Here is a 111,798-nt window from a genome sequence, read left to right on the forward strand (position 1 = left end):
GGTTTTTTGTTGGGGGGCTGGTTTTTTTTTAAAACCCACCCAACCCGGCCTTTTTCGGCCCCCCCGGGCGGCCCCGTTACTCCCCGGGGCCCGGCCCGACGGCTGTTTCAGCGGGCTGCCTGCTCGATGACGCGGGCGACAGTGCTCGAGTGCGACAGGGCGACCAGGTGCGATGCGCCCGGCACCTCCACGACCGTGGCGTGCGCGCGCTGGGCCATGAAGCGCTCCGCGGCCGGTGCGATCGCGTGGTCAGCGGTGGGGATCACGGCGTACTTCGGGAGTCCGGCCGGCGCGGTCGTCAGGACCTTCTCGTCGAACGCCGCCGCGTTGATCGGACGCTGCGAGGCACCGAGTACTGCGGCCTGTCGCGCGGGCAGGTCGGCGGAGAACACCTGGTGGAACGCCTCCGGCTTCACCAGCAGGTCCACACCGCCCGGGTAGGCGATCGTGCTCGTCGTGTCCGGCCCGAGCTCACTGCCCGGGTACTGCGCGTTCAGCGCTCCGATCGTCTCACCGGCCTGCGGGATGAACGCGGCGACGTACACCAGCGACTTCACGCCACTCGTCCCCGCCAGCTCGCTGACCAGCGCACCGCCGTACGAGTGCCCGACGAGCACCTTCGGGCCGGGGATCGTGTTCAGCACGCCCTGCAGGTACGTCGTGTCCGACGCGATCCCACGCAGCGGTACTGCGGGGGCGACGACGGTGTAGCCGTCCCGCTGGAGCCGGCCGGCCACCTCGGACCAGCTCGCCGCATCGGCGAACGCACCGTGCAGCAGAACGATGGTCGGCTTGGGCTTGTGCTCGGTCTGAGCGCTCGCGGTGGTGATGCCGGTGACGGTGATGACCGCCGCTGCGGCGACTGCGATCAGGTGACGGAGTCTCATGTCGATGTTCCCTTCGTGGTTGCTTGCCACAAAGGAAACCGCTGAACCCCGACCTGCCGGATCGAGCGAACAGGTGAACCTGTCAGCGCCGGATCACGTGTTCGGCGCCGCCGGTGCACCCGAATCTCATGCGTTCGGGGGAGGGCCGAACCGCTCCAGCACCAGACGGGTCAGCTGGACCCGCGACTTGACCCCCAGCTTGCCGAACACGGCCCGCAGATGCGTCCCGACCGTGCTGGCCGACAGGACCAGCTCCTCGGCAGCGGACCGGTTGGTGTGCCCCTCGGCCACGAGCAGTGCGACCCGGCGTTCCATCGGGGTGAGCGCCTCCCACCCCTCCTGCGCTCTCGGCGGTACTGCGGCCCATCGTCGTCGCCGTACTCCGGCCGCCTGCAGCACCGCCTGGATCCGCCCGGCCGGCGCGGTCGCGCCCAGAGCGGTCAGACTGTCCAGCGCCCGCTCCAGCGCCGGGACACCGGTCTGGCGATCGCCGGCCGCCAGAGCAGCTCGGCCCAGGCGTTCCTCGGCCAGGGCGAGCAGCAGGGGTCGGTTCGCAGTACGTACCACTTCAACAGCCTCCAGCAATTCAGTGACATCGTTGCCCGCAGCCACGACCGCGAGTGCCCCGCGGCTTGCTGCGGACGGACTGAGCCGTGCCAGTTCATCGGCGGCATCGGCCTGCAGTAGAAAACTGATCCGGTCGGGGAAGTCCGGCCGCGTGACGGCCAGCCGACCGACGGCCTTCGCATCGCCGTCCGCAATCGCCAGCAAGGTGGTGATGGTCGGATCGCTACCGGCGAGCTTCCTGGCGTGGGTCAGGTGACCGCGGGCCAGTGCGATGAGCGCAAGCACCTGGTCCGCCGCGGGAGCCAGCGTCCGGTCGTGCAACTGGTCCATCCAGCGCAGGCCCGAGGTGGCAGCGCTCTCTGCTTCCTGCAGGTTGCCGGCCGCGTACTCAAGCCGCGCGCGCAACACAGCCAGCTGCGGAGCCGACCAGGAGTCACCTGCGGTCATCAGCTCACGCACTCGCTCCAGGGCGGCCGGCAGCTCATCAGCCTCGGCGCGGCAGTACAGCTCACCGACCTCGACCAGAGCGTCGGGCAAACTCCCCAGCCCGGTCTCCGCTTGCCGCGCAGCGACGTACAGGTCGCGGGCGTCGGCGTACCTGCCCTCAGCGCGGGCCTGCTCGGCCGCAGCCACCTGCAGGATCGCCTGCGCCACAGGGTCGTCCGATGTTCCGGGGACGTCTGCTCCAGCCAGCACACGGTAGGCCGCCAGTCGCGGGTCGCTGGGGCTGAGCTCCTGCACGTCGAGACGTTGATTCCCCCACTGGTACGGCGCCAGATGCAGCCGGACCGTCGTCACCAGCTCAGGCGTGATCGGTCCGAGGTACAGCGCCGTACCGCTGAGCAGGTCGTCGGCGAACGCCTTCGCCCGGTCGTACTGGCGTGCAGTGAGCAGGATGCTCACCACCTCGACCCCGACCTCAGCACGCAGCGGATCGTCCACGCGCGTCAGCTCGAACGCATCCTGGATGATCTCCGCGGCTGTGGTCGCCATAGTGGCCAGCAGGTCACGCGCAGCCTCGCGCAGCGTCTCCACCGCAGCTATGTCACCGGACTGCGCGACCGCGAGCACATGCGGCGCCGCAGCAGCCGCACCGCGTCCCGCGGACATGAGCTGGTTTGCAATCGCGCCATGCAGCGCCCGCTGAGCAGATGGCGGTACGTCGGCCAGCGCGGCAGACCGCAGCAGCTCGTGGCGGAACCGCAGTACCGAACCGGCGTCGGTCAGCAGACCGGCCTGGATCGCCTCCTCCAACGGCGCTGCCAGCCGGGCGACCGGCGCAGCCATCAGTACGGCGACGTCCTCGAGGCGGAACTCGCTGCCGAAGACCGCAGCGGTCCGCACGAGCTCACGACTCGATTCGGACAGACCGTTGGTACGACGGCGTACCCCTTCGACCAGGCCGGTGGGAAGCGGACCGGCGGCGTTCTCGTCGCTCAGGTATAGGCCGGCGACCAGTTGCTCGGCCAGGAATGGGATGCCCTGCACACCGGCGAGCTGGACGGCGAGAGCGGGGTCGACCGGGTGATTCAACCGGTCCGCGGCGAGGTCCTGGATCGCGTCCGCGGTGAGGGGCTCGAGCGAGAGGTGATGGACCGGGATCTGGTCGCCGACCGCATCGATCAGCTGGTCGATCAGGTCGCCGGGGCGGCTGGCGAGGAGCCATAGCAGGTTGGCGGCCGAGAGGCGGGCGATGGCGACCCGCAGTACGAAGGCAGTGAGTGGATCGGACCACTGGGCGTCGTCCAGCACGATCAGCGTCCGGGTGCCGGCCAGGCGGCGGCCTATGAGGTCAGCGAGGCGTTCGGCCAGCCAGAGCGGCTGGGTGTTGAGCGACGCCAGTTCCAGGAAGTCCTGGGTAGCGATCAGCGGCTCCGGTCCAGCGCGCAGAGCGGGTGCGAGAGAGGCGAGCGGGCTGATGTTGTCGTTCTGGTGCGCAGCCGCACTGGTGACCAGGAAGCCCTGCCGCTCGGCCTGCTCGACCGCGGCCGCGAGCAGTGCCGACTTGCCGATCCCCGGTTCACCAGTGACGACGGCGAGCGATGCGCGACCGTTGCCGGCCGAGCGCAGCGCGTCGAGGAGCTCTCCGAGCTCCCGGGACCGTCCCCGCAGCGGCGCCACCGTGGATCAACCGCACCGACGAACGGCGAGGAGGGCGTAGGTACGGGCGGCGTGCAGTACGTCGGCCAGCACCACGTGCTCGTCGGCGGCGTGGGCGTAGCGGACATCGCCAGGTCCGTACTGCAGCGTCGGGATGCCCGCGGCGGCGTACAGCCGGAGATCCGAGCCATAAGGCGCGCCCCGGACCTCTGGAGCCGGCCTGCCGCTGTCGATCACGGTCTGCACGGTATCGGTGAGCAGTGGGTCACCGTCAGGCAGGACCCCCGATGCGAACGCACCGCCCGGCCAGGTCACCTTGACCGGGTGATCGCGCAGCCATTCGTCGTCGATTCCGGCGACGGCGTCCTCGAAAACCTTGCGCGCTTCGTCGAGCGGTTCGCCGAGGCGTACGCCGTACCTGCCCTGGGCGATCAGGTGGTCGGGAACGGTGCTCGCCCAGTCGCCGGCGGAGATCGTGCCGACGGACAACGGGTTGGCGAGGTCGAGGTGGGTGAGTAGCGGATGCGGGTCCTGGTTGCGCTTGGCCTCAAGCTCCTGCAGGGCGTTCTGGACTACGGTGAACTTCTCGATCGCGCTCACGCCACGACTGCGCGTCGAGCCGTGCGTGGCTAGTCCAGGGACCTCCAGCCGGAACGTCAGCGAGCCGGCGTTCGCGGGGATCACGGCCCCGGCGGTGGGCTCCGCGATCAGGCACGCCTCGCCGCGATGACCGCGGCGCAGGGTCGCGAACGCGCCGAGCCCGCCGTCCTCCTCGCCGATCACCGTGTGCACCGCCAGCGGCTTGCGCAAACGGATGCCGGAGGCAACAATCGCCGCCACCGCGCCGAGGATCGCCGCGACGCCGCCTTTCATGTCACAGGTCCCGCGGCCCCACATCACGCCGTCCTCGATCCGCGCGTCGAACGCGTCACCAGGCACGACATCCACGTGCCCGTTGAAGATCAGCCCCGGCGTCCCGTCCCCACCGAGTAAGCCGACACAGCCCCAGGCCTCGTCCCGCTCGACCTCCATGCCCGGGAACTCCGGGTCAGAGGTCAACGCCTCGAGATCCAACCGCCAGTGGTCAACAGACGCCCCGAGCGCGCCCAGCCGCTCAGCACACCACGCCTGTACGACGCTCTCGGACGCGGTCCCGTCGACACTGGGAATCTGCACCAGGTCACGCAGGTCCGCGATGATCCGCTCGTCGTCGATCGCGGCCAGCACGGCCCGCTCGGCCTCACTCGTCATGCGCACATCATGCATCGAGCAGGTCGAGCACCCTTCGAGCGCCGTACTCGATCAGCTCGGCCGACCCGACGCGGTCATGGACGAACTCGGCGATGCTCACGTACGCCGCCCCGGCGCACAACGCGACCGTCGCCCGTCCGCCGGCCCGCAGAGCTGCCTCGACGAACAGCTCATCCACCCCGGGTGCGGCACCGTCCCGCGCCGCCGAGGTCGCCAGCGAGATCAGGTCGTACGCCCGGGAACCGGCGCCCGCCGCCTCGATGTCGACGATCCCGGTCACGCGCCCGTCCTGGACGATGAGGTTGCCGAGATTCAGATCGCCGTGCACGAAGTCGTCGTCGGGCAGCACCGCGTCCCGGTACGGCCGGCACAGGAGTTCGTAGCGCCGGAGCAGGTCCCCGCCGTACTTGCTGACGCGTTCCCACACGCCGTCCCAGCCCTCCAGGACCACGCCGCGCGACCACGCCGACCAGCTGATCCCGGGCTCCGGCACCAGACCGCGCTGCAACTCGCAGATAGCGATCAGCTCCCGGGCGAGCGACTCGTCGACCACTGAGTAGTCGCGCACCGGCGTACCGGACACGAACTCCTGCAGCTGGTACGGCGACCCAGCGGCCGTCGTACCCACGGTCAGCCAGGCAGGTGTCGGATAACCGACCGCACGGGCGCGGCGGACCAGCTCATCCGCCCGCCGTACCCGTGTTGCCCATCCCGGGTCGTCGGTCCACTTGAGGACGACACCGCCGGTGAGCTCGAACGCACCCGACTGGAACCCACCGGTCAGTTGCCGCACGAGCCGATAATCGGTGCCCAGGGCAACGTTCAGCTCGGCGACAACCGACTCGGTGGTGTCCATCAGGGCGTGAGGCGGTGCAGGTCGCGGGGGAACAGCGTGACCTCGCGGATGTTCTCGGCACCCGTCAGCCGCGCGACGAACCGCTCGAGCCCGATCGCGAACCCGCCGTGCGGCGGCATCCCGTGCTTGAACGCCTGCAGATACGAGCTGTACGCCGGTGCCTCCGCCGACTCGCCACGGGCCTCGAGAGCCGCGACGTAGTCGGAGTACCGGTGCAGACGCTGGCCACCCGTGACCAGCTCCATCCCGCGGAACAGCAGGTCGAACGAGTTCGACCACCGCGGGTCCGACGGCTGCGGATGTGTGTAGAACGGCCGCTTCACCATCGGGTAGCCCTCGACCGCGACGAACTCGCTGCCGTGCTCCCGCCGCGCCCACTCGCCGATCGCGCGCTCGTCGGCCGGCGCCAGGTCCGGCTCGTCCGGGTCCGCACCGGCGATCTTCAACGCCTCGCTGAAGTGCAGAACCGGTACCTCGACCGGGATCTCCGGCAGCTCGACCTGGAGCCGCTCCAACGCGCCGCCGGCCCGTTCGCCTACCGCAGCGAGCATTCCGGCAACCGCCGAGCGCAGCATCACCAGCACGTCGCGGTGGTCGGTGATGAAGCCGAACTCCGCGTCCAGCGACACGTACTCCGCCAGGTGCCGGACCGTGTCGTGCGGCTCGGCCCGGAACACCGGACCGACCTCGAAGACCCGCTCGAACACCCCGACCATCTGCTGCTTGTAGAACTGCGGCGACTGCGCCAGGTACGCCGGTCCGCCGAAGTAGTCCAACGCGAAGACGTTCGCCCCGGACTCCGTCGCCGTACCGACGATCTTCGGCGTCTGGATCTCCGTGAAGTCCTGACTGCTCAAGGCCTCGCGGAACCCGTGCATGGCAGCCGCGGCGATCTCCCAACCGGCCCGGACCACCGGGTGCCGGAGAGCGACCGGTGCGTTGTCCAGTACGACGGGAAGCCCCGCGCCGACGGTCGGACGCCACAGCTCGATCGGCGGCGTGGCAGCCGGTTCGGTCAACGGCTCGATCACCGGGTCGACGATCTCCGCGCCGCCGGGAGCCTGCGGGTTGGCGGCGACCGTACCGGTCACCTGAACGACAGTCTCCTCACCCAGCTCGTCCAGCAATTGGGCCTGTGAGCCCTTCACGACGATCTGGGCCAGGCCGGACCGGTCGCGCAGGATCAGGAAACTGACGGCGGCGAGCCGTCGTCTTCGGTGCACCCAGCCGGCCACCGTGACGGTCTGGCCTACTGCTGAGGGGATCTCATGACTGAGAATGCGCATTGCTGTTTCACCTCCAGGTCTGTTCTCGAACCCCGGAGGTGTGGGCGAAGGGGAATCTCGCGGTGCCACCACACCTTCACCGGACCCGACGGGCCCGGCCTCTTGCACAGCAGTCGCTCGGGAGTGTCTTCGCCACCGCTCCACGTATCGCCTTCACAGCTACCGGCGACTCTCTCGAACGTGGTGTACGGCGCTACTCGGTTCCGTCAGCGCGAACAGTTCCAGGATAGGGGACCCGGCAACCCCATTGTGAAACCGGCACCGCTCACCGCCGGCTGGACGTCGGCGGGATCTGGACGCTGTCGGTGTCCTCGCGACCGCCGACCCGGGCGTGGACGGTGAGCGCGTTGTTCGACCCGGTGCCGGGCAGCCACGCGTTCCACTCCGAGTTGAGTGGCTTGGTGTAGTTGTTCGTCCAGCAGGTCGCCCGCCGGATGTCACTGGTCCGGTCGCAGGTCCAGCCCTTGGCCCACGGCGGCAGGAAGACCAGGTTGCGGCCCCAGGAGATGTCCAGGGTCACCTTCCGCCCGCTGGCGCCGTTGACCTGCAGGAACCGGTTGTAGACGAACGGGTTCGGGTCGGTCTGCGGCGTCGGCGTGAGGATCTGCAGCAGCGACTCGTCCTGCTGGACGGCCGGCAGCACTTCGGAATCGGTGTCGCTGACCAGGTCGGCCGTCGCGGCCACCGTGAACGTCCGGGCCGCGTTCGACGAGTCATCCGGTACGTCGAAGTTCGCCGGCAGCGAGGCGGGACGGTCGGGGTTGCTCGCCGTACATGTCTTGGTGGACGACGAGCACTTCCAGCCGGCCGGGTTCGCGGCGATCGGCCACTCGAGCTCGGAGCCGTAGCTGAGCTTGAGCGTCACCTTGGACCGGTCGGTGCGCGGGGCAACGGTGATGATCCGGTGGTGGACGTCCGGGTCGGCCTTGCCGTCGAGGATCTTCAGCAGGTTCTCGTCGGTGCTCGGCTGGGCTGCCACGGTCGCCGAGTCGTCGTCGTACAGCCGGCCGGTCTTGGCCGAGACGGTGAACGTGCGATCCGCGGCCGTGCCGCCGGTCGGGCCGGTGAAGGTCACCGGCAGGGCCGACGGTGCGGCCGGGTTGCTCGCCGTACACGTGCCGGCTGATGCGTTGCAGGTCCAGCCTGGCGGGTTACCGGTCAGCGGCCAGTCCAGCTCGGCGCCGTACTTGAGCCCGATCACCACCGGGTTCGCGTTGGCGGCCGGAGTCTTGATCGTGATCACGAACCGGATCCCGCTGGCGGCGCTTGCGGTTGTCTCCCGGTTGGCCGGGCTACCGCCGCCGCTCGGCATGCTGATCGTCACCAGGGCCTCGTCCAGCACCGGGGTGGTCGGAGTCGGCGTCGTTGGTGTCGGAGTGGGCGTCGTCGGGACCGGAGTGGTCGCGGTCGGGGTCGGCGTGGCACTCGGCTGCGTCGGAGCTGTGGTCGGCGCGGTCGTGGGTGCAGTGGTCGGTGCCGTCGTCGGGTTGGACGCCGATGGCTGGGTCGACGGCGGTTTCACCGAGGGCGGCACGACCGGCGGGACCGTCGGCTTCTGGCCGGGCGGCTGGGTCGGCTGCTGGGTCGGCGGCTTCTCGATCGCTGCCTGTGGCTTGTCGTTGCCGGTCAGCGCCATGGCCGCGAGTACGGCGGCGATCGCGACGACCACGACCGCGCCGGCGCCTACCGCAGTACGCGTGCTGTTCTCGGTGGCCTTCTTCCAACCCGTGACGACGAAGCCGACCAGTCCGACCTTCGCGCCGGACGCGGCGGCCAGGTAGCCGAGGCCCGCGGTGCCCAGCAGGGCTGGGGCGAGCAGCGCCGGCAGAGCGCTGTTGACCTCGACGAGCTCGAGGTACACCGCGGTGCACTTCGCGCAGTCGTCCAGGTGCTCGCGGACGTTCCGGTTCTCGCGCTTGGTCAGACCGCCGCGGACGTAGGCGCCGAGCCGCTCGGTCGTCCAACGGCAACGGTCGCCGGCGACATCGGCGAGGTGCTGCTGCAGGTACGCCTGGCGCAGACCCTCGCGGGCCCGGTAGGCCAGCGCGGACACGCCGTTCGCGGTCAGGCCGAGCAGGGGAGCGATCGCGGCCGGCTTCTCGCCCTCGACCTCGGTGTGCCAGAGCACGGCCTGCCAGCGCTCGGGCAGGCTGGCGAACGCCTTCGCCGCCGCACCGCTCTCGAAGCCGGTGACGGTCGGGTCGTCGAACGTCTCCGGCTCCCGCTCGTACGACGCGATGTCGTCGGTGGACTGCACCTTCTTGCCGGAGCGGATGCGGTCGACGTGCACCCGCCGTACCGTCGTCAGCAGGTAGGCGCGGAAGGAGATGTCCGGGCCGCCGCCGGCCCGGAGCGCGTCCAGCACCTTGGCGAACGCGTCACTGGCCAGGTCGTCGGCGTCGTTGGCCGGCACGAGCTGGCGTGCCATCCGCTCGGCGGCGTGGTGGTGCCGCGCGTAGAGCTCGCCGTACGCCTCGAGGTCACCGTTGCGGACGCGCGCGATCAGTTCGGCGTCGCCGGCAACATCCGGCTGCCCTGGCGGCGTGTCCATCGATCTCCCCGTGGGTCTGACTGTCAGTGCAGCAACGTGACGGTCCGTCACTTAGTTGCCGGAGACAAGGCTCCCACGTGAGACGGATTCGCGCACCCTTCCTGACGCGGAATGGTGCTCCTTCTCTGACGAGATCGCCAGCACAGAAGTTACGCGAAAAAACTTCTGGGAATCCGCGTCATGAACCGCGTCACGGTCTGTCTCTTCGGCGTACGACGCTTCCGGCCGACCGGTCGGGAGACTGACGGGGCTGTTTCGAGGAGGGCCATGTCGCTGTTCGCGGATCTCCGCAGACGGTTCGACCTGCGTCCGGCCAAGTCCCTGAACCTGGCGGGGTCGCCCGCCCGGACCCGGCCGGAAGCGTCGTCCATCACAAGCTCGGGGGAGCAACCGTGCGGTGGGAGGGATCCGCACGGCACAGCTGGTACCGACCACAGCGCCTATCTCGCGATCGCCGAGGCGCTACAGGACGGTGCCGATGTCGTGCCTGCATCCGACGAGGTCGGTCGCCAACTGGCGACCGACGGAGTCTCGCTGGTGGAGGCACTTGATGGGCTGAGTGCGTTGTACCGCTCGATCGCCGGGGGCGAGCCGGCCTTCGAAGCGGTACGCGCACTCAGTTCCAGCTGGGCCGAGGCATCCCTCGTCTACCTGCACTCGCTGTCCTGCGAGGACCCGCTGACCGGGCTGTCCAGCCTGGCGCATCTGCGGTCCCGGCTGGGAGAGCTCTACCGAGAGGCGGAGTTCCGTGGAACTTCCGTACCGCAAACCCATGCACTGGTGGTTGTCGAACCGCTCAATCCCGCGGGTACGTCGCCGTTCGACCGCGAGCTCCGCCTCGTCGACGTCGCGGAATGCCTGCGGATCGTCTTCTGCGGCGGTGACGTACTGGGTCGCGTCGGCTCACGCCGCGCGGCGGCGCTCGTCGGCCGCGAGCCGAACCTGCCGGAGCAGGTCGCGACGGTACGAGCCCTGATCACGCAGTGGCGGCTGGACACCGACGTACCCCAGCTCGCCCGGATCTGGATCGAAGGTCTGCCCGGCACCGACGAGATGGCCGGGAGGTTGCTCGACGAGCTCGCCAGACCGTGAGACCTGCGTCCGGGCGCCAACAGGGGGGCGACCGGGCGCATCAGTCCGACGGTGGATCGCCTAACACGGGGTGGGCGATCCACCGTCGCTCATGCACGTACTAATGCCGCTCTCGGCGTACTGCGGCAGCCCCCGCGTGCTACGCAGCCGCCTCTCGTCGCTGCGCTCCTCGGCGCGACTGCTCCACACGCTCCCACCCACCCCCGGCTCATCGCCGTGCATCCTTTCCGGCTATCGCCGGACCTGCCGGCTATCGCCGGACCTGCCGGCTGCCGCCGGCGGTCTGCTCGCTGTCGCTCGCAGGTGACTACCAGGTGGGCGTGCTCTGTTGCGCGGACTGGTCTGCGGGCTGCTGGGTCCACTCCCGCCAGCTCGTTGCCCTGGGCGACCACTCGGCGGGCTGCCCCGTGTGTGGAGCGGCCCGTCGAGTGGTGTGGGGTTACGCCGAGCGTTGACCCTCGGGCACCGCATTGGCGGGTGTTGGGATGGTGTCTGGTTCGGTGTGGATGTAGCGGGGGCCGCGGAAGACCGAGGCGGCCGCGCCTACCAACGACATGCCGATGGCGACCGCGAACACGATGACCAGACCATGGTGGAACGGGCCTGAGATCAGCTGCGGGAAGAACTGTTTGCTCGTCAGCGTGCCCAGGTCGGCGCCCTTGATGGCTGATTGGGGGACGGCGTTCAGGGCCGTGCCGATCGGGTTGTAGCCGAGGAACGCGGCGAACAGACTGCCTACGGGTGGTTGGTTGCCGATGCCGGCGGCAACGGCTTGAGGCACGCCGTGGGCTCGTAGGCCGTCGGTCAGGACCTGGGGGAGCGTCTGCGCCAGCCCGGCGATCATCATCGTGAAGAAGACGCCGATCGACAGGGACGTACCCGAGTTGAGGAACGTTCCGCTCATACCCGCCGCCGCACCCCGGCGGTTGGCCGGGACGCTGCTCATGATCGCGCTCGTGTTCGGCGCCGAGAACAAACCGGAGCCAACACCGTTCAGGACCAGCAGGCCAGCGAACGCCCAATAGCTGAAGTCCGTCGGCAGGACCATGAAGCCGGCGAAGCTCAACGTGACCAACAGGAGTCCACCGGTCGCGAGGCTACGAGCCCCGAGGCGATCGGAGAAGTAGCCGGACAGCGGCCCCGCGACCAGGAACGCCACAGTCAGCGGCAACAGATAGATGCCGGCCCACAACGGCGTACTCGAGAAGCTGTAGCCGTGCAACGGCAGCCAGATGCCCTGCAGCCAGATGATCAGCATGAACTGCAGGCCGCCGCGGCTGATCGACGACAGCAGGCCGGCGAGGTTCCCGGCGGAGAACGCCTGGATCCGGAACAGCGACATGTCGAACATCGGGTCCGTGATGCGCGACTCGACCACGCCGAACACGACCAGCAGTACGACGCCGCCGATCAGGCCTGACAGCACCCACGGATTGGTCCAGCCCATCGTGTGCCCGCCGTACGGCTGGATCCCGTACGTGATCGCGATCAGCAGCGCCGTCAGCCCGACCCCGAACAGCGCGTTGCCCCACCAGTCGATCCGGGCCGCGGACCTCGTGCTCGTCTCGCGCAAACTCCGGTACGACCAGACCGTGCCGAGCAGCCCGAACGGTACCGACACGAAGAAGACGAGCCGCCAGTCGACCGGCGCGAGCACGCCGCCGACGATCAGCCCGATGAACGAGCCGCCGATCGCGGCCACCTGGTTGATGCCGAGCGCGAAGCCGCGGCGATCGGCCGGGAACGCGTCGGTCAGGATCGCCGCCGAGTTCGCGAACAGCATCGCGGCGCCGACTCCTTGGACGACTCGCCACAGGATCAGCCAGAGCGCGCCGCCGCTCTGCGTCAGTGGATCGAACACCAGCGCCACCGAGCCCACCGTGAACACGGCGAACCCGAGGTTGTAGATCTTCACCCGGCCGTAGATGTCACCGAGCCGGCCCAGCGTCACGACGAGGACGGCGGTGACGACCAGGAAACCCATCAGCATCCAGAGCAGGTAGCTGACGTTGCCCGGCTGGAGCGGGTCGAGCTTGATACCGCGAAAGATGTCCGGCAGCGAGATGATCACGATCGACGAGTTCACTGTCGCCATCAGGACGCCGAGCGTCGTGTTGGACAGCGCCACCCATTTGTAGTGCGGATGGTCACCTTCGACCGCGAAGCGGCGTACGGACTTGTCGCCTGAAACCACGGGTCACTTCCCCACAGAGGTGATTGCTTAGCAATGCTAAGTATATCTCGTACCCGGAGGCGATCCTCCGGTGGGGCCCGTCGGGCTGCGATCAGGGGACGACAACGACGACCGGAGCGTCCTTGCGGCAGGTGAGGCGGTGGCCGAGCGAGCCGGTCAGGCGGTGCCAGCGCTTCGCCGACCGGCCGACCACGATCAGGTGGGCGTCGACCGTGCGGGCGATCTCGGTCAGCGTGCCGATGGCATCGCCGTACTCGCTGACGAAGCTGATCGGTACGCCGGCCTCGCCGGCTCGGCGTACTGCGTCGGCCTTGATCTCGTCGGCGAGCTCCTGGCGGCTGCTCGCGGCTGCTCCGTACGCGTAGGGCGCGGCGAGGATAGCGGTCGGTTCGGCGTACGGCATCACGTAGACCGCGACGAGGTGGCCGTGGGTGCGGACGGCTTCGCCGGCGGCCCAGGCGAACGCGTCCCAACTCGTGGCGGACCCGTCGATCCCGACCACGATGGCCGGCGTACCGGGGGCCTTCTCCTGACGGAGCTGGATGCGCCGTTCTTCGGCGTCGTAGTTCATCTGGTCACCTCTTCGGCAACGGGGTACGGCTGTCCTGACTTTCGCCGGCGAGCTCCATCAGGCGGAGGAGTGCGGGCAGGGCCGCAGTGAGCGTCTCGGTGTCCTGGTCGTCGAGCTTCTCGATCAGCTCGGTCAGCGCCGACGCACCCGCCGTACGCATCGCACGGAGCTGCCGGCTGCCGGCCTCGGTGACCGCGACCAGGACCACGCGGGCATCGCCGGGGTAGCGGCGACGCTCGGCGAGACCGAGGTCCGTCAACTGGGTCACCAGCGCCGTCATCGACGGCTGGGTGACCTCCTCGCTGACGGCCAGATCGGTCAGGCGGCGCGGGCCGGTGCGCTCCAGCGTCGACAACACGGAGACGGCGGTCAGGCTCAGGGTGCGGTCCCGGCGCCTGATCGCCACGGCGGCGAGGCCGAACAGAGCCTCGCCCACGGCGTCGTTGCCTGTGGTCATGCGACAAGTATAGGCACGTCTATATAGATCTGGTGATGAAACGCGGGTTTTTGTCTGCGGGGGTCATTAGGCTGCTGGTATGTGCGGTAGATACGCGTCCGGCCGGGCCCCGTCCGATCTCGTCGAGGAGTTCGAGATCGAGGCGGGCAACGTGCGTGAGTCCGTCGAGGAGCTGGGGGAGAACTACAACGTCGCGCCGACCAACCAGGTGGTCGCGGTGGTCGAGCGGAAGAACCGCGAGGTACCGGACGAGACGATCCGCAAGCTGACCACCGTCAAGTGGGGACTGGTGCCGTCCTGGGCCAAGGACACCTCGATCGGGAACCGGCTGATCAACGCCCGGATGGAGACCGTCGCGGAGAAGCCGGCCTTCAAGAAGGCGTTCCAGACCCGGCGCTGCATCCTGCCGGCCGACGGATACTACGAGTGGTACACGGCCGAGGAGAAGGTCAACGGCAAGCCGGTCAAGCAGCCGTACTTCATCCATCCGCCGGACGGCAGCATCCTCTCGATGGCCGGGCTGTACGAGATCTGGCGCGACAAATCCGTCGAGGACCCGGACTCCGACGACGCCTGGCTGTGGACCTGCACCGTCCTGACGACCTCCGCGACCGACGACCTCGGCCGGATCCACGACCGGATGCCGCTCCTGGTCGAGCGCGAGCGGTACGACGCGTGGCTCGACCCGCTGTCGTCCGATCCCGACGATCTGCTCGACCTGCTGGTCCCGGCGGCGCCCGGTCGACTCGAGGCGTACGCCGTCTCGAAAGCGGTCAGCTCGGTCAAGAACAACGGCCCGCACCTGCTCGATCCCTTGCCGCCGGACGGGGTGGATCCGATCGACAAACCGCCGACTCCTGAGGAGACGACGCTCTTCTGAGTTTCCTGTCCACCGAATCCTGTCGCTGATGACAGGATGGGGCGGGTGACCGACGAACGCATTGTGGGGACGCCGCACGGGGACGCCCGGATCGTCGCGTACCGCGCCCGCCGGCCGGTGGCGACGTTGGCCCTCGGTCATGGTGCCGGGGCCGGGATCGAGTCGGGTGACCTGGCCGCGCTGGCCGGCCGGCTGCCGAAGCAGGACATGAACGTGTTCCTGATCGAGCAGCCCTGGCGTCGCGCCGGCCGCAAACTCGCGCCCGCGCCGAAGGTGCTCGACGAGGCCTGGATCGCGATCATCGGACAGCTGCGGGTGCGTACGCCGCTGGTGATCGGCGGCCGCAGCGCCGGCGCCCGGGTGGCCTGCCGGACTGCGAGCAGCCTGGGGGCTTCCGGCGTACTCGCGATGTCGTTCCCGCTGCACGCGCCGGGGAAGCCGGAGAAGTCGCGGGTCGACGAGCTGGAGCAGGCCGGGTTGCCGACGCTGGTCGTGCAGGGGGAGCGGGATCCGTTCGGTACGCCGGAGGAGTTCCCGCCGATGACCGAGATGGCGGTCGTGCCGGACGCGGATCATTCGTTCAAGGTTCCGAAGCGGGCCGAGCTGGATCAGCAGGAGACGTACGACCTGCTGGTCGAGGCCGTGTTCGAGTGGGTCACCCGCGAGGTGTCCGGATAACGGTCGGCGCTGACGGCGTCCGCAGTACGGGAATGGCCCCGCGACCGGGCGTGTTGTGACGAACATGATGGCGACGAGAGTGGCTCCGGAGCGGAGTACCGGGAAGACACCGGTATTCTCGATCACGATGCCGACTCCCACCACGACCGAGACACCCGAGCAGCGCACCGCGCGGTTCGAACGCGAAGCGCTGCCGTTCCTGGACCAGATGTACGCCGCGGCGATGCGGATGACCCGTAATCCGTCGGACGCCGAGGACCTGGTTCAGGACACCTTCGCGAAGGCGTACAGCTCGTTCCACCAGTTCACGCCGGGGACCAACCTCAAGGCGTGGCTGTACCGGATCCTGACCAATACCTTCATCAACGGTTACCGGAAGCGGCAGCGTCAGCCGACGCAGTCGCCGACCGAGGAGATCGAGGACTGGCAGCTCACCGCTGCCGAGTCGCACACTCCCGGTGGGCTGAAGTCGGCCGAGGCGGTCGCGCTCGAGCACCTGCCCGATTCCGACATCAAGTCGGCCCTGCAGTCGATCCCGGAGGACTTCCGGCTCGCTGTCTACCTGGCCGATGTCGAGGGCTTTGCCTACAAGGAAATCGCCGAGATCATGGGCACGCCGGTCGGCACCGTCATGTCGCGGTTGCACCGCGGCCGGCGCCAGCTGCGTGATCTGCTGGGCGATTACGCGCGGGATCGCGGCCTGATCCCGGCGGACGACGAGAGTACGGACGCTTCCGCCCCGGACGTCAGCACCGACGCGACCGCGTCGGTGTCCAGCACCGGCGGAGATGCGGAGAAGGAGGAGTCGTGAGCTGCGGCGAGCACCACGACGTCGACTGCGGAGAGATCCTGCAGCGGGTCTACGTCTTCATCGACAACGAACTCGAGGACGCCAGTTCCGACGAGATCCGGCAGCACCTCGAAGAGTGCGCCCCCTGCCTGGACGAATACGACCTGGAACGCTGCGTCAAGAAACTGGTCCACCGCTCCTGCGGCTCCGACCACGCCCCCGACGCCCTCCGCCAAAAAATCCTCCTCCGCCTAACCCAAATCCAGGTAGAAACCACCATCACCACCACGGATTGACCTTGTCAGAGGGAATGGGCTGTGAAGGTGTAGGTGTACGGGCCATCGGCTTCCAGCTCCGCCAGAAGGTCTCGGGCATCGGCGGCCTGAACCGCTGAAGTTGCGTTCAGAATCGCAATGGCTTGGTGCAGATCGTCGATTGCCTCCCGCCGCTTGCCACTGGCGGCATCAATTCTGGCGAGTTCCAGGTACAGACGGCCTTCGCGAATTCGGTCTCGGCGGTGTCGTGCCAATTGCAGTCCGGCCCCGACATGAATGCGTGCCTGCTTGTAGTCGCCCAGGGATGCAGTGGCGAGTGCCAGCAGATGGTGTGCCTCTGACTGGGCGATCGGGTCACCGAGCTGACCAGAGATGCGCAGGCTCTCGGTGACGGTCAGTGCGGCGTCGTCGAACCGGCCTACCCGCAGATGAGAGAGCGCTGCGTTGATGTATCGCTTTGAGGCCGACCGGGTGTCGCCGGTCTGTTCGGCCAGCGCGATGGCGTCGGCGAACGCCTGATCCGCGCGGCCGTAGTCGCCACTGCGGTCGTAGAGTCCGCCGACGGCCGTGAGGGACACCCCCTCGAGCGTGGCGTCCTTGATCAATCGACTGAGCCGCAGGGCCTCCTCGCCGTACTCCAACGCTTCGTCGAGGCGGCCGAGCAGGCCGAGCAGGTAGGCGAGCGAGGAGCAGCATCGGGCCTCGCCAACGGAATCGCCGATCTCGCGGAACATCGCCAGCGCCGTGGTGATCTTGTCGACCGCCGTCGCGGCGTCGCCGTTCTCCACTTCAGGGATGGCGCTGTCGTGCTGGAGCCACGCGGTAGCCGCGTCGGGTTGGTGCTGCCGGGCGGCAGCGAGCGCGCCCTCACCGAGCTCGCCCATCTCGTTCCATCGGCGCCGGGCTTCGTGGTAACCGAACATCGCCAACGCAACTTCGGGAATGAGCGCAGATCCGGACAACGACGTTTGCGTCGCCTGTCTGAACCGATCCATCAGGTTGCGCTGCTCGTCGTCCAGCCAGCGCAGCGACTCTTCGCCGTTGCGGAACACCGGAATGTTGCCGTCGTGAATCGTGGCCAACGGCAACCGAGGGCTGCCCTGATGTGTGAATGCATGGCAGGCCCACGCGACCGCGATGTAGAACCGAAGGATCCTGGCGAGGGCTTCGTCGCGCTCGGCGGAGGTCAGCGTCTGCTCGGCGAGCTCGCGGGCGTAGGCCCGGATGAGATCGTGGAACCGGTAGCGCTCGGGTGCGACCGACTCGAGCAGACTGAGGTCGACGAGACGCTCGAGAATGGCGCCAGTACGGCGTTCCGGGAGGGCGAGCAGCCTGGCGGCGACCGCGGTCAACAGGTCGGTGCCGTCCGGAATGCTCAACAACGGAAGGGCTTGTGCGGCCTCACGGTCCAGGTCGCGGTCGCTGGTCTCGAGGAAATGCACAGAGCTGGCGATGCTGGCGCGCACGCCGGACTCGTCCGAGCCGAGACTGTCGAGCCGGCTTTCCTCGTCCTCGAGCAGGTCGACGAAATGCCGGATCGGCCAGGTCGGCCGCGTCGCCAGCCGGCCACCTATCAGCCGGATCGCCAACGGCAGTCGACCTGAGTACTTGGCGAGAGTCTCGGTCGCCTCCGGCTCGGCGGCGACACGGTCCTGGCCGATGACGCCGCTGATGAGCTCCACGGCCTCCGATTCCGACAACGCGTCGAGACGGATCTGCCGTGCACCCGGCAGGTTCACCAATGAGCCGCGGCTGGTGATGATCGCCGCCGCGCCCGCGCTGCCGGGAAGCAGCGGGAGGATCTGTGCGACGTCCGTGGCGTTGTCGAGCAGCAGGAGGACCCGTCGGCCGGCGAGCTGGGAACGCAGCAGTGCGGCGGCTTCGTCGACATCGTCGGGAATCGAATGCACAGCCAGTCCGACCGAACGCAACAGTTGCCGCTGCGCATCGGCTGTTGTCATCGACGCGCCTGGGCCGTAGCCGCGCAGATTGAGATAGAGATTTCCGTCGGGGTAACTGTCGGCCAACTTGTGCGCGGCTTGCACTGCCAGGGTGGTCTTACCGATTCCACCCATACCGGTGACGGTGACGATTCCCACTGCCGGGCCGCCGGCCCCTTCCGGGCTGCGGAGCACCGACAGGATCGCGTCGATCTGGGCTGCCCGGCCGGTGAAGTCCGGAGCCGCCGGGGGTAGTTGCCATGGCGTCGGAACGACTTCGGCCGCCGGGTCGGCGGTGGCCGGCGTCCGGGGAGCACCGCCCTTGCCGCGGGCAACGGCTAGGAACTGGTCTGCTTCGGCCGGTGTGAGGTCAAGCGCTTTGCTGAGTCCGCGGATGGTGTCGATGCGCGGGCGGCTGCGGGTGCCGCGCTCAAGGACGCTGATGGCCTGTTCGCTCAGGCCTGCCCGCTCCGCAAGGGCGGCCTGGGTCAGGCCGGCCCGGGTGCGGAAGGTGCGCAGCAGTTCGCTCAGCGTCGGCATCGCCGGCATGGACAGCGCAGCCACCTCCCTCACTCCTCGGATCCGCGGGGGATACGGTCAGTACCGGAAACCTCCGGAGCCAACTCTAAGCGGATCCGCCGACGGCCGGTCGCCGTTATCCACAGCGGTTCCGACCGCGGCCGGTCGGGGGAGGCCAAATACCCAACGATCGTTTGAAAGATCGCATTCAGTATGCGGGTGGAGACTCTCCGAATACGAGACCTCTTATAAAAGTGGTCTGCTGTAAAGCTGTGACCAAATCGCAAAGACCCCGGATTTCTCCGAGGTCCTCGCTGTCTGTAGCCGCCTGAGTTCAGGCGTTGGGGCGCTTGCCGTGGTTCGCGCCCTTCTTCTTGCGTGCGCGACGCTTGCGGCCGGTCTTACCCATTCCAAAGCCTCCTTGAAACAACTGCAAAGAGTCACAGTCTCTCATACCGCGCTCATCGGCTCCTGTCATGCGGCGAGTCACGGTCTGGCCTACAGTGTTTCGCGGCCTGCCTACTTAGGCAAAATAGTGAAGAGTCAGCGACTTGCTGTCTGCCCCCCTACGTCCCACCGATCACCGGGACGTAAGACCGCGACCCGCTGATCGGAGGTGACGTGTCGTGTTTGGTAGTGACGCCTGGGAGTGGTGAAGGTTAGAGTTCACGGGTGAACAGCCGCTGGCCGCTGCGCATGACGGTGGCGTTCAGCGCCGGTATCGCCGTCGTGGCTCTCGTTGTCGCGCTGTTTCATACCAGGCCTGACGCCGCCACAATAGCTTTGGGTCTGTTGTTGCTGCTGGGTGCCCTGCTGCGATCGAAGGTCGGTCCGGTGCGGGCGTCCTTGGACTACGTAGTAGGCATCGCACTCTTCTTGTTGTCCGGTCCGGCTGCCGCGGTGGTCGTGTCGGTGTTGTTGCCTCTTACCCAAGACCGCCGCCTTCCCCTGATGCGGCGAGTGTTCAACGGCGCGATGGCAGTCCTGTGTGCCAGCGCAGCCGGTCTTGTTTTCCTCCGTGTCGGTGGCGTACGCGGGGATGCCGTTTTGGACGCACCTGGACGTGCCCTGGTTGCGGCCACGGCGGCGATCATCACCTGGCTTGCTGTCAGCGCCTTGCTGATGTGCTTGGTGCTGTGGCTGGATCGCGGTTCGACCTCACCGCTCGACTTCCTCCGCCACGTTGCCGCCCCCACCGTGCTGCCGATGATGGGCTATGGCCTGCTCGGGGTACTGCTCGCGGTGGTATGGCTGGGCGGTCTCGGCATCGTCGCGGTGCTCCTGGTCGTCGTACCGCTGCTGGTCGCGCGCTGGACGCTGAGCCTCTACGAAGCGGAGCGCAACGCGCAGGCAGCGACGATGCGGGCCTTCATCCAGGTCATCGAGACCAAGGATCTCTATACCCGGGGCCACTCCGAGCGGGTCAGCGAGGGAGTCGGCATGCTGGGCCGGCAGCTGCGGCTGAGCGATGACCGTCAGCAGGCGCTGGAACACGCGGGCCTGCTCCACGACGTCGGCAAGGTCGGTGTGCCGACGAGCATCATCCAGAAGCCGGGCCGGCTCGAGGACTTCGAGATGGACGCGATCAGGCTCCACCCCGCGCGGGGTGTCGAGCTGATCGGAAACATCCCGTTCCTCGAGGAGGTCAAGTCCGCCGTACTGCACCATCACGAGAAGTACGACGGCACCGGGTACCCCGCCGGCCTGGCCGGCGTGAACATTCCGTACTTCGCGCGGATCATCGGGATCGTCGACGCGTTCGACTGCCTCACGTCGACCCGCTCGTACCGTCCGGCCCGTGGGGTGGACGAAACCCTGGAGATCCTCCTGCAGGACCGGTACACCCACTTCGATCCGCACCTGGTCGACGCCTTCGTCGAGGTGATCCGGAAGGACGGCTGGAAGGCTGCCGCGACCGAGCAACCGGCGCCGGACGGCAGCGTGGTGGTCGCGATCGACCACGACGATCTCAGTCTCGGCAGCGGTGGCGGCGCCTCGGGCTCGGCGGCAGGTCCGGACGCGTAGATGATCCTGAACGCGCCAGAAGGTACCGAGGTGCGGCGGCTCGGTAGCGGTGTCGTCGTGCTCGTCGCGGGTGCCGTCGTCGGAGTCATCGCGCTGGCCATGACCGTACGCCGGGGCGTCTCCGAATGGCCGTACGCCGTGACGTTCGGACTGCTGATCGCCATTGGCGAGATGGTTCAGTTCCGGGTCGATCGAAGCCGCAACCGGGCCCCGATCGCGACCAGTGCAGCGCTCGGCTACGTGCTGCTCCGTCCGCCGGAGGTCGCGATTCCGCCGGACGTGGCGCAGATCATCGCGGTGACCGGTCTGGCCACGCTGGCAGGAGTTCTGCCCCGGATCACCGCCGGCCTGCGGTGGGACATCGTGGTGTCCTCGCGGCGGGTGCTGTCGGTGGCGGCGGCCGCCGCGGTCTTCTCCGCGGTGGTGCCCGCCGACCTGTACTGGGACGGTTCGTGGATCTCGGCCATCGCGCTGACCGGTGCGATGCTGCTCGCCGTCCTCTCGGCGGTCGTGATCGACGCACTGGTCGGCGCAGGGCAGTCGACGGAGCGATACAACCAACCGTTCCCGGCAGCGTTGCGGGACGAGGCGTTGATCGCCGCGCGCATCGGGATGGCGATGGGCATCAGCGGCATCCTGCTGGCGATCGGCACCTCCTTGCTCGGCCTGTGGGGTCCGCCACTGGTTGTCGTGCCGCTCTTCCTGACGCAGGTCGCGTTCCGGCGGTTCGCATCGGCCCAGCGGACTTATCGGACGACTGTGCGTTCGATGGCTCGCAGTACCGAGATCGCGGGCTTCAGCAGCCCCGGCCAGAACGCGCGGACGGCGCAGCTTGCGGTGGCGCTGGGGCATGATCTGGGGTTGACGCCGGGGCGGATGGAGGCGTTGGAGTATGCGGCGCTGCTGTCGGGGGTGGGGCAGTTGGCGTTGGCGGATCCTAGTCCGGGTGGGGCTTCGTTGTTGCGGACTCGGGAGGAGCGGCAGCGGGCGGCGGAGATCGGGGCTTCGGTGATCGAGCGGTCGGGGGTGCTGGATCATGTGGCGGAGATCGTCAGGCACTCCAACGATCCGTACCGGCAGGGGCGGGCCAACAACGCGGATATCCCGGTGGAGAGCGGGATCGTGAATGTTGCGCTGGCCTACGAACAGTTGGTGGGGGAAGGGTCGGGGCAGTCGCCGGACAAGGCGATGGAGTCGATCGGGTTGGGGATCGGCGCGGAGTACGACCCGGTCGTGGTCGAGTCACTCAGGCGCGTGATCGGTCGCGGCTTCCGCTTCTGAGCAGGCCTCGGGTGACAGCCTGAGGAGCGCGGGAGTCCCGGCGCAGGGTTCCAGTTCGTCCCAGACCGGGGCGGTTGTCGCGGGCACTCGTCCGGAGGCGCCCATCCCGGCGTACAGCAGGAGGCCGGCGCCGGCGGCGATCAGTACGTCGCCCGGGCTGACGGCCTGGCCGAGCCCGGGAAGTGCCACGGGTACGACGTCCCCGAGCCAAGGCAAGCGGGTCGCGGCATCGGACAGCTCGTGCCGCGGATCGCTCACGACCCCGGACCCCACGCCGGCACGAGCGAGCGCTGCGAGCGACACCGGCATCGCTCCGTTCAACGCGACGACGAGCGCGTTGCTGAAGAAACCCAATGCCAGCAGGCCGACGCCGGGATGGCGCACGTTGAGCCGCAGGAAGACCGCGATGCACACCGCGGACCCGATCAGCCCGACCGGGTAGACCGTTCCGCCGAAGGCCGATCCGAGCAGTTGCCCGATCGCGGCCGCGGCCAGCCAATGCACTCCGGTCAACGTGTTGTTGGCCAGCCGTCCGAACCCGCCGCCGGTCGCGAGCGCCGCCCCGGCAGCGAGCACCATGACGAGGAGGACCAGCAGCACGTGTGCGATTCTGCCGAACCCGCGGCCCGAAACCGGGCAAGCTGACCCCGCAGCGTGTCGACTTAGCTGCAAAAGGTAACGGCGGCCCCGAAGGACCGCCGCCACCACATCAAGCTCAGGACTTCGCCGTTGCGGCTCCGCCGTCGTCGAGGATCTCCGGCAGGTCATTCACACCCGGGTCGCCGCGGTCGGCGAGGTAGTCCGTCGGGTGCGTGGTGTCCTGACCGTCCGGCACCTTCAGCGCCCGGAACACGAACGTCAGCACGATCACGATGAGCAGGTTCAGCACGAACGCGGTCAGCGCGATGTACGCCGGGGTGTTGGTGCCCGGGATGTTCGCCAGCGATCCGCCGAAGTGCTTCTTGGTCGCCGGGTTCACCACGTTGTACGCCGAGATCGTGCCGAACACCATCGCGACAGCCCAACCGGTCAGCAACGCGTACCGGTGGAACCAGCGCGTGTACAGACCGACCACGATCGCGGGGAACGTCTGCAGGATCCAGATACCGCCCAGGAGCTGCAGGTTCAGCGCGATCGTCTTGTCCATCGCGAGCACGAACACCAGCGCGCCGACCTTCACCAGCAGCGACGCCAGCTTGGAGACCTTGGCCTCCTCGGCCGGTGACGCCGACGGCTTGATGAACGCGCGGTAGATGTTGCGGGTGAACAGGTTCGCCGCCGCGATCGACATGATCGCCGCCGGCACCAGCGCGCCGACCGCGATCGCCGCGAACGCGATCCCGGCGAACCAGGACGGGAACTCCTGGTCGAACAGCCGCGGGATCGCCAGCTGCGGGTTGGCCAGCCCGTCCAGGCCCTTCACGTTCACGTTCGCCTTGATCGCCATGAAGCCGAGCAGCGCGAGCAGACCCAGCAGCAGCGAGTACGCCGGGAGGATCGCCGCGTTCCGCCGTACGACGTTCCGCGTCTTCGTCGAGAGCACTGCGGTCACGGAGTGCGGGTACATGAACAACGCCATCGCGGAACCCAGACCCAGCGTCCAGTACGACACGTAGCCCGCATTGCCGGGGATGAACGACCCGGTCGGCTTGCCGGTGGCCGGGTTCGTCTTCGCCATCTTCTCCTGGGCCGCACCGAAGATCGAGTCCCAGCCGCCGAGCACATGCGGCAGGTAGAAGATCGCGACCAGGATCACCACGTAGATCAGGAAGTCCTTGACGAACGCGATCATCGCCGGCGCCCGCAGCCCGGACGAGTACGTGTACGCCGCGAGCACGGCGAACGCGATCAGCAGCGGGAGGTCCTTGGCCAGCGTGTTGCTGCCGCCGAGGCCCATCGTCTCGAAGACCGCCTGCATACCGACCAGCTGCAGCGCGATGTACGGCATCAGGGCGAGGATGCCGGTCACCGCGACCGCCAGCGACAGCGCCTTGCTGCCGTACCGGCCGGTGACGAAGTCGGCCGGCGTCACGTACCCGTGCCGATGCGAGACCGACCACAAGCGGGCCATGAAGACGAACACGATCGGGTAGGCGACGATCGTGTACGGAACGGCGAAGAAGCCGCTGATCGCACCTGTCGCATACATCGCGGCGGGCACGGCGATGAACGTGTACGCCGTGTACAGGTCGCCGCCCAGCAGGAACCAGGTGACGAACGTACCGAAGCTCCGGCCGCCCAGACCCCATTCGTCGAGGTTGTCCAGATGGCCGGCGCTACGCCAGCGCGACGCCATGAAGCCCATCACGGTGACACCGCCGAAGATGACGATGACGATGATCAACTGCACCCAGTCGACACTCGTGTTCACTGTCCGGCCTCCTTGGTGTCGGCGTCGGCATCGGGGGCGTCAGGGTCACCAAGTCCCTGCGCGGCCCGGCGCCGGCGTTCCTCGGCACGCAGCAGCCGGTAACTGATGCTGACCAGGATCGCGGACAGGAACACCCACATCAGCTGGTACCAGTAGAAGAACGGGAATCCCCACAGGTGGGGGTCGGCCTTGGCGTACGTCGGCACGAGCAGCGGTACGACGACCGCCACAACCAGAAGCACACCGGAGATCCAGTACGCGGGCCTGACCGCGGACAATCGAGACACTGCAAACCTCCTCGGGACACAGGCGCAACGCAGCACGCTACCGTTCGATGACAGTCGGTACTAGACCTTCAGGTTGGTGCATGGATAACGAAAAGGCATGGTTCGTACGGCGCGTCGTGCTGTCCGTCCTGTTCCTCGTCATCGTTGCCGTGCCGCTGTATCCGGAACTGTTCGGGCTGGACGAGGTCACCCCGTTCACCCAGCTGGCCGCCTTCCGTCCGCAAGGTCTGGTCGTGGTACTACTGCTGGCGCTCCTGATGCTCGTACGACGCGGCTGGCGCATCGCCGCCGTACTCGTCGCCTCGCTCGCACTGATCGGCGGCGCCCTGATCGCACCGCGTCAGTTCTCCGATGCCAGGCCCGCTCCGGCCGGCGCCCGGGTGCTGACGATCATGGTCGCGAACGTGCTCGGCGGTGGCGCCCGCGCTGCGGACGTGGCCCAGGTGATCCGCGACCGCAAGCCGGACCTGGTTTCGTTGCCGGAGGCACAGGTCGACGTCCGCGAGGAGATCCGGGCGCAGCTGCAGGACCAGCAGTACAAGGGCTTCACGGCCCAGCCGAGCAAGGCGCCCGAGAGTGCGACCAGTGTGCTGGTGTCGTCCTCGCTCGGGAACGTGGCGTTCGCGTCCGAGCCCGGGACGACCTTCGGCAACGTCATCGTGACCGGTGGAAAGCTCGGCGCGATCCGGCTGATCGCGTACCACGGCTTCCCGCCGTTGACCGACTCGGTCACGACCTGGAAGAACGACCTCCTGCACGTACGGCGATGGTGCACCGAGGATGCGCCGACGATAGTTGCAGGGGACTTCAACGCGACCGTCGACCACGCGGACTTCCGGCACGCGCTGGGCGGTTACTGTCGCAGTGTCGCACCGACCGTCGGCGCCGGCCTGCAAGGCACCTGGCCGGCCGACCAGCCCGTCGTCCTGCGGACGCAGATCGACCACGTGGTGGTGACGCGGCAGTTCGAGCCGGGTCGGTTCACGACGTACCCGATCGAGGGGACGGACCACCGGGCCGTCGTGGCGACGGCCGGCATTTCTACGACGGGTTAGTGGCCGGACGGTAGATGTAGGGCTGCGAGGCCTGGACGGCTTCGGTCAGCATCAGCAGCAGGTCGGCGCGCGCTTCGATCGGGCGGCCGAAGAGCTCGTCGTCGCCGGGGATCGGGAACCCCTTCACGCCGATCGCCAGCTGGCTGAGCAGAACGTGCAGCACGCCGCGAGCATTGAACACCGCGGGCGTCGGCCACTCCGGCAGGGTCTCGTGCATCAGCGGCTGCTGGCCGGCGGTCGCCGCGATCGGCTTCAGCCAGCGCTCGAGCTCGTCGCTGCTCAGCATGTTCCGGTGCAGGATCGTCATTACCGCGTGCGCGACCCGGTCGTGCTCCTCGTGCACCCAGCGGTACGGCGTGTCCTTGACGATCCGGTCCGCGAGTACGTCGAGCAGCGCCCGCAGTACCCCGGCGTCGCAGTGCCGGGAGCGGGCCAGCGCGCCGATCGCGTCGGCGCCGTGGGCAACGGCATGCGCCCAGCCGCAGTCCTTGACGAATCCGCGCAGGTCGCGTTCGCGCAGCAGCCAGGTCGCCAGCCGGTCGCCCCAGCGCATCACCACCTCGTCGTGCACGAGGAACTCGGCGTTGTCGCGGTGGATCACTTCGGCCAGCGTCAGCGCGGTGAACGAGCGGCGGAACACGCTGTCGGTGCCGTCCTCGCCGAGCCCGTAGTTCAGCCCGGCACAGAGGCCGTCGCCGAACCCGGGCAGCAGGTCGTCGTACACCCCGCGCTCCAGCCAGGTGGCGAGCGTCGGGTAGGCGAGGGCATCACGGACCTGCGGGTTGGTGCTGGCCAGCCCGCGGACAAGCTCCTCGGTGAGCTCGGTCAGCGTACGGTCGTGCGGTACCGCGTAGTCCGCGGCCATCACGTCCTGCCAGTACGTCGACTCCACCCGAGCATCCTTTCATCCGTGCTGAATCAACTAACACCTGTCTACACCAACTTGTCGAGCGGACCACTCCGGCCGGTGGTATAAGACGCTCGGTAGCATCGAACTCGTGCCGTCTCTGACCGACGTGGCCCGAAACCACACCACCCTGGACCAGGCCGACCTGGACCGCCTGCAGCTGCTGATCTCCGACTGGCAGATGCTGGCCGACCTGTCGTTCGCCGACCTCGTGCTCTGGCTGCCGGACACCGAGGGCCTCGGCTTCTGGGCCGGTGCCCAGATGCGGCCGACGACCGGCCCGACGGCGTACCTCGACGACATCGTCGGCAGCTTCATCCCGCGCGGCCGCCGGCACCTGCTCGACCAGGCGTACGACGGCGGCCGGATCTGCCGCGAGGGCGATCCTGAATGGCGCGACGACGTACCCGTCCGGGTCGAGACGATCCCGGTACGACGCGGCACCCGGGTGATCGCGGTGATCGCGCGCAACACCAACCTGCTCGGCGTCCGTACGCCGTCCCGGCTCGAGATCGCCTATCTGCAGAGCGCGACCGACCTGGCCCGGATGATCACCGACGGCATCTTCCCGTACGGCGGGGAGCGGCTGCTCTCCACCACGCCACGCGTCGGTGACGGCTGCATCCGGGTCGATCGGCACGGCATGGTGACGTTCGCGAGCCCGAACGCGTTGTCGGCGTACCGGCGGATGGGTCTTGTCACCGATCTCGTCGGCAGCAGGCTGAAGGACGTCACCGCGGAGCTGCTGCATTCCGGACACAAGGTCGACGACGTGCTCGCGTCGGTGGTCACCGGACGTGCGGCCAAGGAGATCGAGATCGAGAACTCCGACGCGACGCTGTTCCTGCGCGCGATCCCGCTGCGGGCCGACGGTGCGCATGTGGGGGCGCTGATCCTGCTCCGTGACGTCACGGAGCTGCGGAGCCGGGAGCGGGAGCTGGTCACCAAGGAGGCGACCATCCGGGAGATTCATCATCGCGTCAAGAACAACTTGCAGACGGTCGCCGCGTTACTCCGGATGCAGGCCCGAAGAATCGCCGTCCCGGAAGGACAGGCCGCCTTGTCCGAAGCGGTTCGTCGGGTCGGGTCGATCGCGATCGTGCACGAGACGCTGTCGGAGTCGTTCGACGAGCATGTGGACTTCGACGATGTGGCCGACCGGGTCGCCGCGATGGTCGCGGATGTGTCGACGGTCTCGACCGCGGTGGAGACGCGGCGGAGCGGGACGTTCGGCGTACTCGACTCCGAAGTGGCGACTCCGCTGGCGATGGTGCTGACCGAACTGATGCAGAACTCGGTCGAGCACGCCTTCGGAGCCCGCGACGGGGGAGAGGCGCACGGCACGATCGAACTCACCGCCGAACGGTCGGTCGGACGCCTGCACATCGACGTCATCGACGACGGCAAAGGGTTGCCGACGAACTTCGACTCCGAACTGTCCGGCAACCTGGGCCTGTCCATCGTCCGCACCCTCGTCATCGGGGAGCTGGACGGAACCCTTGAATTCGGCAACCGTCACGACGGAAAGCCCGGCACCCAGGTCACCCTGGACATCCCGGTCAAGGACTAGGCCGGGGAAACACAAAGGCCCCGCGGTGTTTTCCGCGGGGCCCCGAGAGGACTTACTCAGGCGGTGCGGATGCGCTGGCGGGCGTTGCGGCGCTTGAGAGCGCGGCGCTCGTCCTCGCTCAGACCGCCCCAGACACCGTGGTCCTGGCCGGCTTCCAGCGCCCATGCCAGGCACTGCTCACGCACGTCGCAACGTCGGCACACCTGCTTGGCTTCCTCGATCTGCATGATCGCGGGGCCGGTGTTACCGATGGGGAAGAACAGTTCCGGGTCCTCGTCGAGGCATACGGCCCGGTGGCGCCAATCCATGGCGGATCCCATCTCTCTCAGTAGTTGACGTAAGCTGACGGGTAGGTCTGTGCCCAGTCAGCGGTGCTGTACTCGTCGGTTCGTCTCGCACTGGGGGGTTTTAGTGCGATGCGTTGTGAACGCATTCACGAACGAGACCATGTTCCCAATCTTGGCGGATCGAAACAAGGGTTATGGAGTTGTCGATCCGATCACAACGCTTCCTTAACACTCGGAACTGGCGCAGGGTCGTACGCTCCATCCGGTTATCGGACGGAGCCGCTCTTCCGCAATCACCCGTTCACTGCAGGTAACCGTTCCAACCTTCTTTTGGTTACGCACAACCCTCAAATCCCTGTAGGGCCTTGGGTCCGCGAGGCCCCCGAGAACATGCGGCACTAAGCTGGCGAAGTGCCGACCGACTCCCCAGCTGCCGCCGTCCCGAGACCGCTCAAGTTAGCTGCGGCAGTGGTCGCTTTGGAAGGCCTTGCGCTGATCGTTCTGGGAATTGGCGAAGCCTTGACGCTTCATGGCGATCGCTTGGTGCTCGGCCTCACCACGGCCGGCTTCTTCCTCGTGTACGGCGTCGCCCTCGGCTTCGTCGCGCGTGGTCTGTCGAAGGCCGTGCGCTGGAGTCGCGGGCCGACGGTATTCACACAATTGATCCAGCTCCTGGTCGCGTACAGCTTCTGGGGCGGATCGACCAAGGTGGTCACGGTCGCGCTCGCCGTCGCTGCCCTCGCAGTACTGATCTGCGTGTTCCAGAAGGCTTCCACCGACGCACTGGCCGGTGGCGAGACCAACGATCACCCGGTGCTCTAGACAGCTATTCCTTCAGCAGGCCGGCGCGGAGCTCGGTCAGCGTCCGGGCCAGCAGCCGGGAGACGTGCATCTGTGAGATGCCGATCTCCTCGGCGATCTGGGACTGCGTCATACCGCGGAAAAAACGCAGTGTCAGGATGCGCTTCTCGCGGGTGTCCAGCTGTGCCAGCAAGGGTTTGAGCGACTCCCGGTACTCGACGCTCTCCAGCGCTTCGTCCTCGCCGCCGAGGCCGTCCAGGACCGTGGTCGCGTCGGTCTCGTTCTGGTCGGGAGCGTCCAGGGACAAGGTGTTGTAGGCGTTCGCGGACTCGAGCCCTTCGATCACCAGATCCGGTGAGAGTCCGAGCCGGTCGGACAACTCGGCCACGGTCGGCGCCCGGCCCAGCTCCTGGGTCAGCTCGGCGGTGGCTGCGGTCAGCGACAACCGCAACTCCTGCAGCCGCCGCGGCACCCGGATGGCCCAGCCCTTGTCGCGGAAGTACCGCTTGATCTCACCCAGGATCGTCGGCGTCGCGTACGTCGAGAACTCGACCCCGCGATCCGAATCGAAACGGTCGATCGCTTTGATCAGGCCGATCGTGGCCACCTGCACGAGGTCGTCGTACGGCTCGCCGCGGTTGCGGAACCGGCGGGCCAGATGCTCCACCAGCGGCATGTGCAGCGCGACCAGACCGTCCCGCGCCGCCGTGTGGGCGGCATCGGAAGGCCCCGAGGCGGCAGCCATCCGCTGGAAGAGGTCTGCCGTTCGGGTACGCAAATCCGTGGACTCCCGAGGCTCGCCCGGGGTTTGCTCGACGGTCACGCGGTCTCCGTCGCGGTGGCCGTGGCCGTCACGGTGATCGTCAGTCTGCCGTCGATGGTCTCGGCGGCAGCCGACTCGACGAGCGCGGTCAGAACTGTCCACCCGAACGAGTCGGTGTCCGGCATCCAGCCGCCCGGCACGATCGCGCTCGCGCGCACGGTGAGCTGCGGCGGCTCGATCTCGAACACGCACTCCAGCACGCCGTCGGCCGCCTCCGGCAGCAGCAGCGCGCAGGCCTCGTCCACCGCGATCCGCAGATCGTCGATCGCGTCCAGGGTGAAGTCGTTGCGGGCAGCGAGATTGCCGACCACAGATCGCGGTACGGCGATGTAGGCACTGTCCGCCGGGATACTCAGGCGGACCTCGGCGGCTCGTCCCGTGCTGCTCACATCGTCTCCCTCGATCGATCCCCAACGCCGTACATCATCCAACCTCACGGACGCTGATGCACGGCGAACGGGGCCGACCGAGGCAAATCCCCTGAAATCAGGGGTGTTCGTGCTCCGAACGCAGCCGCGACAGGAACGCCTGGGTGCGGGAGTGCTGCGGATTGCCGATCACGTCCTTCGGCGGGCCGGCCTCGACGACCACACCGGCGTCCATGAAGACGACCGTGTCCGCGACGTCGCGGGCGAACGACATCTCGTGGGTGACCACGATCATCGTCATCCCGTCGAGCGCGAGCTCCCGCATCACCGCGAGCACCTCGCCGACCAGCTCGGGGTCGAGCGCCGACGTGGGCTCGTCGAACAGCATCAGCTTCGGCTGCATCGCCAGCGCCCGCGCGATCGCCACCCGCTGCTGCTGACCGCCGGACAGCTGCGCCGGGTAGGCGTTGCAGCGGTCCGCCAGCCCGACCCGGTCGAGCAGCTTCATCGCCCGCTCCCGGGCGACCTTCTTGGACTCACGCTTCACCTGCGTGGGCGCCTCGACGATGTTCTCCAGCGTCGTCTTGTGCGGGAACAGGTTGAACCGCTGGAACACCATCCCGATCTCGCGCCGTTGCGCCGCGATCTCCTTGTTCTTCAGCCGGTACAGCTTGCCGTCGCGCTCGTTGTACCCCATCAGTTCGTCGTCGACCCAGATCCGGCCGCCGTCGATCGTCTCGAGCTGGTTGATGCAGCGCAGGAACGTCGTCTTACCCGAACCCGACGGCCCGAGCAGGCACACGACCTGACCGCGATCCACATCGAGGTCGATGCCTTTGAGTACTTCGTTGTGGTGGAAGGACTTCGTCACATTCACCGCGTGGACCAATGGCATCAGGCGCCTCCCGCCCCGGCCGGCCGCGCGGCTCGTGGTGCCTTGGTCCCGAAGCCGCGGCCGAAGTGCCGCTCCAGGAAGTACTGGCCGACCATCAGCACGCTCGTCGCGGCCAGGTAGTACAACGTCGCGGCGACCGCGATCGGGAACGTCTTGTAGTACGTGCTGCCGATCGACTGCAGCTGGTAGAACAGCTCGCCGATCACCGGTACGGCCAGCAGCAGCGAGGTGTCCTTCAGCATCGCGATCGTCTCGTTGCCGGTCGGCGGCACGATCACCCGCATCGCCTGCGGCAGTACGACGCGGCGCATCACCTTGCCGCTGCTCATCCCCAGCGCCTCGGCCGCCTCGGCCTGGCCCTTGTCGACGCTCATGATGCCCGCCCGGGCGATCTCGGCCATGTACGCCGCCTCGGACAGCCCGAGCCCGATCACACCCGCGACGATCCCGGTGAACACCTGGTTCGCGTCGAGGGTGAAGAACCGCCAGTCACCGGACATCCCGAGCCAGTCGATGATCTTCCAGTCGAACGGGATCCCGAACGCGATGCCCTGCGGGAACAGGATCCCCAGTGTGCCCATCGTGAACAGCAGGATGTACCGCGGGATGCTCCGGAAGAACCAGGTGAACACCCACGACACCCCGGCCAGGATCGGGTTGTCCGACAGCCGCATCACGGCCAGCAGCACGCCGCCGCCGACACCGACGATCATCGACAGCACGGTGACCAGCAGCGTGCCCTTGAGGAAGCCGTTGATCACCGGCTGCTGGTTCATCGCCTGGAAGACGAAGCTCCAGTCGAAGGCCTTGTTCGTCACCAGCAGGTGCACCAGCATCGCGGCCAGGATCACGATCACGGCGATCGCGACCCAGCGGCCCGGATGCCGGACCGGTACGGCGTTGATCGCCCCCGGCCGATCGGGGCTTGCGTCCGTCGGCCGGGTCTCCGTTGTGTCGGTGCTCATCGGAGCCTCACGGGTTCACGGCGAAGTCGGTGAGCGCACCCGAGTCGTTGTTCCACTTCTGCAGCGTGCTCTTGTAGGTGCCCTCGGTGTTCAGGGCCTTCAGCGCCTCGGTGATCGACTGCGCGAACGCCGTCTCCGCCTTCGGGATCACATAGCCGTACGGCGCGGCGTCGTAGATGTCACCGAGCTGCTCGAGCGCACCGTTGGTCTGCTTGATCGCGTACAGCACGACGGGGGAGTCGGCCAGCATCGCGTCGGCCTTGCCGCCGACCAGGTCCGCGGTGGCCTGGTCCTGCTTCTCCCGGACGACCAGCTTGATCTCCGGCTTGCCGGCGGCCTTGCACGCGGCCTGCCGCTTCGGCATGTCGTCCTCGAGCTGCGTCGTACCCTTCTGCACCGCGACGGTCTTGCCGCACGCGTCGTCGGCCTTGACGCCCTTCGGGTTGCCCTTCGCGGTCGCCCACAGCGTGCCGGCGTTGAAGTAGCTGACCATGTTGACCTGCTGCTTGCGCTTGTCGTTGATCGTGAACGACGAGACGCCGACGTCGTACTTGCCGCTCTGGACACCGGTGATGATCGTGTCGAAGCCGGCCGGCTGCCAGTCGACCGTGACGCCGTACTTCTGCGCCACCGCGTTGAACAGGTCGACGTCCATGCCGACGACGGTCTTGCCGCCCTGCAGGAACTCGTTCGGCGGGTAGCTGGCGTCCACGCCGACGACGATCTTCCCGGCCGACTTGATCTTCGGCGGCAGCGAACCACTCAGATCGGGTCCGCTGCTGGCGGGACCGCTCGAGGGAGCGCTGGAGGGGGCGCTCGACGGAGAGGTGGACGAACCACCTTCGAGAGAGTTCGAACCGCAGCCGGCGGCGGCGAGAACCAGGACACCGGACAACGCCAGTGTCCTACGCAGGACAGACATCTAGGTCCTCCAAACCCGGGCACCGGTCGGCCCCGGTGCCATGTGTCCGCATCTTGACACAAGGACCTGTGGGCAGCGCACGGACCAACCCCTAATGGAGACCGATTCGTAGTCTGCGGCGTTTCACACTGCGGCCCGTCGATCGCCCGGGCACGCAGCGTGACGATCAAACGGTTGGTTCGACGTGGGTCGGGTCGAGGACGCGGCGCAGGAACGTCCGGGTGCGCTCCTCCTTGGGGCTTCCGATCACGTCGGCCGGCGGGCCTTGCTCGACGATCACGCCGCCGTCCATGAACACCACCCGATCGGCCACCTCACGGGCGAACGCCATCTCGTGCGTGACGACGAGCATCGTCATCCCGTCCAGCGCGAGTTTGCGCATGACCGTGAGTACGTCGCCGACGAGCTCGGGGTCGAGCGCGGACGTCGGCTCGTCGAACAGCATCAGCGCCGGGTCCATCGACAACGCGCGCGCGATCGCGACCCGTTGCTGCTGGCCGCCGGACAGCTGGGCCGGGTACGCGTCGATCTTGTCGCTCAGCCCGACCCGCTCCAGGTTGGCGCGGGCGATCCGGTCCGCGTCCTGCTGCCCGCGCTTGAGAACGGTGCGCTGGGCAACAGTGCAGTTGGCCAGCACGGACAGGTGCGGGAACAGGTTGAACTGCTGGAACACCATCCCGATCTGCTGCCGGGCCGCGTCCAGGTGGCAGTCCGGGTCGGTGATGTCCTCACCGCGGACGATCACCTGTCCCTCCTGCGGTTTCTCCAGCAGGTTCACGCACCGCAGCAGCGTCGACTTGCCCGAGCCGGACGGCCCGATCACGCAAACGACCTCGCCCTGCTCGACGGTGAAGTCGATCCCGCGCAGGACGTGGTTGCTTCCGAACGACTTGTGCAGGTTCTTGATCTCTACGAGTGCCATTTACCGGGTCCTCGCCGTTCGGGCCTCGAGCCGGCGGGCCAGGATGCCCAGCGGCAGGGTGATCGCCAGGTAGCAGAAGCCGCAGACCACGATCGGGGTCAGGTTCGAGTCGGTGTTGGCCAGGTCCCGCCCGAAGCCGGTCAGCTCGTACCCGTCGGCCGAGACGCCGATCATGAACACCAGCGAGGAGTCCTTCACCAGCAGGATCAGGTCGTTGGTCAGCGGCGGCAGCACGATCCGGAACGCCTGTGGCAGCACGATCTTCCGCATCGCCAGCCCGGCCGGCATCCCCAGCGAGCGAGCCGCCTCGACCTGCCCCTTCGGCACCGCCTGGATACCGGCCCGGATCACCTCGGCCATGTACGCCGAGGCCACGATCCCGAGCGCCAGCCAGACCACGCCGTACGGGTCCCAGGGGATCGTCATGCCCGGGAACGCGAGCGGCAGCAGGCTGAACGCGATGAACACCACGATCGCCGGCAGCCCGCGGAAGAACTCGATGTACGCCGTCGCGATCCACCGGTACGGCCCGACCTGGCTGAGTTTCATCAACGCCAGCAGCGTGCCGCCGGCCAGACCGATCACGAAGGCGCCGGCCGTGTACTCCAGGGTCTTCACCAGGGCCTGGAGCACGCCGGCCTCGAAGGTCGACTTGATGAACTCCGGCCGGAAGAACACGCTGCCGACCTGGCGCCAGTTCGCGCTGACCGCGGCGACCACGATCAGGAGGACCAGGACGGCGTACTGGATCCAGCGGGAGCGCTGAGCCCGCTGCCGCGGGCTCAGTCCCTTCCGCTCAACGGTTGTCGGGGTCGAGGTACTCACTTCGCCGGCTCAACCCCGAACCACTTCTTGTAGATCTCGTTGTACTTGCCGTCGGACTTGGCCTTGGTCAGCAGCTCGTTGAACTTCGACACCAGCTTCGGGCCGCTGCCGTCCTTGAGCGCGCCGAAGCCGTACTGCTCACCGGTGTTGAACTCGGCGACCACGGCCATGTCCGGGTTGTCCTTGACGAAGTCGTACAGCACGCCGTTGTCGTTGATCGCGGCGGCGACCCGGCCGGACTTGACGTTGTTCTCCTGCAGTGCCAGGTCGTTGAACGGGATCACCGTGTACCCGTTGGCGGCGGCGTTCTCGTCGGCGTACTTCTTGCCGGTGGTGTCGGCCTGCGCGCCGAGCTTCTTGCCGCGCAGGTCCGCCAGCGACGAGATGCCGGAGTCCTTCTTGGCCATCAGCACCTGGGTGGCGTCCATGTACGGGTCGGTGATGCTGATCGCGGCCTGACGCTCCTTGGTGATCGTCATCGCGCCCATGCCCATATCGCATTTCTTCGCCTGGAACGCGGCGCCGGACGTCACCTGGGCCCACTCGATGTTCACCACGTCCTGCTTCAGGCCCAGGTCGTCGGCGACCAGGTTCAGCAGGTCCACGTCGAAGCCGACGACGTCGGTGCCGTCCTTGTACTGGAAGGGCTTGTACGGCAGGTGGGTGCAGACGGTGAGCTTGCCGGGCTTGACCAGCGTGATGCCGGCCGCCTTCGCCTTGTCATCGGAACCGCTGCTGCCCGAGTCGCTGCCACAGGCGGACAGGGACAGTCCGAGTACGGCGGCCACGGCGACAACAGCTCGAGTCTTGCGGAGAGTGGGGACGAAATTCATCGCGAGTTCTCCTCGACAGGGGTTGTGAATGCCGCATCTTGGCACACAGGAGGGCATGTGGGACCCCTCACAGCAGACCAGTTGGGCCTGTGGTTTACTCGGACGCACGGGCGATCCCCTGTACTCGAACGCTTTCTTCCGCTGATTTTCGAAAGGGCTCTCATGGTCGCCCAGCCTCTGGAAACCCCTATTTCCGACCCGTTCGCGGGTGACGCCGTCTTCGAGCTGCACCGCGGCGGCAAGATCGAGGTGTCGTCGTCGATCCACGTCCGTGATGCGGACGATCTCTCGAAGGCCTACACGCCCGGCGTCGCGCGGGTCTGCACCGCGATCGCCGAGGACCCCTCGCTGGTACGCCGCTACACCTGGAAGTCCAACGTGGTCGCAGTCGTTACCGACGGCACCGCCGTACTCGGGCTGGGTGACATCGGCCCGGCCGCGTCCCTGCCGGTGATGGAGGGCAAAGCCCTGCTGTTCAAGGAGTTCGGCGGCGTCGACTCGGTGCCGATCGCGCTGGACTGCACGGATGTCGACGAGTTCGTCGAGACGGTCGCGCGGATGGCGCCGACGTTCGGCGGGATCAACCTCGAGGACATCTCCGCGCCGCGCTGCTTCGAGATCGAGCGCCGGCTGAAGGAGCGGCTCGACATCCCGGTCTTCCACGACGACCAGCACGGTACGGCGGTCGTCGTACTCGCCGCGCTCCGCAACGCGCTGCGGGTCACGGGCAAGAACATCGAGGACATCCGCGTGGTGATCTCCGGCGCCGGTGCGGCCGGGGTGGCCTGTGCGCGGATCCTGCTGCAGGCGGGCGTCGGCGACCTCGCCGTCGTGGACAGCAAGGGCGTGCTGCACGAGGACCGCGCCGACCTCAACCCGGTGAAGCTGTCACTGGCCCGCGACACGAACACGGGCGGCCTGTCCGGCCGATTGGTCGACGCGCTGGTGGGTGCGGACCTCTTCCTCGGCGTCTCCGGCGGGACCGTGCCGGAGGAGGCGATCGCGCAGATGGCCGACAACGCGATGATCTTCGCGCTGGCCAACCCGAATCCCGAAGTACACCCCGATATCGCGCACCGGCACGCCGCGGTGGTCGCGACCGGCCGCTCGGACTTCCCAAACCAGATCAACAACGTGCTGGCGTTCCCGGGCATCTTCCGCGGCGCCTTCGACGCGGACGCCACCCGCATCACCGAAGGCATGAAGCTGGCCGCCGCCGATGCGTTGGCGGGCCTGATCGCGGCCGAGGACCTGCGGCCCGACTACATCATCCCGTCCCCGTTCGACGAGCGCGTCGCGCCGGCTGTCGCGGCAGCGGTAGCCGAGGCCGCGGTGCGGGACGGCGTCGACCGCGGGTGAATTCGGTAACTGACTTGCTGCGGACCACCGCCTAAGGTGGTCCGCATGCTTGCTGCTTATGCCGCCAAGTTCGACGCCGACAACCCCATCGCCGCGCTGGAGGTGGGGGAGCGGCCGGAGCCTGAGGTCCCCGAGGGTTGGGTGACGATCGAGGTGAAGGCGACGGCGCTCAACCATCACGATCTGTGGTCGTTGAAGGGGGTCGGGCTGGCCGAGCAGAACCTGCCGATGATCCTCGGCTGCGACGCGGCCGGCGTGGACCCGGACGGGAACGAGGTCGTCGTGCACGCGGTGGTCTCGGATCCGGCCTGGAAGGGCGACGAGACGCTCGACCCGAAGCGGTCGCTGCTGAGCGAGCGGTACCAGGGCACGCTGGCGCAGAAGGTCGCAGTACCGGCGCGGAACGTCGTACCGAAGCCGGCCGGGTTGACCTTCGAGCAGGCGGCCTGCCTGCCGACGGCGTGGTTGACGGCGTACCGGATGTTGTTCACGCAGTCCGGGCTGAAGCCGGGCGACACCGTGCTCATCCAGGGTGCGGGCGGTGGCGTCGCGACCTCGCTGATCACGCTCGCGCGGGCCGCGGGGATGCGGGTGTGGGCGACCAGCCGGGACGAGGCGAAGCGGGCCAAGGCGGTCGACATCGGCGCGCACGAGGCGTTCGAGTCCGGCGCGCGGCTGCCGGAGCGGGTCGACGCGGTGATGGAGACGGTCGGGCAGGCGACCTGGTCGCACTCGCTCAAGTCGCTCAAGCAGGGCGGCACGCTGGTGATCTCCGGCGCGACCAGCGGCCAGGCGCCGAAGTCCGCCGAGCTGAACCGGATCTTCTTCCTCCAGTTGCGCGTCCAGGGCTCCACGATGGGCACCCGGACCGAGCTGGCCGAGCTCCTGCAGTTCATGGCGACCGCGGGCGTCTCGCCGCACATCGATTCGATCTTCCCGCTCGCCGACGCCCGCGACGGCTTCGCCAAGATGAACGCAGGCGACGTCTTCGGCAAGATCGTCTTTACTGTCTGAGTGCAACCCGAGATCCGCCCCGTCACGGTCGACGACGCCGAGGCCGCGGCCTGGTGTCACCTGCTCTGCTGGCGGGAGGCGTACGCCGGGCTCGTGCCGGCCGATCTGCTGCTGGAGCGAACCTCGAACCTCGAACGCCGGATCGAACGCTGGACCACACCCCTAGGCGACGGCCGGCGACGCTGGATCGCGGTGAACCCGGACCCGGAGGCGCCGGTCCAGGACCGGGTGGCCGGGTTCGTCGGGATCGGCCCGGGCCGGGATGACGACGCGCCGGTGCCGTTCGAGCTGGAGGCGATCTACACCCGGCAGGCGTTCTGGAAGACCGGGCTCGGCACCCGCCTGCTGGATGTTGCCGTCGGCAAACAGCCCGCGTTCCTCTGGGTCTTCGAGGGAAACGAGCAGGCGCTCGGCTTCTACCGGCGGCACGGGTTCGCGCCGGACGGGGTCGGCAAGCACGATCCGTACTTCGATCTGCGTGAGATACGCCTCGTCCGGCACTGACGTTTCATGCCGGAAACATTGGCGTCGCACCGGGGCAACGCGACGGGTTCAGTCTGTTCCTACCGATCCGCCCGATCGATGAGGAGCGATGAGCCCATGAGGCCTACTTTGACGGTGATCGTTGACCCGGCCGACCGCTGGATGACGAAGGCCGCGTGCGTCGGACAAGCGCCGTCGTACGACGAGACCGCGACCCAGTGGGAGCAGCGGAAGGCGCAGGCGATCTGCCTGACCTCCTGCCCGGTGATCGAGGAATGCCGGGAATGGGCCCGCCGGACGAAGTTCACCGGCACCGCCGCCGGCGAGAAGTTCCTCTACGGCCGCCGCCGCGGCCGCCCGGGCCCCCAGGAGCGCCGCAACCGCCCCGCCATCATCGAAGAGCAGCAGGCCAGCTAGACCTCGAGAAGCTCGTCGGCGCGTTCTGCGTCGGCGGGCTTTTCCGTGCGGCGGAACGGTGAGGTGATCGTCCGCAGCACCTGGTCGCGGTTGTGGATCGCCGCGCCGATGGCCAGCAGGAGGTAGACCGCGCTGATCACGTACCGCCCGGTCTGACCCGGTACGGCGAACTGGACCGCGAACAGCCCCAGCAATGTCCACGCCGCCCAGCGCGGGAAGCGCAGGTTGAGCAGGATCGCGATCCCGAGCAGCGTCTGCGTCGCGGTGAGGAGGAACTCCTCGATCTGCCGCCCGTCCAGGTGCAGCGCCGGGCCGCCGCCACCGATGCCGTAGGCGATCGGGAGGCTGCCGATCAGCAGCGTCCACTGGTTCACCTTGGCCGAGATCAGCAGGCCCAGCGCCGCCGCGCCCTTGCCCCGCCAGGCGAACAGGATCGCCACGATGAACTCCGGCGCCTCGGACGCCAGCGGCGCCAGCCACTGGACCAGCAGGAACTGGTCGATCCCCAGCGCGTGCCCGCCCTGCACCAGCGAGTCCGCGAACGGCTCCGCAGCCGCCAGGATGATCCCGGCCGAGACCAGGAACATCGCGGTCACGGTGATCCGTCGCTGCAGCTGAGGCAGCGCGCCGATCGTCGCGGCCGGGCCGATCAGGTCGGGCTCGTCGTCATGCTCCGACGTGGCCGCGCGGTAGAGGTAATAGGCGAAGAACGCCAGCAGCAGGATCCCGAGTACCAGGTGGATCTCGCCGGTCAACGGGATCACGAACGCGACCACACCGGCGACGGCAAGGAACCCCAGCTCCCGGCGGTACCCGGACTCGAGCACCAGCGCCTTGACGGACTGCCCGCTGCGGCGTGAAGCGACGTACAGGCTGATCAGTACGACGCTCGACCAGCCGAGGCCGAGGAGCAGCCGGTTCGATCCGGTCATGTTGGCCGCGGCGAACTGCACGTAGTCCGGATTCGAGCCGGCCGTGTGGGCGAAGTACAGATCCACCGCGTACTCCGGCAGGACCGCGATGACGGCCAGCAAGGCGATCGCCAGACCGCCTGAAATGTCCATCTCCGCCGCCTCGGCGGCCCAGGCCAGCACGAACGATGCGGCGACCACGGCGAGGCCGAAGATGAAGATCGAAGCCAGTGCCGGGGGATGGGTGCCGGTGAGCCGGAGGGCGACCGCGGGGATCGCCACCAGGAACAGCAACAGCACGGGGCGGAGCGCTCGGAACATGGTTCCAGCCTGCCACCGTTTCGATACTTTCGCAATTGCGAAAGTGTGAGACCGTCATCACCACGGCCCGGCGAGCTGTCCGCAGACCGGTCTACCGGTCACAATGACTGCGCGATGACCAACCCTGAACCGACGAAGGCTCAGCTCGATTCCGCCGCGGGCACCTTTGCCATGCTCTCCGCACCCGTCCGGCTGCACCTGGTGTCGCTGGCCGCGCAGGGGGAGTACGACGTCGGCACCCTGGCGGACCGCGTCGGCGTGAGTATCGCCACCGCGAGCCAGCACCTCGGCAAGCTCCGGCTGGCCGGGATCATCACCGCGCGCCGCGAGGGCCGGCGACACATCTACACCGTCGACGACCCGCACGTGCTCAACCTGGTCGACCAGATCTTCGAGCACATCGCCCCCGACGGCTCACTCGCGCCCGACCCACCACGCCGTACGAGACCACCCCACACCGACTAGAGCACGTGCCGCAGATACCGCTCCGGCCCCTCCAGATACGCCTTCCAGTTCCGCACGAGCTCCAGCTCGTCCCACGTCGTACGCCGGATGCCCCACTCGCCGACCTCGAGGATCGCGGCGCCGGGAAGGGCTGAGATGAGGGGCGAGTGGGTCGCGCAGAGAACCTGGGAGCCGGACTCGGCCAAGCGGTTGAGGACGCCGACGACAGCCAGGCTGCTGGAGAACGAGAGCGCCGACTCCGGCTCGTCGAGGCAGTAGAAGCCTTGGCGGGTGAAGCGGCTGCTGATGAGGTTGAGGAAGCTCTCGCCGTGGCTGAGCTCGTGGAAGACCGGGTCGGGTGGGCCGGAGGTCTTCGGGTTCTGTTCGAGGTAGGTGTAGAAGCCGTGCATCGTCTCGGCGCGGAGGAAGTAGCCGGCGCGTTTGCCGCCGACGCCGCGGGTCAGCTGCAGGTCGTCGGCGAGTGAGGACTCGGTGGCCCGGGTTGTCAGCCGGGCGCCGGTCGAACCGCCTTCGGCGGACAGGCCGAAGGCCATCGCGACTGCCTCGACGATGGTGGACTTGCCGGCGCCGTTCTCGCCGACCAGGAACGTGACGCCGGGGTCGAGGTCGAGGCCGTCGGTGAGGAGTTGGTGGACGGCCGGGATCGTGTGCGGCCAGGTCCCGGACGGACGAATGCCCTCCGCCGCGGCAACCCGGCGTACGGGCTGCGAGGCGAAGGGCATTCGCTCAGGCTACTAGTCGTCCTCGTCGTCGAGCCGGGCCAGCCAGGTGGCGAAGCGCTCGATCGGCGTTTCGAACTCGGGGTTCAGATCGACGAACTCGCGCAGCCGCTCGGCCACGAAAGCGAGCGTGACATCCTCCTCGCCACGCCGCTTCTCCAGCTCCTCGATCCCGCGGTCGGTGAAGTACACGTCAGCTGAACGCCTGCTTCAGCAGCGTCGTCTGCTCGGTGCCGTGGACACCGTGCGATCCGACCGCCGGGGCTGCCATCGCCGGCCGGGACACCCGGTAGAACGGCTTGCCGCCCAGGTGCTCGGTCAGGTTCAGCGCCATGAACGGCCACGGGCCTTGGTTCGCGGGCTCGTCCTGGACCCAGCGGATCTCGGTCGCGTGCGGGTACTTCGCCAGCTCGGCCACGATCTCCTCGGCCGGCAGCGGGTACAGCTGCTCGACCCGCAGTACCGCGGTGCTGATCTTGTCCGGCTCGACCTTCTTGCGCTCGGCCAGCAGGTCGTACACGATCCGGCCCGACGCCAGGATGACCCGCTCGACGGTCGCCGGGTTGGCCTCGGCCTCCACGTCGTTGATCACCGGGCGGAAGGTGCCGTGGGTCAGCTCCTCCGGCTGCGACACCGCCTCCTTGCGCCGCAGCAGCTGCTTCGGCGTGAACACGACCATCGGGTTGTGCTCCTCGCCGAGCGTGTGCCGGCGCAGCAGGTGGAAGTACGACGCCGGCGTCGACGGCTGGGCGACGGTCATGGCGTTCTCCGCGCACAGCGCGAGGAACCGCTCGATCCGAGCCGAGGTGTGGTCCGGGCCCTGGCCCTCGTAGCCGTGCGGCAGCAGCAGCACGACACCGGACTTCTGGCCCCACTTCGCCTCACCGGACGAGATGTACTCGTCGATGACCGACTGCGCGCCGTTGACGAAGTCGCCGAACTGCGCCTCCCACAGGGTCAGCGCCTCCGGCCGCGCCACGGAGTACCCGTACTCGAAGCCGAGGGCGGCGTACTCGCTCAGCAGCGAGTCGTAGACGTAGAAGTTCGCCTGACCCTCGTCCAGGTTCTGCAGCGGGACGTAGTCCTGGCCGTTGACCCGGTCGATGACCGCGGCGAACCGCTGCACGAACGTCCCGCGGCGGCTGTCCTGACCAGCGAGCCGGACCGGCCGGCCCTCGAGCAGCAGCGAACCGAAGGCGGTGATCTCCGCGCTGGCCCAGTCGATCGGGCCCTCGGTGATCGCGTGCGCCCGGCGCTGCAGCTGCGGCATCACCTTCGGGTGCACGGTGAAGCCGGCCGGCAGCGTGGTGTGCGCGTCGGCGATCTTCTTCAGCACCTCGGGCGTGGTCGCGGTCGCGTCCGGGCCGTCCGGCTTGTCCGGGTAGACCGGGGCCGTCACGTACGGCGGCGGGGTGTCCGGCTGGTTCTTCGCCTCGCGGACCTCGGCGAACACCCGCTCGAGCCGGTGCTGGAAGTCCATCATCGCCTGCTCGGCCTCTTCGATCGTGATGTCGCCACGACCGATCAGGGCCTCGGTGTACAGCTTGCGGACCGAGCGCTTCTGCTCGATCAGGTCGTACATCAGCGGCTGGGTGAAGCTCGGGTCGTCGCCCTCGTTGTGACCGCGGCGGCGGTAGCAGACCAGGTCGATGACGACGTCCTTGTTGAACGCCTGCCGGTACTCGAAGGCCAGGTCGGCGACCCGGATGCACGCCTCGGGGTCGTCGCCGTTCACGTGGAAGATCGGCGCCTGCACCATCCGCGCGACGTCGGTGGAGTACATCGACGAGCGGGACGAGGCCGGCGAGGTGGTGAAGCCGACCTGGTTGTTCACGATCACGTGGATCGTGCCGCCGGTGCGGTAGCCGCGCAGCTGGGACAGGTTCAGCGTCTCGGCCACCACGCCCTGGCCGGCGAAGGCCGCGTCGCCGTGCACCAGCACGGGCAGCACCGGGAACGCGGCGCCGCGGTCGAGGATGTCCTGCTTGGCCCGGACGATGCCCTCGAGCACCGGGTCGACGGTCTCCAGGTGGGACGGGTTCGCCGCCACCGACACCTTGATCTTGTCGCCGAACTCCGAGACGAACTCGCCCTCGGCGCCCAGGTGGTACTTGACGTCACCGGAGCCCTGCACGGTCCGCGGGTCGATGTTGCCCTCGAACTCGCGGAAGATCTGGCCGTATGACTTGCCGACGATGTTCGCCAGCACGTTCAGCCGGCCGCGGTGGGCCATGCCGATCGCGACCTCTTCCAGCCCGGCGCCGGCCGCCTCCTCGCAGAGCTCGTCGAGCAGCGGGATCGTGGTCTCCCCGCCCTCGAGCGAGAACCGCCGCTGGCCGACGTACTTGGTCTGCAGGAAGGTCTCGAACGCCTCGGCCTCGTTCAGCTTGGCCAGGATCCGCAGCTGCTCCTCGCGCGGCGGCTTGGTGTGCGGCCGCTCGATCCGCTCCTGCAGCCACTTGCGCTGCTCGGGGTCCTGGATGTGCATGTACTCGATACCGGTGGTCCGGCAGTACGAGTCGCGCAGGATGCCGAGGATCTCGCGCAGCTTCATGAACCGCCGGTCGCCGCCGAACGAGCCGGTGGCGAACTCGCGGTCCAGGTCCCACAGCGTCAGGCCGTGGGTGGCGACGTCGAGGTCCGGGTGGCTGCGCTGCTTGTACTCCAGCGGGTCGGTGTCGGCCATGATGTGGCCGCGCACCCGGAACGCGTGGATCAGCTCGAGGATGCGGGCCTGCTTGCTGATGTCCTCCTCGTGGCTGTGCGGGAGGTCGGCGGCCCAGCGGATCGGCTCGTACGGGATCCGCAGCGACTGGAAGATCTCGTCGTAGAAGCCCTCGCCGCCGAGCAGCAGCTGGTGCAGGCGGCGCAGGTACTCACCCGACTGGGCGCCCTGGATGATCCGGTGGTCGTACGTCGAGGTCAGCGTCATCACCTTGCTGACCGCGAGCTTGGCCATCGTCTCGTCGGCCGCACCCTGGTACTCCGGCGGGTACTCCATCGCGCCGACGCCGATGATGCAGCCCTGGCCGGTCATCAGCCGCGGCACCGAGTGCTGGGTCCCGATCGTGCCGGGGTTGGTCAGGCTGATCGTGGTGCCCTGGAAGTCAGGCAGCGCGAGCTTGTTGTCCCGGGCCCGGCGGACGATGTCCTCGTAGGCCATCCAGAAGTCGGCGAACGTCATCGTCTCGGCCGACTTGATCGAGGGCACCAGCAGCTGCCGGGTGCCGTCCGGCTTCTGCATGTCGATGGCCAGGCCGAGGTTGATGTGCGCCGGGTTGACCAGGGTCGGCTTGCCGTCGGTCTCGTCGTACGACGCGTTCATCTCCGGCAGCGTCTTCAGCGCCTTGACCAGCGCCCAGCCGATCAGGTGGGTGAAGGACACCTTGCCGCCGCGGGCGCGCTTGAGGTGGTTGTTGATGACGATGCGGTTGTCGATCAGCAGCTTGACCGGGACCTGGCGGACGCTGGTCGCGGTGGGGACCGTGAGGCTGGTCTCCATGTTCTGCGCCGTCCGGGCCGGAGCCCCGCGGAGGATCTTCCGCTCGGCCTCGCCGGCCGGGGCGGCCGCGGGCTGGGCAGGCTTGGGCTGGGCGCTGGACGGCTGGTTCACCGTACCTCCGGTGGGAGCTGCCTTCTGGGGTGCGGCGGCCTGCGCAGGGGCCGGCGCTGCCGGGGTCTGAGTAGCGGGGGACTGCGTCGCCGCCGCGGCGGCAGGTGCGTTCGAGGCGGGCACGGTCGGCGCGCTGCCGCGGCTCGGCGCCTCGGGCGTCTTGTTGTCGGACACCGCGTCCGGCCGGGGAGCGTCGGCCGGGGGAGTCGTCACCGGCTTCGCGTCACCGTCGGGGTTGTAAGTCTTAAAGAAGTCGAGCCACGCCGGATCCACCGAGTTCGGGTCCTGCTGGTACTTCTCGTACAGCTCGTCGACCAGCCATTCGTTCGCACCGAAGGCTGCTAGGGGGTTGGTGTCTGATGGCTCGGTGGCCACTTGGCAGTTCGCCTCTTCCGATTTCGGGTCCGGTAGCACGGTTAATTCAGATGTTATGGGTGGTGTCCCATGCAAAGGCTAATAGCACGCGGACCACTTCCACAGCCCGGGACCACCGGACCAGTGTGTCGAGTGGTCGGGCTCCGGCGAGTCGGTCGATCGGTGCCTGAAACACTGCTCACAAAGGTGTTTCAGGCCACACGCCCTGCTCTCACCGCCCGTCGGTGCGGAGAGCGACGGCGGTGACTCCGGGACCCCTTGCAGATGTGGCTTTCCGGCGTCCGTTCCGACTGCCCGAGCGGGGGCCGTTGAGCGTAGCTGCCCACTGTATGCAGTTGTCCACTCGCCGCCGGTGATGATCACAACTGCGCAAAAAGTGTGGCCAACGTCACGCTCCAAATCAGTCCACCTGGGAATGATTGGCCTTCATCGGTTGGTCAGCCGCCGGACCAGCTTGAGGCCCGACCAGGTCGTGTCGATCGCGCAGACCTTCACGTCGACGACGCCGAGCGGGAGGGCGAGCTCGCGGATGCCGTTCTCGTCGAGGTCGGTCGCGACCCCGGACGACCGCTTCGGCCAGGCGGCCCAGATCATCCCGGCCGTCACCGTCTTCCCGAGCAGCACGGGCAGCCGCTTCGCGAGCCGGGCCCGGTCCGGGCAGAACATCAGCACGACGTCGTACGGCGACCGGCCGGCCCGGCGCGTCACCGCCGTACCGGCCGGCAGTCCTTCGATCGCGAAACCGTCCGGAGCGTTGTCGAGCAGGACCACGTGCTCGGGCTTGATGCCGAGTTTCACGGCCAGCGGCTTACCCGAGTAACCGGAGGTGGTCATGAAGTGATCGTAGGGCGGCATACTGACGGGATGGCGTTGACGGATGAGGCGATCGTCAAGATCAAAGGGATGATCACCTCGGGGGAACTGGGTCCGGGGGATCGACTGCCGAAAGAGGCGGATCTGGCCGCGCGACTGGGCTTGTCGCGGAACTCGCTGCGCGAGGCGGTCAAGGCGCTCACGCTCGTCAACGTGCTGGACGTCCGGCACGGGGACGGTACCTATGTCAGCAGTCTCGACTCGGCGCATCTGCTGGACGCGCTCAACTTCATGGTCGACCTGCACCAGGACGACTCGGTCCTGCAGTTCTTCGAGGTACGGCGGTTGCTCGAGCCGGGTGTCGCCGCGCTGGCGGCCACCCGGATCAGTCAGGAGCAGGTGATCGAGCTGCGGCTGCTGACCAGTGACCTCACGCCGGACGCGGACGTCGAGGAACTGGTCGCGAACGATCTGCGCTTCCATCGCGCGATCGCCGAGGCGACCGGGAACCAGGTCGTCTGCTCACTGCTCGACGGCATCTCCGGCGCGACCCAGCGGGCCCGGATCTGGCGCGGCGTCACCCAGGCCGGTGCGGTCCAACGGACCCTGGCGGAACACGCCGCGATCCTGGACGCGATCGAGATCGGCGATGCCGAGGCGGCCCGGGCCTGGATGACCGCTCACATCGCCGGCGTCGAAACCTGGCTGCGCAAGGCCCCATGACCGGTGAGCCGCCTCCACCCCGCAGTGCGCTGACGCTGCGGATCGTGTTGTCGGCCTTCGGGGTGGCGCTGTTCGCGGCGGCCACGGTGCTGGCTGTCGGCTACGACCTGCCAGCGGGATGGGTGATCACCTTCGCGGCGCTCGGAGTGGTTGCACTGGTGGACCTGGTGGTTGTTGCCTGGCGCAAGCATTCGGAAAACAGTTGAAGGGTGCTGGGGGCGGGCCGTATCCTGTTGGACGTCCCATTCCCGGCGTCAGGGGTTCGAGTTGTCGAACTGAGGTCTTTCTCCGCAACTGATCGATCGCCACCTGTCTGGTGCGCGGTCTCCGTTCGAGACCTCAGCTGGAGTCGACACTCATGAGTATTTCCCTGTCCTGTACCGACCTCTTCTTCGCCTGGCCTGATGGCGAGGTCCTGTTCGACGGCCTGACCTTCGTCGCCGGGCCGGTCCGCTCCGGCCTGGTCGGCCGCAACGGCGCCGGCAAGTCGACGCTGCTCCGGCTGATCGCCGGCCGGCTCACCCCGCAGCGTGGGGCGATCCGGGTCAGCGGCGAGCTCGGGTACCTGCCGCAGGACCTGACCCTCGACACGTCGCTGCGCGTCGACCAGGCGCTCGGCATCGAGGACGTCCGGAAGGCGATCATCGCGATCGAGTCCGGTGATGCCTCGGAGCAGAACTTCGCGATCGTCGGCGACGACTGGGACGTCGACGAACGCGCCGAGGCGTTGCTCGGCAAGCTCGGTCTCGGCGCGATCAGCCTCGACCGCAGCGTGGGCGAGCTGTCCGGCGGCGAGACGATCCTGCTCGGCCTCGCGGCCGAGCTGCTCCGGCGTCCCGACGTACTGCTGCTCGACGAGCCGACCAACAACCTCGATCTGCGGGCGCGGCGGCATCTGTACGACGCCGTCGACCAGTTCCGAGGTGCGCTGGTGATCGTCAGCCACGACCGGGAGCTGCTCGATCGGGTCGACCAGATCGGCGACCTGCGGAAGGGGGAGGTCACCTGGTACGGCGGCAACCTGACGGCGTACGAGGAGGCGGTCGCGACCGAGCAGGAGGCGGCCGAGCGGATGCTGCGGGCGGCCGAGGCCGATGTCCGGAAGCAGAAGCGCGATCTGGTCGAGGCGCGGATGAAGATGGATCAGCGCCGGGCCCGCGGGCAGCGTGCCTTCGAGGCCGGCGGGATCCCGAAGATCGTCGCCGGGAACCTGAAGCGTGGCGCGCAGGTGTCGGCCGGCAAGCATCTCGGGATGCAGTCGGAGCGGCTCGATTCGGCGCAGGAGGCGTTGGCCGACGCCGAGGAGAAGGTCCACGACGACGACACGATCCGCGTCGACCTGCCGAAGACCGCCGTACCTGCTGGTCGCGTGGTGCTGCGGTTGGAGGACCACGTACTGCGAACCGGTGCGCACGTCGACCTGGAGATCCGCGGGCCGGAGCGGATCGCGTTGACCGGGCCGAACGGCGCCGGGAAGACGACGCTGTTGCAGTCGATCGTGTCGGGGGAGCTGCCGGTGGTGCCGTTCCGGTACCTGCCGCAGCGGCTCGATCTGTTGCGTGACGACCTGTCGATCGTCGACAACCTGGCATTACTTGCCCCAGGCACCGAAAACCAGCAACGGCGGTCGCGGTTGGCCAGGTTCCTGTTCCGGGGGCGGGCGGCGGATCAGCTGGTCAGCACGCTGTCGGGTGGCGAACGATTCCGGGCGACCCTCGCGGCGTTGCTCCTCGCGGAGCCTCCACCTCAGCTGCTCATGCTGGACGAGCCGACGAACAACCTCGACCTGGCGAGCGTGGCGCAGTTGAAGGATGCGTTGGCGTCGTACAACGGTGCACTGATCATTGCGAGCCACGATCTACCGTTCCTGCGGGAGATCGGGATCACTCGCTGGGTAGAGCTGACACCCGAGTCGCTGACCGATATCGATCCGCTGTAGGGGTCTGCAGACAGAGACGAGTCAGGTCTCCAGGCAGACGCGGTACCCATGCCTCCACCCGCACCGTGGAGGCATGAAAACACTCCAGAAACCTCTCCGCGAAGTCGCTGCCTATTTGGCGATCACGTACGTGCTCGCTCTGCTGATCGCGTTCGCCCTGCCGAACGCGCACTTCAACCTGCTGCTCAGCGTCATGGTGCCGACCGTGGCAGTGGGCATCCTGACCTTCACGATCACGCCGCGGGGCAGTCGCCGCCGGCTGTGGCGGGAGATCGGGCTGAACCGGGCCGGTTTCCGGTCCTGGCCGGCCGCGATCTTGGTACCGCTGCTGCTGTGCGGCGGCGCCTACGGAACCGCACTGCTGATCGGCGCCGGGCGGTTGCACCTCGGCGAGATCTCGGCGGCGACCGTGCCGGGCTGGGCGATCAACTTCGCGATCGCTCTGGTGGTCCCGACCGTGATCATCCTCGGTGAGGAGATCGGTTGGCGTGGCTACCTGCTGCCGCGCTTCCAGCAGGTAACCGGTCGTCGGCGGGCGGCGGTGGCCACCGGGTTCGCCCACGGGCTGTTCCACCTGCCGCTGATCCTGATCGCGACGACGTACGACACCGGCGGTGCGCGGTGGATCGTCGCTCCGTCCGCGGTGCTCACGATCACGGCGGCCGGCGTGTTGTACGCGTGGTTGCGGGACCGGTCGAACAGCGTCTGGCCGGTTGCGATCGCTCACAACGCGGCGAACACCGTGTTCGATCTGGGTGCGTCGGCTGTGGTCGCGACCTCCGGGTCGAGCCTTGCGTACGTCGCCGGCGAGACCGGGTTCGCCACCCTCGGGGCCTGTGTTGTGGTGGCTGTGGTGTTGCTGCGGTGGGCGCGGGTGTGGCGTGCTCCGGTTGAGGCTGTTGAGCAGCAGCCCGTGGCGGCCCTGCACGCGTAGTCTCCGGATATGAGGGGGCAGGTTGGGCCGGCCCCGGGTCGGCAGAGCTGGTGGATCGTCGCGTCGCAGCGCTTGTCGCCGTACCTCGACCCGTTGCTCGGGATCGTGGCTGCGGCGGCAGCGCTGACCTCGCTGCTGACGACCGACCCGGCTTCGGTCGACCCGCGGCTGGAGAATCCGGACGTTGTCGCGGCGATCGCGACCGTGGTGGCCGCCGGTGGGTTGGCCTGGCGGCGCAGTCGGCCGGTCGCGTCGTACGCCGCGATGGTGATCGGCGGCGTGGTGGTGAGCCTGTCGGGGCACTACATCGGGTTGTTGTCGGTGCTTATCCTGTTCAGTCTGTACTCGCTCGCCGCCCACGGCCGGCGACGGGACGGGCTGGTCGGGCTGGGCGTTGGAGTGGCGGTGTTCGGGGGATTGGCGCTGCTCGACGTACCCGACCTCCGTACGTCGGACCTGCTGCTGGCCGTCGCGCTGCTGGTGGCTGCGTGGGCGGTCGGCGACGCGATCCGGTCGCGGCGCAGGCAGCAGCAGGACCAGTTGCTGGCCGCGGTCACCGAGGAGCGGCTGCGGATCGCTCGCGAGCTGCACGACGTGGTCGCGCACAGCATGTCGTTGATCGCCGTACAGGCCGGTGTCGGCGCGCATCTGATCCGCAGCGACGCACTTGCCGCCGAGCATTCGCTCGAGGTGATCGCCGAGACCAGTCGCCGGGCGCTCGAGCAGACGCGATCGATGCTGGGCATGTTGCGCGCGGAGAACGAGGACGGAACCCGGCCTCCGACGCGTGGACTCGACGACGTGGCGGAGTTGGTCGAGGACATTCGGGGCGCTGGGCTCGACGTGACGCTGGAACAGTCGGGTACGGCTGAGCTTGACACTGCGATCTCGCTGACGGCGTACCGGATCGTGCAGGAGTCGTTGACCAACGTGATCAAGCACTCCGCCGCCAGGACCGCGACGGTGAGGGTGGCCTGCACCGGCACGACGATCGAGCTAGAGATCGTCGATCCGGGTCCTTCGCGGGCCTCGGCGACGGGATCGGGCCATGGGCTGGTCGGGCTTGACGAACGGGTGCGGCTGGTCGGCGGTCGCGCGGAGTACGGCGCTCAGGGGGCTGGTTTCCGGGTCCGTGCCACGTTGCCGGTCGGAGTACGTCGGTGATCCGGGTCGCGGTTGTCGACGATCAGGACCTGGTTCGGGCCGGGTTCGTGCTGCTGTTGCGGTCGGCCGGGGAGATCGAGGTGGTCGGCGAGGCGCGGGACGGGCTCGAGGCGATCGCGCTGTGTCGGCGTACGGCGCCTGACATCGTGCTGATGGATGTGCGGATGCCTCACCTCGACGGGTTGTCGGCAAGTCGCACGATCCTTGCCGATCCGGCCTGCCAGGGGACGAAGGTCGTCGTGCTGACGACCTTCGACGACGACGATCTCGTGCTGGAGGCGCTGCGGTCGGGGGCCAGTGGGTTCCTGCTGAAAGAGACCCGGCCGGCGCAGCTGCTCGAGGCGATCGAGGTCGTGGCGGCGGGGGAGGCGTTGCTGCATCCGCGGATCACCCGCCGGCTGATCGAACGGTTCGCCGCGCTCCCGGACGCTCGACCGGGGACCGTCGATGACGGGCTGACCGAGCGCGAGCGCGATGTGTTGCGCGCGGTGGCGCAGGGGTTGTCGAACCAGGAGATCGCGGAGCGGCTGCATCTCGGGTACGGGACGGTCAAGACGCATGTGAGTCATCTGCTCACGAAGCTCGGGTGCCGGGATCGGGCTCAGTTGGTGATGTACGCGTACGAATCCGGGGTCGCTGTGCCGGGTGCTTCTTGATTTGGGATACCCCCTAGGGGTATCTTTCCGGGCATGGACGAGCACGGTGGGCAGATGGATCACGGCGGGCATGCTGGGCACGGGGATCACGCTGCGCAGTTCAAAGACCGGTTCTGGATCAGCTTGGGACTGGCCGTGCCGGTGGTGTTCTTCAGTGCGATGTTCGCGGATCTGCTGGGGTACACGCGGCCGGACTTCCCCGGCTCGGGGCTGATCGCGCCGGCGCTGGGGACGGTGATCTTCGTGTACGGCGGGCAGCCGTTCCTGACCGGTGGTTGGAGCGAGTTGAAGTCACGTCGTCCCGGGATGATGTTGCTGATCTCGATGGCGATCACCGTGGCGTTCGTCGCCTCGTGGGTGACTACGCTGAAGATCGGCGGGTTCGACCTGGACTTCTGGTGGGAGCTCGCGCTGCTGATCGTGATCATGCTGCTCGGGCACTGGCTGGAGATGCGGGCGCTCGGTGCGGCGTCGGGTGCGCTCGATGCGCTGGCGGCGCTGCTGCCGGATTCCGCGGAGAAGGTCACCGATGACGGCGTGGTCGAGGTGTCGTTGCACGAGCTCCAGGCGGGGGACGTCGTACTCGTGCGGTCCGGTGGTCGGGTGCCGGCGGACGGGACGGTGGTCGACGGGCAGGCCGAGGTCGACGAGTCGATGATCACCGGGGAATCACGGCCGGTGTCGCGGGCTGTTGGTGACGCCGTGGTGGCCGGAACTGTTGCCACTGACAACGCTTTGCGGGTCGAGATCACGGCGGTGGGTGACGACACTGCGTTGGCTGGGATCCAGCGGTTGGTGGCTGAGGCGCAGGCTTCGTCGTCGCGCGCCCAGGCGTTGGCTGATCGGGCGGCTGCGTTCTTGTTCTACTTCGCCTCGATCGCTGGGGTGATCACGTTCGTGGTGTGGGCGTTGCTGGGGAAGGTCGACGAGGCGGTTACGCGAACGGTGACCGTGTTGGTGATCGCCTGCCCACACGCCCTCGGGCTCGCCATCCCGCTGGTGATCGCGATCTCCACCGAGCGCGCGGCGAAAGCCGGCGTACTCGTGAAGGACCGGCTCGCCCTCGAGCGCATGCGCACGATCGACGCCGTCCTGTTCGACAAAACCGGCACCCTCACCAAGGGCGAACCAGCCGTCACCGGAGTCGCCACCGTAGGAACCCTCACGCACGAGGACCTGCTGGAGCTGGCCGCCGCAGTAGAAGCCGACAGCGAACACCCACTGGCAAAAGCAATCGTCCGGGCCCACGCCGAGCGAGTACCCGTCGGTGGACGAATGATCGCGTCGGACTTCCGGTCGTTGACCGGGCGGGGTGTGCAGGCGGTTGTTGATGGCTCCGAGGTTGCTGTTGGCGGGCCGGCGTACCTGCGGGAACTCGGCTTGACGGAGCCTGGCGAACTGGAGGCGGACGTCGCCGGGTGGAAGGAACGCGGGGCGGCCGTCCTGCATGTTGTGAGGGATGGGCAGGTGGTTGGGGCTGTTGCGCTTGAGGATGAGGTGCGGGAGGAGTCTCGGCAGGCTGTGGATGCGTTGCATCGGCGGGGGGTGAAGGTGGCGATGATTACCGGGGATGCGCATCAGGTTGCGGATGCGGTCGCGAAGGAGTTGGGGATTGATGAGGTGTTCGCGGAGGTGCTGCCTCAGGACAAGGACGCCAAGGTTGCGGAGTTGCAGAGCCGTGGCTTGAAGGTTGCGATGGTGGGGGACGGGGTGAACGACGCACCGGCTCTGGCGCGGGCTGAGGTCGGCATCGCGATCGGGGCGGGGACTGATGTTGCGATCGAGTCGGCCGGGGTTGTGCTTGCCGCGGATGACCCCCGCGCCGTCCTCTCGGTGATCGAACTGTCCAAGGCCAGCTACCGCAAGATGTGGCAGAACCTCATCTGGGCCACCGGCTACAACGTCATCACAGTCCCGCTCGCCGCCGGCGTACTCGCCTTCGCAGGCATCGTCGTCTCGCCCGCCGTCGGCGCGCTGCTGATGTCGATCTCGACGATCGTCGTAGCCCTCAACGCCCAACTACTACGCCGCCTCGACCTCTCACCTTCCCGCCTCGCCGCGTAGCCCCGACAGCACGACCCCCACCAGGCGCCGTACCGCAGCCTTCGACGGTACGGCGCCTGCCGCGCCCAGCGCATGCACGCAGTACGCCGCCAACTCCTTCGCCGGCACGTCATCACGTACGTCGGTCATCAAGCCGGCCAGGAAATCGACGAGCTGCTCCCGCCCCCGAGCCACGTGCTCCGACCGATGCAGCGAAGCGGCCGGGCCCGCCGACGGCGGATGTTCGTGGCAGATGAACGCATACGCCTCCAGCACGGCCTCGAGTCGCCCGGTGTCCGTCCAGATCTCGGTGAGCTGCCGCAGATGATCGCCGACCTGCCGCTCGTGCCACGCCGTCAGGATCGACTCGACGTCGGGGAAGTACTTGTAGAGCGTCGCCCGCCCCACCCCGGCCCGCTGAGCGACCTCGGCCATCGTGACCCCGGTCAGCCCTCGCTCGGCAACCACGGCAGCCGCCGCATCCAGCACCGCCTCCTGCACAGCCTCGCGGTGGCTCGCGATCGTGTCGTTCCACAACTTCGGCATGTCGGGATTCTAGCTGGACAGTCTGCCTATGATCGAGACACAGTGTCTCGAAAAAGGAGATTGACGTGCCTGCACTCGAAGCTCACCTCGACACCCCGCGTGCCGAGCGGTACCTGGCCCAGCTGACCAGCCATCTGGGCCATGGGCCGGGTGGTCTGAAGGTCCTGTCCACGGCAGCGGACGAACTTGTCGTGGATCTCGGCACGGCGACCTGGACCGTCCGGGCGACAGGCGATCAATTGGTACTGCGGGTCGAGGCCGACGATCAGGCCGAGCTCGGGCAGCAGGGCGAGCGCGTGGCTCACCGGATCGAGCAGATTGCCCGGCGTGACGCACTGCGGGTCGACTGGCGCCAGGGCTGAGCACTGGGCTGCTTGCACAGTGAAGCCCGGTCGAGTGTGCACACTGGACGGTGAGACAGCCCGGCCAACAGCCGTACGTTCGGTGAAATCCCAGGGCTGGAGGTTTTCATGGCCGGTACATCTGTTGGTGCGGACGATTACGCGCTCGCCCGCGTCCCGGAGCAAGCGCGGTACTCCTGGTGGTCTGTCGCGACCCAGCGGTTCGGGCAGATCTCGGCGCTGAGTCAGTTCCTGCTCGGCGCGACGCTCGGCTTCGGCATGAGCTTCTGGACCGCGTTCTGGGCGCTCACGCTCGGCGCGGTGATCCTCGAACTCGTGGCGATCCTGATCGGCGTCATCGGCGCCCGCGAGGGTCTGCAGACGTCGGTGATCGCGCGCTGGACCGGGTTCGGCCAGGCCGGCTCGTCGCTGATCGGGCTCGCGATCGGGATCAGCCTGATCGGGTGGTTCGGGATCCAGTCCGCGGTGTCCGCGGCCGGTCTGAGCCAGCTGATCGGCGTACTCCCGACCTGGGGCTGGTCGCTCGTCTTCGGTCTCGCGGTGACGCTCGTCGTACTGCGCGGCTTCCATTCGATGGCCTGGGTCGCGTACGTGACCGTCCCGGCCTTCCTGGTCCTGGTCGGCTGGTCGATCATCAGCGAGCTGTCCGACCACAGCTTCGGCTCGCTGGTGAACGCGGCGCCGCCCGGCCCGCACCTGAGCCTGCTCGAGGGTACGACGCTGGTCGCGGGCGGATTCATCGTCGGCGCGGTGATCACGCCGGACATGACCCGCTTCAACCGCAGCGTCGGCGACGTCGTCAAGCAGACTGTCCTCGGCATCACGCTCGGCGAGTACGTGATCGGCCTGGTCGGCGTACTGCTCGCGCACGCCGTCGGTTCGGCGAACGTGATCACGATCGTCACCTCGTCGGTCGGCTGGGTCGGCACGCTGGTGATCATCCTGGGCACGATCAAGATCAACGACTGGAACCTCTACAGCTCCGGCCTCGGCATCGTGAACTTCATCGGCACGGTCTTCGGCCGGCACGTCAACCGGGCCGTGGTCACGCTGGTCGTCGGCGTACTCGGCAGTGTGCTCGCGGCCGGCGGGATCCTGGACAAGTTCACCGAGTTCCTGACCGTGCTCGGCGTCGCCTTCCCGCCGATCGCCGGAATCATGGTCGCGGAGTACTTCGTGGTGAAGCGCTGGCGCCCCGACCTGGACGCGACCAGAGCCGCGGGCACGCTGCCCGCGACCGCACCGACCTGGGTGCCGGCCACGATCGTGATCTGGATCGGAGCCGCCCTGATCGGCAAGTACGTCGGCTGGGGACTGCCCAGCATCAACTCACTCGTCGTCGGCTTCCTGGCGTACGTCGTGGCGGGCAGGCTCGGCCTGATCCGCGGCGTCGGCACAAGCCGCACCATGGACAGTGCGCCGACCGAGATCGGCGTCGTAGCCCAACCTGGGAGGATCTGAATGCGTATCGGCATCGATGTCGGTGGCACCAACACCGACGCCGTGCTGCTCGATGGCACCGGCGGGGATGTCAGCGTGCTCGCGGCCAACAAGTCCGCGACCAGCGCGGACGTGACCGCGGGCATCATCGACACGCTGGACCGGCTGCAGGCGGAGCGATCCTTCGACCCGGCGCAGGTCCAGGCCGTGATGATCGGCACCACGCACTTCATCAACGCACTGGTCGAGGCGCGGCGGCTGGCTCCGACGGCGGCGCTCCGGCTCGGTCTGCCGGCCACCGCCTCGCTGCCGCCGCTGGTCGACTGGCCCGAGCGGCTGGTCGAGGCGATCAGCGGACGGAGCTACCTGGCGCACGGCGGGCACGAGTTCGACGGCCGGCACATCGCCGAGCTGGACGAGGACGAGCTGCGCCGGCACGCGGGCGACATGGTGAAGCACGGCGTACGGTCGGTGGCGATCTCGTCGGTGTTCTCGCCGGTGAGTAACGAGTTCGAGCTGCGTGCCGCGGAGATCCTGCGGTCCGAGCTCGGCGACGACGTGGCGATCTCGCTGTCGCACGAGATCGGCCGGATCGGCCTGCTGGAGCGGGAGAACGCGACGATCATCAACGCCGCGCTCCGCGAGCTGGCCGCGAGCATCGTCGACGGGCTGTCCGGCGCGGTCGCCGGCCACGGCATCTCCGCGCCGCTGTACCTGAGCCAGAACGACGGCACGCTGATGGACGTCGACTTCGCCCGCCGGTACCCGGTCGCCACGTTCGCGTCCGGCCCGACGAACTCGATGCGCGGTGCGGCATTGCTGTCCGGGCTCGACACCTGCGCGGTCGTCGACGTCGGCGGTACGACGAGCGATGTCGGCGTACTCACGCACGGCTTCCCGCGTGAGGCGACGACCGAGGTCGACGTCGCCGGGGTGCGGACGAACTTCCGGATGCCTGATGTACTCAGCATCGGGATCGGCGGCGGCAGCTTGGTGGCCGAGGGCAACGACCAGGTGACGGTCGGGCCGCGGTCGGTCGGGTATCGGCTGACCGAGGAGGCGTTGGTCTTCGGTGGCCAGACGCTGACCGCGACGGACATCGCTGTCGCGGCCGGTCGTGCTGAGGTTGGCGACGCCGCGGCGGTCGCGGATCTGGATCCGACGCTGGTGAAGTCGGCTCTGGCGCGGGTGGCAGCAGATATCGCGGACGCGGTCGAGCGGATGCGTACGTCGCCTGACCCGCTCCCCGTGGTGGCGGTCGGCGGTGGGTCGATCCTGCTGCCGGACGATCTGCCCGGCAGTCTCGCCGTCCATCGGCCGGATCACTTCGCGGTCGCGAACGCGATCGGCGCGGCGATCGCGCAGGTCGGTGGCGAGGTCGACCGGGTGTACGCGATCGATCCCGGCCGCCGGGACGCGGTGGTGGACGAAGCGCGGCAGGAAGCCGTCGACCGCGCGATCGCAGCCGGCGCCGATCCCGCGGCCGTGCGGATCGTGGACTTCGACGAGGTCCCGATCCCGTACCTGCCGGGCAACGCGACCCGCATCCGCTGCAAGGCCGTCGGCGACCTGCGCCTCGGGGAGGCGTCGTGAGCGCGACCGCGGGGCGAGTGCCTGCCCGCCGGGCGGCCGGGGTGGAGTGGTTGCGATGAAGCTTCGGGCTGAGGATCTGGGGTCCCTTGCTCGCGGTGCCGCCGTGCTGGGCACCGGGGGCGGAGGGGATCCGCACATCGGGAAGCTGCTCGCGCAGCAGGCCGTGCGGGAGCATGGGCCGGTCGAGATCGTTGCCGTCGGCGACCTTCCGGACGACGCCTGCGTGTTGCCGGTGGCAATGATGGGCGCACCAACGGTGATGGTGGAGAAGCTGCCGTCCGCGGACCAGATCTCGGTCGCGGTACAGACGCTGGCGAAGTACGTCGGGAAGACGCCGACCCACCTCGCCTGTATCGAGGCCGGCGGGGTCAACTCGACCGTACCGGTGATCGCCGCCGCGCAGCTCGGGCTGCCGCTGGTGGACGGCGACGGGATGGGCCGCGCGTTCCCCGAGCTGCAGATGGTGCTGCCGACGCTCGCCGGGATCGAGGCGACCCCGATGTCGATCGTCGACGAGAAGGGCAACCGCGGCGTGTTCGACACGGTCACCAACGAATGGGCCGAACGGCTGGCCCGCTCGGCGACCATCGACATGGGCTGTTCGGCGATCGTCTCGCTGTACGCGATGACCGGCGCCGAGATCCGCGGCGCGTTCGTGGCCGGCACGCTCAGCAAGTGCGTCACGATCGGCCGGGCGATCGAGCAGGCGCAGCGTGAGCACACCGACCCGGTTGCGGCCGTGGTCGACGAGCTCGGCGGACGGCTCCTGCACGTCGGCAAGGTCGTCGACGTACAACGCCGTACGACGACCGGCTTCGCGCGCGGTGACGCCACTGTCGACGGGCTGGACGCGTCGCACGGTCACGTGATGGTGCTGCGGTTCCAGAACGAGCACCTGGTCGCGGAGCTGGAGGGTACTGCGGTTGCCACCACGCCGGACCTGATCATCGTGCTCGACACCGAGACCGGCGAACCGATCACCACCGAGGCCTTGCGGTACGGCTACCGGGTCAGCGTGCTCGCCGCACCGGCCGACGAACGCTGGCACTCCCCGGAAGGCATCGCGCTGGTCGGGCCGCGGTACTTCGGCTACGACCTCGACCCGATCCGGGCTTTGGAGACCGTATGAGCTGGCAGTTGGACATCGAGCACCTGCGGGATCTCGCCCGCGGGGCGGCGATCCTCGGGACCGGTGGTGGCGGGGATCCGCTGATCGGGCGGCTGCTGGTCGAGCAGGCGATCCGCGAGCACGGGCCGGTGACGGTCCTGGACCCGGACGAGTTGGACGACGACGCGTTCGTCATCCCGACCGCGCAGATGGGTGCGCCGACCGTGATCGTGGAGAAGATCCCGCGCGGCAGCGAACCGGTCGGCGCGCTGCGAGCGCTCGAGAAGCACCTCGGCCGGACCGCCGACGCGACGATGCCGATCGAGTGCGGCGGCATCAACTCGATGATCCCGCTGCTCGTTGCCGCCCGCACCGGCCTGCCGGTGGTCGATGCCGACGGCATGGGGCGGGCGTTCCCCGAGCTGCAGATGGAGACGTTCTCGGTCTACGGCGTACCGGGGTCGCCGATGGCGATCGCGGGCGAGCACGACGAGACCGTGGTGATCGACACCGGCACGGACAACAAGCAGATGGAGTGGCTCGCGCGAGGGATCACGATCCGGCTCGGCGGGGTCGCGCATATCGCGGAGTACTCGATGACGGGCGCCGAGGTGAAGCGCACCGCCGTACCGCGGACGCTGTCGCTCGGACTGTCGATCGGGCGTGCCGTCCGGGAGGCGCGGGCGGCGCACAAGGATCCGGTCGAGGCGATCCGGGCCGCGCTGGCGCCGACGCTGTACAGCCACCTGCGGGTGCTGTTCCGCGGGAAGGTGGTCGACGTGGAACGCCGTACGCTCGAGGGCTTCGCGCGGGGGCGGGCACGCTTCACCGGGTACGACGGGACCTCGGAGCTCGAGCTGCGCTTCCAGAACGAGAACCTGGTCGCAGAGGTCGACGGCGAGGTGGTGTGCACGGTGCCGGACCTGATCTGCGTACTGGAGGCGGACACCGCGGAGCCGATCACCACAGAGGGCCTGCGGTACGGCCAGCGAGTCACCGTGGTCGGCATCTCGACGCCTGACCTGATGCGTACGCCGGAGGCCCTGGCCGTCTTCGGACCGTCCTGCTTCGGTCTGGACGTGGAGTTCAACCCGGTCGAACGCCGCGGCGACCTCGTAACCACCCCATGACTCTCGGCCCGCCGTGCTGACCCCTCCGCGGCGGGCCGGGATTCCAACCTGTCGTGCAAGGATCGGCCTATGACGACAGTCGTCAAGGCGCAGGACCTGGAAGCGCTGGTTGTCGGCGTCACCCTGCTGGGGTCGGGTGGCGGCGGCGACACGGGGTCGTTCGGACGCATGTTGCGCCGGCGGCTCGGTGACGGCGAGCTGGTACTGCGGGACGCCGCCGACGTACCGGATGCTCTGGTGAGTCCGATCGGTGTGGTCGGGGCGACCAGTGTGCTGATGGAGAAGCTGCCGAGCGGCGGTGAGTTCGACACGGCGGTGCGGGCGGTCAGCCGGTGGGCCGGTGCGGACGTCACCGGGCTGATGCCGCTGGAGGCCGGAGGGCTCAACGGGCTGACTCCGTTGATTGCTGCGCTGGATCTGGGGCTTCCGGTGATCGACGCGGACCTGATGGGGCGGGCGTTGCCGCGGCTGGATCAGTTCTCCTGGGCGGTGGCGGGGCGTTCACTTACGCCTTGTGCGCTTGGTGAGCCGAGCGGTCAGGTGATCGTTGTCGACAACGTCGATGCGGCCGGGCTGGAGCGAGCGGTGCGGAGCTTTGTCGCGCACACTGGCGGCTGGGCGGTGCTGGCTTTGGCACCTACTCCGGTGGAGGCCGCGGCGGCGGACGCCGTACAGGGGAGTTTGACGCGGGCGCTGGCGCTCGGCCGCGCGCACGCTGCGCTGGAGCCGTGGGCTACGCCGGCTGATATTGCTGACGGTTTGGGTGGGCGGCTGTTGGCGAGTGGTCGGGTTGAGCAGGTCGCTCGGCATCTGATTGCTGATGGTGGCGCTGCGTTCGGTCGCGGCAGTGTGTGCGTGGTCGACTCCGGTAGCCGAGCGGTGATTCGGATCGAGACCGAGAACGAGTACCTGCTCGCGCTGGTCGACGGCACACCTGCGGTGACCACACCGGATCTGCTGTGCCTGCTGGATCGCCGTACCCTCCAACCGATCGCTGTGGACGCCATCCGCACCGGCGACGAGGTCCTGGTACTCGCGTTGCCCGGACCGGCGTGGTGGCGACGCAGCGACCGCATCGCCCACGTCGGACCGCAGGCGTTCGGGCTCGCGTGTGAACCGCAGTTGCTGGAGGCATCATGACGCCGGGACTGTCGCCGACCTTGGCGGCCATGCTCGCGTCTCCTGGGTGGCGGGACGTGGTGGTGCTGGCCGGCGGTGGCGATCCTGGGCCGCGGCTGACCGGGTCCGTGGTGACGCTGGAGGTGTCGGTGCACCCGGAGCCGCTGGACGGGCAGGTGCTCGTGGTGCTGCTGGCGAATGACCACACTGACTGGCGGATCGACGCTCTGATCAGCCGGGCGTCGGCAGCCAGGGCAGGGGCGGTGTTGCTGGCTGGTGTGGAGCCGTTGGGACGTGGGGCTCAGCTGCTGGCTGAGCGGTTGCAGCTGCCCGTGCTGGGATGCCCGGATCCGTTGGCCGCGCACGAGCAGCTGCGGCGGGTCACGGCCGAGCCTGAGGTGGTCCGGTCTGACCTGGTGCTCCGGGCGGTGTCAGCGTTGCGGCGGGCGAACGGTGATCTGGCCTCGGTACTGCGGACCACGGCAAGCGTGCTGGATCGACCTGTCACGTTGGCTGGTGCGGACGGCGGCACACTCGCCGGGGAGCCGCTGGAGCCTGAAGAGCGGGCCGAGCTGGTTGCTGCGTTGCCTCGGGTGCCGGTCGGGTGGGCTGCGCCGTACCGGGTTGATCTGGCCAGTGGTGCGGTGCTGATTGCCGTTGCTGTGTTGGGGGTTGGGCCGGTGTGCTGGTTGGTTGCTCGGCTGCCCGGTGTGGTGCCGGCTGAGGTGGCCGCCGTACCTGAGGTGCTGAGTGTGGTCGCACCGGCCGTGGGGGAGCGGTTGGCGTTGCGGCGGTTGGAGCTGGAGCGGGATGCGCGTCAACGTACGTCGCTGCTCGGTGAGCTGCTGCATGGTGAGCCGTCGGAGGCTACGCGCCGACGGGCGGTGGATCTCGGGTGGCAGCTGGATGGGTGGCACACGGGGATCCGGATCGGTGCGGATGGGCAGGTGGATGTTGCGGGGCGGCGTACTGATGTTGTGGAGGCGTTCGACGCCGAGGGGCTGCAGGCGGTTGTGGTGGAGCAGGGGGATGGGTGGTCGGCGTGGATCACCGCGGTGAGCGAACCGACGGCGACGGAGGTGCAGGAGCAGGCGGCAACGATCCGGCGGGTGCAGCGTCGGCTGGTGAAGACGGTCGACGCGTACGTCGGTGTGGGTCGGGTGCAGGCCGGTCCGAGCGGAATCGCCACCACCCTCGCCGAAGCCGGCGACGCGGCCGGGTTGGCCCGCGGACGCCCGGAAACCGGCCGTTTCCTACACGTAGACCGCCTGGGGCTAGCGCAGTTGCTGCTGGCCTGGACCCGAACCGACACCTTCCAACCCGCCGCCCAAGCCCTCCTAGCCCCCATCAAAGACCAACCCGGCGATCTGGTCACCACACTGTCCGTCTACCTGGACACGGAGTCCTCAGTAGCCGAAACCGCCGCAGTCCTAGGCATCCACCGCAACACAGCAGCAGCCCGCATCCAGAAGATTCAACACCTACTAGGCGTAGACCTAACCAACCCCGACGAACGCTTGGCGCTACACCTGGCGTCCCGCACAACACCTACGGAGTAGGTGCGTCCTCGCGAAGGAGGCCTGCTGACTTCAGGTCTGACCAGAGGGCGGTGGGGATCTCGGCGCGGGTCAGGGCCGCGTTTGTGTGGACTTCTTCTGGGGTGCGGCAGCCGACTGCGATGCCCGCGACGGCGGGGTGGGTGAGCGGGAAGGCTAGGGCTGCGGCGGGGAGGGTTGTGTTGTGGGATTCGCAGAGGTCGGCGAGTTTGTTGGCTTTGTCGAGGAGGGCCTGGGCGGCAGGCTCGTAGTTGAAGGTGGTGCCGGCTGCGGGGCGGGGCTGGGAGAGTAGGCCGGAGTTGAAGATGCCTACGGCAACGACCTGGACGTTGTTTGCCAGGCAGGCGGGGAGTACGTCGTCCAGGCCGTCGGGGTCGATCAGCGTGTAGCGGCCGGCCAGCATGATCACGTCGATGTCGACCTCCTGCACGAACCGGGTCAACATCGCGGTCTGGTTCATCCCGGACCCGATCGCGCCGATGACACCCTGCTCACGGAGCTCGATCAGCGTCGGGAACGCGGTCGCGACCGCCTCCTCGTAGTGATCGTCCGGGTCGTGCACGAACACCACATCGAGCCGATCGGTCCCGATTCGCTGCAGCGAGTCCTCGATGCTCCGCAGTACGCCGTCCCGGCTGAAGTCCCACCGCCTCCGACGCGTGGTGTCGACCGCGAACCCCTCGTCGTCCGTCGCAGCCTCGTCGGCGTGGTAGATGATCCGCCCGACCTTGCTCGACAGCACGTACGAGTCGCGCGGCTTGTCCCGCAGCCCGTCCCCGAGTCGCTCCTCGGCCAGTCCGAGACCGTAGTGCGGCGCGGTGTCGAAGTACCGCCAACCCTCGTCCCACGCTGCACTAACAGTGGCGATGGCTTCGACGTCGCTGACCTCGCCGAGCAGGTTGCCCAGCGGCGCGCCGCCGAGCCCGACGCGCTGGTCGTCCGGGAAGAGCTTCATCAGCGCGCCGCCGGGAGCCGCAGGTTCTGCATGCCGCCGTCGACGGCCAGCGCCGTACCCGTGGTCGAACCCGACAACGGACTCGCCAGGTACGCGATCGCATTTGCGACCTCGTCCGCCGACACCAACCGACCCATCGGCTGCCGAGCCTCGAGCGCGGCCCGCTCGGCCTGCGGGTCGGTTGCGACGTCGAGCAGCCGGCCGACCCAGGGCGTGTCCGCCGTACCGGGGTTCACGCAGTTCACCCGGATCCCCTCCCGGACATGATCCGCGGCCATCGCCATCGTCAGCGCAAGGACAGCGCCCTTGCTCGCGGAGTACAGCGCCCGGTTCGGCAGGCCGGCGGTCGCGGCGATCGAGCAGGTGTTGACGATCGCGGCCGACTCCGACTTGCGTAGGTGCGGCAGCGCGGCTCGGGTCACGCGGGCGATCCCGACCACGTTCACGTCGAACACTCGGTGCCACTCGTCGTCGTCGTTCGCGGCGACCGTGCCCTGCGCGCCGATGCCGGCGTTGTTCACCAATATGTCGATCCCGCCGAGCTGCAGCGCCGCGGCGGCGACCGCGTCCCGGATCGAGCCGTCGTCGGTGACGTCCGCGGCGATCCCGGTCAGCGGCGCGTCGACCTCAGGCTTCAGATCGAACACGACCACCTGGGCACCGCGCGCCGCGAGCAGTTGCGCCGCCGCGAGGCCGATCCCCGAAGCACCACCGGTCACCACGGCCCGAAGGCCGGCGAAATCCGTCACTTCTTCTCCTCTGCCAGGTCAGTCCAGATCTTGCCACTCGGGTACCGGAAGTCGGTCAGCGTCTCAGCGTCCATCTCGGCGCCGAACCCGGGCCGCACCGGTGCCACGTAGTGCCCGTCCCGGATCACGACCGGGTCCAGGAAGTGCTCGTGCAGGTGGTCGACGTACTCGATCACCCGGTCCTGCATCGATCCGCTCACCGCGACGTAGTCGAACATCGACAGGTGCTGGACCAGCTCACACAGTCCTACCCCACCCGCGTGCGGACACACCGGTACGCCGAACTTCGCCGCCAGCAGGAGGTTCGCGATGTTCTCGTTCACGCCCGCGACGCGCGCCGAGTCGAGCTGCAGCACCGACAGCGAACCGGCCTGCAGCAGCTGCTTGAAGATCACCCGGTTCTGCACGTGCTCGCCGGTCGCGACCTTGATCGGCGCGATCGCCCGCGCGATCGTCGCGTGCCCGAGGATGTCGTCCGGGCTGGTCGGTTCCTCGACCCAATAGACGTCGTACGGCGCCAGCGCCCCGACCCAGCTGATCGCGTCCGCGACGTCCCAGCGCTGGTTGGCGTCGACCGCGATCCGGATGTCCGGTCCGACCGCCTCGCGGGCCAGCTGCATCCGGCGGATGTCGTCGTCCAGATTGGCGCCGACCTTGAGCTTGATCTGGGTGAACCCGTCGGCGACGGCCTCGTGGCAGAGCCGGACCAGCTTCGCGTCGTCGTACCCGAGCCAGCCGGGCGTCGTCGTGTACGCCGGGTAACCGCGCTCGCGCAGTACCGCCTCCCGCTCCGCCCGCCCGGGCTTCGCCTTCCGGAGGATCTCCAGCGCGTCGTCCGGCGTCAGCGCGTCGGTCAGGTAGCGGAAGTCGACCAGGTCGACGATCTGCTCCGGGGTCAGGTCGGACAGCAGCTTCCACAGCGGTACGCCGGCGCGCTTGGCGGCCAGGTCCCACACCGCGTTGACGACCGCGCCGATCGCCATGTGCATGACGCCCTTCTCCGGGCCGAGCCAGCGCAGCTGCGAGTCGTGCACGAGCGACTTCCAGAACCCGCCGAGATCGTTCAGCGTCGCGTCCAGGTCGAGCCCGACGACGTGGTCGCGGAGCGCCTCGATCGCCGCGGTCTCGACATCGTTGCCCCGGCCGATCGTGAACGCGAAACCGTGTCCCTCGAGCCCGTCACCGGCGTCGGTCCGCAGGATCACGTACGCCGCGGAGTAGTCCGGATCGGTGTTCATCGCGTCGGAGCCGTCCAGGTCCAGCGACGTGGGGAAGCGGACGTCGTACGTCTCGAACTCGGTGAATCGTGGCATCGAGAACCCGATCTGCAGCGGTGGGCGGGACTGTCGAAGGGAATCCTATAGGATATGTGGCGATCGCGGCACCTGATAGGGCATGTACGCGGCGGCCCCCGTTACAGTCGGTGGCGTGACTGGCGAGCGCGACGGGGTACTCCGGCTGGGCAGCCGGTCGTTCGGGGTGGGTGAGTTCGCGCTGATGGCGATCATCAACCGGACGCCGGACTCGTTCTTCGACCGCGGCGCGACGTTCGCCACCGATGCGGCGTACGAGGCCATCGACAAGGCGGTCGCGGACGGTGCCGACCTGGTCGACATCGGCGGCGTGAAGGCCGGGTACGGCGAACCAGTCAGCGAGGACGAGGAACTCCGCCGGACCGTGGATTTCGTGGCCGGTATCCGGGCCCGCCATCCGTCGCTGGTGATCAGCGTGGACACGTACCGTAGCGGCGTCGCCCGCCGGGTCGCCGAGGCCGGCGCGGACCTGCTCAACGACACCTGGGCGGGTGCCGATCCGGATCTCGTGTACGCCGCCGCGGAGTTCGGGACCGGACTGGTCTGCAGCCACGTCGGCGGTCTCTCGCCGCGCACAGACCCGCACCGGATGGCGTACGACGACGTGGTGGCCGACGTGATCCGTACGACGACTGCGCTTGCGGATCGCGCGGTCGAAGCCGGAGTACGGCCGGACGGGATCCTGATCGACCCGACCCACGATTTCGGCAAGAACACGCTGCAGTCGCTGGAGCTGACCCGCCGCCTCGACGAGCTGGCTGCGACCGGTTGGCCGGTCCTGGTCGCAGTGTCGAACAAGGACTTCATCGGCGAGACGTTGGAGCTGCCGCCGGGTCAGCGCGGGAACGGGACGCTGGCGGCGCTGAGCATCTCCGCCTGGCTCGGTGCGCGGGTCTTCCGGGTGCACGACGTACCCGCGGCTCGTCAGGCGCTCGATTTCATCGCCGTACTGCGGGGCAGTGCGCAGCCCGCCGGAACCCGAAGGAGCCTGGCCTGATGCGTGGACTCGACGAACTGTCCGACGAGGAACTGATCGCGGTCTACGAGGTCGAGGACCGGTCGGCGCCGCATCTGCGGGCGAACTTCGTCAGCAGCCTGGACGGCGCGGTCGAGATCGACGGGAAGTCGAAGGCGCTGTCGAGCGATTCCGACAGCCGGGTGTTCAGCATGGTCCGGCGGTTGGCGGACGTGGTGCTCGTCGGTGCGGGGACGATCCGCGACGAGGGGTACAACCCGCTGCGGCTGTCCAAGGCGGCACGGGAGTGGCGTACGGCGGCAGGGCTGGCGGAGAACCCGACGTTGGCAATCGTGTCGTCGCGGCTCGAGTTGAGCCCGGTGAACCCGGTGTTCCAGTCCGCCGTACGTCCGATCGTCGTCACCCACGAGGCGTCACCGGCGGAGCGGCGGGAGGCGCTGGGGGAGGTCGCGGACCTGGTCGTCCTGGGTGCAGGTGAGGTCGACCTCCAGGCAGTCGTCGAGGAGTTCGCAGCGCGCGGGATGCCACAGGTGCTGTGTGAGGGCGGACCGCACCTGTTGGGCGCACTCACGGCGGCTGACTTGGTAGACGAACTGTGCCTGGCGCTTGCCCCGCTCCTGGCCGGCCCTGGCTCCGGTCGCATCACAGCAGGTCTCCCAACCACCCTCACCCGCCAGATGAAGCTCCAGTCAACCCTGCAAGCCAACGACGACTACCTCTTCTTCCGCTACACCCGGGAGGCCTGACCCGTGTCCGTAGTCGCGGCCGCGGTCTGCCCCCACCCGCCCCTCCTGGTCCCCGAAGTCGCCTCCGGCGCCGCCCCCGACCTGGACGAGCTGCGAGCCGCCTGCCTGGCCGCAATAGACACGCTGTCGGTCGCGTCAGCAGTCGTAGTCATCGGCTCTGCACAAACTTCCTCTACTTATCCCGCCTCCGCAGGTGGCTCGTTTGCTGCGTACGGCGCGCCCGGCGTGCGGTTCGGCTCGGGCGATCCCGTCCTCCCGCTCTCCTTGGCGATGGGCGGCTGGTTGCTCGAGCAGTCCAAGGCGACCGGCCTGCCGCGCACGTATGTCGCCGTGCCGACAACCGCGCCACCAGAGGAATGCATCCGCCTCGGCCGGGAGATTGCTTCAGGCAACGACCGCGTCGGCCTGTTGGTAATGGGCGACGGCTCGGCCCGTCGCAGCGAGCACTCGCCGGTCCACCTCCACCCCCGCGCCGAGATCTTCGACACCACCGTCGCAACCGCCTTGCAGCACAGCGATCTCGACGTACTGAAAGCCCTCGACCCGGACCTGGCGACCGAACTCCACGCGGCAGGCCGAGCCCCCTGGCAAGTCCTCGCCGGCGCCCTCGAAGGCACCTCGCTCACCCCCGACCTGACCTACAACGCCGCGCCGTACGGCGTCGGCTACCTCGTCGCATCATTCACCTAGATACTGACCGGGTGACTGAGGAACGTGCGGGGTATCGACGGTCGGTGAAATCGCCGCGGGGTGAGGCGCGGCGCCGCGAACTGCTGGACAAGGTGGCCGACGAACTAGGCACCAACGGCCTGGTCGACTTCTCGCTCCGCCGCGCCGCACGAGCGGCGGGTACGACCCACAAGGTCCTCCTCTACCACTTCGACGGCGCCGAGGACTTGCTCACCCAAGCCGTCCTCCAGCTCCGCGAACGCCGCATCACCCGCGCACTCGCGGCCGCCACCGAAGGCCCAGATAACCGGAGTCTCGCCGACCGCGTGCGCTCGATGTGGCCGACGCTCATCGGCGAGGAGTCGTGGGTCCTCGACCAGGCGATCGGGCTCGCGATGTACGACGCCGGACGGTACGCCGACCTCGCGCGGACGGCCTCCCGCCAGTACCTGCCCACGCTGCTGTCACTCTGCCCGGAGTCGTGGTCCGAGCAGCGCCGGCAAGAGGTGGCCGAGTTCATCCTCGCCACCCTCCGCGGGTTCCTGATCGAGTGGCGGACGAGCGGTGACGCGGCCGGGATCGACGCCGGGCTGGCGGCGTTGACCCGCGCACTGGAGCGTGAAGAACAGGCGTAGACAGTTTGCGAACCACGTGGTTCACTTTTCTCATGCGCGAGAAAGTGAGCTTCATCAGTGGTGGGGTCGCGTGCGCGGCCTGGCACTACCCGGGGACCAACGGTGGGTGCGTGGTGATGACCGGCGGCTTCGCAGTGACGAAGGAGCCGGGGACGGACCGCTTCGCGGAGCGGTTCAATGCGGCCGGGTTCAGCGTGCTGGCCTTCGACCACCGGAACTTCGGCGAGAGCGCCGGCGAACCGCGCCAGGTCGCCCGGATCCCCGACCAGCTCGACGACTGGCGCGCGGCGATCGCGTGCGCCGCCACGCTCCCGGGCGTGGAGCGCGTGGCCATCTGGGCGTTCTCTCTCCCCGGCGGCTACATCCTCCAACTCGCCTCCGAGGATCTCGGCATCTCCGCCGCCATCGCCCAGTCCGCGAACGTCGACGGCCCGACCGTCACCCGGAATGCGTCCCGCTACCAAACCCCCGGCGCAGCCATCCGCCTGGTCGGGCGCGCCCTCCTCGACAACCTCAGCGCTCTGTTCGGCCGCAAACCCAGACTGGTCGCGCTGGCCGGTCCGCCCGGCACCGTCGCCCTTCTCAACACCCCCGACGCGCAACAGACCGACGAGGCTCTGGACCCCGACAACCGCTACCGCGACTGGCAACAGACCCTCGCCGCCCGCTCCGTCTTCCCGGCCGCTTTCTACCGCCCGATCAAGTACGCCCCGAACGTCCGCTACCCACTCCTGTACGTCGTCTGCGAAGACGACCAATCAGCCCTTGCAGCCCCCACGCTGAAAGCCGCCGCACAAACCCCGAACAGCACCGTCCTCAAAGTCCCCGGCGGCCACTACGCCCCGTTCCTCGCCGCCCACGAACAGACCGTGGAAGCCGAGCTGGCCTTCCTCCGCAAGCACCTGTCTAGGCAGGTTCAACCGGAACAGCCGGCCACCGAGGTGCGGTAGCCGCGAAATCGTCCCGGCCTGCCGCTCGCAACTGCTCGACCAGTTCGTCGCGTGCTGCTTGTACGGCGGTGACTGCGGCCTCGGCTGACTCGTGCGGGCCGGACCAGTTGCATACGGCGTCCCCGGCGTACCAGTCGCCCGAGGCGGCCCGTCGTACATGGGCTGCCGCGAGTCGCGCCGCTGGGAGGTCCACGGCGGCGAGCGCGACAACCGCCTCGACCGCGACCACCTCGGCGTCGAGGTCGACCACCGGGCGGAGCTCGACGGCGTCTGTCAGGACGAACTGATAGCCAGCCGGCGCACGCTCGGCCAGCCAGGCGAGAGCCTGCTGGGCGGTGTCTTGGAGGAGCTGGGCGTTGGACAGGCCGGCCAGCGTGTGTACTCCGACCAGTCGCGTGTGCGTCGGCCGCAGTTCGTTCTGCCACAGCCGGACCTGCAGCTCCTCCCGCCCGGACAACCGCCGGCCGAGGATCCGCGCCAGCCCCACCACGTCGAAGTTCAGCTCGTCCGGCGTCCGCTTCCGCCCGGGCTCGAGCGGCTCGCCAGGACGAGTGCCGCGAGTGGTCCAGGGGCCGACGTGCCACCGAGTCAGAGTCACCCCCAGACCCTAACCAAGGCGGATCGCGGACCTTCCGACGGCGTTTCGCTCAGAGCGAAATGCGCTGTCCTGATCCGGCCAGAAAGTGTCGGTGGCCGCGGGGAACATGGCGGGCATGAGTCGATCCGCTGCCCAGGCGTCACCGATCGGTAAGTTTCTGGTCGGTTGTCCAGCCTCTGACCCGGAGCTAGGTTCGCTGACGTGACCTCGCCCGGTCGTTCTCCGGCGACGACTCCGATCGGCTCCCGGGCCGAGGCGGAGGGGTACGTCGCGATGGTCTGTTTCAAGCATGGTCCACCTCGGCTGTTCGGCGTCGAGCTCGAGTGGACGGTGCATCACGCGGATGATCCGCACCGGCCCCTCGACGCCGGCCGGTTGAGCAAAGCCCTGGGGCTGCACGCCCCCGCGACCCTGGTGAGAGGCAGTCCGCAACTGCCGCTGAGCCGGGGCGCTCTGGTCACCGTTGAGCCCGGTGGCCAGGTAGAGATCTCAGTACCCGCGGCAGAATCGATTCCCCGGTTGATCGACGACACCGCCGCCGACGCCGCCGAGCTCACGGCGCTCCTTCTCGACGCGGACCTGATCCCGGGCGACTACGGCCTGGACGCCTTCCGCGCACCCCGCCGCATCCTCACCGTCCCGCGCTACGCGGCGATGGAACACGCATTCCAGCGGCTCGGACCGCACGGCCCGCGGATGATGTGCAGTACGGCGGGCCTGCAGATCTGCCTCGACGCCGGCGAGACCGATCAGACCGCGCTGCGCTGGCGCGCTCTGCACGATCTCGGTCCCGCCCTCGTCGGCCTCTTCGCCAACTCCCGTCGTCGCGCCGGTTCGGACACCGGGTGGGCCTCGGCCCGGACCGAGGCGACCTTCGGGACCTGTGCCCCGTTCACCGAGCCGCCGCCACTCGACGGCGATCCGGCCGCGGCCTGGGCACGGACGGCGATGGAGGCACCGGTCCTCTGCCTCCGCCGCGGTGACACCTGGGACGCACCGACCGGACTGACCTTCGGTGCCTGGGCAGACGGACAGCTGCCCGGCGACAGACCGACGTACGACGACCTGGACTACCACCTGTCCACGCTGTTCCCGCCGGTCCGGCCGCGCGGGTATCTCGAGGTGCGCTACCTCGACGCGCAGCCGGGGGACGGGTGGATCGCCCCGACCCTGCTGCTCACCGCACTGATGTCCGCTCCGATGGACCAGGTGCTGGCCGCGGCCGAGCCCGCAGCCGGTCGCTGGTTCCCGGCGGCCCGCGAAGGGCTGGAGGACAAGCTGGTCCTGCAGGCCGCGCGAGACGTGGTCGACCTGGGCACCGAGGTGCTCGACCGGACCGGTGCGGATCCCGAACTCATCGCTGCCGTCGCAACCCGGCTGCAGCGCATCGTCGACGACACCCATGGAAGGCGAGCTTCGTGAACCACCAACTATCAGATCTGTCACCGGAAGGCCTGCGCACCTTCGTCGGCGAGCAGCTCGAGCGGTCCCGGTCGCGGACCGTCCAGCTGACCGACGCGGTCGACACCGACGACCTGGTCCGGCAGCACTCCAAGCTGATGTCACCGCTGGTCTGGGACTACGCGCACATCGGCAACCAGGAGGAGCTCTGGCTGGTCCGCGACGTCGGCGGCCGCGAGCCGTTGCGCCAGGACATCGACGAGCTGTACGACGCGTTCCAGCACCCGCGCGCGGAGCGGCCGGCGCTGCCGCTGCTCGGCCCGTCCGAGACCCGCGCGTACGTGACCGAAGTACGCGACAAGGTCATGGACGTGCTGGACCACGTGAAGTTCGACGCCGGACGTGAGCTGGTCGACAACGCGTTCGCGTTCGGCATGATCACGCAGCACGAGCAGCAGCACGACGAGACGATGCTCGCGACACACCAGCTCCGTACCGGTGGTCCGGTGCTCGACGCGCCACCGCCGCCTGCTGGGCGAGAGCTGAGCCGCAAGGAGGTGTTCGTCCCGGGCGGTGTGTTCGAGATGGGTACGTCGATCGAGCCGTGGGCGCTGGACAACGAGCGGCCGGCGCATGCGGTGCACGTGGCGCCGTACGTGATCGACACGGTCCCGGTGACGAACGGGGACTACCTGGCCTTCGTGCTCGGCGGTGGGTATCAGGATCCGCAGTGGTGGTCCGACGCCGGCTGGTCGCATGTGCAGAAGGCTTCGCTGGTCGCGCCGCGGTTCTGGGAGTCCGTGGACGGCGAGTGGTGGCGGCTGCGGTTCGGGCACCGTGAGCGGTTGCCGCTGGACGAGCCGGTGATGCATGTCTGCTTCTACGAGGCCGAGGCGTACGCGAAGTGGGCCGGGAAGCGGCTGCCGACCGAGGAGGAGTGGGAGTTCGCGGCCCGGTTCGACCCGGCCAGCGGCCGGACGCGGCGGTTCCCGTGGGGCGACGAGTCGCCCGGGCCGCAGCACGCGAACCTCGGCCAGCGGCACCTCAGGCCGGCACCGGTCGGCGCGTACCCGGCAGGCGCGTCGCCGTTGGGTGTCGAGCAGCTGATCGGTGACACCTGGGAGTGGACGTCGAGCGACTTCCACGGGTACCCCGGGTTCCGCGCGTGGCCGTACGACGAGTACTCGCTGGTGTTCTTCGGACCGGACTACAAGGTGCTTCGCGGCGGCTCGTTCGGCACTGACGAGATCGTTGCCCGCGGCACCTTCCGGAACTGGGACTACCCGATCCGCCGGCAGATCTTCGCCGGCTTCCGCTGCGCCCGCGACCCGCGCCCCGAGGAGCTGCACAGCTGATGTGCCGCCATCTGGCCTACCTCGGCCCACCGGTCACGCTGGCGTCACTCGTCCTCGACCCCGACCACTCGCTCTACGAACAGAGCTGGGCCCCTGCCGACATGCGCGGCGGCGGCTCGGTCAACGCCGACGGCTTCGGCCTGGGCTGGTACCCCGAGGGTGATGTCGTCGTGTCCGGCGGCCCGGTCCGGTACCGGCGGAACGTGCCGATCTGGACCGACGAGAACCTCCCCGGTCTGGCCGGCTCGATCCGCTCCGGCGCAGTCATCGCCGCCATCCGGAACGGGACGGTCAACATGCCGTACGGGCAAGCGGCGGTCGCGCCGTTCGTGCACGGCAACTGGCTGTTCAGTCACAACGGACGGATCCCCGGCTGGCCCGACTCGACACTGAAGCTGGCCGAGCGGCTCCCGGTCGCGGACCTGCTCCAGCTCGACGCTTCGGTCGACTCGGCGCTGTTGTGGGCGCTCATCACCAACCGCCTGACCGAAGGCGTCCCGCCGGCCGACGCGGTCGCGACCGTCGTCCAGGAAGTCGAGGCGGCCGCGCCCGGCTCTCGCCTGAACGTCCTGCTGACCGACGGCGAGCAACTGATCGCAACCACCTGGACCCACTCCCTGCACGTTCACCGGACCGCCGACTCCGTGACCGTCAGCTCCGAGCACTTCGGTCCCCACCAGTGGACCGAAGTACCCGATCGCTCATTGCTGGTGGCTACCGCCACGACCTTGCACATCACCCCGATGGAAGGACAAGAGTGACCCTCATCGACGTACATCTGACCCCGGACTACGTGTCTCGTGCGCTGCGGGAGGACGTTCGGGCGGGGCTGTCGGCGACGCCGAAGTGGTTGCCGCCGAAGTGGTTCTACGACGCGCGGGGGAGTGAGCTGTTCGAGGAGATCACCCGCCTGCCGGAGTACTACCCGACCCGGGCCGAGCGGGAGATCCTGCGCGCGCGGGCCGGCGAGATCGCGGCGATCACCAAGGCGCACACGCTGGTCGAGCTCGGATCCGGATCGTCGGAGAAGACCCGGCTGCTGTTGGACGGACTGCGCGACCGCGGCACGCTGACCAGTTTCGTACCGCTCGACGTCTCGGAGTCCGCGCTGCGGGAGGCGTCCGATGCCATCAGCGTCGACTACCCGACGCTCGACGTACACGGCGTTGTCGGCGACTTCACCGCGCACCTGGACAAGCTGCCCGGTGAACCGCCGCGGATTGTCGCCTTCCTCGGTGGCACGATCGGCAATCTGATCCCGGCCGAGCGCGAGGCCTTCTACACCTCGATCCGCGACGTGCTCGAGGCCGGCGAATGGCTGCTCCTCGGCACCGATCTCGTGAAGGTTCCCGCCACGCTGGTCGCGGCGTACGACGACTCAGCCGGCGTCACCGCGGAGTTCAACAAGAACGTGCTGCGGGTCATCAACCGGCAACTCGGCGCGGACTTCGACGTCGACGCGTTCGAACACGTCGCGATCTGGGACGCCGACAACGAGTGGATCGAGATGCACCTGCGCGCCACCCGCGCGATGCAGGTGCTGATCCCGGAGATCCACCTCGAGGTCACGTTCGCCGAAGGGGAGGAGCTCAGCACCGAGATCTCCGCCAAGTTCCACCGCTCCGGCGTCGAGGCCGAACTCGACAAAGCAGGCTTCACCCCAGCCGCCTGGTGGACCGACACCAAAGCCCGCTTCGCCCTCTCACTCTGGCAAGCGGTCTAGCTCTCAAGAAAAGAGCAAAGAACAAAGCAGGAAAGACAAGAAAAGAGAAAGAGAATATAGAGGGAGTTAGGTGCCGGGTCGAGTTCGGCTTCCGGTGACCGTCAGAAGAGGCGTAGGCAGACCGCCACCGGACCGGCGGAAGCACTGAGGACCTTCAAGAACAAAGAACATCAGACAGAGAAGAGCAGAGAGGGAGTTGGGTGCCTGGCCGGGTTCGGTCTTCCGCTGATCCCCAGCTACGGTTCGGGCCTGTTACTGCCCCGCGGGCGTCCCGGGCCCACCTGTTGAACGTGGCGACCGTCGGTGGACCGGCGGACGCCACGTGGCAATCAACTCCCATTCTATCTTTCGTCTTTCATTGTTTGTTCTTTAATATTCCTCTCTATCTCTTTTCTTGTTCTTCCTTGCTCCTTTGAAGACTTCTGAATTGCCTTCTTGAGGCTCTAGCCGCCCTGCTTGATCAGGCCGTTGATCTTGTCGATGTAGGCCGGGAGGTCGCTGATCGGCTTCTTGCCGCTGAGGATGGGCTGGTAGTTGGCGGTGGTGAGGTCGCCGACCTGCTGGGCCCATTGGGTGGTGAAGCGGACGCCGACCGTCTTCTCGGCGCCGAGGTCAGCCTTCACGGTGTCGGCGACGGTGGTCTGCTGGGCCTTGGTGAGCGCGTCGAAGTAGCTCGCCTGGGCCGGCTTGTACGCCGGCGGCGCCACCGGGGAGGCCGGCAGTACGGCGTCCCAGACCTTGGTGTTGAGGTACTCGAGCACCTTGAACGTCGAGTCCTGGTCCTTCGTGTACTGCGGCGTGCAGATGCCGACCGAGTCGTACAGCGTGGTCGGCGTCTGCACCTGCGGGAACGGCGCGAACCCGTACTTGACCTTCGGCTTGTCGGTCTGGAACCCGGCCGCCAGCCACTGCCCGCCGAACGTCATCGGCACCTTGCCGGCCGCGAACAACGACTGCACGTTCGAGGCGTCGTACCCGGGCGGCGCGACCGATCCGTTCTTGATCGCCGCGACCAGCTTCTCGACGCCTTCCTTGTACTTGTGGTCGGCCTCGGCCTTCGTCGGGTGGTTCACGTTGTCGGTGAACGGCGCACCGCCGGCGGACACGGAGTACATGCTCATCGTGAACGGTCCGTCCCCGGACGTCAGCTGGTCGGCGACCAGGCCGTACTTCGCCCCGTTCTTGTTGGCGAGCTTCGCGGCGTCGGCGTACATCTCGTCCCACGTCCAGCCGGCCTTCGGCAGCGGAAGACCCGCAGCGGTGAACGCGTCGGCGTTGTACCAGACGCCGTACGTGTTCATCAGCGACGGCAACCCGCCCATCTGGCCGTCCGCGGTCTTCCAGTTGTCCATCGCGGACGAGACGAAGTTGTCCGACTTGAAGTCGCCGTTGCCGTTCTTGATCTTGTCGGCCCAGTCGACCAGCAGACCTTGCGACGTGTACTGCTGCTCGGTGTCGTTACCGCACCAGAACAGGTCCGGCAGCTTCTTCGCCTGGGTCAGCGACGCGAGCTTGTCGCCGTACTGACCGCTCGGTGTTTCGAGCAGTTGGACGGTGATGTTGTCGTCCTTGAAATCGGCAAGCGCCTTCTTGATCGCGGCGTTGGTCTCGGCCGACTCCCACGTCATTACCGTGACGGTGACCGGTCCGCTGCTGGAGCCGCCGCCGGAGTCCGAGCCACTGCAGGCGGTTGCCGCCAGCAACCCGGCACAGGCCAGGGCGGTCACACCCAATGTCCTTTTCACAGGAGATCCCCTCTATTTCTGGTTCGTGCTGCCGAGAGCGCCGAGGCCCTGGATGAAGTAGCGCTGCGCGGCGAAGAAGATGATCAGCGGCGGCAGCATGTACAGCAGGTTGGTGGCCATGTAGTAGCTCCAGTCCGGCGTCTTCCCGGCGAACGGGGAGATGAACGACGCCATCCCGACCGATAGCGGCCACTTGCCGGACGAGTACAGGTAGACCAGCGGATTCAGATAGTCGTTCCAGGACGCCTGGAACGCGAGGATCGCCATCGTCAGCCAGGCCGGCCGGGTCAGCGGCAGCATCACGCTGACGAAGATCCGCAGGTGTCCGGCGCCGTCGATCTTGGCCGCTTCATCGATGGAATAGGGGATCGCGAGGAAGTACTGCCGGGCCAGGAAGATGAACAGCGGGTTCCCGCCCAGGAACGCCGGCACGATCAGCGGCAGCCAGGTGTCGTACCAGCCGATGCTCTTGTAGAGCTGGAACAACGGGATCAGCCCGACCACGCCGGGCAGCAACATGCTGCCGGCGAACAGGTAGAACCACAGCTTGCGGCCCGGGAACCGCAACCGGGCCAGCGCGTAGCCGGCCATCATCGCGGTCAGCACGCCACCGAGCACGCTGAGCGTGGTGATGATCACCGAGTTGAGGAACAGCCGCGGGAAGTGGATCGCCTTCGGCCCGTTGATGAAGTTGCTCCAGGTCCACTCGTGCGGCAGCAGCTTCGGCGGGATGTCGAACACCGCGGTACGGCTCTTCAGGCCGATCGTGATCATCCACAGCAACGGGACGATCATCACCGCGCAGATGAAGAACGCGACGACGTACCACGACGTCGTACCGATCAGGCGTGGTTTCTTCGCAGCGGGCGCCCTCGTCGCCGGCTCGGTGCCGGCCGTCAACGCGGTCGCTTCAGCGGCATCAGTCGGAAGTGTCACTGTACGTCCAGAGCGATGAGAACTTCGCGGTCAGGGCGATCACGGCGATGATGATGATGAACAGCACCCACACCTGCGCCGAGGCGTACCCGAGCTGCGGGATCCGGCCCAGGGTCGGGAAGCCGTTGTTGTAGATCGACAGCATCAGCACGTTGGTGCTGAATCCCGGTCCGCCGTTGGTCAGGATCTTCGGCTGGTTGAACGTCTGCAGCGCGGCTGTGGTCTGCAGGATCACCTGCAACAGCACGATCGGGCTGATCATCGGCAGCGTGATCCGGAAGAACACCGACCACGGGCTCGCGCCGTCCACGCGCGCGGCCTCGTACAACTCGGTCGGCACCGACTGCAACGCCGCCAGGAAGATGATCATCGTCCCGCCGACACCCCACAGCATCACCAGGACGACCGACGGCATCGACGTACTCGAGCCCTGCAACCACAGGCTGGTCGGCAGCCCCAGCCGGTCGAGGATCGTGTTCAGCAGCCCGACCTGGGGGTCGAGCATGAACTTCCACAGCGTGATCGTCGCGACCGCAGGCAGCACCACCGGCAGGTACGCGAGCGTCCGGACCACCCGGACCCCGGCGAACCGCTGGTTGCAGAACATCGCCAGCGCCAGCCCGAGGATCAGCGAGAGCGGGACATAGAGGACCACCAGGTACCCCGTTGCCCGCAGCGCCGGCCAGAACGCCGGGTCGGTCGTGAACAGCCGCCGGAAGTTGCCCAGGCCAACGAAGACCGGATCGGTCAGGCCGTTGTACTTCGTCAGCGCGAGGTAGAACGAGCGGATCAGCGGATACCCCACGAAGACCAGGAAGCCGATGATCGCCGGCGCGATGAACAGGTACGCCGCCTTGACGTCGGACCCGGCGTTCCGACTCATCCCACCCCGGGACCTTGCAGGAGAAGAACGATTCATCCGGCCTCCTGGACGGTAACGTTTCCAACGCTTTACTGTTGGGTGACGATGCCGTGTCGCGAAAAGGAAGTCAACCCCGTGTCCGAAACGTTTCCAACCAAGCCGGAGGTACCCCGGCCGACGATGATCGACGTCGCCCGGCGGGCCGGTGTCGGGCTCGGCACGGTGTCCCGGGTGGTGAACGGCGGGCACGGTGTGCGGGACGAGACCGCGCAGCGGGTCCGGGCCGCGATCGACGAGCTCGGGTTCCAGCGCAACGAGGTCGCGCGGGCGCTCCGGCCGGGGAAGAAGTCGACCAGTCTGGCCCTGGTGCTGGGCGACCTGACCAACCCGTTCTACGCGACGATCGCGAAGTCGTCGCTGGAGATCGCGGGGCAGTCCGGGTTCGCCGTCGTACTCGGAAGCGTCGACGAGGATCCGGAGGGCGAGAAACGTGCCATCCAGGAGCTCGTCAGCCGGCAGGTCGCGGGCCTGATGATCGTGCCCGACCAGGGCGATCACGCTTTCCTCGAAGGCGCCGGGGTGCCGGTGGTGTTCGTCGACCGGCCGGCGACCGGGATCGACGCGGACATCGTGATGGTCGACAACGAGGGCGGCGGCCGACTGGCCACGGAGCACTTGCTGGCGCAGGGGCACGAGCGGATCGCGATCCTGCTGGCCCCTTCGTACTACACGATCGGACGCCGGCTGCGTGGTTACCGGCGGGCGCACCGGGCGGCGGGGATCGACGTCGACGAGTCCTTGGTCATCCAGCTGCCCGAGGGCAACGCGGAGGCCGCGGAGAAGGCGACCCACGAGGTAATGCTGCGGCCGGATCCGCCGACCGCGATCTTCGCCTCGACGAACTTCCTCACCGAGGGTGTACTGCGCGCGCTCGGTGAGCTCGGTCGCGAGCCGGCTGTCGTCGGGTTCGACGACTTCCGGCTGGCCGACATGTTGCCGACGCCGGTCACGGTTGTTGCCTCTGACATCGCTGAGCTCGGTCGGAGCGCGGCGCGGTTGTTGCTCGATCGCGCGTCTGGCGCCGACACCCGACCGCCACAGCGGATCGTGCTGCCGTGTGGGCTGATCAAGCGCGGGTCCGGCGAACGCCCACCGGATTCTGCTGCCAAGAGAAAGGCTCGATGACAGGCTTCACCGCTGGCTAGGGTCGGATTGTGTACTACGAGTCTTTCGGTGACGGCCGTCCGATCTTCTTCCTGCCCAGTTGGGGTGGAGACGGCGGCGAGGGTCGCGCCGTCCACGAGCCGGTCTTCGCAGACCGATCGGGCTGGCGGCGGATCTACGTCGACCCGCCGGGCACCGGGAAGTCGCCGGCCGTCCCGGCGATCACCGACCAGGACGGCATGCTCGACGCGATCGCCGCGCTCATCGACGACCTCTCCGGCGGCGAGCCGTTCGCGCTGGCCGGTACGTCGGCCGGCGGGCTGCACGCTCGCGGCATCGTGCGCCGCGACCCGGCCCGGGTCCTCGGGTTGTTGCTGAGGGCACCGGGCATCGTCATCGATCGGGCCCGACGCACGCTTCCGACCGACGAACACCTCATACCGTCACCGGACCGGCAACGCCAGCATCAGTACTACGACGCAGCAGAGGCCGCCGCGGACCTCGCGTTCCTCGGTCACATCCAGGGCGACGTCACGACGTACGCCTTGCGCGAGGATCCAGTGGCCCGCTTCGAGCGCCCGACCCTGATCGTGACCGGCCGCCAGGACACCACCGCCGGGTACGCCGACGCGTGGTCGATCCTCGACGACTACCCGCGCGCGACCTTCGCCGTACTGGACCAGGAGGATCACCTGCTGCCCGGACCGGGGCTGGCGGCGTACCGCGCGCTGGTGGCCGACTGGCTGGACCGGGTCGATGACATGTTCCGGACATGACCGGCTGGTGAGGGGCGTGCGTCCCCTATAACTGTCGGAATGGCGCGCAGATCGACCGTCCCATGGATCGGCGTGCTGCTGGCGATGACGGTCGTGGTGCTCGCTGATCCGCTGATCAAGGCGGATCGGATGCTGATCCCGCTCGCCGTCGTGGTCGCAGGAGTTGCTGCCTTCGCGATCTCCAGCGGAATCAACCGGATCTCCGCGGGGACGCCGCGAAGCGCGGCGTGGACGACGGCCGTCGTGCTGGTGGCGGCGTGCATCGCCGTCGGGATCGCGATGGCCTCGAAGCGCACGTCCTCGGTGCAGTCGCTGGTGCTGGCGTTCGGGCCGTTCGTCCTGTTCCGGCTGGTGGCGAAATCGATGGATCGGTTCATCGACGAGTTCACCCTGCCGCTGGTGGCCGGGATGATCGCGGTGGCGGTGTTCGCCGGCGCGGTTCCACTGATCGCCTACGGGCATCCGGGGCTGCCGATCTGGCCAGCTATCGGCATCGGTGCGGGGCTCGGCTTCGCGGAGGGGCTCGTGTCGGGCGCGCTGTTGTGGCGGATGGTTCCGAAGTTCCTCCGCTGACCGGGTCGAGCACCCGGACGCGTGAGGGGCGGGACGCGCGTCCGGGTGCTCGCGATCAGAAGTTGGGCCAGGCCCAACCGAGGTAGCTGTTGAAGTAGGGCAGTGCGCGGGTGCCGATCGCGCCGCTGACGCTGGTGGCCCAGAAGGTGCCGTCTCCCTTGGCGACTCCGACGTGGCCGTACGGCGCGGCCAGGTCCCAGAACACCAGGGTGCCCTTCGGCGGGTTCAGGTCGCCGCGATGCGCGACGCCGCGGGCCACGGCGTCGTTCCAGTCGGCCTTGGCGGAGGCCCAGATCGCGGTCTTGCCGTACGAGTTCTCGGCGGCCATCTCGCAGTACCCCTGGTATGCGGTCGATCCGCTGCGCGCGGCGTACCAGGCGATGGCGGCGTCGGCGCGCGGGTTGCTGGTGCAGAGCGGCGCGATCAGGCCGCTGCTGCCGGTGTTGACGTAGGAGTCGGTGATGAAGCCCTTGCCGGGGATGTGGTCCCAGACGAGGCTGCGGCCGTACTTGCCGGTGACGGGTTCGCCGTAGATCTGGCAGTCGATCTCGACCGGTCCGTTCGGCTGGGTCCCGACCGAGCCGAAGCTGGTCGCATTGCCGGACCGGATGGCGACGCCTTGGCCGCTGTCGGTGACCACGGTCCCGGTTGCGGCGCTGGCGGTCAGGGTGCCGGTGCCGAGGGCGGCGGCGGTGGCCAGCAGGGTGGTGAGGGTGATGCGCAGGAGGGCGGTACGCATGATGTTGGTCCTTTTCGCTGGGCGACTGGCGAAGTGACACTTATTTACAGAGAACCAGCGCCGCCCGGCGTTGTCGCAGTAGGCAACGACCCCTCATCTGCGCAGGTGGGCGCGCGCGGCGATCTCCTCGGCGTCCAGGTACGTCATCATCGGCACGTCGGGCGCGCACAGCATGAACACGACGAACTTGCTCTCGATGTCCGTGCGCAGGTTGGCAGCCTGGTAGTGGACGACGTCCCCGCCCGGCTCCCAGAAGGCTTCACCCGCCTTGATCGGGTACGGCGCCTCGCCCTCGAGCTCGAACAGGATCTCGCCCTCGAGCACGTACCCGAACACCGGCCCGGAGTGCCGGTGCGGGCCTGATCCCGGATCGCCCGGCGGGACGGTGACGGTCGCGACCATCGCGTGCGATCCGGGCGCGATCGCGGGCGTCTGGGTGAGCAAGCTGTCGAAGGTGTTGGTCTTCGCCGGTCCGATGATTCCCATGCTTCGACGGTAGGTCGCCGAGGGCCGCCGTCCTTGGGCCAGTTCGGGGCGGATTTCCTGGACCAGTTGAGATTCGGAGGGTTACGGTGTAGTCGCGGTACGCAACGATCGGAGTGCGGTGTGAGGCCTGCGCAGCTTCGTGTGGTGATCGGGTCGCGGATGCGTGAGCTCCGGGAAGCCGCCGGCGTACCGCTGAGCCGCGCCGCAGCGGAGTCCGGATGGGACAAGGGGCACCTGTCCCGGGTCGAGCGCGGCCACACCAAGCCCAGCCGCGAGCTCACCGAGTGGTACGACGTCTCGTTCGGCGCCGGCCAGTCGTTGGTGAACCAGTTGATGGAGCTGGACGCCGCCGTACGCGCCGGTCGCGACATCTCCCAGCGCGACCTGCGCCGGCACATCCAACCGGTGCTGCTCGGTGGATCCGTGCCGATCGACCATCACCCCGAGGACCGCGCCGAGCTGGTGGGGGAGACGGTCCCCGACGGAACCCGGGTCTGCCGCGACGAGTCGTTCGAGAAGACGTGGGAGATCCGCAACAGTGGCGAGAGGCCGTGGCGCGACCGCTGGCTGACCCGCCAGGGCGCGGCCGGCACGCCCGGCTGGCTGCGCTCGCCGATCCGCTCGCGAGTCCCCGACGCAGACGCGGGGGAGACCGTGACCGTCGCAATGCAACTGCGGGCGCCGGCGCAGGTCGGCGCGTCAACGGCGTACTTCAAGATCACCGACGAGGCAGGCCGTCTGTACTACCCCGGGCTGGAGTCCCCACCCATCTACTGCACGATCTTCACCGTCTACGAGCTCTAGCCGAGCTCGGCGTCGATCTCCGCGTCCAGCTCGGCCTTGCGTTTGATCCAGCGCTCGCTCAGGCCCTTGACCTCTTCGCCGATGAAGTCGATAAAGCCCAGCGAGATGCGGATGCGGCGGTGGGCGTCCGTGCCGTCGCCGGAGGAGTCGAGGACCTTGCGCAGGGACTCCGACCAGCGCACCAGCGAGGCGTCCTCGCTCATCATCGTCTGGTACCAGGCGTCGTCCTGGACGACGTACACATCGCGGCGGGTGCCGGGCTCGCGCTCGCGGGTGGCGAGGCGCAGCTGCAGCAGGTAGTTGACCGCGCCGGAGACGGCGGCGGGGCTGGCCTGCAGCTGGTCGGACAGCTCGGCGGCGGTCATCCGGCCCGACACGCTGGACAGGATCGCGGCGAACACCCGGGCCGCCATCCGCGGCCAGCCTGTCTCGGCGAGCAGGTTGCCGAACTGCTCGGTGTACCGCTTGACGGCGTCGTCGTCTCGATGTGCACTCACCGCCCCATCATCCCCTCTGAGCTGTCAGGAAGCTGTTAGCAAGATTCACAATCTTCTGAACACAGTGTACGTTATGAATCATGACATCAGCCATCGTGGTCTCTGGACTACACAAGTCGTACGGAAGTACGCACGCCCTCGATGGTCTCGACCTGGAGGTCGCGACCGGTGAGGTGCACGGCTTCCTCGGCCCGAACGGCGCCGGGAAGTCCACCACCATCCGCGTCCTGCTCGGCCTGTTGCGGGGTGACGCCGGCGATGTCTCGCTGCTCGGTGGCGACCCCTGGCACGACGCCGCCACGCTGCACCGGCGGCTCGCCTATGTCCCCGGCGACGTCAACCTCTGGCCGAACCTGACCGGCGGTGAGGTGATCGATCTGCTCGGCCGGCTCCGCGGCGGGCTGGACGAGAAGAAGCGCGACGACCTGCTGCGCCGGTTCGACCTCGACCCGACGAAGAAGGGCCGGACGTACTCGAAGGGCAACCGGCAGAAGGTCGCCCTGGTCGCGGCGCTCGCGTCGAACGTCGAGCTGCTGATCCTGGACGAGCCGACCTCCGGCCTGGACCCGCTGATGGAGGAGGTGTTCCGGCAGGTCATCGAGGAGGACAAGCGCGAGGACCGCACGGTTCTGCTGTCCAGCCACATCCTGTCCGAGGTCGAGGCCCTGTGCGACCGCGTCAGCATCATCCGCCGCGGCAAGGTGGTCGAGACCGGCACGCTGTCCGACCTCCGCCACCTCACGCGTACGTCGATCCACGCCGAGCTGGCCGGATCGCCGAACGGGCTGGCGCAGCTGCCCGGCGTTCACGACCTCGATGTCGAGGACAACCGTGTCCGGTGCGAGGTCGACACGGCACAGCTCGACGCGGTGATGCGGCAGCTGTCCGCGAGCGGGATCAAGAGTCTCGTCGCGCAGCCTCCGACGCTGGAGGAGCTGTTCCTGCGCCACTACGAGGACGACGTACCTGCTGAGGCTGAGGCGGCCGTGCGATGAACGACTTCGTCGGGACCGGGACGCTGGTGCGGCTCGCGCTGCGCCGGGACCGGCTGCTGATCCCGGTCTGGATCGTCGTGTTCGTGATCTCGGCGGCCGGGTCGGCCAAGGCGTCGATCGACCTGTACTCCGACCAGAACGCTCTGGTCGAGGCCGCGCGTACGTCGAACGCCTCGCCGGCGCTGGTGTCGCTGTACGGGCGGATCTTCGACGAGTCCTCGCTCGGGGAGGTCTCGCTGTTCAAGCTGACCGCGTTCGGCGCGCTCCTGGTCGGCTTGCTCGCCGGGATCCTCGTCGTACGGCACACGCGCACCGAGGAGGAGAGCGGCCGACTGGAGCTGCTCAGCGCCGGAGTCCTCGGGCGGTACGCCGCTTTGACCGCAGCGCTGATCGTCTCCGCTGGGACCGTCATCGTGCTCGGTCTGGTCACCGCACTCGCGTTGATGGGGAGCGGGCTGGACACGAAGGGCTCGTTCGCCTTCGGGCTGATGTGGGCCGGGGCCGGGCTGGCCTTCGCTGGTGTGGGCGCCGTGACTGCGCAGGTCACCGAGAGCGCCCGGGCCGCGAACGGACTGACCGCGGTCGTCCTCGGCGTGGCGTACGTGCTGCGGGCGATCGGTGACTCGTCGGCCGACGGCGGTACCCAATGGGTGTCGTGGCTGTCGCCGATCGGGTGGTCGCAGCAGGTCCGCGCGTACGCCGGCGACCGGTTCGTCGTACTGCTGATTCCTGTGGTGTTCTTGGTCGTTCTGATCGCTGCCGCGACCGCACTGATCCGGCGGCGCGACCTCGGCGCCGGACTGGTTCCTCCGCGTCCCGGTCCGCCGCGGGCGGCCGCGTCGCTGCGCTCGCCGCTCGCACTGGCGTGGCGGCTGCACCGGGGCTCGTTCTACGCCTGGGGATTCGCGTTCCTGCTGCTCGGGTTGCTGGTCGGCAACATCGCCAGCAACGTCGACGGGTTCGTCACCAGCGACAGCGCCAAGGAGATGGTGCAGAAGCTGGGCGGCGTGGAGGGCATCACCGACGCGTTCCTGGCGACGGAGATGGGCGTCATGGGTCTGCTTGCGTCAGCGTTCGGCATCCAGGCTGCGCTCCGGCTCCGCTCCGAGGAGACTGCACTCCGCGCCGAGCCGCTGCTGGCGACCGGCGTCACTCGGTCGCGCTGGCTCGGCAGCCACGTGCTGATGGCGCTGCTCGGGACCGGTGCGCTGATCCTGATCGCCGGACTCGGCTCGGGGATCTCGAGTGGTGCGTCGCTCGGCAACATGGGCCGCCAGGTACCGCGGATGCTCGGGGCGGCCGCCGTACAACTGCCTGCGATCTGGCTGGTGACCGCACTGGTCGTCATCCTCTTCGGCTTCGCACCGAAGCTGGTCACCGGCGGTTGGGTCCTGTACGGCGTGTTCCTGCTGATCGGCCAGTTCGGCGAGATCTTCAACCTGCCGCAATGGATGATCAACCTCAGCCCGTACGGCCACACCCCGCGGCTGCCCGGCGGCGACTTCTCCGTCACCCCGGTGCTCTGGCTGACCGCGATCGCCGCCGCGCTCACACTGGCGGGGTTCGCGACCTTCCGCCGCCGCGACATCGGCTAGCTCCAGACCGCGCTGGTCTGAGGGGTCCAGCGCACCACGGCCCGCCCGGCACCGCACCGGGCGGGCCGTCTTGTCTACGATCGCTGGGTGTTGAGTGAGCGGCTGGCTGAGTTCTGGACCGAACGGCATCTGTGTGTGCTGAGTACCGTCCGCGCGGATGGGACTGTGCACGCGACGCCGGTGGGAGCGACGCTGGACGTCGAGGCGGGGCTTGTGCGGGTGATCTGCTCGGGTACGTCGTACAAGGCGCGGGCGATCCGCCGGCTCGGGGAGGCGGCGGTCGCGGTGACGCAGGTGGACGGGCGGCGCTGGAGCACGATCGAGGGGCGGGCCGTGGTGAGCGACGACCCTGAGCGTGTGCGGGAGGCCGAGCGACGGTACGCCAAGCGCTACAAGGAGCCGCGGGTGAACCCGCAGCGCGTGGTCATCGAAATCACCATCACCAAGGTCCTCGGCAATGCCTGACCCCATCACAGTCGTGGGCATCGGCGCCGATGGTTGGCATGGCCTGTCACCCGCGGCCCGCGCCGCCATCGAGTCAGCCGACATCCTGATGGGCAGCGCCAGGCAGCTTGCGCTGGTCCCGGATGCTCCTCGAGTTGCCTGGTCCTCGCCGTTGTCCGAATCGCTCCCTCGTCTCCTGCAGGAACATCGCGGGCAACGGATCTGCGTGCTGGCCAGCGGCGATCCGACCTTCCACGGCATCGGTACGACGCTGGTCCGGATGCTCGGCGCCGACGCCGTACGGGTCATCCCGCATCCGTCGAGCGTGTCGCTGGCCTGTGCGCGGCTCGGCTGGCCGCAGGACCAGGTGCAGGTGGTCAGCCTGGTCAACCAGCCGGTCGAGCGTCTGCACCCGCACCTCCAGCCCGGTCGGCAGCTGCTGATCCTCAGCCGAGGTACGCAGACGCCGGCTGAAGTCGCCCAGCTGCTGGTGGCCCGCGGCTACGGCTCCAGTTCGATGACTGTCCTCGAGCAGCTCGGTGGATCGAACGAGCGTGTACGACGGGCAGCCGCCGCCGACTGGTCTGACGATGTCGATGCCCTCAACGTCATCGCCGTCGAGTGTGAGGGCCCTGTCCTCTCGACCGTGCCCGGCCTGCCCGACGACGCGTACGAGAACGACGGGCAGCTCACCAAGCGCGAAGTACGCGCCGTCACGCTGTCGCGGCTCGCCCCGGTGCCGGGGCAGTTGTTGTGGGACATCGGCGGCGGTGCGGGCAGCATCGCGATCGAGTGGTCCCGGCATCATCCGTCCTGCCGAGCAATCGCCATCGAACGCGACCCCGACCGAGCCAAGCGCCTGGAACGCAACGCTGCCGCGCTCGGCGGGGCAGTCAATGTTGTGGAAGGCGCCGCACCCGCAGCACTCGACGGTCTCGAGTCACCAGACGCGATCTTCATCGGCGGGGGAGCGACGGCGGCCGGCATGTTCGACGTCTGCTGGAACGCGCTCAGACCCGGCGGCCGCTTGGTGACGAACGGCGTCACCCTCGAAACCGAGTCCCTCATCGCCGCCTGGCACAAGACCCACGGCGGCGATCTGGTCCGCCTGTCTGTGCAACGCGCAGCCCCCGTCGGCACCATGACCGGCTGGCGCCCAGCCATGCCAGTCACGATCTGGAGCGTCACGAAATGACGGTGCACTTCATCGGCGCCGGCCCGGGGGCTGCCGATCTGATCACCGTGCGCGGGCGCGATCTGATCGCTTCGTCGCCGGTGTGTCTGTACGCCGGCGCGCTCGTCCCCGTCGAACTGCTCGACCACTGCCCGCCCGGCGCGCGCAAGATCGACACCGCGAATCTGAATCTCGACGAGATCATCGCCGAACTCTCGGCCGCCCACACCGCCGGGCACGACGTCGCCCGCCTGCACTCCGGCGACCCGTCCGTCTTCAGCGCGATGGCCGAACAGATGCGCCGCCTCGACGCCTTAAACATTCCGTACGACGTCACGCCCGGAGTACCCGCCTACGCCGCCGCGGCTGCAACTCTCGCCCGCGAACTGACCGTCCCCGAGGTCGGCCAGACCGTCATCCTGACCCGCATCGCGGGCAGCGCGAGCGCGATGCCCGCCGGCGAAGACCTAGCAGCCCTCGGCGCGTCGGAGGCAACCCTCGTCCTCCATCTCGCCGTCCAGCAGATCGACCGCGTCGTGGACCAACTCGTTCCGAACTACGGCGCCGACTGCCCGGTCGCCGTCGTCGCCCGTGCCTCCCGCGACGACGAGGTGATCGTGCGGGGAACGCTCGCCGATATCGCCGACCAGGTGAAGGCCGCGGGCATCCGTCGTACCGCGGTGATCATCGTCGGAAAGGTGCTCTCGGCAACAACATTCCGAGACAGCCATCTCTATTCAGCCGACCGCAGCCGATGAAGGTTCTGCTGCTCGGAGGGACCGGGGAGGCGCGCGAGCTTGCGCGGGTGCTCGTCGGTGCGGGGGTCGGCGTGATCTCTTCACTCGCGGGACGGACGACGGAGGCCCGTCTGCCTGTCGGGGAGGTGCGGACGGGTGGGTTCGGCGGCGCGGACGGTCTCGCGGACTGGCTTCGTGAGCATCCGGTCGACGCGGTGATCGATGCGACGCATCCGTTCGCCGCGACCATGACCGCGCATGCAGCCGCCGCACGCCGCGAGACCGGCGTACCGCTGCTCGTTCTTCGCCGTCCGGGCTGGACTCAAGGTCCCGACGACAACTGGCACTGGGCCGACTTAGCCACCGCCGCTAACCTGCTCCCGAGTCTAGGGTCGCGGGTCTTTCTCACGATCGGACGACAGGGCCTCGACGCCTTCGCCACCACCGGGCTCTGGACCCTCGCCCGCTGCGTCGACGCTCCCGAACCCCGCCCGGCCTGGTGCACGCTGATCCTCGCCCGCGGCCCGTTCACGCTCGCCGACGAGCTGGCACTTCTCCGCGAACACCGCATCGACGTCCTCGTCACGAAGGACAGCGGCGGCCCAGCCACCTCGGCCAAACTCGACGCCGCCCGCCAACTCCATCTCCCGGTCGTCATCATCCGCCGCCCGGCCCTTCCCGCTGGCCTCGAGACCGTCTCGTCCGTCGACGAGGCCGTTCGCTGGGTGATGCGGCCCACCTAGCGCTGGTCGGGTGACGGCTCGATAGATTGGCGTCATGGGGATTCAGATCGCGCCAAGCATCCTGTCGGCCGACTTCGCTCGGTTGGCCGAGGAGGCTGTGGCGGTGTCCAATGCGGACTGGCTGCACGTCGACGTGATGGACAACCACTTCGTGCCGAACCTGACCCTCGGGATGCCGGTGGTCGAGTCGCTGGCGAAGGCGACCGACAAGCCGCTCGACTGTCACCTGATGATCGAGGACCCGGATCGTTGGGCGCCCGGGTACGTCGAGGCGGGCGCGTCGAGCGTCACGTTCCACATCGAGGCCTGCCGGGCGCCGATCCGGACCGCGCGGGAGATCCGGTCCAAGGGAGCACGGGCGGCGATGGCGCTCAGGCCCGCGACGCCGATCGAGCCGTACGAGGACCTCCTCTCCGAGCTCGACATGATCCTGATCATGACCGTCGAGCCCGGCTTCGGCGGGCAGAAGTTCCTCGACATCTGCGTCCCGAAGATCCGCCGCACCCGCCAACTGCTCGACAAGCACGGCCTCGACCTGTGGATCGAGATCGACGGCGGAGTCTCAGCCGACACCATCGAGCAGTGCGCCGAAGCAGGCGCTGACGTCTTCGTGGCCGGCTCGGCCGTCTACGCCGCCGACGACCCCAACGCCATGGTCGAGAACCTACGCACCCTCGCCGAGCAAGCCACCACCAGCTAACTCCGCCCGCACGGGCGCAACCGACTCCGGCGGCACGCGTAGCAGCAGCACCATCGACAAGCCGGCGAGTACGGCGGCCAGTAGCCACACGTACCGCACCCCGAACCCTTCGATCACCGCACCCGACACGGCCGCCCCGATCGCCGCACCGCCCATGGCAGCGCTGCCCATCCAGCCGAACACCTCGGTCCGCGCCACATCCGGCGTCAACGCACCCAGCCGCTCGTACAGCGCGCCGATCGCCGGCGCCAACGTCAACCCCGACACCATCAACGCGATCCCCAACGACACCGGCGACCACGTAGCAAATACACACAGCAGCATCCCCGCGGACACCAGCGCAGCCCGCCGCCAGAGGTACGACGTACGCCGGCCAGGCAACGCGCCCGCGACGGCACCGCCGACCAGGCTGCCGAACGCCCAGACCGCCTCGAAGATCCCCGCGATCAGCCGCTGACCGTGCTCATCGGCGAACGCGACGATCCCCAGCGAGATCCCGTTGAACGACATCACCCACAGGCCGAACGAAAGGATCAACGGCAACCGGTACCGGTGCCACAGCAACTGCCGCGCGGTCACCCTGATGTGGTGATCGTGCGCGACCGGCTCGGGTTGTCGGAGCGCATACCACCAGATGAAGACGGCCGACATCGCCGCCGCGAGCAGTACGCCGAGCCGCGGACTGGCAACGCTCACAGCAGTTGCCCCAAGCATCGGCCCGACCATGAACAGCAACTCCTGCGCCGTCGCATCCACGGAGTACGCCGTCCGCAGCGCCGGCCCCTGCACCACCCGTGGCCACGCCGCCCGCAACGTCTGCATCACCGGAGGCACCAGCGCACCCGCGATCACCGCCAACGCAGGCAGCAACCGATGCAGCCCAGCCGGCAGCAACGCGATCGCGAGCAGCGCCACACTCCACGCGAGACCCGTCACCAGCAACACGCCCCGCGGCCCACGCCGATCCGCGGCCCGCGACCACACCGGCCCGGCGATCGCCGTACCGATCGAATAAGCGCCGGCCACCACGCCGGCCCAGCGGAACGAGCCACTCGCATCCTTCGCAAGGAACGCGATCGGCACCATCGTCGCGAGCATCGGCAGCCGCGCGAGCAGCGAAGCCACCAGCAGCGACATCACGCCGTGTGCTCGCCACAACTCTCGGTACCCGGACAACTCCATGGCCGCATTCTTGCCGCCTCCACCGACAGTTTCCGTGTTTCTCCGGGGCAGACCACTACGATGAGCCGCGTGAGCGAGCACAAACCGTCGAGAGCTGGCTGACGGACATGGACGGCGTGCTGGTGCACGAGGAGCGCGCGATCCCCGGAGCCGGTGAGTTCATCGCCGCGCTGCAGGCGTCCGGCAAGAAGTTCCTCGTCCTCACCAACAACTCGATCTTCACGCCGCGCGACCTCCGGGCCCGCCTGCTTGCCGCAGGCATCGACATCCCGGAGGAGGCGATCTGGACCAGCGCGCTCGCCACCGCCCAGTTCCTGGACGACCAGCGCCCGGGCGGTACGGCGTACGTGATCGGTGAGGCGGGCCTGACGACGGCGCTGCACGAGATCGGGTATGTGCTGACCGAGCGCAACCCGGACTATGTCGTCCTCGGCGAGACGCGGACGTACTCGTTCGAGGCGATCACCAAGGCGATCCGGCTGATCGCCGACGGCGCGCGGTTCCTCGCCACCAACCCGGACCCGACCGGCCCGTCCCAGGAGGGTCCGCTGCCCGCGACCGGCTCGGTGGCCGCCTTGATCACCCGGGCGACCGGCATCGCGCCGTACTTCGTCGGCAAGCCGAACCCGCTGATGATGCGCAGCGCGCTGAACCGGATCGAGGCGCACTCCGAGACGAGCGTGATGATCGGCGACAGAATGGACACGGACATCATCAGCGGTCTCGAGGCGGGTCTCCGCAGCGTGCTCGTGCTGTCCGGCTCGACCGGTGAGCACGAGGTCGAGCGGTTCCCGTACCGCCCGACCCGGATCGTCGAGTCGATCGCCGACGTCGTACCGCTGGTCAGCGCGCTGTCCTAGCAGGTCAGGGTGCGGAAGCCGTACCCCTGCGCCTTGAGTGTCTTGAGGATGGTCGGCAGCGCTGCGACCGTCTGACTGCGGTTCCCGCCGCCGTCATGCATCAGGATCACCGAACCGCTGTGCACGTTCTTCACCACACGCTGCACGATCGCCGCTGTGCCGGGCTTGGTCCAGTCACGCGAGTCGACGGTCCACACGACCAGGTCCTTGCCCAGCGCCGTGGCCCGTTGCCGGACGGTCGCGCTGACTCCGCCGTACGGCGGCCGCAGGCAGCCCGGCGTACTGCCGATCTGCGCGCGGATCGCCTGGTCGGTCGACATGACCTGTTGCCGGAACGCTGTTGCGCTGAGTTTGCGCAGGTCAGCGTGATTCCAGGTGTGGTTCTCCACGCTGTGGCCGGCGGCGTGGATGCGCTTGGTCAGCTCGGGATGTTTCTGGACGTTCTGGCCGATCTCGAAGAACGTGGCCTTCGCGTCGTACTTCGCCAGGATGTCGAGCACCTGCGGGGTGTACTCGATATCGGGACCGTCGTCGAAGGTCAGTACGACGTACTTGGTAGGTAGCGGGGTCTTGGTCGGTGCGGCCGCTGCCGGCGCCGCTGCGGGTGGTTCGGGCGTGACTGGTTTGGCGGGTGACTTCGCGGCCGCGACCACGACCGTGCCGATCACCGCGCTCACCAGCATCATCATCGCCAGACCGATCATCCGGTTCCCGGCGCGGGTCAAGCGAACATCCATGCGTCCCCCAGGGCGGTGGGTGGCTCACTCCTCTCGTCCACCCTGTGCATGTCGCCGCCGAAAGCCAGCGCCCACGCCGCTGCCGCGTCAACGAGTAACGAATACCGGACGCTCGCTAGTGACACCACAACGGATAGAAGAGGTACCCGCGGGCCTTGAGCGCCTTCAGGATCTTCGGCAGCGCGGCGACGGTCTGGCTGCGGTTGCCGCCGCCGTCGTGCATCAGAACCACGGAGCCGCTCCGTACCTTCGCCAGTACGCGGCGCACGATCACTGACGTACCCGGTCGGCTCCAATCGGCCGGGTCGACGGTCCACAGCGTGAGCTTCTTGCCGAGCATCGTGGCTCGCTTGGCGACGACTCGGTTCGTCGCGCCGTACGGCGGTCGCAGGCAGCGCGGGGTGTAACCGGTCTGTGCCTTGAGGTAGCGGTCCGTGGTGCGGACCTGGTACTTGAACGTGGGCCAACTGACTTTGGTGAGGTTCGGGTGCGACCAGGAATGGTTCTGCACGCTGTGGCCGAGCTGATCGACGCGGCGGGTGATGGCCGGGTACCGCTTGACGTTCTGGCCGACCTCGAAGAACGTCGCCCGGACGTGGTAGGCCTGAAGGATCTTCAGGATCTGTGCGGTGTAGCGCGCGCTCGGCCCGTCGTCGAAGGTGAGATAGACCCACTTCGGCTTCGCCACCTGCTGTTTCACCGTGGCTTGGACGGGTGCAGCCGCGGTGGCGGTGGCTCGTGGCTCGGTGCTCACCGTCAGGCCCAGCGTCGCTGTCAGCCCGACGGCGAGCGCCGTCGAGATCATCAACCGAAGATCTCTCACCACAACCATCCCCCAGCCATGGTCGACCCGGTCCCGGGCCTGTCTCCATAGTGGCCCTCGGCAACCAAATGCGCCAGGGGTGACTTTTACAGCACTTGCGAGAGGAACTGCCGCAGCCGGGGCGAATCCGCGTCCGTGCACCTGCTCCGGTACGCCGGACTCCACCACCACGCCCTGATCCATGAACGCGACCTGATCCGCCACCTCGCGCGCGAACCCCATCTCGTGCGTGACCACGACCATCGTCATCCCCGCCTGCGCGAGGTCCGCCATCAACGCGAGCACACCCTTCACGAGCTCGGGATCGAGCGCGGACGTCGCCTCGTCGAACAGCATCACCTCGGGCTTCATCGCGAGCGCACGCGCGATCGCGACCCGCTGCTGCTGACCGCCGGACAGGTTTCCGGGCCGCGCTCCCGCCTTCTCGGCCAGGCCGACGAGCTCGAGCTGCTCCCGGGCCGCCTGTTGCGCGGCGTCGGTGTCGAGTTTCTTGATCTTGCGAAGCGGGAGCGTGATGTTGTCGAGCACGGTCTTGTGCGGGAACAGGTTGAAGTGCTGGAACACCATGCCGATGCGACGACGCAGTACGTCGGGGTCACCGCGCAGTACCGACTCGCCGCCCAGCCTCACATCACCCGCGTCCGGCTCGAGCAGCCGGTTGATCGCGCGCAGCAATGTCGACTTGCCCGAACCCGACGGGCCGATCACGCAGGCGGTGTGTCCGGCCGATACGGCGAGGTTCACGCCGCGCAGGACCTCGTTGGTACCGAACGCGAGCTCGACGCCCTCGACCTCCAGGCTCGCGGCCTCAATGGTTCGCATGCGCGAGCTCCTCCAGCTTCACATCGTCCTTCTCGGTCGGCCGCCCTTCGCGCAGCCGCTTGTCGAAGTGGTTCACCAGGTGGGTCAGCGGGACGGTGATGATCAGGTAGAAGATGCCCGCGAGCAGCAGCGGAGACAGGTTGCCGTTGGTCGCGGCCGCGTCCTGACCGATCCGGAACAGCTCGCGCTGACTCGCCAGCAGGCCGAGGAAGTAGACCAGGCTGGACTCCTTCACCAGCGCGATGAACTGGTTCACGAGCGCCGGCAGCACCCGCCGTACGCCTTGTGGGATGACGACCAGCCGCATCCCGCTGGTGTAGCTGAACCCGAGCGCGCGGGCGGCCTCGAGTTGGCCCTTCTCTACGCTCTGGATGCCGGAGCGGAAGATCTCGCCGATGTACGCGGCGGCGATCAGCGAGAGCGCGAGGATGCCGAGCGGGTACGGGTTCGGGCCCCACCAGTGCCGGGTGATGGGGGACAGGCCCTGACCGATCAGCAGGATGGTCAGGATCGCGGGCAGCCCGCGGAAGATGTCGGTGTAGATCTTCGCGGGCCAGCGCAGCCAGGGCTTGGTGGACAGGGCGAGGACCGCCACGATCATGCCGAGCACAGTGCCCAGCACGACCGAGGCGGCCGCCAGGATGAGGGTGTTGACCAGTCCCACCTTGAGCATCTCGGGCAGGACCGCCTTCATCGACTCCCAGTCGAGGAAGGTGTCACTGAGCGTGGACCAGATGTCCATGCTCAGGCCTTGGGAGCGGTGAACTTCACAGACCCGCTGCCGGGCTTGAAGTTCGCCGGTACGGCGCGACCCGGGTAGTACTGCTCGACCAGCTTGGTCCAGGTGCCGTCGGCGATGACCTCGTCGAGCGCCTTGTTGACCGCGTCGCGGAGCTTGTCGTTGTTCTTGGCCACTGCGAACGCCATCGGGGCGTCACTGAGCTCCTTGGCTGCCAGGATCACCGTTCCGCCACCCTGCTCCTTGGCCATCTTCTCGCCGATCTCGGCGGGGGAGACCCAGGCGTCCGCAGTACCTGCCTTGAGCTGGCCGAGGGCGGCGTTGTAGTTCGGTACGCGGACCGGGTTGAGGTTCTTGCCGGTCGCGTAGTCGTCCTGGACGGTGCCTTGTACGACGACGACCCGCTTGCCCTGGAGCTGGTCGAACGACGTGATGCCGGAGTTCTTGGTGGTGTTGAGGCCGAGGTAGCCGAAGTCGTATCCGTTGCTGAACGCAACCGTCTTCTTCCGCGCCTCGGTGATCGTGATCGACGAGCTGCCGAGGTCGAACTGGCCGCCGTTCACCTGCGAGAGCAGCGCGGAGAAGTCCGTCCCGACGAACTCCGGCTTCAGGTTCAGCTTGGCCGCCACCGCGGTGATCAGGTCGTTGTCGAACCCGGTGAACTTGCCGTCCTTCACGTAGACGTTCGGCGGCGCGTCAGTCAGCGTCCCGATCCGCAACGTGCCGGCCTTCATCAGCCCGAGATCAGGACCGCTCGCGGCTTTGTCCTGATCGCTGCCGCAGGCAACCATCGACACTGCGAGCGTGACCGCTCCCGCCACCGCAACAACCCGCCGAAAAGCGCCGAACGCGCGCACAAGCCTCTCCTCACAACGTCAACGAACGCAGGGCGATCCGCCCCGCCGAGGCAACCCAACAGCAGAGTCGGCGACGGAATTCCGCGCTGACAAAGGATGAGATCGGGCCGAATGTCTACTCGGCTCGTGCTATATAGAGGGCTCAGCCGTGATGTTGCTCATAGTGGGCGAGGGCGTCGGCGGTCCTGCCGGTCCCGTAGGCCAGCAGCAGTTCGGCGAGGGCCGGCGACTCCGCTTCCAGGGCGGCTGCTGCTTGCTGGATCTCGTCGGCAGACGCGACCTCGCGGAGCAGATCCTGGATCGCCCGTACGACGGCGCGAGCCGTGGCACCGTCATCCACCCGCACACCCACGCCGGCGGGCCAAGCCGTATGGATGCCTGAAGCAACATCCGCCCCGGCTCCACCCGGCACCTGCCCGGCGATCCCCGACGACACCGTCCCCAACCCATCAGGCAGCTGGCCGGACCTCGGCGGGTGGCCGGTTGATCCCGAGGTTGTCAGTCCGCCGGTGGTTTGCCGGATGCGATCGAGCTCGGCCGGGATCTCGTGGTCCCCGATCTCGCTCGTGATCGCCAGATCGGCCAGCTCCGAGGCTGCCCGCAGGCGGGACATCACCGCCGGGTTGCCGATCTTCACCCGCTGCGCGCTGACCAGTTGGGACAACATCGGCGCAGACATGCCGATGAGCTGCGCGAGCCCGCCCTGCGTCAGCCCGAGTGGACCCAGGACGCGCCGTACAGTCTCCCCGAGCGGCTCGCCGTACAGCTCGATCTGCTGCTGGAGGTTGTGCGCTGTCTGGTCCATCGGTCTGCCCCTTCCACCGGCCACCGCGTCGCGATTGCAAATATCTTCGCACCTGCGAACGTATAAATCCAGCCCGAAACCGGCTTGACATTTGCAATCGCAAACTGAAAGTGTTTGCGGCAGCGAATCTCACTGGAGGAAACGATGACGACTCACCAGGGACACCGCCGCCGCCCAGCGGTCTGGGCGCTCCTCGCCATCACACTGACTGCTGTGCTGGCCGGCCTGACCACCGGGAGCGCCGTGGCCGACCCTGCTCCGTCCGGCGGCAAACTCGTCCTGGTGCTCGACTCGTCCGGCTCGATGAAGGAGCCGGCCGGCGACGGGCAGACCAAGATCGCCGCGGCCCGGACCGCCCTGACCCAGGTCGTGACCAAGCTCCCGACGGCCGCAGAGGTCGGCCTGCGGGTGTACGGCGCGACTGTATTCAAGCGCACCCAGCCCGGTGCCTGCACCGACACACAGCTGACCGTCCCGATCGGCACCGACAACCGGCCGCAGTTGCAGGCCGCGATCGCGAAGTACAAGCCGTACGGCGAGACTCCGATCGGCTATGCGCTCCAGCAGGCAGCCAAGGATCTCGGTCCGGTCGGCCAGCGCACGATCGTGCTGGTTTCCGACGGTGAAGCCACCTGCGCGCCCGATCCCTGTGTGGTGGCGCAGTCGATCGCCAAGCAGGGCATCGATCTGAAGATCGACGTTGTCGGGTTCCGCGTCGCCGGGAAGGCGCGCACCCAGCTGCAGTGCGTCGCTCGAGAAGGCCGCGGCGACTACTACGACGCCGACTCGACCATCGACCTCGAGGCCGGCCTGGACCGTCTGTCCACGCGAGCCTTCCGCCCGTTCCGCATCTCCGGTACGCCGGTGCAGGGTGCGGCCCAGCAGGAAGGCGCGCCGGAGCTTGCCCCGGGCCACTACTCCGACACCTTCGGGGTGGACAGCACCTCGAAGCACTACCTGCTCAAGCGGACCATGACCGGCTCGACGCTGCGGGCCGGGGTGAGCTTCCGGCGCCCGTCAGGTGGCAGTTTCGTCATCCAGACTGAGGTGAAGCTCAACACGCTCACCGGTGAGCAGTGTGGATGGAGCTACCCGAGAGGGTTCGACGGAGATCAGGGCCTCGCTACCGGGACCGCCGCAAGCTGGTCGAAGTACAAGAAGAAGAACGACGAGTGCGCCGAGTCCGAGCAGCTGGTGCTGACCGTCAACCCGGGCAAGGACTTCCGGGAGCTCAAGGGCGTGCCGTACGAGCTGCGGATCGACGAGGAGCCGCCGGTGGACTCGACCACCAGCCTCCCGGCGGCGGCCGACGACCCGACGTGGGTTCCGATGCGGGGCTCGACGCCGCGGGCGATCGTTCCTGGTTCGAGTTTCCCGGATGCGCCGCTGTTGCAGCCCGGTAGCTACAAGACGACGCTGATGCCGGGCGAGCTGCAGCTGTACAAGGTCAAGGCCGACTGGGGTCAGCGCATCCAGGCGCAGATCACGGTGCCGGAGATGGCCGGGGCCACCGCCGAAGCCATCGACGGGATCCGGTACCTCGACACCGCACTGATCTCGCCGATCGGTGAGGACGTCTACGCGGTCTTCGCCAAGAAGGTGCCAGGCGGCTCGTACACGAAGGGTGTGCTCACCAAGCGTGGCCTGGTCAAGGCAGTCACCAGCAAGGAGATCCGTTACCTGAACCGTAACGGCGCCAACAACCAGGACACCGGCACCTCGACGCCCGGCGAGTACTACATCGCGGTGTCGCTGACCCGGAAGGACGACGACAAGGCCTTCACGATCCCACTGACGCTGACCGTCGGGGTGGTAGGCACAGCCGGTGCGGGGAAGCCGACGTACGTCGACGGGGCGACGCCCGTCTCGGGCGACTCGATCACGCCGACACCGACCGCGGAGCCGTCAGCTTCGGACACCCCCGGCGATGGCGACAAGACCGAGGCCAGCGGCCCGGTCCAGGGCAGCAACTCTGATTCAGGCGATGGCGACGGCACTCCGGTTGCCCTGATTGCCGGTCTTGGCGGCGGGGGCGTGCTCCTACTGCTGGTCGGGGTGTTCGTGGTACTCCGTCTCCGCGCGAAGCCGGCCACCGCCCAGGCGGCAGGACCTTGGCAGCAATACCCGAACCAGGGCGGTCAGAACCCGCCGCAGCAGCCGCCGTACCAGCCATAGGCCGCGGCCCCATCAGAGTGTCGGTGCGATTGTCACCGTGATCTCTGGTGGGGCAGCGACCGCTGGTGGTCTGCCGGCCTCTGCGCGGACCTCGAGCGGGCCATGCGGTGTCGGTACCGTTGCCTGGGCCCACTCGAGGCCGCCGAGCTGGGGAGTGATCGTGACTGCGGTCATTCCGGGTGCGGTTGGCCGGACGCCGAGCAGCGTCGAGATGTAGTGGTAGAGCGGATGTGCACCCCAGGCGTGACAGTCGCTGCGGGTCGGCTCGGGGTGCTCGATCACGGTCCGCAGGCCCCGGTCCAGCAGGCCGTACCAGAGTCCGAGCCGGTCCAGCAGCACATCGGTCCGGCCGATCCGCTGTAGTGCCTCGAACAGGTAGTGGTCGAAGTACACGGTCGTTCGCGCGAGTGCACCGGCCGGCTCCTGGAGCATCGTCCGGACGGCGGTCTCGCCGTACTTCGCTCCCGCGAGTAGTGCCAGCGACTGCGCGTGTTCGCTGAACGCGCTGTGCGCGAGGTCGTCGGCGTACAGCCCGCGATCGGTGTCGTAGAAGGCCTCGTCGGCGGCTTCGACGAGCTGGTCGGCCAGCTGTGAGTATCCGGCGGCAGTGCCGACCCAGGACTCCAGGTCTGCGGCCTGCCGTGCGACCAGGGCCAGCTGTAGTTGCAGTACCGCGGACACGCCGCGCCCCGGGCCGGGCCAGTCGGGGTGTTGTTCCCCGTCCTGGACGATGCCGGGTGGGGTGCCGGCGTCCCAGCCCGGCACCCAGTCGGTGAAGTTCCAGCCGTGCAGGGCGTGGAAGATGCCGCGGTCGTCGACGGTACGGCGGTGTGCGTCGACGGCTGCGCGGACGCCTGGCATGAGTTCGGTGACGAAGGACAGATCGCCGCGCCACAGGGCGAAGTCGTGCACCATCGCCACCCACCACAGCGTGAACGGCGGGATGGGGGAGGCGTGCCGGGACGGTGTCCGGGACTGGACCAGCCCGTCGTCGCCTTGGCTGCGGCTGAAGGCGCGCAGTGCCTGGCGGGCTAGTGCGTCGTCGCCGGTGGTGGCGTAGGCGACCAAGCACTGGAGGCGGGTGTCGCCGGCGTACTGGAGTTGTTCGTAGTACGGGCAGTCCATTGTTGTTTCGTGGCTGCAGGCTTGCAGGGTGCGGAAGGCGAGTTCGCCGACCTGGGCGAGCCGTGGGTCGCTGGCGGTGAAGGCGGTGCGGTCTTCGTACGGGTAGTGGGTTTCGCGGAACCGTAGGCCGGTGATCGTGAGCGGTTCGGCGGCGGTGGTGACGAGGAGCTCGACGTAGCGGCCGGACTGCCACCACAGGGTGCTGTGGCGCTCGCGGCCGCCGCCGGCGATGAAGAGGTCGCCGATGCCGTCTTCCTCGAGCCCTGGCCGGCCGAACAGCTTGCCCTCGACAACGTCGCGATGTCCTTTACCTGCTTGGGGATCCGTCTCGTAGAGGGACTCCTGCCAGTGCAGTCGTACTTCGGCGCCGCGGCCGCCCTCGAGATCGACGACGGGGTAGGCGCAGACGTACTGGTCGAGGTCGATCAACACCCGCCGACAGGTCCCGGGCGGCAACACCAGCGCCGCACCGCCGAGCAGCCGCTGCCAGTCGCCGGCCTCGTGGTCCAGGTGATCCGCCTGATCCACCACACGATCCCGCGTCGGTCGGCCCACCAGATGCTCCGCAACATGCCGAACCCGAGCCCCGCCAACCCACCGCTGCACCGGCGCAGGCAACCGCGCCGGCACCAACAACCGCCCACCGCCACCAGACCGTCCGCCCGGTCCGCCCGGTCCGCCCGGTCCGCCTGGTCCGGCCGCGTCTGCCGCGCCGCCCCCGCCTGCCGCGTCTGCCGCGCCGTCCGTGCCTGCCGCGTCTGCCGCGTCTGCCGCGCCGTCCGTGCCTGCCGCGCCGCCCGCGTCTGCCGAGGCGTCTGCCGGGCTCAGTCGTGCGCCGTCGCTCGGTCGTCCGGGGGCGCTGGGGTTGGCTGGGGACCAGGTGAGGTTGTCTGTGTTGGTTTGCCAGCCCCATGGGTAGGTGCGGCCGTCGGTGGTGTGTCTGGCTCCGCAGCCGTAGCCGTCGCCGTTGGAGCGGCGGCCGTGGCCGGGGAGTGCGGCCGTTTGCCAGGGGGCCGTGCCGGTGGCGAGTTCAAGCTGTTCGCCGTGGACGGGCTCGGCGGCGAGGAGGAAGGTGGGACCGTCGCCGAGGCTCAGCTGCGCGAGTGGTGCGTCGTCTCCGAGGCTCCACACGCGGGCCGCAAGCCAATGGCCGCCGGCGGGCAGCCGCAGGCGGTAGCTCTCGAACGACCAGTGGCCGACCTCACCTCGCGACGGACCGCGGCCGACGAGATCGCCGTCGAGCCACAGTTCATACCGCTCGTCAGCGGACACGTGAACAACGACCTCAGCCGGCTCCGTGCAGTCGACCCGCAGCCGGAACCCGACCACGTCGCCGCTCTCCGCCGTCCGGATCCACCGCGCCGGCCATTCGGTGACCACGTCACCGCTCTCCGCCGCCCGGATCCAGCGCGCCGGCCAGTCGGCTCGTCCGCCCGGTCGCCGGTCGGTCCCTGATGCGCCGACGAACGGGTCGTCCTCGAGTTGCAACTGCTCAACGTCAACGGTTCCAGGCATCGTCACAGTTGGGCCTCTCGGTGTCGGCGATGGCGGATCAGCCATTACCCAAATCCTGACGGACCACCAGTAGCAGGCGGCGGACTGCGCTGGGTGGACGGTAGTTTCTCCGAGGTGGATGCGTTTGCGGGGCGGTACCGCCTGATCGACCTCGTCGGGACCGGAGGTATGGGCTCGGTCTGGCGGGCGTGGGACCTGCGGCGGTCGGCGTACGTGGCGGCGAAGGTGCTGGGCCAGCATGATGCGGCGACCTTGCTGCGGTTCGTACGCGAGCAGTCCCTGCGGATCGAGCACCCACATGTGGTCGCGCCGCACGGGTGGGCCGCGGACGACGACAAGGTCGTGTTCGCGATGGACCTGGTACGCGGCGGATCGGTTGCCACGCTGCTCGGTGATCATGGTCCGCTGCCGGAGTCGTACGTCGCGGTGCTGGTGGATCAGTTGTTGCACGGGTTGTCCGCGGTGCATGCGGCGGGCGTCGTACACCGTGATGTGAAGCCGGCCAATCTCCTCCTCGACGCGACGGGTACGGCGCGACCGCACCTGCGGCTGTCCGACTTCGGCGTGGCCGGCCTGGTCAACGAACCGCGGATGACCCGTCACAGCACGGTCCTCGGTACGCCGGGCTACCTAGCGCCCGAACAGCTGGCCGGCGCCGACCCGGACCCACGCCAGGACCTGTACGCCGTCGGCGCTGTGGCGGCCGAACTCCTCACCGGCGAGCGCCCCGGCACGGACGGCAGACTGCCTGACCTCGACGGACCTCTGGGCGAGTTCGTTCGCCGCCTGACAGCGAAGAATCCAGCCGACCGGCCCGAGTCCGCCGCCTCCGCCGGGCGCCTGCTGGCCGCGACCGGCGCAGTACCTCCGCCGGGAGCCGAGCCATGGCTACAGGACCCCGACGCCCCCGAGGTGTTCGTCCAGCTCCCACCCCTCCCGCCGAACTGGACCCCTGCGGGCCCCCAACAGCCGCCACCCACTTCCGACCGAGCGCCCGCGGCTGTGGAAGGTCCGAGGCGGTCGCGGGTGCTGTGGGCCGTGGCGGTCGGCTGTTTCGTGGGCGCGGTCGGGTTGTTGGGGAGCGCGACCTGGTTGCTGGTTCGGTGACGGCAAGGACCACGATGTGACCTGGGTCGTGGTGTGGGTTGCGGGGGAGGGCATACTTGAAGCACGAGTGAACCCACTCGCGTGCTCCGGGGTCGGTGTAATTCCGAGCCGGCGGTGACAGTCCGCGACCCGGCCGCTGCAGTTCGGCGGCTGGTTGACCTGGTGGAATTCCGGGACCGACGGTGAAAGTCCGGATGGGAGGCGCACGCGGTCGGCGGGTGTGCTCTGACGTCCGGTCGAGGCGTGCGCGAGGTGGCGGCGTACGGCGAAGCCCGGGTGGCGGAGCGTGGTCGCCGGTCGTCACGAGACCCCGGTGGTGCGTCCGTGACGACGAGGGACCGAAGAGCAGTGAGCAACGCTTCGCCGATTGATGTCGCGTGGATGCGGCGTGCGGTCGAACTGGCCGCGAAAGGTGTCGGCAGCACCCATCCGAACCCGGTGGTCGGTTGTGTCGTCACCGGCCCCGACGGGCATCCCGTCGGCGAGGGCTTCCACGCCGTTGCCGGTGGCCCGCATGCCGAGGTCGAGGCGCTCCGGATGGCCGGAGCCCGGGCGCGCGGCGGTACGGCGTACGTGACGCTGGAGCCTTGCAACCACACCGGCCGGACCGGTCCGTGCGCCGACGCGTTGATCGAGGCCGGGATCGCGCGGGTCGTGTACGCCGTACCGGACCCGAACCGTGCTGCGGCCGGCGGTGCCGAGAAGCTGTCCAGCAAGAACATCGAGGTCGTCGAGGGCGTACTGCGGGACGAGGCCGAGGCGGTCAACTACGTCTGGCTGCACAGCGTCCGGACGGGGCGCCCGTTCGTCACGTGGAAGTTCGCGACCACGCTGGACGGACGCTCCGCGGCGCCGGACGGGACGAGCAAGTGGATCACCGGCCCGATCGCGCGCGCCGACGTACACCGGCACCGGGCGGAGTGCGACGCGATTGCCGTCGGCACCCAGACCGTGCTGGACGACGACCCCGAGCTCACGGTCCGGGACGAGAACGACGTACCGGCGGCGCGGCAGCCGTTGCGGGTCGTCGTCGGCGACCGCGAGATCCCGCCGACCGCGCGGGTCCGCAACGACCGCGCGGAGACGTTGCTGCTGCCGACCCACGATCCCGCCGAGGTGCTCCGGCAGCTGGACGACCGGCAGATCCGGCACCTGTGGCTCGAGGGCGGCCCGACGCTGGCCGCCGCGTTCGTCCGCGCCGGTCTGGTCGACCAGATCATCGCGTACGTCGCCCCGGCCGTGCTCGGTTCCGGGTTCGCCGCGGTCGGCGATCTCGGCGCGGAATCGATCGACCACCTTCGGCGGTTCAAGCTAGCGGACGTCAGCCGCCTCGGTGACGACGTCCGGCTGACCCTGGTTCCTCTGGGAGGAAAGTAGATGTTCACCGGCATCATCGAAGAACTCGGCACGGTCGAGTCCCTCGACCTGCTCGACGGCGACGCCGCGCGGCTGACGATCCGCGGGCCGAAGGTGACCGAGGACGCCGGCCACGGCGACTCGATCTCGGTCAACGGCTGTTGCCTGACGGTGGTCGAGTACGGCGACGGCCTGTTCACCGCGGACGTGATGCGCGAGACGCTGCAGCGCACCAGCCTCGGTGGCCTCGACAAGGGCTCGTCGGTCAACCTGGAGCGCGCCGTCACGGCGCACGCGCGGCTGGGCGGGCACATCGTCCAAGGGCATGTCGACGGCACCGGCACGATCGCCAGCCGTACGCCGGGGGAGCACTGGGAGGACGTCCGGGTCGCGACGACGCCGGAGATCCTCAAGTACATCGCCGAGAAGGGCTCGATCGCAGTCGACGGGGTCTCGCTGACCGTGACCGATGTCGACGACGCGTCCGGGACGTTTGGGATCAGCCTGATCCCGACGACGCTCGAGCTGACGGTTCTCGGCCGCAACAAGGTGGGCGACACGGTCAACCTCGAGGTCGACGTGATCGCGAAGTACGTAGAGAGACTAATTGCTGGAGGCAACAAGTGAACCCGATCGACTGGCTGTTGCACTCCCAGGTGACGATCGCCGGGTCGCCGGTGCTCGTCCGGGAGATCGTCGGCAACGTGTTCGGTCTGGCCAGTGCCCTGTTCGGTATGCGCCGGCTGGTCGCCGCGTGGCCGGTGGGCATCGTCGGCAACGTGCTGCTGTTCACGGTCTTCGTCGGCGGGATCTTCGACACCCCGCAGGACAAGGACCTCTGGGGCCAGGCCGGCCGGCAGGTGTTCTTCGCGCTGATCAGCCTGTACGGGTGGTACCGCTGGTACCAGACCCGGCACCAGGGCGCAGCGAAGGGCGTGCAGCCGCGCTGGGCCACGACCCGCGAGCGGCTCGAGCTGCTCGGGTTCGCGGTGGTGCTGTACGCGATCTCGTACTTCGTACTCCGTGCGCTCGGCTCGTGGGGTCCGCAGTGGGACGCGTGGATTCTGACCGGTTCGATCCTGGCGACGTACGGGATGGCCCGTGGGTTCGTCGAGTTCTGGCTGATCTGGGTCGCGGTGGACGTGGTCGGCGTACCGCTGCTGGTGCAGGCGAAGTTCTACCCGTCGGCGACGATGTACGTCGTCTACGGGCTGTTCTGCGTGATCGGATTCGCGTCGTGGTGGAAGATCCAGAACCGCGAGCGGGTCGAAACTCCGGAACCAGTGGTGGTGGGCTGACATGGGTGCCGTCTTGAAGCTCGACACGATCGAGCATGCGATCGACGAGATCCGCGCCGGGCGACCGGTGATCGTGGTCGACGACGAGGACCGCGAGAACGAGGGCGACCTGGTCTTCGCGGCGTCCAAGGCGACGCCGGAGTTGCTGGCGTTCCTGATCCGGTACAGCTCGGGTGTGGTGTGCGTGCCGATGGAGGGCGCGGAGCTCGACCGGCTCGGGATCCCGCTGATGACGCCGCACAACCGCGAGCGGATGCGGACGGCGTACACGATCTCGGTCGACGCGCGGGACGGGATCAGCACCGGTATCTCGGCGGCCGACCGGGCCCGGACGATCCGGGTGCTGACGGATTCAGCCTCGGAGTCGTACGACGTGGTGCAGCCGGGGCACGTGTTCCCGTTGCGCGGCCGGGAGGGCGGCGTACTCGTGCGGCCAGGGCACACCGAGGCGTCGATCGATCTCGCCCGTCTTGCCGGGTTGACGCCGGCGGCGGTGATCTCCGAGATGGTGAACGACGACGGGACGATGAAGCGTGGTGCGGACCTGCGGACGTTCGCGGACGAGCACGGTCTGGTGCTGGTGTCGATCGACGACCTGATCCGGTACCGGCGTCGTACGGAGTCCCAGATCGAACGGGTCGCGACGACGACGCTGCCGACGCAGTACGGCGATTTTGTTGCCCACGGCTACCGGAACACGGTGGACGGGTCGGAGCAGCTCGCCTTGGTGCGCGGGCCTTTGGGCGATGGGCCGACGTTGGTGCGGTTGCATTCGGAGTGTTTGACCGGCGATGTGTTCGGATCGCTGCGGTGCGACTGCGGGCCGCAGCTGGACGAGGCGATGCGGCAGGTCGCGGCCGAGGGCGGTGTCGTGGTGTACCTGCGCGGTCATGAAGGGCGCGGGATCGGGCTACTGCACAAGCTGCAGGCGTACGAGCTGCAGGATGCGGGGCGGGACACGGTCGATGCGAATCTTGATCTGGGTCTGCCGGCTGATGCTCGTGACTATGGCACTGGGGCGCAGATTTTGGCTGATCTGGGCGTGACTTCTGTGCGTTTGTTGACCAATAACCCTGACAAGCTTGCTGGTGTTCAGGGATATGGCATTGATGTGGTCGAGCGGCGCGGGATCTCGATCGACCCGACGGAGCACAACTTGCGGTATCTGCGGACCAAGCGCGACCGGATGGGTCACCACCTGCCGGGCGGCGTACTCACGGAAGAGAACGGAGCCGGCTGATGTCGGGCAGTGGAGCACCAACCATCGAAGCCCCGCGGGTCGAGGGCGCCCGTGTCGCCATCGTGGCGGCCCAATGGCACCCGAAGGTCACCGACGCCCTGGTCGCCGGAGCCATCCGCGCACTCGACGACTCCGGGGTGACGGACTACACCGTGATCCGCGTGCCTGGTTCTTTTGAACTCCCGGTGGCTTCGTTGCATGCGGCAAAGGCTGGGTACGACGCTGTCGTGGCGTTGGGCGTGGTGATCCGCGGGGATACGCCGCACTTCGAATATGTATGCCAGGCGGCGACTGAGGGTCTTATGCAGGTAGGCGTGTCGACTGGAGTTCCTGTCGGCTTCGGCGTCCTCACCTGCGACAACGACCCCCAGGCACTGGATCGCGCTGGGCTGCCAGACAGCCGCGAGGACAAGGGCTACGAAGCAACCCAAGCCGCCCTCTCCACCCTCGCCGCCGTCCGGCAACTGGGGTAAGCCCCCGCACGCTACGCAGCCGCTACCTTCGTCGCTCCGCTCCTCAACGCGGCCGCTACGCGCGCTACCCACCCGCCCCCCGGCTTATCGCCGGTGCATCCTTTCCGGCTACCGCCGGAGGTGCCGGCTATCGCCGGGGTGCCGGCTGCCGCCGGGGTGGCGGGCTGCCGCCCGCGGTCGACTGCGGCCCCACGCGTGCTGCGCAGCCGCTTCCTTCGTCGCTCCGCTCCTCAGCGCGGCTGCTTCGCGCGCTTCCACCCACCCGCCTGCTGCTCCACCGTCGATTCGAAGGACATCCGGCGCTCAGCGCGGTGACTGCTTGCTGGGCCGTTCTCGGGCAGCGGGCTCTGGCGGCGGCTGCAGCGCTGATGGTCCGAGGCCGGTCCGTCGACGGCGCGCTAGGTGAGCCGCATGCCCGGGCTATCTGCTGGGCTATCGGTCAGCGGGCGGGGCCGGCGTGAGGTGGGCCACCTCGCGCGAGGTGGCCCAGCCTTATCCGGGCCTCGCAGCCGATCCTCGACCAACCACATGCAGCCCGACCACGTGGCGGTCACCCGCGAGCGCCAGCGAGCAAACCGCGGGCGGCAGCCCGCCACCCCGGCGATAAGCCGGCACTCCGGCGATAAGCCGGCAACCGGCGGCAGCCGGCACCTCCCGGCGATAAGCCGGCACTCCGGCGGCAGCCGGCACCCCCCGGCGATAAGCCGGGCACGTCCGGCGATAGCCGGAAAGGATGCACCGCGCTGAGCGGGGGGTGGGTGGGCAGCGTGCGGAGCGGCTGCGCTGAGGAGCGGAGCGACGAAGAGAGCGGCCGCGTAGCACGCGGGGGACTTCCCCTCACCCGATCCGCGTGTGATTCATGTGCCAGTTGGCCGTCCACGTCTTTCCGCCATCAGTCGAGAAGGACTGTTCCCAGGACGCCTTGTCGACGCCGCGGTTCCACAGGAAGCGGACGTCGATCGGTTGCCCGTCCCATTCGTCAGGCCCCTCGAAGGTGCCGACATCCCCGTCGAACGAGCCGATGACCGGTGTCTCCAGATGGCCGCGTTCGCTGTTGATCCAGTGGATTGCCCAGGTGCGTGACTTCGGGTCGTACAGCCGGAACGTCGCACCCCGGAATCCCTCAGTCGGATACCAGCCCTCATCCACGCTGATCGCCCCATCGAAGTACGTCGTACCCTCCAGCTCCGCGTCGAACTCGTGCCACTCGAACGGCTCGCCCAGCACCGGACGACGCCGCAGGTTGTGGAACGACCAGCGGCCGGTCAGGAAGTCGAAGTCGTCAGTCATCTTCGGTACGTCGAGAGCCGGCGGCGGATCAGACCGCCGCGTGAAGTCCATGATCCAGTTGGTTTCCCAGGTCTTGCCGCCGTCGCTGGAGTACGCCTGCTCCCAGTGCGCCGTCTTGTCGGTGATGTCCGACCACTCGTAGCTGCACAGGATCGGGAACCCGTCCAGCGAGTCCTCACCCACCAACCGGCACGATGTGCCGTCCGCGGACCAGCCGCCACGCACCGGCGGGTACAGCGTCATCGTCGTGCTGTTGACCCACCAGATGCTCCACTGCTTGGCCACCGGGTCGAACACCCGCAGCGACAGCCCGTACGACCCCTTCGTCGGGAAGCGCATCTCGTCGATGCTGATCTGGCCGTCGAAGTACGTGTGGGCGGTCGTGGTCCCGTCGTACTCGAGCCACTCGTCGCAGTCGGCGAAGGCCTGTTTCAGCGTGCGGTGGTGGACGTCGAAGTACCCGTTGAGGAAGTCGAAGTCGCCGGTGACCTTGTTCCATGTCGTCATGCAGCAAGCCTCCAGCCAATACCTGACAACCGATGGCAGTGATAAGCACTAACCTGAACAGCATGCGTTCGAGCCGGCTGTTGTCGATCCTGCTGTTGCTGCAGACGCGCCGGCAGCTGACGGCGCGTGAGCTCGCGGACGAACTCGAGGTGTCACTGCGCACGATCTACCGCGACGTCGAAGCGCTGGCAGCGGCCGGGGTTCCCGTGTACGCCGATCAGGGTCGCGCCGGCGGCTATCGACTCGTCGAGGGGTACCGCACCAAGCTCACCGGCCTGACTGAGCAGGAAGCGGCCGCGCTGTTCTTAGTTGGTATGCCGGGCGCAGCCGCCGCGCTCGGCCTCACTGCGGAGACGAGCGCGGCCGAACTCAAACTGCTCGCCGCCCTCGCGCCCGACCAACGCGACCGCGCCGGCCGCCTCAAGAACCGCTTCCACCTCGACCTACCGGCCTGGTACCAGGACGCCGAGGACTCGCCACACCTGTCCGCCGTCGCCGACGCCGTGCTCCACGACCGCCGGATCAAGGTCCTCTATCGCCGCTGGGAAGAACCGCGCGAGGTCGAGCGCCTCCTCGAGCCGCACGGCCTGGTCCTGAAGAACGGCAGCTGGTACGTCGTTGCCGCGACGCCCCGAGGTCTCCGCACGTACCGCGTCTCCAACATCCTCGAGCTGACGCCGACCGAGGACAGCTTCGAGCGGGACCCGGAGTTCAACCTGACCCAGTTCTGGCAGGACCACCTCGAAGGCTTCGACCGCGTCCGGTACACCGACGAGGCCGTCGTACGAGTCTCCGCCGGCCTGGCCGCCAGGATCTACGACGTCTCGTTCCCGAGCCTGGTCAAAGCGGTGGCGGCCGCCGAGCCGGAGCCGGACGGAAGCGTCGTGGTGACGATCCCGATCGAGTCGGTCGGCAACGCGGCCGCCTCACTGAGCAGGTTCGGCGCCGCGGTCGAGGTGCTCGAGCCTCCCGAACTACGGGCCGAGCTGGCGAATCTCGGCCGCGCGCTCCACGACCTCTACTCCTGAGCCAACTCTTCGTTGGCCCGCTGGCCCGCCTCGGTACTGCGACGCAGGAAGTCGGCGATCAGCTTCAACTCCGGCTCGGAGTACTCCGCGAGTACGTCGTCCATCGCGCCGATCATCGGCTGGTACACCCGGAACACGTCCATCCCGCGATCCGGCAGCACGCGGATCGTGACGCTGCGGCGGTCCGCCCGCGCGCGGTCCCGGGCGATCCAGCCGGCCTTCTCGAGCCGGTCGAGGATGCCGGTCAGCGTCGCCGGGTGCAGACCGGCCTGACGAGCGAGTGCGCTCGGCGTGAGCGGTCCGCTGCGGGCGAGCACGTCGAGGCAGTCCAGGTCGACGTCCTTCAGCGCCAGTTTGCCGCCGACCTGGTGGTTCAGCAGGGCGAGCTGGATCCGCAGGTCGCGGAGCGCGGCCTTGATCTCGTTGCCGGTACGCCGGTGGTGGCGTGCGTCACTCGGTTCTGTCTGTTCCATATATTATGATTCCCGTACTATATGAGTTACAGATCAGATTCACAATAGCGCAAGGAGACGCGGGATGAGGATCACGGTGTTCGGCGCGACGGGTGGGATCGGCGGTCACGTCGTACGGCAGGCGCTCGATGCGGGGCACAAGGTGACCGCGGTGGTGCGGAAGTCGTCGTCGTTCGAGGTGGAGCATCCGTCCCTCGAGGTGGTCCGGGTGGCGGGTCTGGACGATCCGGAGCCGCTGCGTGAGGCGCTCGACGGGAGTACGGCGGTCATCTCCGGCGTGGGAGCCCGCGGGCGGAAGGACGGGCCGGTCGCGTCGCGCAGTACGCGATCGATGCTGACGGCAATGGAAGCGGCCGGGGTACGGCGGTTCGTCGCGGTCAGCGCCGCGCCGCTCGGGCCGATCCCGGCGGACGAGAGCTTCCTGAACCGCCGGGTGGTGTATCCGATGATCAACGCGTTCGCGGCCGACGTGTACGCCGACCTGCGGCTGATGGAGGCGGCGATCATGAGCAGCGCCACGGACTGGACGATCGTGCGTCCGCCGAAGCTCAACAACAAGGCGCTCACCGGTCACTACCGCACGGTCGTGGGCGGCACGGTCACCAAGGGGTACTTCATCTCGCGTGCCGACGTCGCGCACTTGATGCTCGCCGTACTCGACGACCCGGCGACGATCGACCAGCCGGTCGGAGTGTCGTACTGATGACGCGGTTCGTACGTTCCGCGAGCTTGTTGTTCAGCGGGGTGTTTGCCGGATTTCTGGTGAGCGTTCTCGTGCTCGAGAACTCCTTGCGTGGGTTCGATGCGTCGGTCTACACGCAGACCCGGTTGGTGGAGCTGGACTCGCTGGACAAGTTGGCCTCGGCAACGTTGATCCCGGCAATGATCACGACCGTGGTGCTGGCCATCCGGGCTCGGGGCAACGATCGGCGGATGGTGCTGGTGGCGGTCGCGTTGCTGGTGATCGTGTTCGCGACCACGTTCGCGATCAACCTGCCGATCAACTCGGACCAGTCCGCATGGTCGGTACAGAACCCGCCGTCCGATTGGGCGAGCGTCCGGGATCGATGGCAGGTCGCCCACGCGATCCGCACTGCAGCGGCGGTCCTCGCCTTCGGTGTGCTCATCGTCGCCAGTCAGGTCAGCACAATGGTCCGAGGTCGCATGCGACGTGTGACCGCCGCCGTTCGGGTGTGACTAGGCCAGCAGGTCGTGGGGTACGGCGTGGGCGGTGCCCCTGCGGCCGGTGGTGGTTCGGGCCATCGTGAGGGAGTTGAGGAGCGCTTCCTCGACTGATTCCGTGACGGCTTGGAACGGGCCGCGGAGATCGTTGTCGGCGTAGCCCGGGGTGCGGTTCGTGGTGAAGGCGATCGCGTAGTCGCCGCTCCCGGGTGCGAAGTCGGAGCCGACCCGGCCCATCGCAAACACCGCCCGCCGCGCAAGCCGGCCCAACTGCCGGGCGTCGAGCGGAAGATCCGTGGCCACGACGATCATGCAACTGTTGCCATCCGC

At 68.3% G+C, this 111,798-nt stretch carries 110 protein-coding genes and 1 riboswitch (1 of these 111 only partly in view); of the genes, 60 read left to right on the plus strand and 50 right to left on the minus strand.

The window, feature by feature from the left end; genetic code table 11:
- Window positions 1-107: 107 nt before the first annotated feature.
- From ACFWUU_RS25310 to ACFWUU_RS25335, 6 genes are all read right to left on the minus strand, one after another.
- Entirely contained in the window at window positions 108-887 is a 780-nt protein-coding gene (locus tag ACFWUU_RS25310) for an alpha/beta fold hydrolase (protein WP_137258071.1), read from the minus strand.
- A 126-nt stretch (window positions 888-1,013) separates the two neighbouring features.
- Window positions 1,014-3,575, minus strand: coding sequence for an ATP-binding protein (locus ACFWUU_RS25315; protein ID WP_380178778.1), 2,562 nt, complete (start codon window positions 3,573-3,575; stop codon window positions 1,014-1,016).
- A gap of 6 nt (window positions 3,576-3,581) precedes the next feature.
- The gene (locus ACFWUU_RS25320; protein ID WP_380178780.1) at window positions 3,582-4,805 is read right to left on the minus strand and encodes an ArgE/DapE family deacylase; all 1,224 of its coding nucleotides are present in this window, start codon (window positions 4,803-4,805) and stop codon (window positions 3,582-3,584) included.
- 7 nt (window positions 4,806-4,812) lie between these two features.
- On the minus strand, window positions 4,813-5,661 hold the full coding sequence (locus ACFWUU_RS25325) for a phosphotransferase family protein (protein WP_380178782.1): 849 nt from the start codon (window positions 5,659-5,661) through the stop codon (window positions 4,813-4,815).
- Window positions 5,661-6,947, minus strand: a complete 1,287-nt coding sequence (gene aspS / locus ACFWUU_RS25330) for an aspartate--tRNA(Asn) ligase (RefSeq protein ID WP_380178784.1) — start codon at window positions 6,945-6,947, stop codon at window positions 5,661-5,663. The genes ACFWUU_RS25325 and aspS overlap by 1 nt, the downstream gene beginning before the upstream one ends.
- Window positions 6,948-7,212: 265 nt before the next feature.
- On the minus strand, window positions 7,213-9,498 hold the full coding sequence (locus ACFWUU_RS25335) for a sigma-70 family RNA polymerase sigma factor (protein ID WP_380178786.1): 2,286 nt from the start codon (window positions 9,496-9,498) through the stop codon (window positions 7,213-7,215).
- A gap of 267 nt (window positions 9,499-9,765) precedes the next feature.
- On the opposite strand from ACFWUU_RS25335, the gene ACFWUU_RS25340 reads away from it, so the two are divergent.
- The gene (locus ACFWUU_RS25340; RefSeq protein WP_380178788.1) at window positions 9,766-10,590 is read left to right on the plus strand and encodes a hypothetical protein; all 825 of its coding nucleotides are present in this window, start codon (window positions 9,766-9,768) and stop codon (window positions 10,588-10,590) included.
- 439 nt (window positions 10,591-11,029) lie between these two features.
- On the opposite strand, the gene ACFWUU_RS25345 is transcribed toward ACFWUU_RS25340, so the two are convergent.
- The 3 genes from ACFWUU_RS25345 to ACFWUU_RS25355 form a co-directional block, all read right to left on the minus strand.
- On the minus strand, window positions 11,030-12,784 hold the full coding sequence (locus ACFWUU_RS25345) for an MFS transporter (protein ID WP_380178790.1): 1,755 nt from the start codon (window positions 12,782-12,784) through the stop codon (window positions 11,030-11,032).
- Between the two features lie 91 nt (window positions 12,785-12,875).
- Window positions 12,876-13,355: a universal stress protein gene (locus ACFWUU_RS25350; protein ID WP_130439642.1), complete on the minus strand. Its 480-nt coding sequence runs from the start codon at window positions 13,353-13,355 to the stop codon at window positions 12,876-12,878.
- A gap of 4 nt (window positions 13,356-13,359) precedes the next feature.
- On the minus strand, window positions 13,360-13,812 hold the full coding sequence (locus ACFWUU_RS25355; RefSeq protein WP_233715070.1) for a MarR family winged helix-turn-helix transcriptional regulator: 453 nt from the start codon (window positions 13,810-13,812) through the stop codon (window positions 13,360-13,362).
- A gap of 79 nt (window positions 13,813-13,891) precedes the next feature.
- Here ACFWUU_RS25355 and ACFWUU_RS25360 point away from each other — a divergent pair, with 79 nt between their 5' ends.
- The 4 genes from ACFWUU_RS25360 (at window position 13,892) to rsrA (ending at window position 16,456) form a co-directional block, all read left to right on the plus strand.
- Window positions 13,892-14,692 carry an SOS response-associated peptidase gene (locus ACFWUU_RS25360; RefSeq protein WP_380178792.1) on the plus strand — a complete coding sequence of 267 codons (801 nt, stop codon included), beginning with the start codon at window positions 13,892-13,894 and terminating at the stop codon, window positions 14,690-14,692.
- A 36-nt stretch (window positions 14,693-14,728) separates the two neighbouring features.
- Entirely contained in the window at window positions 14,729-15,370 is a 642-nt protein-coding gene (locus ACFWUU_RS25365; RefSeq protein ID WP_380178794.1) for an alpha/beta family hydrolase, read from the plus strand.
- A 127-nt stretch (window positions 15,371-15,497) separates the two neighbouring features.
- Entirely contained in the window at window positions 15,498-16,181 is a 684-nt protein-coding gene (locus tag ACFWUU_RS25370) for a sigma-70 family RNA polymerase sigma factor (RefSeq protein WP_380178796.1), read from the plus strand.
- A complete protein-coding gene (gene rsrA / locus ACFWUU_RS25375; protein WP_130439634.1) occupies window positions 16,178-16,456 on the plus strand; it encodes a mycothiol system anti-sigma-R factor in 279 nt (92 codons plus the stop codon). The genes ACFWUU_RS25370 and rsrA overlap by 4 nt, the downstream gene beginning before the upstream one ends.
- A gap of 5 nt (window positions 16,457-16,461) precedes the next feature.
- Here the strand turns inward: rsrA and ACFWUU_RS25380 are convergent, their stop codons facing one another.
- Entirely contained in the window at window positions 16,462-18,939 is a 2,478-nt protein-coding gene (locus ACFWUU_RS25380) for an ATP-binding protein (protein WP_380178798.1), read from the minus strand.
- Between the two features lie 289 nt (window positions 18,940-19,228).
- A complete protein-coding gene (locus ACFWUU_RS25385) occupies window positions 19,229-19,303 on the minus strand; it encodes a 50S ribosomal protein bL37 (RefSeq protein WP_369759046.1) in 75 nt (24 codons plus the stop codon).
- 263 nt (window positions 19,304-19,566) lie between these two features.
- Between ACFWUU_RS25385 and ACFWUU_RS25390 the strand changes: the two genes are divergently transcribed.
- On the plus strand, window positions 19,567-20,919 hold the full coding sequence (locus tag ACFWUU_RS25390; RefSeq protein ID WP_380178800.1) for an HD-GYP domain-containing protein: 1,353 nt from the start codon (window positions 19,567-19,569) through the stop codon (window positions 20,917-20,919).
- Complete coding sequence (locus ACFWUU_RS25395; protein ID WP_380178802.1) at window positions 20,920-22,200, plus strand: HD-GYP domain-containing protein; 1,281 nt, start codon at window positions 20,920-20,922, stop codon at window positions 22,198-22,200.
- On the opposite strand, the gene ACFWUU_RS25400 is transcribed toward ACFWUU_RS25395, so the two are convergent.
- The 3 genes from ACFWUU_RS25400 to ACFWUU_RS25410 form a co-directional block, all read right to left on the minus strand.
- Window positions 22,162-22,800 carry a DUF5317 domain-containing protein gene (locus ACFWUU_RS25400; protein WP_233715067.1) on the minus strand — a complete coding sequence of 213 codons (639 nt, stop codon included), beginning with the start codon at window positions 22,798-22,800 and terminating at the stop codon, window positions 22,162-22,164. The genes ACFWUU_RS25395 and ACFWUU_RS25400 overlap by 39 nt on opposite strands.
- Window positions 22,801-22,915: 115 nt before the next feature.
- On the minus strand, window positions 22,916-24,505 hold the full coding sequence (mctP, locus tag ACFWUU_RS25405; RefSeq protein WP_380179061.1) for a monocarboxylate uptake permease MctP: 1,590 nt from the start codon (window positions 24,503-24,505) through the stop codon (window positions 22,916-22,918).
- Window positions 24,506-24,567: 62 nt separating this feature from the next.
- Complete coding sequence (locus ACFWUU_RS25410; RefSeq protein ID WP_380178804.1) at window positions 24,568-24,858, minus strand: DUF3311 domain-containing protein; 291 nt, start codon at window positions 24,856-24,858, stop codon at window positions 24,568-24,570.
- An 80-nt stretch (window positions 24,859-24,938) separates the two neighbouring features.
- On the opposite strand from ACFWUU_RS25410, the gene ACFWUU_RS25415 reads away from it, so the two are divergent.
- A complete protein-coding gene (locus tag ACFWUU_RS25415; protein WP_380178806.1) occupies window positions 24,939-25,913 on the plus strand; it encodes an endonuclease/exonuclease/phosphatase family protein in 975 nt (324 codons plus the stop codon).
- Here ACFWUU_RS25415 and ACFWUU_RS25420 read toward each other — a convergent pair.
- Window positions 25,900-26,805, minus strand: a complete 906-nt coding sequence (locus ACFWUU_RS25420) for a DUF2785 domain-containing protein (protein WP_137258058.1) — start codon at window positions 26,803-26,805, stop codon at window positions 25,900-25,902. The two genes, ACFWUU_RS25415 and ACFWUU_RS25420, sit on opposite strands and share 14 nt — an antisense overlap.
- Window positions 26,806-26,911: 106 nt before the next feature.
- On the opposite strand from ACFWUU_RS25420, the gene ACFWUU_RS25425 reads away from it, so the two are divergent.
- Window positions 26,912-28,390 (plus strand): sensor histidine kinase, encoded by a 1,479-nt coding sequence (locus ACFWUU_RS25425; RefSeq protein WP_137258057.1) that lies wholly within the window; start codon window positions 26,912-26,914, stop codon window positions 28,388-28,390.
- Between the two features lie 56 nt (window positions 28,391-28,446).
- Here ACFWUU_RS25425 and ACFWUU_RS25430 read toward each other — a convergent pair whose 3' ends face one another.
- Window positions 28,447-28,698, minus strand: a complete 252-nt coding sequence (locus ACFWUU_RS25430) for a WhiB family transcriptional regulator (protein WP_130383822.1) — start codon at window positions 28,696-28,698, stop codon at window positions 28,447-28,449.
- A 447-nt stretch (window positions 28,699-29,145) separates the two neighbouring features.
- On the opposite strand from ACFWUU_RS25430, the gene ACFWUU_RS25435 reads away from it, so the two are divergent.
- Complete coding sequence (locus tag ACFWUU_RS25435) at window positions 29,146-29,499, plus strand: hypothetical protein (RefSeq protein ID WP_380178808.1); 354 nt, start codon at window positions 29,146-29,148, stop codon at window positions 29,497-29,499.
- Between the two features lie 4 nt (window positions 29,500-29,503).
- Here ACFWUU_RS25435 and ACFWUU_RS25440 read toward each other — a convergent pair whose 3' ends face one another.
- The 8 genes from ACFWUU_RS25440 to ACFWUU_RS25475 all read right to left on the minus strand — a co-directional run bounded on the left by ACFWUU_RS25440 (window position 29,504) and on the right by ACFWUU_RS25475 (window position 36,031).
- Window positions 29,504-30,301, minus strand: coding sequence for an RNA polymerase sigma factor SigF (locus ACFWUU_RS25440; RefSeq protein ID WP_380178810.1), 798 nt, complete (start codon window positions 30,299-30,301; stop codon window positions 29,504-29,506).
- A complete protein-coding gene (locus tag ACFWUU_RS25445; protein ID WP_137258054.1) occupies window positions 30,298-30,690 on the minus strand; it encodes an anti-sigma regulatory factor in 393 nt (130 codons plus the stop codon). Before ACFWUU_RS25445 ends, ACFWUU_RS25440 begins: the two co-directional genes overlap by 4 nt.
- A 97-nt stretch (window positions 30,691-30,787) precedes the next feature.
- Window positions 30,788-31,564 carry an amino acid ABC transporter ATP-binding protein gene (locus tag ACFWUU_RS25450; protein ID WP_137258053.1) on the minus strand — a complete coding sequence of 259 codons (777 nt, stop codon included), beginning with the start codon at window positions 31,562-31,564 and terminating at the stop codon, window positions 30,788-30,790.
- Window positions 31,564-32,529 carry an amino acid ABC transporter permease gene (locus tag ACFWUU_RS25455; RefSeq protein ID WP_137258052.1) on the minus strand — a complete coding sequence of 322 codons (966 nt, stop codon included), beginning with the start codon at window positions 32,527-32,529 and terminating at the stop codon, window positions 31,564-31,566. The genes ACFWUU_RS25450 and ACFWUU_RS25455 overlap by 1 nt, the downstream gene beginning before the upstream one ends.
- A 7-nt stretch (window positions 32,530-32,536) precedes the next feature.
- Window positions 32,537-33,451, minus strand: coding sequence for an ABC transporter substrate-binding protein (locus tag ACFWUU_RS25460; protein ID WP_137258051.1), 915 nt, complete (start codon window positions 33,449-33,451; stop codon window positions 32,537-32,539).
- 166 nt (window positions 33,452-33,617) lie between these two features.
- Entirely contained in the window at window positions 33,618-34,373 is a 756-nt protein-coding gene (locus tag ACFWUU_RS25465) for an amino acid ABC transporter ATP-binding protein (RefSeq protein ID WP_137258050.1), read from the minus strand.
- Window positions 34,374-35,198 carry an amino acid ABC transporter permease gene (locus ACFWUU_RS25470; RefSeq protein WP_380178812.1) on the minus strand — a complete coding sequence of 275 codons (825 nt, stop codon included), beginning with the start codon at window positions 35,196-35,198 and terminating at the stop codon, window positions 34,374-34,376.
- Complete coding sequence (locus tag ACFWUU_RS25475) at window positions 35,195-36,031, minus strand: ABC transporter substrate-binding protein (RefSeq protein WP_380178814.1); 837 nt, start codon at window positions 36,029-36,031, stop codon at window positions 35,195-35,197. Before ACFWUU_RS25475 ends, ACFWUU_RS25470 begins: the two co-directional genes overlap by 4 nt.
- A gap of 162 nt (window positions 36,032-36,193) precedes the next feature.
- Between ACFWUU_RS25475 and ACFWUU_RS25480 the strand changes: the two genes are divergently transcribed.
- The 4 genes from ACFWUU_RS25480 to ACFWUU_RS25495 all read left to right on the plus strand — a co-directional run bounded on the left by ACFWUU_RS25480 (window position 36,194) and on the right by ACFWUU_RS25495 (window position 39,304).
- Window positions 36,194-37,390: an NADP-dependent malic enzyme gene (locus ACFWUU_RS25480; protein ID WP_380178817.1), complete on the plus strand. Its 1,197-nt coding sequence runs from the start codon at window positions 36,194-36,196 to the stop codon at window positions 37,388-37,390.
- Between the two features lie 45 nt (window positions 37,391-37,435).
- Window positions 37,436-38,404 (plus strand): zinc-binding dehydrogenase, encoded by a 969-nt coding sequence (locus ACFWUU_RS25485; protein ID WP_380178820.1) that lies wholly within the window; start codon window positions 37,436-37,438, stop codon window positions 38,402-38,404.
- On the plus strand, window positions 38,405-38,908 hold the full coding sequence (locus tag ACFWUU_RS25490) for a GNAT family N-acetyltransferase (RefSeq protein ID WP_380178822.1): 504 nt from the start codon (window positions 38,405-38,407) through the stop codon (window positions 38,906-38,908).
- A gap of 96 nt (window positions 38,909-39,004) precedes the next feature.
- Entirely contained in the window at window positions 39,005-39,304 is a 300-nt protein-coding gene (locus tag ACFWUU_RS25495; RefSeq protein WP_363862409.1) for a WhiB family transcriptional regulator, read from the plus strand.
- Here ACFWUU_RS25495 and ACFWUU_RS25500 read toward each other — a convergent pair.
- Window positions 39,301-40,536 carry a sodium:proton exchanger gene (locus tag ACFWUU_RS25500; protein ID WP_380178825.1) on the minus strand — a complete coding sequence of 412 codons (1,236 nt, stop codon included), beginning with the start codon at window positions 40,534-40,536 and terminating at the stop codon, window positions 39,301-39,303. The two genes, ACFWUU_RS25495 and ACFWUU_RS25500, sit on opposite strands and share 4 nt — an antisense overlap.
- A gap of 114 nt (window positions 40,537-40,650) precedes the next feature.
- On the opposite strand from ACFWUU_RS25500, the gene ACFWUU_RS25505 reads away from it, so the two are divergent.
- The gene (locus ACFWUU_RS25505; RefSeq protein ID WP_137258042.1) at window positions 40,651-41,001 is read left to right on the plus strand and encodes a helix-turn-helix transcriptional regulator; all 351 of its coding nucleotides are present in this window, start codon (window positions 40,651-40,653) and stop codon (window positions 40,999-41,001) included.
- Here ACFWUU_RS25505 and ACFWUU_RS25510 read toward each other — a convergent pair.
- From ACFWUU_RS25510 to ACFWUU_RS25525, 4 genes are all read right to left on the minus strand, one after another.
- Window positions 40,998-41,723 (minus strand): AAA family ATPase, encoded by a 726-nt coding sequence (locus ACFWUU_RS25510; RefSeq protein WP_380178829.1) that lies wholly within the window; start codon window positions 41,721-41,723, stop codon window positions 40,998-41,000. The two genes, ACFWUU_RS25505 and ACFWUU_RS25510, sit on opposite strands and share 4 nt — an antisense overlap.
- 12 nt (window positions 41,724-41,735) lie before the next feature.
- The gene (locus tag ACFWUU_RS25515) at window positions 41,736-41,912 is read right to left on the minus strand and encodes a DUF6104 family protein (protein WP_165546322.1); all 177 of its coding nucleotides are present in this window, start codon (window positions 41,910-41,912) and stop codon (window positions 41,736-41,738) included.
- Between the two features lies 1 nt (window position 41,913).
- The gene (locus tag ACFWUU_RS25520) at window positions 41,914-45,708 is read right to left on the minus strand and encodes a multifunctional oxoglutarate decarboxylase/oxoglutarate dehydrogenase thiamine pyrophosphate-binding subunit/dihydrolipoyllysine-residue succinyltransferase subunit (protein ID WP_380178831.1); all 3,795 of its coding nucleotides are present in this window, start codon (window positions 45,706-45,708) and stop codon (window positions 41,914-41,916) included.
- A gap of 426 nt (window positions 45,709-46,134) precedes the next feature.
- Window positions 46,135-46,542 (minus strand): DUF3052 domain-containing protein, encoded by a 408-nt coding sequence (locus ACFWUU_RS25525; protein ID WP_380178833.1) that lies wholly within the window; start codon window positions 46,540-46,542, stop codon window positions 46,135-46,137.
- Window positions 46,543-46,572: 30 nt separating this feature from the next.
- On the opposite strand from ACFWUU_RS25525, the gene ACFWUU_RS25530 reads away from it, so the two are divergent.
- From ACFWUU_RS25530 to ACFWUU_RS25560, 7 genes are all read left to right on the plus strand, one after another.
- Window positions 46,573-47,244 (plus strand): FadR/GntR family transcriptional regulator, encoded by a 672-nt coding sequence (locus tag ACFWUU_RS25530; RefSeq protein WP_137258038.1) that lies wholly within the window; start codon window positions 46,573-46,575, stop codon window positions 47,242-47,244.
- A complete protein-coding gene (locus ACFWUU_RS25535; RefSeq protein WP_380178835.1) occupies window positions 47,241-47,450 on the plus strand; it encodes a DUF6343 family protein in 210 nt (69 codons plus the stop codon). Before ACFWUU_RS25530 ends, ACFWUU_RS25535 begins: the two co-directional genes overlap by 4 nt.
- Before the next feature lie 152 nt (window positions 47,451-47,602).
- Window positions 47,603-49,183: an ABC-F family ATP-binding cassette domain-containing protein gene (locus tag ACFWUU_RS25540; protein WP_380178837.1), complete on the plus strand. Its 1,581-nt coding sequence runs from the start codon at window positions 47,603-47,605 to the stop codon at window positions 49,181-49,183.
- A gap of 73 nt (window positions 49,184-49,256) precedes the next feature.
- Window positions 49,257-50,117 (plus strand): CPBP family intramembrane glutamic endopeptidase, encoded by an 861-nt coding sequence (locus ACFWUU_RS25545; RefSeq protein WP_380178839.1) that lies wholly within the window; start codon window positions 49,257-49,259, stop codon window positions 50,115-50,117.
- Between the two features lie 9 nt (window positions 50,118-50,126).
- A complete protein-coding gene (locus tag ACFWUU_RS25550) occupies window positions 50,127-51,281 on the plus strand; it encodes a sensor histidine kinase (RefSeq protein WP_380178843.1) in 1,155 nt (384 codons plus the stop codon).
- A complete protein-coding gene (locus ACFWUU_RS25555; protein ID WP_380178846.1) occupies window positions 51,278-51,937 on the plus strand; it encodes a response regulator in 660 nt (219 codons plus the stop codon). The genes ACFWUU_RS25550 and ACFWUU_RS25555 overlap by 4 nt, the downstream gene beginning before the upstream one ends.
- A gap of 33 nt (window positions 51,938-51,970) precedes the next feature.
- Window positions 51,971-54,001 (plus strand): copper-translocating P-type ATPase, encoded by a 2,031-nt coding sequence (locus tag ACFWUU_RS25560; RefSeq protein ID WP_380178848.1) that lies wholly within the window; start codon window positions 51,971-51,973, stop codon window positions 53,999-54,001.
- Here ACFWUU_RS25560 and ACFWUU_RS25565 read toward each other — a convergent pair.
- Window positions 53,978-54,526: a TetR/AcrR family transcriptional regulator gene (locus ACFWUU_RS25565; protein ID WP_380178850.1), complete on the minus strand. Its 549-nt coding sequence runs from the start codon at window positions 54,524-54,526 to the stop codon at window positions 53,978-53,980. The genes ACFWUU_RS25560 and ACFWUU_RS25565 overlap by 24 nt on opposite strands.
- A gap of 65 nt (window positions 54,527-54,591) precedes the next feature.
- Between ACFWUU_RS25565 and ACFWUU_RS25570 the strand changes: the two genes are divergently transcribed.
- The 7 genes from ACFWUU_RS25570 to ACFWUU_RS25600 all read left to right on the plus strand — a co-directional run bounded on the left by ACFWUU_RS25570 (window position 54,592) and on the right by ACFWUU_RS25600 (window position 62,837).
- The gene (locus ACFWUU_RS25570; protein WP_380178852.1) at window positions 54,592-54,888 is read left to right on the plus strand and encodes a DUF2218 domain-containing protein; all 297 of its coding nucleotides are present in this window, start codon (window positions 54,592-54,594) and stop codon (window positions 54,886-54,888) included.
- 108 nt (window positions 54,889-54,996) lie between these two features.
- Window positions 54,997-56,349, plus strand: coding sequence for a purine-cytosine permease family protein (locus tag ACFWUU_RS25575; protein ID WP_380178854.1), 1,353 nt, complete (start codon window positions 54,997-54,999; stop codon window positions 56,347-56,349).
- Window positions 56,350-57,921: a hydantoinase/oxoprolinase N-terminal domain-containing protein gene (locus ACFWUU_RS25580; RefSeq protein ID WP_380178856.1), complete on the plus strand. Its 1,572-nt coding sequence runs from the start codon at window positions 56,350-56,352 to the stop codon at window positions 57,919-57,921.
- 55 nt (window positions 57,922-57,976) lie between these two features.
- A complete protein-coding gene (locus ACFWUU_RS25585; protein WP_380178858.1) occupies window positions 57,977-59,050 on the plus strand; it encodes a DUF917 domain-containing protein in 1,074 nt (357 codons plus the stop codon).
- Window positions 59,047-60,159: a DUF917 domain-containing protein gene (locus tag ACFWUU_RS25590; RefSeq protein ID WP_380178860.1), complete on the plus strand. Its 1,113-nt coding sequence runs from the start codon at window positions 59,047-59,049 to the stop codon at window positions 60,157-60,159. The genes ACFWUU_RS25585 and ACFWUU_RS25590 overlap by 4 nt, the downstream gene beginning before the upstream one ends.
- Before the next feature lie 69 nt (window positions 60,160-60,228).
- Window positions 60,229-61,299: a DUF917 domain-containing protein gene (locus ACFWUU_RS25595; RefSeq protein WP_380178862.1), complete on the plus strand. Its 1,071-nt coding sequence runs from the start codon at window positions 60,229-60,231 to the stop codon at window positions 61,297-61,299.
- Window positions 61,296-62,837, plus strand: a complete 1,542-nt coding sequence (locus tag ACFWUU_RS25600) for a PucR family transcriptional regulator (protein WP_380178864.1) — start codon at window positions 61,296-61,298, stop codon at window positions 62,835-62,837. Before ACFWUU_RS25595 ends, ACFWUU_RS25600 begins: the two co-directional genes overlap by 4 nt.
- Here ACFWUU_RS25600 and ACFWUU_RS25605 read toward each other — a convergent pair.
- From ACFWUU_RS25605 to ACFWUU_RS25615, 3 genes are read right to left on the minus strand one after another with little or no spacing between them, the layout of a single operon-like run.
- Window positions 62,827-63,789, minus strand: a complete 963-nt coding sequence (locus ACFWUU_RS25605; RefSeq protein ID WP_380178866.1) for an aldo/keto reductase — start codon at window positions 63,787-63,789, stop codon at window positions 62,827-62,829. The two genes, ACFWUU_RS25600 and ACFWUU_RS25605, sit on opposite strands and share 11 nt — an antisense overlap.
- On the minus strand, window positions 63,789-64,538 hold the full coding sequence (locus ACFWUU_RS25610; protein ID WP_380178868.1) for an SDR family NAD(P)-dependent oxidoreductase: 750 nt from the start codon (window positions 64,536-64,538) through the stop codon (window positions 63,789-63,791). Before ACFWUU_RS25610 ends, ACFWUU_RS25605 begins: the two co-directional genes overlap by 1 nt.
- Window positions 64,535-65,851: an L-fuconate dehydratase gene (locus ACFWUU_RS25615; protein ID WP_380178870.1), complete on the minus strand. Its 1,317-nt coding sequence runs from the start codon at window positions 65,849-65,851 to the stop codon at window positions 64,535-64,537. Before ACFWUU_RS25615 ends, ACFWUU_RS25610 begins: the two co-directional genes overlap by 4 nt.
- Before the next feature lie 184 nt (window positions 65,852-66,035).
- Here ACFWUU_RS25615 and folP point away from each other — a divergent pair, with 184 nt between their 5' ends.
- Genes folP through ACFWUU_RS25640 form a run of 5 tightly spaced genes read left to right on the plus strand, consistent with a single transcriptional unit; the run spans window position 66,036 to window position 69,827 of the window.
- Window positions 66,036-66,848 (plus strand): dihydropteroate synthase, encoded by an 813-nt coding sequence (folP, locus tag ACFWUU_RS25620; RefSeq protein WP_233715116.1) that lies wholly within the window; start codon window positions 66,036-66,038, stop codon window positions 66,846-66,848.
- The gene (locus ACFWUU_RS25625) at window positions 66,848-67,573 is read left to right on the plus strand and encodes a pyrimidine reductase family protein (RefSeq protein ID WP_380178872.1); all 726 of its coding nucleotides are present in this window, start codon (window positions 66,848-66,850) and stop codon (window positions 67,571-67,573) included. Before folP ends, ACFWUU_RS25625 begins: the two co-directional genes overlap by 1 nt.
- Before the next feature lie 3 nt (window positions 67,574-67,576).
- Entirely contained in the window at window positions 67,577-68,263 is a 687-nt protein-coding gene (locus ACFWUU_RS25630; RefSeq protein WP_380178873.1) for a class III extradiol dioxygenase subunit B-like domain-containing protein, read from the plus strand.
- An 11-nt stretch (window positions 68,264-68,274) separates the two neighbouring features.
- A complete protein-coding gene (locus ACFWUU_RS25635) occupies window positions 68,275-68,877 on the plus strand; it encodes a hypothetical protein (protein ID WP_380178874.1) in 603 nt (200 codons plus the stop codon).
- A gap of 32 nt (window positions 68,878-68,909) precedes the next feature.
- Window positions 68,910-69,827, plus strand: coding sequence for an alpha/beta hydrolase (locus ACFWUU_RS25640; RefSeq protein ID WP_380178875.1), 918 nt, complete (start codon window positions 68,910-68,912; stop codon window positions 69,825-69,827).
- Here the strand turns inward: ACFWUU_RS25640 and ACFWUU_RS25645 are convergent.
- A complete protein-coding gene (locus ACFWUU_RS25645) occupies window positions 69,784-70,425 on the minus strand; it encodes a hypothetical protein (RefSeq protein ID WP_380178876.1) in 642 nt (213 codons plus the stop codon). The genes ACFWUU_RS25640 and ACFWUU_RS25645 overlap by 44 nt on opposite strands.
- Before the next feature lie 201 nt (window positions 70,426-70,626).
- Here ACFWUU_RS25645 and ACFWUU_RS25650 point away from each other — a divergent pair, with 201 nt between their 5' ends.
- Genes ACFWUU_RS25650 through egtD form a run of 4 tightly spaced genes read left to right on the plus strand, consistent with a single transcriptional unit; the run spans window position 70,627 to window position 74,904 of the window.
- On the plus strand, window positions 70,627-71,847 hold the full coding sequence (locus ACFWUU_RS25650) for a glutamate-cysteine ligase family protein (RefSeq protein ID WP_380178877.1): 1,221 nt from the start codon (window positions 70,627-70,629) through the stop codon (window positions 71,845-71,847).
- Window positions 71,844-73,181: an ergothioneine biosynthesis protein EgtB gene (gene egtB, locus ACFWUU_RS25655; RefSeq protein ID WP_380178878.1), complete on the plus strand. Its 1,338-nt coding sequence runs from the start codon at window positions 71,844-71,846 to the stop codon at window positions 73,179-73,181. Before ACFWUU_RS25650 ends, egtB begins: the two co-directional genes overlap by 4 nt.
- Window positions 73,181-73,942, plus strand: a complete 762-nt coding sequence (egtC, locus tag ACFWUU_RS25660) for an ergothioneine biosynthesis protein EgtC (protein WP_137258012.1) — start codon at window positions 73,181-73,183, stop codon at window positions 73,940-73,942. Before egtB ends, egtC begins: the two co-directional genes overlap by 1 nt.
- Window positions 73,939-74,904, plus strand: coding sequence for an L-histidine N(alpha)-methyltransferase (egtD, locus tag ACFWUU_RS25665; protein ID WP_380178879.1), 966 nt, complete (start codon window positions 73,939-73,941; stop codon window positions 74,902-74,904). Before egtC ends, egtD begins: the two co-directional genes overlap by 4 nt.
- A 443-nt stretch (window positions 74,905-75,347) precedes the next feature.
- Here egtD and ACFWUU_RS25670 read toward each other — a convergent pair whose 3' ends face one another.
- From ACFWUU_RS25670 to ACFWUU_RS25680, 3 genes are read right to left on the minus strand one after another with little or no spacing between them, the layout of a single operon-like run.
- Window positions 75,348-76,649 (minus strand): extracellular solute-binding protein, encoded by a 1,302-nt coding sequence (locus ACFWUU_RS25670; RefSeq protein WP_380178880.1) that lies wholly within the window; start codon window positions 76,647-76,649, stop codon window positions 75,348-75,350.
- Window positions 76,650-76,661: 12 nt separating this feature from the next.
- Window positions 76,662-77,585, minus strand: a complete 924-nt coding sequence (locus ACFWUU_RS25675) for a carbohydrate ABC transporter permease (protein ID WP_380178881.1) — start codon at window positions 77,583-77,585, stop codon at window positions 76,662-76,664.
- A complete protein-coding gene (locus tag ACFWUU_RS25680) occupies window positions 77,569-78,468 on the minus strand; it encodes a carbohydrate ABC transporter permease (protein WP_233715064.1) in 900 nt (299 codons plus the stop codon). Before ACFWUU_RS25680 ends, ACFWUU_RS25675 begins: the two co-directional genes overlap by 17 nt.
- A 114-nt stretch (window positions 78,469-78,582) precedes the next feature.
- On the opposite strand from ACFWUU_RS25680, the gene ACFWUU_RS25685 reads away from it, so the two are divergent.
- Genes ACFWUU_RS25685 through ACFWUU_RS25695 form a run of 3 tightly spaced genes read left to right on the plus strand, consistent with a single transcriptional unit; the run spans window position 78,583 to window position 80,960 of the window.
- Entirely contained in the window at window positions 78,583-79,632 is a 1,050-nt protein-coding gene (locus tag ACFWUU_RS25685) for a LacI family DNA-binding transcriptional regulator (protein ID WP_233715063.1), read from the plus strand.
- Window positions 79,633-79,661: 29 nt separating this feature from the next.
- Window positions 79,662-80,387 (plus strand): alpha/beta fold hydrolase, encoded by a 726-nt coding sequence (locus ACFWUU_RS25690; protein WP_380178882.1) that lies wholly within the window; start codon window positions 79,662-79,664, stop codon window positions 80,385-80,387.
- A 39-nt stretch (window positions 80,388-80,426) separates the two neighbouring features.
- On the plus strand, window positions 80,427-80,960 hold the full coding sequence (locus ACFWUU_RS25695) for a hypothetical protein (protein ID WP_380178883.1): 534 nt from the start codon (window positions 80,427-80,429) through the stop codon (window positions 80,958-80,960).
- Window positions 80,961-81,015: 55 nt separating this feature from the next.
- Here ACFWUU_RS25695 and ACFWUU_RS25700 read toward each other — a convergent pair whose 3' ends face one another.
- A complete protein-coding gene (locus ACFWUU_RS25700) occupies window positions 81,016-81,699 on the minus strand; it encodes a CHAP domain-containing protein (RefSeq protein WP_380178885.1) in 684 nt (227 codons plus the stop codon).
- A gap of 93 nt (window positions 81,700-81,792) precedes the next feature.
- Complete coding sequence (locus tag ACFWUU_RS25705; RefSeq protein ID WP_380178887.1) at window positions 81,793-82,185, minus strand: cupin domain-containing protein; 393 nt, start codon at window positions 82,183-82,185, stop codon at window positions 81,793-81,795.
- Between the two features lie 120 nt (window positions 82,186-82,305).
- Between ACFWUU_RS25705 and ACFWUU_RS25710 the strand changes: the two genes are divergently transcribed.
- Complete coding sequence (locus ACFWUU_RS25710; protein ID WP_380178889.1) at window positions 82,306-82,989, plus strand: NBR1-Ig-like domain-containing protein; 684 nt, start codon at window positions 82,306-82,308, stop codon at window positions 82,987-82,989.
- On the opposite strand, the gene ACFWUU_RS25715 is transcribed toward ACFWUU_RS25710, so the two are convergent.
- Window positions 82,986-83,486: a GbsR/MarR family transcriptional regulator gene (locus ACFWUU_RS25715; protein ID WP_380178891.1), complete on the minus strand. Its 501-nt coding sequence runs from the start codon at window positions 83,484-83,486 to the stop codon at window positions 82,986-82,988. The genes ACFWUU_RS25710 and ACFWUU_RS25715 overlap by 4 nt on opposite strands.
- 80 nt (window positions 83,487-83,566) lie before the next feature.
- On the opposite strand from ACFWUU_RS25715, the gene ACFWUU_RS25720 reads away from it, so the two are divergent.
- The 7 genes from ACFWUU_RS25720 (at window position 83,567) to rpe (ending at window position 89,874) form a co-directional block, all read left to right on the plus strand.
- Window positions 83,567-84,481, plus strand: a complete 915-nt coding sequence (locus ACFWUU_RS25720) for an ATP-binding cassette domain-containing protein (protein ID WP_380178893.1) — start codon at window positions 83,567-83,569, stop codon at window positions 84,479-84,481.
- Window positions 84,478-86,076 carry an ABC transporter permease gene (locus ACFWUU_RS25725; RefSeq protein WP_380178895.1) on the plus strand — a complete coding sequence of 533 codons (1,599 nt, stop codon included), beginning with the start codon at window positions 84,478-84,480 and terminating at the stop codon, window positions 86,074-86,076. Before ACFWUU_RS25720 ends, ACFWUU_RS25725 begins: the two co-directional genes overlap by 4 nt.
- Before the next feature lie 87 nt (window positions 86,077-86,163).
- Window positions 86,164-86,541, plus strand: a complete 378-nt coding sequence (locus ACFWUU_RS25730) for a pyridoxamine 5'-phosphate oxidase family protein (RefSeq protein ID WP_137258002.1) — start codon at window positions 86,164-86,166, stop codon at window positions 86,539-86,541.
- Window positions 86,534-87,715 (plus strand): precorrin-6y C5,15-methyltransferase (decarboxylating) subunit CbiE, encoded by a 1,182-nt coding sequence (cbiE, locus tag ACFWUU_RS25735; protein ID WP_380178897.1) that lies wholly within the window; start codon window positions 86,534-86,536, stop codon window positions 87,713-87,715. The genes ACFWUU_RS25730 and cbiE overlap by 8 nt, the downstream gene beginning before the upstream one ends.
- A complete protein-coding gene (gene cobM, locus ACFWUU_RS25740; RefSeq protein ID WP_380178899.1) occupies window positions 87,712-88,452 on the plus strand; it encodes a precorrin-4 C(11)-methyltransferase in 741 nt (246 codons plus the stop codon). Before cbiE ends, cobM begins: the two co-directional genes overlap by 4 nt.
- Entirely contained in the window at window positions 88,449-89,174 is a 726-nt protein-coding gene (locus ACFWUU_RS25745) for a cobalt-precorrin-6A reductase (protein ID WP_380178901.1), read from the plus strand. The genes cobM and ACFWUU_RS25745 overlap by 4 nt, the downstream gene beginning before the upstream one ends.
- Window positions 89,175-89,208: 34 nt before the next feature.
- Window positions 89,209-89,874 (plus strand): ribulose-phosphate 3-epimerase, encoded by a 666-nt coding sequence (gene rpe / locus ACFWUU_RS25750; RefSeq protein ID WP_137257998.1) that lies wholly within the window; start codon window positions 89,209-89,211, stop codon window positions 89,872-89,874.
- Here the strand turns inward: rpe and ACFWUU_RS25755 are convergent.
- A complete protein-coding gene (locus ACFWUU_RS25755) occupies window positions 89,839-91,056 on the minus strand; it encodes an MFS transporter (protein WP_380178903.1) in 1,218 nt (405 codons plus the stop codon). The genes rpe and ACFWUU_RS25755 overlap by 36 nt on opposite strands.
- Before the next feature lie 107 nt (window positions 91,057-91,163).
- Between ACFWUU_RS25755 and ACFWUU_RS25760 the strand changes: the two genes are divergently transcribed.
- Window positions 91,164-91,916, plus strand: a complete 753-nt coding sequence (locus ACFWUU_RS25760) for an HAD-IIA family hydrolase (protein ID WP_380178905.1) — start codon at window positions 91,164-91,166, stop codon at window positions 91,914-91,916.
- Here ACFWUU_RS25760 and ACFWUU_RS25765 read toward each other — a convergent pair.
- From ACFWUU_RS25765 to ACFWUU_RS25785, 5 genes are all read right to left on the minus strand, one after another.
- Window positions 91,913-92,653, minus strand: coding sequence for a polysaccharide deacetylase family protein (locus ACFWUU_RS25765; protein WP_380178907.1), 741 nt, complete (start codon window positions 92,651-92,653; stop codon window positions 91,913-91,915). The two genes, ACFWUU_RS25760 and ACFWUU_RS25765, sit on opposite strands and share 4 nt — an antisense overlap.
- 115 nt (window positions 92,654-92,768) lie before the next feature.
- A complete protein-coding gene (locus ACFWUU_RS25770) occupies window positions 92,769-94,298 on the minus strand; it encodes an ATP-binding cassette domain-containing protein (RefSeq protein ID WP_380178909.1) in 1,530 nt (509 codons plus the stop codon).
- The gene (locus ACFWUU_RS25775; RefSeq protein WP_380178911.1) at window positions 94,285-95,040 is read right to left on the minus strand and encodes an amino acid ABC transporter permease; all 756 of its coding nucleotides are present in this window, start codon (window positions 95,038-95,040) and stop codon (window positions 94,285-94,287) included. The genes ACFWUU_RS25770 and ACFWUU_RS25775 overlap by 14 nt, the downstream gene beginning before the upstream one ends.
- A gap of 2 nt (window positions 95,041-95,042) precedes the next feature.
- Window positions 95,043-95,894 (minus strand): substrate-binding periplasmic protein, encoded by an 852-nt coding sequence (locus ACFWUU_RS25780; RefSeq protein ID WP_380178913.1) that lies wholly within the window; start codon window positions 95,892-95,894, stop codon window positions 95,043-95,045.
- Between the two features lie 142 nt (window positions 95,895-96,036).
- Entirely contained in the window at window positions 96,037-96,699 is a 663-nt protein-coding gene (locus ACFWUU_RS25785; protein WP_137257991.1) for a DNA-binding protein, read from the minus strand.
- 144 nt (window positions 96,700-96,843) lie between these two features.
- Between ACFWUU_RS25785 and ACFWUU_RS25790 the strand changes: the two genes are divergently transcribed.
- Window positions 96,844-98,874, plus strand: coding sequence for a VWA domain-containing protein (locus tag ACFWUU_RS25790; RefSeq protein WP_380178915.1), 2,031 nt, complete (start codon window positions 96,844-96,846; stop codon window positions 98,872-98,874).
- 12 nt (window positions 98,875-98,886) lie between these two features.
- Here ACFWUU_RS25790 and ACFWUU_RS25795 read toward each other — a convergent pair whose 3' ends face one another.
- Window positions 98,887-101,514, minus strand: a complete 2,628-nt coding sequence (locus ACFWUU_RS25795) for an alpha-L-rhamnosidase C-terminal domain-containing protein (RefSeq protein WP_380178917.1) — start codon at window positions 101,512-101,514, stop codon at window positions 98,887-98,889.
- 114 nt (window positions 101,515-101,628) lie between these two features.
- On the opposite strand from ACFWUU_RS25795, the gene ACFWUU_RS25800 reads away from it, so the two are divergent.
- The 6 genes from ACFWUU_RS25800 to ribH all read left to right on the plus strand — a co-directional run bounded on the left by ACFWUU_RS25800 (window position 101,629) and on the right by ribH (window position 106,988).
- Window positions 101,629-102,621 (plus strand): serine/threonine-protein kinase, encoded by a 993-nt coding sequence (locus tag ACFWUU_RS25800; RefSeq protein WP_380178919.1) that lies wholly within the window; start codon window positions 101,629-101,631, stop codon window positions 102,619-102,621.
- 77 nt (window positions 102,622-102,698) lie between these two features.
- A riboswitch (FMN riboswitch) is annotated at window positions 102,699-102,832 on the plus strand.
- 137 nt (window positions 102,833-102,969) lie between these two features.
- A complete protein-coding gene (gene ribD, locus ACFWUU_RS25805; protein WP_380178921.1) occupies window positions 102,970-103,998 on the plus strand; it encodes a bifunctional diaminohydroxyphosphoribosylaminopyrimidine deaminase/5-amino-6-(5-phosphoribosylamino)uracil reductase RibD in 1,029 nt (342 codons plus the stop codon).
- The gene (locus tag ACFWUU_RS25810; RefSeq protein ID WP_137257987.1) at window positions 103,999-104,604 is read left to right on the plus strand and encodes a riboflavin synthase; all 606 of its coding nucleotides are present in this window, start codon (window positions 103,999-104,001) and stop codon (window positions 104,602-104,604) included.
- Window positions 104,601-105,275, plus strand: coding sequence for a nicotinamide riboside transporter PnuC (gene pnuC / locus ACFWUU_RS25815; protein WP_380178923.1), 675 nt, complete (start codon window positions 104,601-104,603; stop codon window positions 105,273-105,275). The genes ACFWUU_RS25810 and pnuC overlap by 4 nt, the downstream gene beginning before the upstream one ends.
- A 1-nt stretch (window position 105,276) precedes the next feature.
- Entirely contained in the window at window positions 105,277-106,515 is a 1,239-nt protein-coding gene (locus ACFWUU_RS25820) for a bifunctional 3,4-dihydroxy-2-butanone-4-phosphate synthase/GTP cyclohydrolase II (protein WP_380178925.1), read from the plus strand.
- On the plus strand, window positions 106,515-106,988 hold the full coding sequence (gene ribH, locus ACFWUU_RS25825; protein WP_380178927.1) for a 6,7-dimethyl-8-ribityllumazine synthase: 474 nt from the start codon (window positions 106,515-106,517) through the stop codon (window positions 106,986-106,988). Before ACFWUU_RS25820 ends, ribH begins: the two co-directional genes overlap by 1 nt.
- A gap of 837 nt (window positions 106,989-107,825) precedes the next feature.
- Here ribH and ACFWUU_RS25830 read toward each other — a convergent pair.
- On the minus strand, window positions 107,826-108,785 hold the full coding sequence (locus ACFWUU_RS25830) for a hypothetical protein (RefSeq protein WP_380178929.1): 960 nt from the start codon (window positions 108,783-108,785) through the stop codon (window positions 107,826-107,828).
- A 62-nt stretch (window positions 108,786-108,847) separates the two neighbouring features.
- Between ACFWUU_RS25830 and ACFWUU_RS25835 the strand changes: the two genes are divergently transcribed.
- Window positions 108,848-109,813, plus strand: coding sequence for a helix-turn-helix transcriptional regulator (locus tag ACFWUU_RS25835; protein ID WP_380178931.1), 966 nt, complete (start codon window positions 108,848-108,850; stop codon window positions 109,811-109,813).
- Here the strand turns inward: ACFWUU_RS25835 and ACFWUU_RS25840 are convergent.
- Window positions 109,804-110,286: a MarR family transcriptional regulator gene (locus ACFWUU_RS25840; RefSeq protein WP_380178933.1), complete on the minus strand. Its 483-nt coding sequence runs from the start codon at window positions 110,284-110,286 to the stop codon at window positions 109,804-109,806. The two genes, ACFWUU_RS25835 and ACFWUU_RS25840, sit on opposite strands and share 10 nt — an antisense overlap.
- Window positions 110,287-110,350: 64 nt before the next feature.
- Here ACFWUU_RS25840 and ACFWUU_RS25845 point away from each other — a divergent pair, with 64 nt between their 5' ends.
- Together ACFWUU_RS25845 and ACFWUU_RS25850 are read left to right on the plus strand one after the other, a co-directional pair.
- Window positions 110,351-110,989 carry an NAD(P)-dependent oxidoreductase gene (locus tag ACFWUU_RS25845; protein WP_137257981.1) on the plus strand — a complete coding sequence of 213 codons (639 nt, stop codon included), beginning with the start codon at window positions 110,351-110,353 and terminating at the stop codon, window positions 110,987-110,989.
- On the plus strand, window positions 110,989-111,483 hold the full coding sequence (locus tag ACFWUU_RS25850; protein WP_380178935.1) for an anthrone oxygenase family protein: 495 nt from the start codon (window positions 110,989-110,991) through the stop codon (window positions 111,481-111,483). Before ACFWUU_RS25845 ends, ACFWUU_RS25850 begins: the two co-directional genes overlap by 1 nt.
- Here ACFWUU_RS25850 and ACFWUU_RS25855 read toward each other — a convergent pair whose 3' ends face one another.
- A protein-coding gene (locus ACFWUU_RS25855) for a P1 family peptidase (protein WP_380178937.1) crosses the window boundary here: on the minus strand, window positions 111,484-111,798 show its 3' portion. Its footprint extends 633 nt past the window's final position; the window shows 315 of its 948 coding nt (coding positions 634-948); its start codon lies off the right edge, out of view; its stop codon occupies window positions 111,484-111,486.

It is taken from the genome of Kribbella sp. NPDC058693 (assembly GCF_042715335.1).
Lineage (GTDB): Bacteria > Actinomycetota > Actinomycetes > Propionibacteriales > Kribbellaceae > Kribbella > Kribbella jiaozuonensis.

Coding starts and splice junctions, on each gene's coding strand:
- ACFWUU_RS25310 (WP_137258071.1), bottom strand. CDS start 887: ATGAGACTCCGTCACCTGATCGCAGTCGCCGCAGCGGCGGTCATCACC.
- ACFWUU_RS25320 (WP_380178780.1), bottom strand. CDS start 4,805: ATGACGAGTGAGGCCGAGCGGGCCGTGCTGGCCGCGATCGACGACGAG.
- ACFWUU_RS25325 (WP_380178782.1), bottom strand. CDS start 5,661: ATGGACACCACCGAGTCGGTTGTCGCCGAGCTGAACGTTGCCCTGGGC.
- aspS (WP_380178784.1), bottom strand. CDS start 6,947: ATGCGCATTCTCAGTCATGAGATCCCCTCAGCAGTAGGCCAGACCGTC.
- ACFWUU_RS25335 (WP_380178786.1), bottom strand. CDS start 9,498: ATGGACACGCCGCCAGGGCAGCCGGATGTTGCCGGCGACGCCGAACTG.
- ACFWUU_RS25340 (WP_380178788.1), top strand. CDS start 9,766: ATGTCGCTGTTCGCGGATCTCCGCAGACGGTTCGACCTGCGTCCGGCC.
- ACFWUU_RS25350 (WP_130439642.1), bottom strand. CDS start 13,355: ATGAACTACGACGCCGAAGAACGGCGCATCCAGCTCCGTCAGGAGAAG.
- ACFWUU_RS25355 (WP_233715070.1), bottom strand. CDS start 13,812: ATGACCACAGGCAACGACGCCGTGGGCGAGGCTCTGTTCGGCCTCGCC.
- ACFWUU_RS25360 (WP_380178792.1), top strand. CDS start 13,892: ATGTGCGGTAGATACGCGTCCGGCCGGGCCCCGTCCGATCTCGTCGAG.
- ACFWUU_RS25365 (WP_380178794.1), top strand. CDS start 14,729: ATGGGGCGGGTGACCGACGAACGCATTGTGGGGACGCCGCACGGGGAC.
- ACFWUU_RS25370 (WP_380178796.1), top strand. CDS start 15,498: ATGCCGACTCCCACCACGACCGAGACACCCGAGCAGCGCACCGCGCGG.
- ACFWUU_RS25395 (WP_380178802.1), top strand. CDS start 20,920: ATGATCCTGAACGCGCCAGAAGGTACCGAGGTGCGGCGGCTCGGTAGC.
- mctP (WP_380179061.1), bottom strand. CDS start 24,505: ATGGGCTTCATGGCGTCGCGCTGGCGTAGCGCCGGCCATCTGGACAAC.
- ACFWUU_RS25415 (WP_380178806.1), top strand. CDS start 24,939: ATGGATAACGAAAAGGCATGGTTCGTACGGCGCGTCGTGCTGTCCGTC.
- ACFWUU_RS25430 (WP_130383822.1), bottom strand. CDS start 28,698: ATGGATTGGCGCCACCGGGCCGTATGCCTCGACGAGGACCCGGAACTG.
- ACFWUU_RS25450 (WP_137258053.1), bottom strand. CDS start 31,564: ATGCCATTGGTCCACGCGGTGAATGTGACGAAGTCCTTCCACCACAAC.
- ACFWUU_RS25455 (WP_137258052.1), bottom strand. CDS start 32,529: ATGAGCACCGACACAACGGAGACCCGGCCGACGGACGCAAGCCCCGAT.
- ACFWUU_RS25460 (WP_137258051.1), bottom strand. CDS start 33,451: ATGTCTGTCCTGCGTAGGACACTGGCGTTGTCCGGTGTCCTGGTTCTC.
- ACFWUU_RS25465 (WP_137258050.1), bottom strand. CDS start 34,373: ATGGCACTCGTAGAGATCAAGAACCTGCACAAGTCGTTCGGAAGCAAC.
- ACFWUU_RS25475 (WP_380178814.1), bottom strand. CDS start 36,031: ATGAATTTCGTCCCCACTCTCCGCAAGACTCGAGCTGTTGTCGCCGTG.
- ACFWUU_RS25480 (WP_380178817.1), top strand. CDS start 36,194: ATGGTCGCCCAGCCTCTGGAAACCCCTATTTCCGACCCGTTCGCGGGT.
- ACFWUU_RS25485 (WP_380178820.1), top strand. CDS start 37,436: ATGCTTGCTGCTTATGCCGCCAAGTTCGACGCCGACAACCCCATCGCC.
- ACFWUU_RS25495 (WP_363862409.1), top strand. CDS start 39,005: ATGAGGCCTACTTTGACGGTGATCGTTGACCCGGCCGACCGCTGGATG.
- ACFWUU_RS25500 (WP_380178825.1), bottom strand. CDS start 40,536: ATGTTCCGAGCGCTCCGCCCCGTGCTGTTGCTGTTCCTGGTGGCGATC.
- ACFWUU_RS25505 (WP_137258042.1), top strand. CDS start 40,651: ATGACCAACCCTGAACCGACGAAGGCTCAGCTCGATTCCGCCGCGGGC.
- ACFWUU_RS25510 (WP_380178829.1), bottom strand. CDS start 41,723: ATGCCCTTCGCCTCGCAGCCCGTACGCCGGGTTGCCGCGGCGGAGGGC.
- ACFWUU_RS25525 (WP_380178833.1), bottom strand. CDS start 46,542: ATGACCACCTCCGGTTACTCGGGTAAGCCGCTGGCCGTGAAACTCGGC.
- ACFWUU_RS25530 (WP_137258038.1), top strand. CDS start 46,573: ATGGCGTTGACGGATGAGGCGATCGTCAAGATCAAAGGGATGATCACC.
- ACFWUU_RS25535 (WP_380178835.1), top strand. CDS start 47,241: ATGACCGGTGAGCCGCCTCCACCCCGCAGTGCGCTGACGCTGCGGATC.
- ACFWUU_RS25540 (WP_380178837.1), top strand. CDS start 47,603: ATGAGTATTTCCCTGTCCTGTACCGACCTCTTCTTCGCCTGGCCTGAT.
- ACFWUU_RS25545 (WP_380178839.1), top strand. CDS start 49,257: ATGAAAACACTCCAGAAACCTCTCCGCGAAGTCGCTGCCTATTTGGCG.
- ACFWUU_RS25550 (WP_380178843.1), top strand. CDS start 50,127: ATGAGGGGGCAGGTTGGGCCGGCCCCGGGTCGGCAGAGCTGGTGGATC.
- ACFWUU_RS25560 (WP_380178848.1), top strand. CDS start 51,971: ATGGACGAGCACGGTGGGCAGATGGATCACGGCGGGCATGCTGGGCAC.
- ACFWUU_RS25565 (WP_380178850.1), bottom strand. CDS start 54,526: ATGCCGAAGTTGTGGAACGACACGATCGCGAGCCACCGCGAGGCTGTG.
- ACFWUU_RS25575 (WP_380178854.1), top strand. CDS start 54,997: ATGGCCGGTACATCTGTTGGTGCGGACGATTACGCGCTCGCCCGCGTC.
- ACFWUU_RS25580 (WP_380178856.1), top strand. CDS start 56,350: ATGCGTATCGGCATCGATGTCGGTGGCACCAACACCGACGCCGTGCTG.
- ACFWUU_RS25585 (WP_380178858.1), top strand. CDS start 57,977: ATGAAGCTTCGGGCTGAGGATCTGGGGTCCCTTGCTCGCGGTGCCGCC.
- ACFWUU_RS25590 (WP_380178860.1), top strand. CDS start 59,047: ATGAGCTGGCAGTTGGACATCGAGCACCTGCGGGATCTCGCCCGCGGG.
- ACFWUU_RS25595 (WP_380178862.1), top strand. CDS start 60,229: ATGACGACAGTCGTCAAGGCGCAGGACCTGGAAGCGCTGGTTGTCGGC.
- ACFWUU_RS25600 (WP_380178864.1), top strand. CDS start 61,296: ATGACGCCGGGACTGTCGCCGACCTTGGCGGCCATGCTCGCGTCTCCT.
- ACFWUU_RS25605 (WP_380178866.1), bottom strand. CDS start 63,789: ATGAAGCTCTTCCCGGACGACCAGCGCGTCGGGCTCGGCGGCGCGCCG.
- ACFWUU_RS25615 (WP_380178870.1), bottom strand. CDS start 65,851: ATGCCACGATTCACCGAGTTCGAGACGTACGACGTCCGCTTCCCCACG.
- folP (WP_233715116.1), top strand. CDS start 66,036: ATGGCGATCATCAACCGGACGCCGGACTCGTTCTTCGACCGCGGCGCG.
- ACFWUU_RS25625 (WP_380178872.1), top strand. CDS start 66,848: ATGCGTGGACTCGACGAACTGTCCGACGAGGAACTGATCGCGGTCTAC.
- ACFWUU_RS25640 (WP_380178875.1), top strand. CDS start 68,910: ATGCGCGAGAAAGTGAGCTTCATCAGTGGTGGGGTCGCGTGCGCGGCC.
- egtC (WP_137258012.1), top strand. CDS start 73,181: ATGTGCCGCCATCTGGCCTACCTCGGCCCACCGGTCACGCTGGCGTCA.
- ACFWUU_RS25680 (WP_233715064.1), bottom strand. CDS start 78,468: ATGAGTCGGAACGCCGGGTCCGACGTCAAGGCGGCGTACCTGTTCATC.
- ACFWUU_RS25695 (WP_380178883.1), top strand. CDS start 80,427: ATGGCGCGCAGATCGACCGTCCCATGGATCGGCGTGCTGCTGGCGATG.
- ACFWUU_RS25700 (WP_380178885.1), bottom strand. CDS start 81,699: ATGCGTACCGCCCTCCTGCGCATCACCCTCACCACCCTGCTGGCCACC.
- ACFWUU_RS25705 (WP_380178887.1), bottom strand. CDS start 82,185: ATGGGAATCATCGGACCGGCGAAGACCAACACCTTCGACAGCTTGCTC.
- ACFWUU_RS25720 (WP_380178893.1), top strand. CDS start 83,567: ATGACATCAGCCATCGTGGTCTCTGGACTACACAAGTCGTACGGAAGT.
- ACFWUU_RS25725 (WP_380178895.1), top strand. CDS start 84,478: ATGAACGACTTCGTCGGGACCGGGACGCTGGTGCGGCTCGCGCTGCGC.
- cbiE (WP_380178897.1), top strand. CDS start 86,534: ATGCCTGACCCCATCACAGTCGTGGGCATCGGCGCCGATGGTTGGCAT.
- cobM (WP_380178899.1), top strand. CDS start 87,712: ATGACGGTGCACTTCATCGGCGCCGGCCCGGGGGCTGCCGATCTGATC.
- ACFWUU_RS25745 (WP_380178901.1), top strand. CDS start 88,449: ATGAAGGTTCTGCTGCTCGGAGGGACCGGGGAGGCGCGCGAGCTTGCG.
- rpe (WP_137257998.1), top strand. CDS start 89,209: ATGGGGATTCAGATCGCGCCAAGCATCCTGTCGGCCGACTTCGCTCGG.
- ACFWUU_RS25755 (WP_380178903.1), bottom strand. CDS start 91,056: ATGGAGTTGTCCGGGTACCGAGAGTTGTGGCGAGCACACGGCGTGATG.
- ACFWUU_RS25760 (WP_380178905.1), top strand. CDS start 91,164: ATGGACGGCGTGCTGGTGCACGAGGAGCGCGCGATCCCCGGAGCCGGT.
- ACFWUU_RS25765 (WP_380178907.1), bottom strand. CDS start 92,653: ATGGATGTTCGCTTGACCCGCGCCGGGAACCGGATGATCGGTCTGGCG.
- ACFWUU_RS25770 (WP_380178909.1), bottom strand. CDS start 94,298: ATGCGAACCATTGAGGCCGCGAGCCTGGAGGTCGAGGGCGTCGAGCTC.
- ACFWUU_RS25775 (WP_380178911.1), bottom strand. CDS start 95,040: ATGGACATCTGGTCCACGCTCAGTGACACCTTCCTCGACTGGGAGTCG.
- ACFWUU_RS25785 (WP_137257991.1), bottom strand. CDS start 96,699: ATGGACCAGACAGCGCACAACCTCCAGCAGCAGATCGAGCTGTACGGC.
- ACFWUU_RS25790 (WP_380178915.1), top strand. CDS start 96,844: ATGACGACTCACCAGGGACACCGCCGCCGCCCAGCGGTCTGGGCGCTC.
- ACFWUU_RS25795 (WP_380178917.1), bottom strand. CDS start 101,514: ATGCCTGGAACCGTTGACGTTGAGCAGTTGCAACTCGAGGACGACCCG.
- ACFWUU_RS25810 (WP_137257987.1), top strand. CDS start 103,999: ATGTTCACCGGCATCATCGAAGAACTCGGCACGGTCGAGTCCCTCGAC.
- ACFWUU_RS25820 (WP_380178925.1), top strand. CDS start 105,277: ATGGGTGCCGTCTTGAAGCTCGACACGATCGAGCATGCGATCGACGAG.
- ribH (WP_380178927.1), top strand. CDS start 106,515: ATGTCGGGCAGTGGAGCACCAACCATCGAAGCCCCGCGGGTCGAGGGC.
- ACFWUU_RS25830 (WP_380178929.1), bottom strand. CDS start 108,785: ATGACGACATGGAACAAGGTCACCGGCGACTTCGACTTCCTCAACGGG.
- ACFWUU_RS25835 (WP_380178931.1), top strand. CDS start 108,848: ATGCGTTCGAGCCGGCTGTTGTCGATCCTGCTGTTGCTGCAGACGCGC.
- ACFWUU_RS25840 (WP_380178933.1), bottom strand. CDS start 110,286: ATGGAACAGACAGAACCGAGTGACGCACGCCACCACCGGCGTACCGGC.
- ACFWUU_RS25845 (WP_137257981.1), top strand. CDS start 110,351: ATGAGGATCACGGTGTTCGGCGCGACGGGTGGGATCGGCGGTCACGTC.
- ACFWUU_RS25850 (WP_380178935.1), top strand. CDS start 110,989: ATGACGCGGTTCGTACGTTCCGCGAGCTTGTTGTTCAGCGGGGTGTTT.